We start from the raw sequence: 88,363 nt of genomic DNA on the forward strand, positions 1-88,363 counted from the left end.
CACGCCGCTCTACGAGATCCAGCGCTGGGCCGGCTCCGCGGGGCCGGGGCTGTTCGACACCATCGTGGTGTTCGAGAACTACCCGGCCGACCAGGCGCTGCGCGAGAACATGCCGGGCGGCATGACGGTCGAGGTGATCGGCCAGCACGAGGAGACCCACTATCCGATGACGGTGAAGGTGGTGCTCTCGCCCGCGCTGGTGCTGCAGTTCAACCACGACCGGGCGGTGATCGGCGAGCGCGAGGCTGCGGCCATTGCGCGGCACATGAGCCAGTTGCTCGAAGGCCTGGTTGCGGATTCGTCGCGTGCGTTGGGCACGCTGGAACTGCTGGACGATGCGGAGCAGGCGCAGTTGCAGCAGTGGGGCGCCAAGGCCGATGGCCGCGAAGATGCAGACGAGGCGACGCTGTTGCACCGTCTGATCGAACGCCAGGCGGCGTTGCGTCCCGAGGCACCTGCGCTGTCCTTCGAGACACAGACGCTCGGCTACGGCGAACTCAACCGCAGGGCCAATCGGCTGGCGCATCACCTGATCGAACTGGGCGTGCGTCCCGAGACCCGCGTGGGCGTCGCGGTGGAGCGCGGCATCGAGCTCGTGGTGGCGCTGCTGGGCATCCTGAAGGCCGGCGGTGCGTATGTGCCGCTCGATCCCGAATACCCGGCCGACCGCATCGCCTACATGGTGGAAGACAGCCGCCTGTCGCTGGTGCTCGCCCAGAGCCACCTGCAGGATTCCGTCGCGCTGCCCGCCGGCGTGGCCGTGCTGCCGCTGGACACCATGGACTTCAGTGCTCGTCCCGACACGAATCCCGAGGTGGCGCTGAGCGCGGACAACCTCGCCTACGTGATCTACACCTCCGGCTCCACCGGTCGGCCCAAGGGCGCCCAGCTGTGCCATCGCAACGTGACGCGCCTGCTGTCACAGACGGACGCATGGTTCCACTTCGGCCCCGAGGACGTGTGGACCCTGTTTCACTCCTACGCCTTCGACTTCTCGGTGTGGGAGATCTTCGGGGCGCTGTGCACCGGCGGCAAGTTGGTGGTGGTGCCCTACTGGGTCAGCCGCTCGCCCGAGGACTTTTTGCAGCTGCTGCGCACGCAGCGCGTGACGGTGCTCAACCAGACGCCCTCGGCCTTCGGCCAGCTGGCCAGCCTGCCGCAGGCGCTGTCGGAACCACTGGCACTTCGCGTCGTGATCTTCGGCGGCGAAGCGCTCGAGCCGCAGCGCCTGCGCGGCTGGATCGAGCACCACGGCGACCAGCAGCCACAGCTCGTGAACATGTACGGCATCACCGAGACCACGGTGCACGTGACCTACCGCCGCATCACCGCCGCGGACATCGGCCCGCAGCGCAGCCCCGTGGGCATTGCGATTCCCGACCTGGGCCTGCGCGTGCTCGATGCGCAGCTCAACCCCGTGCCGATGGGCGTGGCCGGCGAGCTGCACGTCTCGGGCGAGGGCCTGGCGCGCGGCTATCTGAACCGTGCCGGCCTCACGGCCGAGCGCTTCATCGCGGCCGAGGACGGCAGCCGCCTGTACCGCACCGGCGACTTGGTGCGCTGGAACGCGCAGGGCCAGCTCGATTACCTGGGCCGCATCGATCACCAGGTGAAGGTGCGGGGCTTCCGCATCGAGCTGGGGGAGATCGAGGCGCAGCTGCTGGCGCAGCCCGAGGTGCGCGAGGCAACGGTCATCGCGCGCGAGCAGGCGGGCGCGACGATGCTGGTGGCGTACCTGTCGGCGCAGGCAGACCACGCGATCGACACGCCCAACCTGCGTGCGCGGCTGGGCGAAGTGTTGCCCGACTACATGGTGCCGGCGGCCTTCGTGGTGCTGCCGACGCTGCCGCTGAACGCCAACGGCAAGGTGGACCGGAAAGCGCTGCCCGAGCCCGAGCGGGCCAGCGAGCGGGCCTACGAGGCGCCGCAGGGGGAGATCGAGATTGCCCTCGCAGCCGCGTGGGCCGACGTGCTCGAAGTCGCGAAGGTCGGCCGCCACGACGACTTCTTCGAGCTCGGCGGGCATTCGCTGTCGGTGCTCAGCGTACAGACGCGCATGCAAAGGCAGTTCTCGTCGATGCAGGTGCCGCTGAAGGTGTACTTCGAGCATCCGACGCTGGCCGCGCTCGCGCAGGCGCTGCAGGCGATGTCGCGCACGGTGGAAAAGGAAGAGGCCACGGATCTTGCGCAGATGGCCGCGTTGCTCGCAGAGCTGGAGGATTGATGCAGATCGAAAAACAGGCCATTGCAGACCGCTTCGCACGGCTGCCGCGGGACAAGCAGAAGATTTTTCTCGATGCGTTGCGCAAGCAGGGCGTGGATTTCGCGCGGCTGCCGATCGTGCCGGCCGCCGGCGCGCAGGACGCGGCGGCGCTGTCGTATGCGCAGCTGCGCCAGTGGTTCCTCTGGGAGCTGGACCCCGCAAGCACGGCGTACCACATCAACGGCGCGCTGAAGCTGCGCGGCGCGCTCGACGTGGCCGCGCTGAAGGCGAGCTTCGCGGCGCTGGTGGCGCGCCATGCGTCGCTGCGCACCGTGTTCCGTCCCGACGGGCAGGGGCTGAGCGCGCAGCGGATTCTGGAGCGCATCGATTTCGACATCGAGACGATCGACCTGCAAGACCTCGCGCCGCAGGCCGCGGAGGACGGCGCGCGCGATGCGGCGCAGCGCCTGACCGACACGCCCTTCGACCTCACGCGCGGCCCACTGCTGCGCGTGGGTCTCCTGCGGCTGGCGGCTGACGTGCATGTGCTGGTGGTGGTGATGCACCACATCGTCTCGGATGGCTGGTCCAAGCAGATCCTGGTGGACGAGTTCATGCAGCAGTACCGCGCGCGCGTGCGCGGCGAGACGCCCGCGATGGCGCCGCTGCCGGTGCGCTATGCCGACTACGCCGCGTGGCAGCGCAACTGGCTTGAGGCGGGCGAGAAGGAGAGGCAGCTCGCCTACTGGACCGAGCGGCTGGGCACCGCCAACCCGGTGCTGCAACTGCCGACGGACCGCAGCCGCCGGCCCGACGGCCGCTACCAGGCGGCGGGGCACACCGTCGAGCTGTCGCGCGAACTCGTGCAGCAGCTGCACCAGCTCGCGCACGGCAACGGCGCGACACTTTTCATGGTGCTGCTCGCGGGCTTCCAGGTGCTGCTGCATCGCCACAGCGGTGAGCGCGACATCCGCGTGGGCGTGCCGGTGGCGAACCGTTCGCGCGCGGAGATCGAGGGCGTGATCGGCTTCTTCGTCAACACGCAGGTGCAGCGCAACGTGATGGACAGCCGTACCCCGCTGTCGAAGGTGCTGGCGCAGACCAAGGAGGCGGCGCTGGGCGCGCAGGCGCACCAGGACCTGCCGTTCGAACAACTGGTGGAGGCCCTGCGGCCCGACCGCAGCCTGAGCGTAAGCCCGCTGTTCCAGGTGGTGTTCAACCACGAGCGGATCGATGGGCGGGCCTTTGCGCAACTGCCGGGGATCGAGATCGAGGGCTATGCGCTCGGCGATCCGGCGGCGCAGTTCGAACTGGTGCTCAACACCAGCGAGGATGCGGACGGACGGGTGAGCGTGCTCTTTGCGTATGCGGCCGAGTTGTTCGATGCGGAGAGCATCGAGCGGATGGCGGACCACTATGTGGCGATCCTGGGCGCGTTGGCCAGCCGCGGCGAACAGGCGGTCGGCGATGTCGACCTGCTGGGAGCCTCCGAGAAAGCACAGCTTGCGCAATGGAGCGTGAACACGCACCGCGAGCCTGGCCTTCAACCCGTGCACCGTCTCATCGAAGGCCATGCCCGCCACCAGCCGCAGGCCACCGCGCTGCTCTTTGCCGATGAAGCCCTGAGCTTCTTCGAACTCAACCGAAGGTCCAACCGACTGGCCCATCGCCTGATCTCGCTGGGCGTGGGTCCCGACGTGCTCGTGGGCATCGCCATGGAGCGCAGCGTGGAGATGGTCGTGGGCATCCTGGCCATCCTCAAGGCCGGTGGTGCTTATCTCCCGCTGGACCCTGAATACCCTGCACAGCGTTTGGCCTACATGGTCGAGGACAGCGGCATCGAACTGCTGCTGACCCACCGCGCCACGCGCGATCACATCGCTGCGCGCGAAGGCCTTGTCGCGCTCGAAGTGGAGGACCTCGACCTCGCCAATGAACCCGAGACAGATCCGAATGTTGCGCTGCACGGCGAGCACCTCGCCTACGTGATCTACACCTCCGGCTCCACCGGCCGCCCCAAGGGCGCAGCCATCCGCCACGATGCGCTGCACAGCTGCATGGCGTGGATGCAAAGGGTCTATGGCCTGGGCAAAGAAGACACGGTTTTGCACAAGGCCCCGTTCGGCTTCGACGTCTCGTGCTGGGAGCTGTTCTGGCCCATGACCGCCGGTGCCCGGCTGGTGGTGGCCAACCCGGGCGATCACCGCGATCCCGAGCGGCTGGTGCAGCTGATCCAGCGCCACCAGATCACCACGCTGAACTTCGTGCCGGCGATGCTGCAGGCCTTCCTCGCGCACCCGGGCATCGAGGCGAGCACGCGCCTGAAGCACATCATCTGCGGGGGCGAGGCGATGCCTTCGGAGACGCAGAGGGAAGCGCTGCAGCGCCTCGGTGGCGCGACGCTGCAGAACCTGTACGGCCCGACCGAGACCACCATCCACGTTACGCGCTGGACCTGCCGGGACGACGGGCAGGCGCTGGTGCCGATCGGGCAGCCGATCAGCGACACGCAGGGCTATGTGCTCGATGGAGAACTGAACCTCGTGCCACGAGGGGTCGCAGGAGAGCTGTATCTCGGAGGCGTGAGCCTTGCGCGCGGTTATCTGAATAAGCCCGGTTTGAGCGCAGAGCGCTTCGTGGCAGACCCGTTCGGCAGCGGTGGCAGGCTGTACCGCACGGGAGATCTCGTGCGTTGGAACGGTGAAGGCCAGATCGAGTACCTGGGCCGCATCGACCACCAGGTGAAGATCCGGGGCTTCCGCATCGAGCTGGGGGAGATCGAGGCGCAGCTGCTGTCCCAGCCCGAGGTGCGGGAAGCCGTGGTGGTGGCCCGGCAGGCGCCCGGAGGCGGCCGCGCCTCGCTCGTGGGCTATGTCGCGGCGCATGCCGGGCAGGCTGCCGACAGCGTCGTGCTGCGCGAGCGCCTGGGGCGCGTGCTGCCCGACTACATGGTGCCGCGCGCCATCGTCACGCTGCCTTCGCTGCCGCTGAACGCCAACGGCAAGGTCGACCGCAGCGCGCTGCCCGATCCCGAAGTGCTCGGCCGCGAGCGCGCGTTCGATGCGCCGCAGGGCGAGGCCGAAGAGGCGCTGGCGGGCATCTGGCGCGAGGTGCTGGGCGTGGCGCGCGTGGCGCGCGACGACAACTTCTTCGAGCTGGGCGGCGATTCGATCCTGAGCCTCAAGCTCATCGCCAAGGTCCGCCAGCAACTGCCGGGCGGCAGCCAGCTGGGCCTGGCCGACGTGATGCAGGCGGGCAGCCTCGCCGCGCTGGCCGACCGGTTGCGGCAGCGCCTGGGCGATTCGCACCACGCGGTCTGCCTCAATGCGGGTGGTGCGGGCGTGCCGCTGTTCTGCATGCCGGGGCTGATCGTCAACACGCGCGAGTTCCAGGTGCTGGCGCGCGCGCTCGAGAGCGACCGGCCGGTGTACGGCTTCGTGAGCCACGTCTACACCGCCAAGCGCTGGCGCGGTTTCGCGATCCGCGAGCTGGCGGCCGAGTACGCGGACTTCATCCTCGCGACGGCCACCGGCGGGCGCTGCGCGCTGCTGGGCTGGTCGCTCGGCGGCGATCTGGCCTTCGAGGTCGCGCGGCAGCTGGAAGGGCGCATCGAGGTCGCGTTCATCGGCGCGGTGGACGTGTTCGAGGCCGAGCCGATGGTTCCCGCCGGCACGCTCACGGCAGCGCAGCGCGCGCGGGCCGACGAGACGCTGACCGAGTGGCTCGCGCGCTCGGAGATGGCCGCGCAGTGGAAGGCGTTGATGGCGCGCATGGACGAACGGGAGCGCGACTGGGTGGCCGAGCAGATGCTCGACCCCGCGCAGGCGTTTCCGTCGGACGGCGCGGGCGACGAAGCCGCCGAATACCTGCTGTGGGCGACGCTGGACAGCCGCGTGCAATCGATGCGCTATGCGTACGCATCGTCGGTGCGGCCGGTGCACGTGTTCCAGGCCGACAGTTCGCTGCGCAGGGACGGCCGGCTGCGCGACTGGTCGGCCCACGCGCCGGTGGCGGCGAGCGACGTGCTCGAGAACGCCGATCACCTGGACATCATTCGCCATCCGCGGTTGAGCGCGCTCGTGAAGCAGCGGCTGCTGGCCGCCGACGCGGCGTAGTTTTTTCTTTTCTCGGCGCCTTCGGGTGTCGCATGAAAAAAGGCCGGATGCCTCGTGGGCATCCGGCCTTTTTGCCGTCTGGCGCTTGCTGCTTACCAGCGGTAGGTCGCCGTTGCGAGCACCTTGCGCTGGTCGCCGTAGTAGCAGCTCTGCGAGGGCGTGTCGCAGTTGGCGATGTAGGTCTTGTTCGTGAGGTTGCGCACGTTGAGCGCGAGGCTCCAGTGCTCGAAGTCGTAGCCGACCATCGCGTCCAGCAGCGTCACGCCGGGCACCTTGATCGGCGAGCCGCCGCCGTTGCCGCGGGTGGGGCCGGTGTAGCGCACGCCCAGGCCGACCTTGATGCCGTTGGTGAAGCGGTAGTCGCCCCATGCCGACAACTGATTGCGCGCCACGGCGTTCGCCTGCTTGCCGATTTCCTCGGGGCGCGCGCTCGATGTGACGATGGCGCGCGGCGTGTAGCTGTACGACGCGGTGAGGTTCATGCGATCGGTGGGCTGCGTCGTGGCTTCCAGTTCCAGGCCGCGCACGGAGATCTCACCCGTCTGCTTGGGCTGGAATTCGGTGTCGTAGCTGATGTAGTTCTTGCGGCGCAGGTCGAAGATGGCCGCGCTGAAGCTGTTCTTGGTGCCCGGCGGCTGGTAGCGCAGGCCCACCTCGTACTGGCGGCCCGATTCGGGCTTGAAGGGCTCGTTGGTGACCGGGTCGACCACGCCGGTCGGCTGGAACGATTCGGAGTAGCTCAGGTAGGGCGCCCAGCCGTTCGGCGCCAGGTAGACCAGGCCCGCGCGGCCGGTGAACTTGTGGTCGGACACGGTGGTCGAGGTGCCGTCCAGGCGGCTGAAGACGCTGCTCTTGGCCGTGTCGTAGCGCCCGCCCAGCGTCAGCTGCAGCGTGTCGCGCCACTTGATCTGGTCCTGCAGGTAGACGCCGGTCTGGGTGAGACGGGTGGCGTTCATCTCGTACGGGTCGGGAATCTCGAACGGGCCGTTGAAGTAGTACGGGTTCGCGATGTTCAGGTCGGGCGCGGTGCCGCCGCTGTAGCTGTTGGTCTCGAAGTTGTTGTGCTGGTAGTCCACGCCCACCAGGATCTTGTGCTTCCAGTCGCCCGAGCGCACGTCGACCTGGGCCTGGTTGTCCATGGCGAAGGCGCGCACCGATTCGCGGCTGCCGAAGAGGCTGCGCGAGAGGTTCTGGAAGTTGACCGGATCGAACTCGTCGTCGGGGTTGACCGTGGCGAAGCTGGGCGCCTGCAGGCCGCGGTAGTCCACCTTCAGGCGGCCGGCGCGCGCGCTCTGGCGGAAGGTGACAGTGTCGTTGAAGCGGTGCTCGAAGTTGTAGCCGAACAGTTCCTGGTCCTGGTTGAAGTGATCGAAGTAGGGGTTGCCCTGGAACAGCTTGGCGGGGATGAACGTGCCGATGGCGCTGGGCACCAGCGAACCGGCCCACGGGCGGTTGCGCGTGTAGACGCCCGCGCGGTTGCGCATGACCTGCGCGTACAGCGTGAGCGTGGTGTCGTTGGTGATCTTCCAGGTGAGCGAGGGCGCCAGGTACGTGCGGTCGTCGGCCATCTTGCCGGCCGGCAGTTGCGCATCGCGCAGCACGCCGGTCAGGCGATAGAGCACCTTGCCGTCGGCGTCCAGCGCGCCCGAGAAATCGCCAGCGACCTGGCGGTGGTTGTTGGTGCCGACCTGCAATTGCAGTTCGCGGATGGGCGTGGCCGTGGGGAGCTTGCTGACCACGTTGACCACGCCGCCCGGGCTGCTCAGGCCGTAGAGCACCGAGGCGGGGCCGCGCAGCACTTCGATGCGTTCGGCGCCGTAGTTCTCGGTCTTCCAGACCGAGAAGCTGTTGGCGTTGCGCAGCGGCAGGCCGTCTTCATAGAAGCCGGGGCTGTAGGCATCGAAGCCGCGCACGGCGATCCAGTCGTAGCGCGAGTCGGAGCCGAAGGGCGCGATGTTCACGCCCGGCGTGTAGCCCAGCGCATCGCGCAGCCGCGTCGCGCCGATGGCCTGGAAGCGGTCGGCCGTGATCACCGACAGCGACTGCGGCGTCTCGATGATCGGCGTGTCGGTCTTGGAGCCGGCCGTGCTGCGGCGCGCGAGGTAGCCGTTGACGTGGCCGTTCTCTTCCGCATCGGGCGTCACCGTGACCGACGGCAGCGCAGCGCCAGTGCTGGCGTTGGCCGGAGTGGGTTGCGCGTCCGTCTGGGCCGAAGCCGACAGGCCCCAGAAGGTGATGACAGTTCCGAAGGCCGCCGCGAGCGAGGCATTCAGCAGGCGTTGGCGAGGCAGGGGAAGAGTGCGCATGAGTAGGACAAATGGTGGATGAATGGGTAGACCGCGCGGATTTTAATGAGAATGGTTCTTATTTTGGTCGGACTGTGGAATCACATGGGTACAAATGACGCATTTCCACGACAGGACCCGTTCTCTTGCCGCCGGATGCAGGCCGCACGCGGGCGGCCCGTAAGCTTCAAAGCGTGGCCGACAGCGGCCGCCCCGAGATCGCCACCGCGTCATCGCGCGGCAGCCAGAGCGCATCGCAGAAGTAGCGTTCGCGCAGCATCATCACGAGCATCGCGCGCTTGTGCGGCAGGTCGAATTCCTTGACCTTCGCGTAGCCGGACTTGTCCAGGTTGCGGATCTGCTGCACGTGGTCGATGCGCGGCTCGCCCATCGCGCGCTGCGTGCGCGGGTCGCAAAGAAAGATGTAGTGCGAGATCGAGGTGAGCCAGGCCGTCGCGTACGCCTTGCCGCGGAACGCGGGCTCGCCCACCAGCACATGCCACCCGCGGTCGTGGTCGTCCACGTCGTAGAAGGGCGCAATGCGGCTTTCCTTGGCCCAGTACATCTCGAAGTAGGCAAAAGGCTCGCCGTCGAAGCTCGCGATCATCGAGTACATGTGCGGATCGCGGTCGATCGCATCCAGATAGGCGCGGTGCTTGTCCAGGTCGCCTTCCTCTTCCCAGATCTTGGCCACGTCGGGGTCGTTCATCCAGCGGTTGAACAGCGGCAGGTCGCGCTCGAAGTCGATGCTGCGAAAAGAGAACGTCTTGCCCAGCCACGGAATGAAGCGCTGGTAGAGCACGCCGCGCGGCTTGGGCGGGCGCACCGGATGGCGCTTGCCGTGGGTCAGCGCGTACTGCAGCGCGATGGGCGTGTGCACTGCGGGCAGCCACATCCGCGCGTGCTGCCACAGCATGTCGCGCCAGGCGCGCGCCTCGGTGCCGCCCGCGATCGGCAGCAGCACGCCCGATTGCGCGAGTGCCCCGAAGCGTTCCGCGTCGGCTACGACGATCGAGCGGTTCGCCGGATGGTGCGCGAACGCGGCCTCCAGCGCCGCGAGCAGATGCGTCGCCGCGCCCGGGCCGGTGGTCTCGCCCTCGACCTGCGCGAGCGCAAGGCCCGGGGCAGCGGCCGCGGCGGCGACGGTGGTGATCCTCCACTGCGACAGCGCGCCGGTCGCGCGCGTGCGCACCATCAGGCTGGCGCCTTCGAGCGTGACGTCGTGCGCCTGGCCGTCGGCGTACGAAATCAGCGGGGTCTTCGGTCCCGTGTCTGCAGCCGGGGCCGGCTGCGGTGTGACGAGCGTCATAGGTCTCCTTGGGTGTTGTGTGCGCCGTGCGTGCCGTGCGCGCCGCGCGTGACGTGTGCATCGGATGGGCGCCGGATGTGCGGGGCCAGCAGCGCCAGCCCCTGGTGCATGGCCGGGAAGAGGCTGCGGTTGAAGTTGTTCCAGCGCAGCTCCAGGATCGTGTCCTCGGGGCCGATGTCGGTGCCGAGCACGTCGAAGATCACCTCGCCCGAGTCGATGCCGTTGTCCACGTAGTGCAGCGAGGCGCCGGTCTTGCGCACCGTCGGCACCGTCGTCTTCTCCATCGTGGTCCAGTTCGTCACCTTCTGGCCGCGCACGCCGTGCAGCGCATCGAGCGTCGCGCACGCGCCGCGGCGCTCATACGGCGACTCGATGCGGGTGATGCCCGGATGGATGTTGACGATCTTGCGATGGAAGTGCGCGCCGGGTCGCACCAGCTCGTCCAGGATGACCAGGAGCCCGTCGAGCACGACCGCGTCGGCCTGCAGCGTGAGCAGCTTGTCGAGCAGCGCGCGCTCGAAGGCGCTCTTGCCCGCGGCGCGCTCGGCCTTGGCGTCGAGCGGCAGGCGCCGGTATGCCGAGGGCACCGGATGCAGCATGTCGCGCAAAAGCCGCCCCTGCGCCCGCAGGTCCTTCGGAAAGATCCACTTGCGCTCGGGGTGCCAGGCGAAGCCGTAGTCCTGCAGCGCCGCCTGGTCGCGCGGCGACTGCGCGTCGTCGTCGTAGACGATGCCTTCGAGCGAATAGGCGTCGCCCAGCGGCGTGGTGTCCAGCGCCTCGGCCAGGTATTCGAGCGGCGACTTCATGTAGCGCTGCGCGCCCTTGTAGTCGATGTGCTGGCCTGCCTTGTCGGCGGCGGCGTTTCGCAGGGACAGGATGTAGACGAGCTTTGCCTTGGGCATGGGTGTGGGATGAAGGATGGACGTTGAAATCGGCACGGCACCCCCGTGGGGCGGGCGCGCCTCCAAGGGAGACGAAATCGCGCCGGATCTGTTCATCGCACCGGCGTTGCGCCGTGCGCGGCGCATGCGCCGCGTCGGGCGTCAGGCGCCGGGCGTCTCGGTTTCGGTTTCGGTTTCGATCTCGCGGTGCGCCGGCGCGAGCGGGCACGCACCGCAGTAGTCCTCGCCGGGCAGCAAGTGGTAGAGGCAGCACTGGCGGTGCAGCTTCACCGTGTCGTAGTGGTCGTCGTGGAACATGCGCACTTCGCGCTGCCGCCCGTGCAGCGGGTTGTCGAAGCCCCGTTCCGGCATCGGCTCGCCGCCGCAATGGCGCGAAGGCCAGACCGGATCGCGCACCAGCCGCGCCCAGTCCTCGGCGATCGCCGGCAGCCCGGTCAGCGCCAGCGCCTGCTCGAAGACCACGTCGAACTCGCGCGCCGCGTTGCCCCAGAGGATCTTGGGCGCGAGCCGCGTCAGCCGGGCCAGCGTCTCGAAGAGCGGCGCCAGGTGCTGCCACAGCAAGGGCGCATAGCGCACGCTCGTCGGCGCACCCGGCATCGGCGCGCCCATGTGCAGGATGTGAAAGCGCACGGGATTGCCGTCGTCGTCCAGCACCACCCATGTCTCGTCCGCGCCGATGGGAAAGACCTGCTCCAGCACCGTCGCGGCCGCGATCACCGGCGGCAGCAGCGCCGCCAGGTATTCGAGGCTCCAGGCCGAGGCGATCGGGCGCAGGTCGCGCCCGTCGCTGCGGCGAAAGCGGGCGCTGCGGCGCATCACGGCCATCAGCGCGTCGGGCGCGAGCAGGTCGGCCACGCGCACGGCGCCGGCCGGTGCGACAGGCGCGCACTGCAGCCTTTCGCCGAACGGCCGCAGGTCCTCGCCCTCGAAGAGCGGCTCCAGGATCGGGATCATGGGTGCGTGGGCCGCAAGGCGGGGAGACGGTGCGCGGAGTCCATCCAGGAAAGACGCGCCAGCCGCCCGCATGTTCATGCGCCATCCCGTTCCGGCTGCCCACGGCGCCGGCCGCGTGAACATCGGCGAGGCCGGATCGTCTATGCAAGGAGCGGCGTGATGCCGCCGGGGCCGTGCCTTCGGGCAGGGGCGTTCTCCAATCGTTTTACGGTCCGGCGGCGGGTGTCCGTGCCGCGCGGCCGCTGTGTCGCCTTCACGGGCGGAAAGAGTTCTCGTATGTCATCTGCCAGTGGCAATGCCGCGGAGGTCCGGCGCCTGCTGAAACCCTTCGCACCCTGGTTCGTGCTGTCCGCGGTCACCGGCATCGCCGCGGGCGTCGCCACGGTCGCGCTGCTGCGCACCATCAACCAGGTGCTCAACCAGCAAGGCGGCATGGCCGGCGGCCTGTTGCTCACCTTCATCGCGCTGTGCGGCGTCGCGCTCTTCGGCCGCATGGCCTCGGACGTGTCGACCAACTTCGTCGGCCAGCGCCTGGTGGCGCAGGTGCGCAAGAGCCTTGCGCAGAAGATCCTCGCGGCGCCCATCGACGCGCTGGAGCGCTACCGCACGCACCGCCTGATGCCCGTGCTGTCGCAGGACGTGGACATGATCAGCGACGTGGCCTTCGTGCTCTCGTCCACGCTGATCGCGATCGCCGTCGCGCTCGGCTGCCTGGTCTACCTGGCCATCCTTTCGCTGCCGCTGTTCGGCCTTCTGGTGGTGATGCTCGCGATCGGCGCCACGATCCAGATCATGGCCCAGGCGCGCGCCGAAGTCGGCTTCTGGAAGGCGCGCGAATACGAAGACCAGCTGCACAAGGCCTACCGCGCGATCAGCGAGGGCGCCAAGGAGCTGCGCATGCACCGCGCGCGCCGCACGCACATGTTCGGCGGCCAGGTCGAGCGCATCGTGGACATCATCCGCAGCGTCAACGGCCGCGCGATCAACACCTACGTCATCGCCTCGGCCTTCGGCTCGGCCCTCTTCTTCCTGCTGATCGCGCTCATCCTGGGCTGGGCCGCGTTCCGCAACACCGACCCGGCGGTGCTCAGCGGCTTCGTGCTCGTGCTGCTGTTCCTGAAAGGCCCCATCGATTCCATCGCGCTCGCGCTGCCCAACGTGGGCCGCGCCAAGGTCGCGTTCCAGCGCATCGCCGACCTCTCGGCGCGCTTTGCCACGCCCGAGCCGCACCTGCACCTGGAGCACCCGGCCAGCATCGCCGCGCTCTCGCACGGCATCGGCATGCGCGGCGTGCGGTATGCCTTCGAGCCGGCCGAGGGCAGCGAGCCCTTCGTGCTCGGCCCGATCGACCTGCAGCTGCGCCGCGGCGAGATGGTGTTCGTCGTGGGCGACAACGGCTCGGGCAAGACCACCCTCATCAAGCTGCTGCTCGGCCTCTACGCGCCGCAGCAGGGCGAGGTGCTGCGCGACGACGCCGTCGTGACGCCCGAGACCCGCGACGACTACCGCCAGCTCTTCACCACCGTGTTCTCCGACTTCTACCTCTTCGAGGACCTGGTCGCGAACCACAAGGGCGAGGAGAGCGCGCAGGCCCTGCCGCAGGCGGCGCTGCCCTACCTGCAGCGCCTGGAAATCGCCCACAAGGTGAGCGTGAAGGACGGCTCGTTCAGCACCGTGGACCTCTCCACCGGCCAGCGCAAGCGTCTCGCGCTCGTGCACGCCTATCTGGAAGGCCGCCCGGTGCTGGTGTTCGACGAATGGGCCGCCGACCAGGACCCGACCTTCCGCCACCTGTTCTACACCGAGCTCCTGCCCGAGTTGCGCGCCAAGGGGCACCTGCTGGTGGTCATCTCGCACGACGACCGCTACTTCCACCTGGCCGACCGCGTCATCACGATGAAGTCGGGCCGCATCGCGGAAGACCGCGCGCGCGCGCCGCAAGGCCTTGCCGCGTGAAGGCGCCCAAGCGCTTCATTCACGCCGCCGTTTCGTTCACCGCCCCGAATCTTCGATGCCGTGCATCCGCGGGCGTTCGCACATCACCACAGGAGTCGACATTCCATGCAACACATCCATGACCTGATCGGCGTCGGATTCGGTCCGTCGAACATCGCGCTGGCCATAGCGCTCGAAGAGAAGCGCCATGGCGCCAAGCCGGTGGATGCCTTGTTCATCGAGCGCCAGCCCAGCTTCGCCTGGCATCCGCACATGCTGCTGGACCAGGCGCACATGCAGATCTCGTTCCTGAAGGATCTGGCCACGCTGCGCAACCCGACCAGCCGCTTCACCTTCATCAACTACCTGCACGAGAGCGGCCGGCTGCCGGACTTCATCAACCTCAAGAGCTTCTTTCCGAGCCGCCACGAGTTCAACGACTACCTGGGCTGGGCCGCACGCCAGTTCGAGGCCTCGTGCGCCTACGGGCAAGAGGTGTTCGAGGTGCTGCCCGAAAAGCAGGGCGGCGAGGTCTCGCTGCTGCGCGTGCGCTCGCGCGGCGACGACGGGCGCGTGCAGGAGCGCCTCGCGCGCAACCTGGTGGTGAGCGTGGGCGGCACGCCCAACATCCCCGAGGGCTTTCGCGCGCTGCGCGGCGACGGCCGCGTCTTCCACTCCAACAGCTACCTGAAGGACATCGCGCGCCACGGCCAGGCCCAGCGCGTCGCGGTCATCGGCGCCGGCCAGAGCGCGGCCGAGATCTTCATGGACCTGCAGGGCAGGCCCAACGCGCCGCAGGTCGACCTCATCATGCGCGCGCGCTCGATCCGCCCGGCCGACGACAGCGCGTTCGTCAACGAGGTCTTCAATGTCGAATTCACCGACTACGTCTACAGCCGCCCGCAGGACGAGCGCGCCGCGCTGCTCGATGAGGTGTCACAGACCAACTACGCGGTGGCCGACCTCGACCTGATCCAGCAGATCTTCAAGGTTTTCTACGACCAGAAGGTGGCGCGCGGCAACCGCCTGCGCATGCTGCGCCAGCACGACGTGCGCGCGGTGCGCGCCGCCAGCGACGGCGTGCACCTGCAGCTGTTCGACCAGGACGCGGGCCGCGAGAGCAGCGTGCGCTACGACGCCGTGGTGCTCGCCACCGGCTACATGCGGGAGCACCACAAGGACCTGCTGCGGCCGCTGGCGCCGTACCTGGGCGACTTCTCGGTCGACCGCTACTACCGCCTGGCCGCCACGCCCGACTTTCACCCGGGCATCTTCCTGCAGGGCGCCTGCGAAGACAGCCACGGCATCAGCGACACGCTGCTGTCGGTGACCTCGGTGCGCACCGGCGAAATCGGCAACGCGCTCCTGGCCGCCATGCCGCGCATGCGCAGCAGCGCGCGCAGCGAATCGACGCTCGCCCAGATCTAGCCTTAGCCCATCCGCCTTCGACCGGCGTCCCGCCCGGACCGCGCCTTCCCGTCGCCTCACTGGCGGTGGGAAAGTGCGGTCCGCGTCCCGCACGCCTTGCCTTCTTCCCATGCGCCGAATCGTTCCTCTCCTGCTTCTCGCCGTGCTGTCGGTCACCGCCGGCGCCGGCTATCTCTGGGCGCGCCGCCCGGCCACCGACGTCGCGTCGGTGCCGGTGGTGCGCGCGAACATCGAATCGAGCGTGACGGCGCTCGGCACGCTGCAGCCGCGGCGCTACGTCGATGTGGGCGCGCAGGTCTCGGGGCAGATCCTGCGGCTGCTCGTGCAGCCGGGCGACGCCGTGCAGAAGGGACAGTTGCTGGTGGAGATCGACCCCAGCGTGCAGCGCGCGACCGTCGATGCGGGCCGGGCCTCGCTCGCGGGCCTGCGCGCGCAGCTGGCCGAGCAGCGCGCGCAGCACCGGCTCGCCGGGCAGCAGCACGCGCGCCAGCGCCGCATGGCCGCCGACGGCGCCACCCGCGAGGAAGACGTGCAGGGCGCCGAGGCCGCGCTCGCCTCGGCGGCCGCCCGCATCGACAACCTCGCCGCGCAGATCGCGCAGACCCAGGCCACGCTCAAGGCCGACGAGGCGCGCCTGGGCTACACGCGCATCTTTGCGCCGATGGCCGGCACGGTCGTCTCGGTCGAGGCGCGCGAGGGCCAGACCCTCAACGCCACCTACCAGACGCCGAACGTGCTGCGCATCGCCGACCTCTCGTCGATGACGGTGTGGTCCGAGGTGTCCGAGGCCGACGTGCGGCGCGTCAAGCCCGGCATGCCGGTCTACTTCACCACGCTGGGCGCCGACCAGCGCCGCTGGCACGGCAAGGTGCGCCAGCTGCTGCCCGCGCCGCCGACGCCGGCGCCCAAGGCCGGCGGCGCCGAGGGCGGCTCCGCGCCGCAGACGGCCGCGAGCAAGGTGGTGGTCTACACGGCGCTCTTCGACGTGGACAACGCCGATGGCGAACTCATGCCGCAGATGACCGCGCAGGTCGCCTTCGTCGAGGCGTCGGCCAAGGATGCGGTCTCGGTGCCCGCGAACGCGCTGGTGCCGGTGGCGGGCGGCCGCGCCGACCGCGCGGATCGGGCCTTGGTGCGCGTGCTGCATGCGGACGGATCGGTGCAGACGCGCGAGCTGCGCATCGGCGTGCGCAACCGCGTCGCCGCGCAGGTGCTCGACGGCGTGCAGGTGGGCGAGCGCATCGTCACCGTCACCGCCGAGCGCAAGGCGGCCAGGCCGTGACGCGCGAGGTGCCTGCGGCGGGCGTGCCGCTGATCGAGCTGCAGGACATCCGCAAGTCCTACGGACCCGCGAGCAGCGAAAGCACTGATGACGCCGAATCCCTGCCGCCGGCGATGGTGCTGCGCGGCATCTCGCTGAAGCTCTTCGCGGGCGAGTTCGTCGCCATCGTCGGCGCCTCGGGCTCGGGCAAGTCCACGCTCATGCACATCCTGGGGTGCCTGGACCGGCCCAGCAGCGGGCGCTATCTCTTCGAGGGCGAGGACGTGGCCGGCTTCGACGCCGACGCGCTCGCCTGGCTGCGCCGCGAGGCCTTCGGCTTCGTGTTCCAGGGCTACCACCTCGTGCCGACCGAGTCGGCGCGCGAGAACGTGGAGATTCCCGCGCTCTACGCCGGCATGCCCGAGGCCGAGCGCCGCGTGCGCGCCACCGCGCTGCTCGAGCGGCTGGCCATGGGCGCGCGGCTGGACCACCGGCCCAGCCAGCTCTCGGGCGGCCAGCAGCAGCGCGTGGCCATCGCGCGCGCGCTCATGAACGGCGGGCGCATCATCCTGGCCGACGAGCCCACCGGCGCGCTCGACAGCCAGAGCGGCGCCGAGGTGATGAAGCTGCTCAACGAGCTGGCCGACGCGGGCCACACGGTGATCCTCATCACGCACGACCGGAACGTGGCCGCGCAGGCGCGGCGCGTGATCGAGATCCGCGACGGGCAGATCGTGGCGGATTCGGGCGGTGCCCCGTCGGCCATTTCCGCTTCAACTGCTGCGCCGGCCGCACCGGCCGCACCGGCCGCATCGCGGCGCAACGCCCGCCACGCGCCCCAGGCCTCGCTCGCCGCCGACCTGCACGAGGCGGCCCGCGCCGCCTGGCGTGTGATGTGGAGCAACCGCTTTCGCACCGGCCTCACGCTGCTGGGCATCGTGATCGGGGTGGCCTCGGTGATCGCGATGCTCGCGGTGGGCAGCGGCTCGCAGCAGCAGGTGATGGCGCAGTTCGAGACCTTCGGCGTGCGCACCATGTTCGTGGCCGCGCGCGAGGGCAGCGTGCGCGCGCCCGGCGCGCCGCTCACGCTGGCCGACGTCGACACCGTGCGGGGCCTGGCGAACGTGGAGGCCGTGGCGCCCTACATCGAGGACCGCGTGGTCGTGCGCCGCGGCAACGTCGACCATGCGTCCGAGGGCGGCGGCACCACCGTGGGCTTTGCGCACGTGCTGGGCTGGGGCGTGAGCGAAGGCCTCATGTTCGAGGAGGCCGACGAGCAGCGCGTGGCCAAGGTCGCGGTCATCGGCCAGACCGTGCGGCGCGCGCTCTTCGCCGACGGCACCGACCCGATCGGGCAGGACGTGCTCATCGACAAGGTGCCCTTCCAGGTCGTGGGCGTGCTCGCCGCCAAGGGCACCAGCGACGGCGAGGACCAGGACGACCGCGTGGTCGTGCCGTTCTCGGCCGCCGCCGCGCGCCTCTTCGGGCACCAGAACCCGACCTGGATCGGCGTGCAGGTGCGCGACATGGAGCAGGCCACCCAGACGGCCGAGGCGATCGAGACCGAGCTGGCCGCGCGCCGCCGCGTGCGCGACGTGCGCGTGTGGAACCGGGTCGAGGCGATCCGCGTGCAGTCGGCCACCGCGCGCGCGATGACGATGATGCTCGGCCTGATCGCCGCGATCTCGCTGGTGGTGGGCGGCATCGGCGTGATGAACGTGATGCTGATGACGGTGCGCGAGCGCACGCGCGAAGTCGGCATCCGCATGGCGACCGGCGCGCGCCAGACCGACATCCTGCGCCAGTTCATGACCGAGGCGGTGCTGGTGACCTCCGTGGGCGGCACGGTGGGCGTGGCCGTGGGCCTTTTCATCGTCGCCGCGCTGATGCTGGCCGGCGTGCCGGTGGTGTTCTCGCTGCTCGCGAGCATCGGGGCCTTCGGCTGCGCGGTGCTCACGGGGCTCGTGTTCGGCTTCATGCCCGCGCGCAACGCGGCGCGGCTGGACCCGGTCGTGGCATTGGCGTCGCAATGAACCGATTCACACACCCGACCGGATCGCGCGGCTTCATGCCCCTGCTGAGCGTGTGCATGTGCGCACTGTTGTCCGGCTGCGCCGCGACGGCGAATGACTCGCAGCCGCAGGCCGTGGAGCCCCCCGCGGCGTGGCGCAACGCCCAGGCCGGCGCGAACGGCGCCGCCGCGGTCGATGCGCACTGGTGGCGCAGCTTCGGCAGCGGCGAACTCGACGCGCTGATCGAAGAGGCCCAATCCCGCAACCAGGACCTCGCGACGGCGCTGGCCCGCGTCGATGCCGCGCGGGCGCAGGCCCGCATCGCCGGGGCGGCCCTCGCGCCCGACCTCTCGGGCCGCCTCGATGCGGCCCGCGAAGCGCGCATGGGCGGCCGCGCGGACGTCGACGGCAACACCAGCTTCATCGGCTTCGCGGCAAGCTACGAGCTCGACCTCTGGGGGCGCCGCGGCGCGCTGCACCAGGAAGCATTGAAGGGCCTGCGCGCGAGCGAGTTCGACCGCGATGCGGTGCGCCTGGGCGTTGCGGCGGAGGTCGCCTCGTCGTGGCTGCAACTGCGCGGCCTGCGCGAGCGCGAAGCCATCGCACGAGACAACCTGGCGAACGCGCAGCGCGTGCTGCAGCTGGTGGAGGCGCGCAGCCGCGCCGGCGCGGTCACGCCGCTGGACCTTGCGCAGCAGCGCGGACTGGTCGCCGCGCGGCAGCGCGAGCTGGCGGCTTTGCAGCGACAGGCCAACGATGCCGAAACCGCGCTGGCGCTGTTGCTGGGTGCGCCGGCACTGCCGCCTGCATTGCGCGCCGAGCGGCAAGAGGGCGTACGGGGCGTGCAGGGCGCCACGCGTCTCGCATCGCTGAAGATGCCTTCGATCGATGCCGGCATTCCCGCACTGGCGCTCACCCGCCGCCCCGACATCGCGCGCGCCGAGGCCCGCCTGGCGGCGGCCGACGCGAACCTGCAGGCCGCGCGCGCGGCGCTGCTGCCGGGCGTGCGCCTCGGCGCCACCATCGGCCTGCAGGGGCAGGCGCCGGGCCGGCTGATCGACAACCCGCTCTACAGCCTCGCGGCCGGCGTCGTGGCGCCGATCTTCGACGGCGGGCGGCTGCGCGGCGAACGCGACCTGTCCGAAGCGCGGCGCAGCGAGCTCGTCGCGGGTTATCGGGCCGCGATCCTCGGCGCGCTGGCCGATGCGGAGACCGCGCTGAACGCCGTCGCGGGCACCGATGCGCAGGCCTTCGCGCAGGCGAAGGAGTTGCTGCAGGCGCGCCGCGCCGCAGAACTCTCGGAGTCGCGCTACCGCGCGGGCGCCGAGACGCTGCTGGTGCTGCTCGATGCGCAGCGCACGCTCTACGCCGCGCAGGATCTTGCCGTGCAGTTGCAGCAGCAGCGCCTGCAGGCGCGCGTTGCGCTGTACCGCGCGCTCGGCGGCGGATGGCGCGGCGATGCGGCCGCGCCGCTGGCGCAGGGCGGGGCCTGACGGCGCCGGACCGCGTGCACTGCGTCCTGCCCATGTGTGCGCCCGCTTCTTCGGAACAGTCCGGAATGAACATATGCCGCGCTCCTTCGTCAATACCAGAACGAGGTCGAATCCGGCCACAGACGAAGGCAGTCGACGATGACCACCCGAACCCATGTTCCTGCAAATCCTGCTTTCGATACGGCATGGGCGCTCTTCTGCCAGCTGCACGACACGCCCTCGCGCGCGCATGCAGACCAGCTCGTCGTCTGGCTGGCCGAGAGTCCCGGCCACGTGCGCGCGCTGGACGAGGCACTGACGCTGTGGGCGCTCGCGGGCGCCGCGCTGATGAAGCCCGTGCTCGACGAATCGCTGCGCGCGGGTCCCGACCTGCAGTGAGGGGCGCGGCGCCCGCGCATCCCTTGCCTTTTCTTTTTCTTCACGACGCAGGGCAGCCGGCGGCACGTTCCGCCGCGCCGTTCGCCCGTCATGCCCATCGAGGAACACCGTGAGAACCACATCCCCATCGCGCAGACATGCGTGGCGCCGCAGCGCGGCCATCGTTGCCTTCGCGGGCATCTTCATGGCGGGCGCGCCGGCCTGGGCCCGGCGCGAGGCTCCGTCTGAACCGGCATCGACGGCAGCCTCGATCGACATCCGCCGTACAGCCGACGGCATTCCCCACGTGCGCGCCGACAGCTGGCGCGGCCTGGGCATCGGCTACGGCCACGCACAGGCAGAGGACGCGCTGTGCACGCTGGCCGACCAGTTCGTCACGTTCAGGGGAGAGCGTTCGCTGCGCTTCGGTCCCGACGACAAACCGCCGACGCGCTCGACCTTCGGCCAGCCGAAGAACATCGATCTCGATTTCTTCTTCAAGGCCTTCGCGGACGCCGATGCCGTCGAAGCGTTTCGTCGCGAACAGCCGGCCGAGCTGAACGAACTCATCGCCGGCTACGCCGAGGGCTACAGCCGCTACGTGCGAACGCTCGCGACGCAAGCGCGGCGCGGCGGCAAGGCGCGCGCGCAGAACGCGTGCGCCGGGGCGCCCTGGGTCGGTGCCATCGAGCCGGACGACATCTATCGCCGCATGATCGCCGCCGGTCTTGCGGGCGGCTACGCGCGCTTCGTCTCCGAGATCGTCAATGCGAAGCCTGCTGCCACCGCCGCGGCGGCATCGCCCGCGCCGGCCGGCAAGCTTTCACTGCAATCGCGCCTGGACATTCCCGTGGGCGACGTGCGCGGCATCGGCAGCAACGTGCTGGCCTTCGGCCAGGCGGCGGCCGGCGAGCGCGGCGGCAGCGTGCTGTTCGGCAATCCGCACTGGTACTGGGGCGGGCCGGACCGCTTCTACCAGGTGCACCTCACGCTGCCGGGCAAGCTCGATGTGGCGGGCGTCTCGTTCCTGGGCATTCCGCTGATCATGATCGGCTTCAACAACGACGTGGCGTGGAGCCACACGGTGTCGTCCGCGCGGCGCTTCGGCCTGTTCCAGCTCGCCCTCGATGCGAAGGACCCCACGCGCTACATCGTCGATGGCGTCTCCGAGCCGATGCGCGGCGTGCCGCTGGCGGTGCAGGTGCGCCACGCCGACGGCACCACCGGCACCGTGCGCCGCACGCTCTACCGCACGCGCTTCGGTCCGGTGATCGACCTGGGCGCGCAGAACGAGGCGCTGGGCTGGGGCGCCGGCACCGCGCTCGCGATGCGCGACGTCAATGCGGCAAACCACCGCATCTTTCGCAACTTCTTTCGCTGGGACCAGGCCAGCTCGCTCGACGATTTCATCGAGGTCCAGCGGCAGGAAGCGGCGGTGCCCTGGGTCACCACCACCGCCATCGGCCGCGGTGACGGCCGCGCGTGGTTCTCCGAAGTGGGCGCCGTGCCCAACGTGCCCGACGACCTGCGCGAGGCCTGCGCCACGCCGATGTCCAGGGCCTTCGCCGCCATCGACCCCGGCACGCCGTTTCTCGATGGCAGCCGTTCGGCCTGCGAATGGAAGACCGACGCGGCCGCCGTGCAGCGCGGCGCGATGCCGGCGGCGCAGATGCCCGGCCTGCTGCGCGAGGACTACGTCGCCAACATGAACGGCAGCTACTGGCTGGCCAATCCGGCGCAGCCGCTGGCCGGCTTCGCGTCGATCCTCGGCGGCGAGGGCCAGCCGCTCACGCTGCGCGGGCGCGAAGGGCACCGCATCGCGGCCGAGCTGGCCGGCGCGGGCGCCGGTTCCGCGCAAAGCCTCGCGCAGCGCGTGATGCGAACGACGCTCGAGGGGCGCGCCTATTCGGCGGACCAGTACAAAAAGCCACTGCTCGACCGCGCCTGCGTGCCGGGCCGCGTCGAGTTCAAGCCCGATGCCCAGGCCAGGGCGCGGACGGTGGATGTGCGCCCGGCCTGCCAGGTGCTTCGCAACTGGCCGAACCGCGCCGACGCCGCGGACCGCGGCGCGCTGCTGTGGGACGCCTTCTGGACGCGCCTGCAGCAGATTCCGGAAGCCGAGCTGTACGCCAAGGCGTTCTCGGCCGATGCGCCGCTGCGCACGCCGGCCGACGTGAACGCCGCGGACCCGCGCGTCGCGCAGGCCCTTGCGGGCGCGGCCGACGACATGCGGCGCCGGGGCTGGGCGCTCGACGCGCCGCTGGGCAGCCAGCGCTTCGCGCGCAGCGGGGGCCGCGAGGTCGCCCTGTTCGGCGGCTGCGACACCGAGGGCTATTTCGCCGTGTCGTGCAGCGCGGACGGCGACTACAAGGGCGACTACACCATGGGCCCCACGTCGCACGGCAACAGCTACCTGCAGGTCGTCTGGTTCGACGGGCGTGGCGTGCACGCGCGCACGCTGCTGGCGCACGGCGAAAAGGAAACGGCAGTGGCAGGCGGCCAGGGCGCCGCGCCGGTCGCGCGCTATGCGAAGAAGGACTGGCTGCGCTTTCCCTTCCGCGAGGAAGACATCGCGCGCGATCCGTCGCTGGTGCGCAAGACGCTGCGGCCCTGAAGGCCGGCCGCGGTCAGCCGCGCTTGGGAATGTTCAATCCCGCTACGACCGCCGGCCGCGCGACGAACGCTTCGAGCACGCGCGCGACGTTCTTGAAATCCTTGAAGCCCACCAGGTCGCCCGCTTCGTAGAAGCCGATCAGGTTGCGGATCCACGGGAACGAGGCGATGTCGGCGATGGTGTAGTCGTCGCCCATGATCCACGCGCGATTCGCCAGGTGCTTGTCGAGCACGCCGAGCAGGCGCTTCGACTCGGCCACGTACCGGTCGCGCGGGCGCTTGTCTTCGTAGTCCTTGCCGGCGAACTTGTTGAAGAAGCCCAGCTGGCCGAACATCGGCCCGATGCCGCCCATCTGGAACATCACCCACTGGATGGTTTCGTAGCGGCCGGCGGCGTCCTGCGGCATGAACTTGCCGGTCTTCTCGGCGAGATAGACGAGGATCGCGCCCGACTCGAACAGCGCGAGCGGCTTGCCGCCCGGGCCGTCGGGGTCCAGGATCGCCGGGATCTTGTTGTTCGGGTTGAGCGACAGGAACTCCGGCGACATCTGGTCCTGCGTCTCGAAGCTCACCAGGTGTGGCTCGTAGGCGAGGCCGGTTTCCTCCAGCATGATCGACACCTTCACGCCGTTGGGCGTGGGCAGCGAGTACAGCTGCAGGCGTTCAGGGTGCTGGGCTGGCCATTTCTTGGTGATGGGAAAGCTCGAGAGATCGGTCATGGGTGTTCCTGAAAAAGCGCAAGCGGGGGATTCTGCCCCCGCTGCGTTTCAGGTGCCCGGTGTCGGATGCCCTCAGGTGCCCTCAGGTGCCCTCAGATGCCCAGCCAGCGCATCGTGTCCGCCTCTGCATCGCCCGATGCGGGAACGAAGGCCGTGTAGTTCGCCGCGGCGAGCGCGCGCTTGCCGGCATCGCTCTGGCTGAGCCCGATCAGCGTCTCGCGCACCGTGGCCGCGACGGCGGCATCGGTCTTGGTGGACAGGAGCCACTGCTTGACGGGCACGGCCCGCGATTCCGCGCAGACCTTGCCGCCGCCGTCGGTCCAGGTCTTGACCACGCCCGCCGACGCGGTGGCGCCGTAGGCGGCAAAGCCGTTGGTCACGTAGAAGGGCACGGCGTCCTGGAAGCGCGTGTTGGTCACCTTGACCGCCGACTCCGCCACGCCGTGCTCGCGCAGCATCGCGCGCGTGATCACCGAGGTGATCGAGTCCACGTCGGGCAGCACCAGGCTCTTGCCCGCCACGTCCTTCCAGTTGGAGATGGGCTGCTGCTTGCACAGGAACGAGACCTTGTAGTCGGTGAAGCCCGCGGTCCAGGCCACCGCCTTGTAGTTGCCCGACTTGATGCCCTCCAGCGCCACGTGCGCGGGGTGGATGAAGACCAGGTCGACTTCCTTCTTCTTCATGGCCTCGCGCGCGCTGTTGTACGAGATCAGCACCTTCACCGTCACCGGCTGCTTGAGCGCCTTGCTCAGGGCTTCGGCAATGAGCTCGAAGCGCGGCGCGATCTGCGCCTCGGTGACCTGGTAGCTCACGCCTTCGGTCACGCCGATCACCAGCGCGTGGGCCGAGGCGCCGGCCGTGACGAGGAGCGCCGCCAGAGCGCGCGCGGCCGTGCGAAGCGACGGGGAAAGGGGGCGGAGTTGCATCGAGAGCTTTCTTTCGGATTGTGGCCAGATTGTTACAACATGTTTGTTCCGATCATAGACAGCCGAAAGGGCGGCGGCCTCACGGGTTAGTACTAAGGGCAACAGTTTTGCGGCAACCGCGCAACGCCCGCAGCTATCTCGTTCGGAGATACGCAGGTCTTCAATCCATATGAATCTTGCGCGTTAACCCGCTGCGGCGAGGCCGGGTGGCGCCGCGACCATCGTCTGCACAACGAAAGCGAGACACCACCCATGAGCACTCCCGCAATGACACAGCCCTACGAGGGCCGCTTCGACAGCACCTCCGACGCGGTCTACCGCAAGGTCAGCTGGCGCCTGATTCCGCTGCTGTTCCTCTGCTACATCGTGGCCTACCTGGACCGCGTGAACGTCGGCTTCGCCAAGCTGCAGATGCAGGGCGACCTGCAGTTCAGCGAGGCGGTGTATGGCCTGGGTGCAGGCATCTTCTTCGTCGGCTACTTCCTCTTCGAGGTGCCGAGCAACGTGGTGCTGCACCGCGTGGGCGCGCGCCGCTGGATCGCGCGGATCATGGTCACCTGGGGCCTCCTGTCGGCAGCCACGATGTTCGTGAGTTCGCCGATGTCGTTCTACGTCATTCGCTTCTTGCTCGGCGCGGCCGAGGCGGGCTTCTTCCCCGGGATCATCCTGTACCTCACCTACTGGTACCCGGCCGCGCGGCGCGGCAAGGCGACCTCGCTGTTCCTCGCGGCGATTCCGTTCGCGGGCATCCTGGGCGGGCCGATCTCGGGCTGGATATTGCAGGGCATGAACGGCGTGCACGGCTGGGCGGGATGGCAGTGGCTCTTCCTGCTGCAGGGCCTGCCGACCGTGGCGCTCGGCGTGGTCGTGTGGCGCTACCTGGACGACCGCGTGAAGGACGCGCAATGGCTCACGCCGGCCGAGCGCGAGCTCATCGCCCGCGACATCGCGGCCGAAGACGCGGGCAAGCCGGAAGCGAAGATCCTCACCGTGCTCGCCAACCCGCGCGTGTGGCTCTTGGCGCTGGTGTACTTCTCGTTCGTCTCGGGGCTCTACGGCATCTCGTTCTGGCTGCCGAGCATCATCAAGGCGATCGGCGTGAAGGGTGCGCTGGACATCGGCCTGGTGAGCGCCATCCCCTGGGCCTTCGGCGTCGTCGCGATGTACCTGGTGGCGCGCAGTGCCGACCGGCGCCTGGAGTACCGCTGGCACAGCGCCATCGCGGCCGTGGTCGGCGCCGTCGGGCTGGTGCTGAGCGTGGCCTTCCACGGCAACGCGGTGTATGCGATGGCCGGGCTCACGCTCGCCACGATGGGCATCATGGCGACGCTGCCGATCTTCTGGGGCATGCCCACTGCGTTCCTCGGCGGCGCGGCGGCCGCGGCGGGCATCGCCTTCATCAATTCCTTCGGCAACCTCTCGGGCTTCAGCGCGCCTTTCATGATCGGCCTGATCAAGGACGCGACGCAGAGCACCGACGCGGGCCTGCACATGCTGGCCGCGCTGCTCGTCATCGGCACGGTGCTCGTGCTTTTCGTCAAGCCGCCAGCCGCTTCGTCCCTCAAGCGCTGAGGCGATCCCCGCACCGCGGCATTCGCCCGCGGTGCTTCTCCAGAGTTCAGGAAAGAAGACCCCATGGATGCGGTTGTGAGTTCCCCTGCGCGCGCGAAACGCCGCGCCCCCTCGAGCGAGCTGCTCGCGCTGCTGCAGCGCCGCTTCGGCGAACGCTGCTCGACCAGCCAGGCCGTGCTGCTGCAGCACGGCACCGACGAATCGGCGTACCTGCCGCAGCCGCCCGACGCGGTCGTCTTCGTGCAGAGCACCGACGAGGTGGCCTTCGTCGTCAGGGCCTGTGCGCGGGAGCGCGTGCCGGTCATCGGCTTCGGCGTGGGCTCGTCGGTCGAAGGGCACCTGCTCGCGGTGGAGGGCGGCGTGTGCGTCGACTTCTCGCAGATGAACAAGGTGCTGGCCATCCGCCCCGGCGACCTCACGGCCACGGTCGAGGCGGGCGTGACGCGGGGGCAACTGAACGCGGCGCTGCTGGAGACCGGCTTCTTCTTCTCCGTCGATCCGGGGGCGGACGCCTCCATCGGCGGCATGGTCGCGACGGCGGCCTCGGGCACGAACACCGTGCGCTACGGCACGATGCGCGACAACCTCCTGAGCCTCACGGTGGTCACCGCGAACGGCGACGTGGTGCGCACCGCATCGCAGGCGCGCAAGAGCTCGGCGGGCTACAACCTCACGCAGCTGTACTGCGGCTCCGAAGGCACGCTGGGCCTCATCACCGAGGTGACCGTGCGGCTGCATCCGCACCCCGAGGCCTATGCGGCGGCGGTGGTGCATTTCCCGACGGTGGCGGCTGCGGTCGATTGCGTGATCGAGTCGATCCAGATGGGCGTGCCGCTCGCGCGTGCCGAGATGCTGGACGCGCTCACCATCCGCGCCGTCAACGCGCACAGCCGCACCGCGCTCGCCGAGAACCCCACGCTGTTCCTCGAATTCGGCGCAAGCAAGACGCAGATCGACGAGCAGTCGGACATCGTGCGCGAGATCGCGGCCAATCACGGCGGCGGCGAGTTCCAGTGGGCCCATCTGCAGGAGGAGCGATCGCGCCTCTGGACGCCGCGCCACCACGCCTACTTCGCGTGCCTGCAGCTGAAGGCCGGCAGCCGCAGCCTCACCACCGATGCCTGCGTGCCGCTCTCGGCGCTCGCGCAGTGCGTGGAAGAAACGCAGGCCGACATCGCCGAGCATGGCCTGCTCGCGCCCGTGTTCGGCCACGTGGGCGACGGCAATTTCCATTGCCTTGTGCTGGTCGATCCGAACGACGCGGCCGAGAACGAAGCCGCCGAAGACTTCAGCCACCGGCTCGTGCAGCGCGCGCTGCGCCATGGCGGCACATCGACCGGCGAGCACGGCGTGGGCCTTCACAAGATGCAGTACCTCGTCGAGGAACACGGCGTGCACACCGTCGGGCTGATGCGCGCCATCAAGCAGGCGCTGGACCCGCATGACATCTTCAACCCCGGAAAGATCATCGGCCCGGCCGAGGCTGTCCACACCCACCAGGAGACATGAAAAATGAACACCAGGCACACGCTCACCGCGATCGCGGTCGTCATGTTTGCGGCCGGTTGCGGCGGAGGCGGGGCCAACGGGGGCTTCTCGCCGCTGCTGCCTCCGGCCGCTCCTCCCGCACCGCCTCCCGCTGCACCGCCGCCGCCAGCCATGTCGCTCGCCGAGAAATGCCCCACGCTGAAGGGGCAGACGCTGGCAGGCGGCGCGGTCGCCATCGACGATGCGAAGCTCGTCGCCGCATCGGCGCCGCAGCCCGAGTACTGCGTGGTGACCGCGAGCTTCAAGGGCTCCGCGCTGCGCTTCGAGGCGCGCCTTCCCACCGCGGATTGGAACGGCAAGCTCGCCTTCATCGGCGGCGGCGGCTTCGATGGCCAGATGCCCACGGCCACCGCGGCGCAGTTCAGCGAATCGATCTTCACCGAGCGCTACGCGACCGTCGGCACCAACGGCGGCTATGACTACCCGGGCGCGACAGATCTGAACTACTTCAAGGGCGAGTTCGCGCTCGACGATGCCAAGCTGCTTGACTTCACCCAGCAGTCCGAGCACCGCGCGCTGCCGCCGGGCAAGGAGGTGATCGCGCAGTTCTTCGGCACCGCGCCCACGCGCAGCTACTTCGAAGGCTGCTCGATGGGCGGGCACGACGCGATGATGCAGGCCCAGCGCTTTCCCGACGACTTCGACGGCATCGTGGCGCGCGCGCCGGCCGGCAACATCATGGGCCTGTTCATGCAGTTCAACCGCATCGCCAAGCAGGTGCGCGTGCCGGCCAATACGCTGAATCCGGCCAAGCAGACGCTGCTGGCCAACGCGGTGCTCGCGCAATGCGACGGGCTCGACGGCGTGGCGGACGGCATCATCTCCAAGCCCGCGGCATGCACCTTCGATGCGACGGCGCTGCGCTGCGCGGCCGGTGCGGACACGGGCGACAGTTGCCTGTCGGATGCGCAGATCGCCACCGTCAACACCATCACCTCGCCGGTCGCGACGTCGGATGGCGCGTGGTCGCACGCGGGCTACAACTTCGGCGCGGAGAACTCGCCCAAGGGCTGGGGCGAGTACATCTGGCCGCAGGCGGCATTTGGCGGCGCGTCGGTGCAGGGCCTGTTCTCCGATGGCTTCGTGCGCTCGTTCATCACGCGCGATGCGGCCTTCGACACCAGCACCTGGAATGCGGACCAGTGGCTCGCGCGCATGGGCGTCATCGGCGGCCTGTTCAGCGCGGCCGATCCGGATCTGAATCGGCTGCATGCGCACGGCGCGAAGCTGATCATGTGGAACGGCACCAACGACACCTCGGTGAGCGCGCGCGACAACGCGCATTACTACGAGCAGGTGGTGAGCACCCTGGGCGCGCAGAAGGCGGACGAGACGGTCGAGCTGTTCCTTGCGCCCGGCGTGGGCCATTGCTTCGGCGGCGCGGGGCCCGACAAGGTCGACCTGCTCAAGGCGATGTCCACCTGGGTGGAGCAGGGCGTGCCCGCCTCGGCGCAGAAGCTGGTGCACCGCAAGGTCGATGCGGCAGGCGCCACCACGATGGCGCGCCCGATGTGCAAGTACCCCGCGTACCCGCGCTACAAGGGCGCGGGCGACGTGAACGATGCGGCGAGCTTCGATTGCGTGAATTGAAGGGGCGCACAGAAAAACCGTCACCCTAGAATGACCGGCCGCCCCTGCACCCCCGCAGCGTGCGGCCGGAGACACGCCGATGGAGTTGCGCCAGTTCAAGTATTTCGTCGCCATCGTCGATTGCGGCAGCCTCTCGCGCGCGGCCCAGCAGCTCTTCGTGGCGCAGTCGGCGCTCAGCAAGCAGATGGCCGAGCTCGAAGGCGAGCTGGGCACCCAGCTGCTGCTGCGCAGCCGCAACGGCGTGGCCGTCACCGAAGCGGGCAAGGTCTTCTACGAATACGCGCAGGGCATCACCAAGCAGGTGGGCGATGCGAAGGCCGCGGTGCATGTGGCGGCCGATTCGGTGGTCGGCTCGGTGGTGGCCGCGCTGCCGCAGAGCGTGTCGCCGATGATCGCGCTGCCGCTCATGCGCGCGGCCGCCAGGCGCTACCCCGACGTGGTGTTTCACCTCAACGAAGAGCTCACCGGCAACATGGCCGACCAGCTGCTGCGTGGCCGCGTCGACGTGGCGATCTTCTCGCCCACCATGCCCGCCGAAGACATCGCCTTCACGCCGCTCGTCGAAGAGGATTTCGTCTTTCTCGAATCGCCGCAAGACCCGCGCGCCTTGCCGCCGGGCGACGTGAGCATCGCGCAGGCCACGGCGCGTCCGCTGGTGTGGCCCGCCAATGCGCATGGCCACTGCACGCGCTGGCTGGTGGATGCGGTGCTCGAGGCGGCGGGCCAGCCGGCGGCGCGCGTTGCCGCGGAAATCAACTCGGTCTACACGCTCAAGGCCGCGGTGGAAGCGGGGCTCGGCGCGACCATCATGCCGCTCGGCCTCGCGCAGCGCGAGGTGCGCGAAGACCGCTTGCGGGCGCACCGCATCGATTCGCCCGCGATGTTCCGAACGCTCGGGCTGTGCGTGTCGGTGCACCTGCCGACGACCAATGCGAAGCGTGCGATCTGCACGTTGATCAGCGACGTGATTCGCGACCTGTGCACCAGCGGCCAGTGGGAAGGCACGCGGCTGGCGGCACCGGCCGGCAAGCCGAAACGGGCCTAGCCGCCCAGGACTCACGCCTTGCGCTTGCGCGCAACGGCCTTGGCGGCAGGAACAGGTGCCGGTGCGGTGGCGGCGAACAGCCGCGAGATGGAGTGCCGCACCGCCGCTTGCATTTCCTCGATGGCCTTCGCATCGCCCGACAGGTGCTTGAGCAGCGCCTGCTGGAAGAGGCCGTCGAAAAGCGCATAGGTGGCCGAAGGCGGCAGCCCGGGCGCTTCGCCCGAGAGCTCGGCGAAGCGGCTCATGATGCGCCAGATCATGTCTTCCAGGCTCTTGTCGATGTGCACCACGTCGTCATGGAAGGCCTTCTCGAAGAGCGCCTGCGAGCGCAGGTCGTACCAGAGCCGGTGCACGTGGCCTTCGTCGCGCAGCGTGTCGCCCAGGCTCTGCAGGAAACCTTCCATCAGCTCGTCGTAGCTGGTGGCGCTGTCCACCGCATGGTCGTAGCGCGTGACGCAGCGCGCCTTGTACTGCTTGACGCTGCAGATGATCAGGTCGACCTTGTCGCTGAAGTAGTAGTGCAGCACGCCGTGCGAGAACTCCGAGTTCTGCGCGATCTCGCGAAGGCTCGTGCGTGCGTAGCCGAGCGTGGCCAGGGTGGTGAGGGCCGCTTCGCCGAGTTCGGCGCGCCGCTCGGCGAACTTGTCCACCCGTGTCTTGGGTACGCGCGCGGCGTGTTTCTTTACCCGTTCATGTGACGTCATTTCGAGCCCGGCCGCATGGCATGCCGGCCGCCGTGTTTCCTGATGATTGCAAACCATAGCACGCATGCGGGAGAAGGCCCACATCCTGTGACATGCATGCCATTTTATGAAATCTTGACAGTTGTCAAAAGAAACCTTGACACCCGTCAAGTCGATTTCTAGGATGCCCCTTCCATCTCAACAACATATCGACAGGAGACAAGTGATGGCCAAGTTCGACTTGAAAGGGCGCAAGGCCCTGGTGACGGGTGGCGCGCGCGGCATTGGCGCGAGCATTGCCGAAGCGCTCGTGCAGGCAGGCGCCTCGGTGATGATCGGCGACGTGCTCGCCGACGTGGGGCGCGGCACGGCGCAGCGACTCTCCGCCTCGGGCGCTAAGGTGGGCTTCGTCCCACTGGACGTGACCAAGGACGGCGACTGGGCCGCCGCCGCCGAGACCACGGTGAAGGAGCTGGGCGGCTTCGACATCCTCGTGAACAACGCCGGCATCGAGATCACCTCGCTGGTGATCGACGTGGACGGCGACGACCTGCGCCGCATGCTCGACGTGAACGTGGCCGGCACGCTCTTGGGCATGAAGCACGCGTTCCGCGCGATGCGCCCCGGCGGCAGCGCGGGCAACGGCGGTGCGGTGGTGAACATCGCATCGGTCGCGGCCACCATCGCGTTCCCCGCGATCGCCGGTTATTCCGCCACCAAGTCCGCCGTCGACCGCGCCACGCGCGTGGCCGCGATGGAGTCCGGAAAGCTGGGCTACGGCGTGCGCGTGAACTGCATCTATCCGGGCCTCGTGCCCACCGACATGGGCATGAAGCTCGCCAGCGACATCGTGGCCGCGGGTCTCGCGCCAAGCGTCGAGGCCGCGGTCGGCGACGTGATCGGCCAGACGCCGCTCGGGCGCCTGGGCGAAGTCGGCGACATGGCCGACGTGGTGGTCTTCCTCTGCTCCGATGCTGCCCGGTTCATCACCGGCGCGGGCCTCGCGGTGGATGGCGGCATGGGCATGTGATCAAGCAAAAAAAGGAGAGACAACCATGAGCAGCAGCAAGAAGAAACCCGTCGTCGTCTACGGCGCCTCCGGCTACACCGGGCGCCTCGTGTGCGAGTACCTGCGCGAGTACAACATCCCCTTCGTCGCGGCGGGCCGCAGCAAGGAGAAGCTGGACGCGGCGATGAAGTCCCACGTGCCCGGCATCGAGACCGCGAACTACGAGGTGGTGGAGGTCGCGCATTCGGTCAGCGCGCTCACCGAGCTCTTCACTGGCGCCTCGGTGGTGCTCAACACGGTGGGGCCGTTCGCCAAGTTCGGGCCCGAGGTGGTCGAGGCGTGTCTCGCGGCCGGGTGCCACTACACGGACACCACGGGCGAGCAGGACTGGCTCATCACGCTCGAGGAGAAATTCGGCGCCAAGTTCGCCGACGCGGGGCTCCTTCTTTCGCCCGGCCTTGCGCACATGTACACCACCGGCGAGATCGCCGCGCAGCTGTGCCTGGAGACGCCCGGCCTCGACACGCTGGACATTGCCGTGTTCTGGGGCGGCAGCCCGACCATCGCGTCCACGCAGACCATCCTGGTGAACGCGGCCACCTCCAAGGCCTATTACCTGGAGCAGAACGAGTACGCGGAGTGGCAGCCCGACGCGGGCCTCTACCACCTGTCGATTCCGGGCCAGCACGAGGCGGCGCTTGCGCTGCCCTGGGGCGGCACCTCGCACCCGGTGTGGTTCAAGCGCGATCCGCGCGTGGCCAACGTGAAGGTGCTCGGCGGCGTCTTCAACAAGGCGCTGATGCAGGGCGTGCCGCAGATCGTGGCCGCCGCGCTCAAGGCCACCGAGGGCATGAACGAGGAGGACCGCTACGCGGCCCTCGCGCAGACGGCCGCGGGCGTCATGAACACCATGCCGCCGCGCGAGAACCCGCGCATCAACAAGTCCGTCGATTCGGTGCATGCATCGGGGCCGCTGGGCCGTGTGCACTGCGTGATCTTCGGCAACTGCAACTACAAGCAAACCGGCTTGCTGCAGGCCTATGCGGCGGCCTCGCTGCTGCAGCAGGCACCGCGCCGCGCGGGCTTCGCCTCGGGCTGCCAGGCCTTCGGGCATCGCGAGCTGCTGGGTGCGCTGCGCGGCTTCGGGCTGGTGCAGGAGCCCATGCTCACGCGGATGGGTTGAGCGCGATGCGCCTCGTCGACTACCTGGACAAGGGCGCCCAGTTGGGCGCCGACGCGCCGTGCCTGTGCATGGGAGACACCCGGCTGTCGTACGGCGACGTGCAGCGCCTGAGCCACCGCGTGGCCCGCGCGCTGCAGCGCAGCGGCGTCGCGCCGGGCAGCAAGGTGGCGGTGCTCTCCGGCAACGACCCGGTCGCCTTCGCCTGCGTGTTCGGCGTGTCGCGCGCCGCGGCCGTGTGGTGCCCGATCAACCCACGCAACGAGGCGGCCGAAAACCGCTTCGTGCTCGATGCCTTCGACTGCAGCTGCCTCATCTTCCACAGCAACTACGCGCCGCTGGTCGAGCAGATGCGCGCCGACCTGCCCAAGGTGAAGACGCTGGTGTGCCTGGACCAGGCGATGCCGTATGCGCCGTCGCTCGATCAATGGCTCGACGGCACGGACCACACGGACCACACGGACCACACGGAAGACAGGCCGATCGACGTGCCCGTGATCGACGACATCGCGATGATCGCCGGCACCGGCGGTACCACCGGCCAGCCCAAGGGCGTGATGCTCTCGGGCCGCAACCTGGAGACCATGTCGGCGCTCACGCTGATGGGCTACCCCTTCGAGGGCCGGCCCGCGTACCTCGCGCTCGCACCGCTCACGCATGCGGCCGGCGTGCTGTGCCTGCCGGTGATGGCGCTCGGCGGGCAGGTGGTCATCATGCCCAAGCCCGACCTCGCCGAATTCCTCGCGCTGATCGAGCGCCACCGCATCACCCACACCTTCCTGCCGCCCACGCTGATCTACATGCTGCTGCAGCATCCGCAGCTCGCCGCGACGAAGCGCGATTCGCTGCAGTGCTTCTGGTATGGCGCGGCGCCCATGTCGGCCGCGCGGCTCGAAGAAGCGCTCGAGAAGATCGGCCCCGTCATGGCGCAGCTCTTCGGTCAGACCGAAGCGCCGATGATGATTTCGATGATGTCGCCGAAGGAGCATTTCAACGCCGATGGTTCGGTGGCAAGGCAGCGCCTTTCTTCGGCGGGCCGGCCCGGCCCGCTGGTGCAGGTCGGCGTGATGAACGGCGACGGTGCATTGCTGCCGACCGGCGAAAGCGGCGAGATCGTCGTGCGCGGCTCGCTCGTGATGGCGGGCTACTACAAGGACGCCAAGGCCACGGAAGAGGCCTCCCGCTTCGGCTGGCACCACACGGGCGACATCGGCTACCTGGATGCCGACGGCTTTCTCTACATCGTCGACCGCGCCAAGGACATGATCATCTCGGGTGGCTTCAACGTCTATTCCGCCGAAGTCGAGCAGGTGCTGATGCAGCACCCCGACGTGCAGGACAGCGCCGTCGTCGGCCTGCCCGACGAGAAGTGGGGCGAGCGCGTGGTGGCGGTGCTGCAGCTGCATGCCGGGCGCGCGGTGGATGCGGAAGACATCAAGGCCTTCGTCAAGGCGCGCATCGGCAGCGTGAAGGCGCCCAAGCAGGTCGAGGTGTGGGCCGACCTGCCGCGCTCCAAGGTGGGCAAGGTGCTCAAGAAGGAAGTGCGCGCGTCGCTGATCGCGGCGGCGCCCTGACGCCTTGAGCCTGGCCCGCGCGCGCTTTCTCCAATGAAAGCCGCGCGAGGCGAAATCCTACCGATGCTTCCGAAGCCCGCCCACGGGTTTGGGATGGGGGGCTCGTAGCCTTTGCGCTTTGCAGCAAAGGAAGCACGCATGGCCCACCGCAAAGTCGCCGACCTCGTCATCGAAACCCTGCAGCGGGCCGGCGTCAAACGCTGCTACGGCATCGTCGGGGACACGCTGAACCACGTCACCGACGCGATCCGCCGCAGCGACATCGAATGGGTGCATGTGCGGCACGAAGAGGCGGCCGCCTTCGCCGCGGGCGCGGAGTCGTACCTCACGGGCGAGCTCTCGGCCTGCGCCGGCTCGTGCGGGCCGGGCGGGCTGCACTTCATCAACGGCGTTTTCGAGGCCAACCGCAACCGCGCGCCGATGGTGCTGATCGCCAGCCAGATCGTGACGGCCGAACTCGGCATGGAGTTTCCGCAGGAGGTCGATTTCAAGTCGCTCTACGCCGGCTGCAGCGTGTTCTGCGAGCAGGTGCAGTCGGCCGAACAGGCGCAGCGCGTCGTGGCGCTCGCGGCGCAGGCGGCGCTCTCCCGGCGCGGCGTGGCGGTGGTCATTCTGCCGAGCGACATCGCGCAGACGGAGGTGAAAGAAGGCCTGACTTTCGCCGTGCACCGCACCGCGCCGGTGATCCGGCCCAACGACGGCGAGCTCGCGCAGCTGGCCGCCTTGCTCGGCAAGGGCAAGAAGATCTCGATCTATGCCGGCCATGGCTGCGAAGGCGCGCACGAGATGCTGCTCGCGCTCGGCCAGTGCCTGAAGGCGCCGATCGCCCACACCTCGCGCGCCAAAGATTTCGTGGAGCACGACAACCCGTTCAACATGGGCATGACCGGCATCTTCGGCGTGGAGTCGGGCTACCGCGCGCTGCAGGAATGCGACACGCTGCTCCTGCTCGGCGCGGACTTCGCGTGGAGCCAGTTCTATCCGGCCAAGGCGACCATCCTGCAGATCGACACCGACGGCAGCCACCTCGGGCGGCGCCATCCGGTCGCGCTCGGGCTGGTGGGCGACATCGCGCCCACCGTCGAGGCGCTGATCCCGCTGCTCGAAGAGCGCAGCGACCGCAGCTTTCTGGACGAGTGCCTGTGCCATCGCCAGGAGGCGGTCGAAACGCTGCGGCGCGACGAGCGCCCGGGCAAGGAGGGGTTGATCCATCCGCAGCACCTCACGCGCGTCATCGACGAGCTGGCGGCCGACGATGCCATCTTCACCGCCGATGGCGGCAGCCCGATGGTGTGGTCGCTGCGGCACCTGAGCATGAACGGCCGGCGCCGCACGCTCGTGAGCCTGCTGCACGGCACGATGGCCAACGCGATGCCGCAGGCGCTGGGCGCGCAGAAGGCGTATCCCGGGCGGCAGGTGATCTCGCTCTCGGGCGACGGGGGGCTGGCGATGCTGCTGGGCGACCTGATGACCGCGGTGCAGGAGAAGCTGCCGATCAAGGTCGTGGTCTACAACAACGCGAGCCTGAACTTCGTGGAGCTCGAGCAGAAGGTCGAAGGCCTGCTGGACAACTACACGGATTTGCTGAACCCCGACTTCGCGCGGCTGGCTGAAGTGATCGGCTTCTACGGCCAGAAGGTGGAGCGCGCCGAACAACTACCCGATGCGGTGCGCGCCTTCCTCGCGCACCCGGGCCCGGCGCTGCTGGACGTGACGGTCAACCGCACGGAGCTGGTGATGCCGCCGAAGGTGGAGTTCAGCCAGGTCGCGGGCACGATGCTGTATTCGGCGAAAGCGGTGCTGAGCGGGCGGTCGTCGGACGTGGTGGACCTCCTCAAGGACAACTTCACGCAGTGAGCACCGCGACGCGGTAGCGCGGCGACGCAAGCAAAAGCCCGCCGAAGCGGGCTGCTTGCGGGTTCACACGCGCGTCAGAAGCGTGCCTTGAGAAAAGCCGATGGCCCTTGCAGCCGCACCTTCAGCCGCGAGTCCGCGGAGTCGCTGTCGCGGGTGAGGTCGATGTTGGTCACGCCGTACGAGACCACCACGCCCACGTTCTTCACCGGGAACCACTCGACGCCGGCCGAGGCGTTGTAGATGTTGCCGTGGAAGCGGCCGCTGCTCTTCCACACGCCCGAAGCGTCGGCGAACAGGCGCAGGTCGGGCGTGATCGCGTGGCGCACGCCGATCTCCAGCAGCGGCGCGATGGCGTTGTCGCTCGAGCTCTGGTTCAGCGTGCCGACCTGGCCGTTCACCGAGACCAGCGCGCTCGCGCCCAGCGTCGCGCGGTAGTAGGCGGCGCCCGCGCCCAGGCCGAACACGGTGTTGCCCGAACCGAGCCACCACTTGTAGGAGAGCTTGGCGAAATCCAGCTTGGTGTTGAAGTTCGCGTTGCCGATGGCGCTCAGCGTGCCGAACGGGCCGAGCGAGGTGTTGTTGCTGAACTGGCCGTCGTAGTCGCGCTTGTACTGGTAGTAGTCGAACGAAATGCCCTGGCTGTCACCGAGCAGAAGGTCGGCAGTGATGCGCGGCATCGTCACCCGGCCGGGCTTGATGTCGCCCGAGGCGAGCGAGCCGTAGGGCGTGGCCACCGAGGCGTTGAATTTCGGATCGGCGCTGAAGGCCCCCACCGAGAAACTGAACCGGTCCAGCGCCGGCGAAGGATCGGCCAGCGCCGGTGCGGTGGCGAAGAGAAAGCCGGAACCGACGAGCGCGCCGAGGGCGCCGAATCTGACCGTCCAGTCGAACGGGCGGGTGCGAAGCGACAGCATGACAATCCTTAGAAAAGAATGAGGGCCCCGGGCACATCGCGTGGCGCAGCGGTCTTTCGCTGCGCGTGGTGCCTCGCGGCCAGACTCCCTTGAACCAGCCGTACCTTAGGGAGGGCGAGCGGCGCTTCGAATGCGTCGAATGCGGGTCTTCTTGTAGGAATTTCTTGATGGCCGAGGCTGGGGCTGGGGCCGGCGCTACAGTGCCGCATGCGCAAACACCTCTCCACGACCACCGGCCCGCAGCGTCTTCTCTATGGCACGGTGGTCGGTGTCGCGGTGGCGCTGGCGCCGTGGCCCGTCGGCGGCATGGCGCGCGGGCTGGCGGGGTGGTGCGCCGGGGTGCTGGTCTACCAGGTGCTCACCTGGTGGCTGATCGAGACCTTCGATGCGCGCCGCACGCGCGAGCGCGCGCAGTCGCTGGACCAGCCCAACCTGATGATCCTGGTGTCGATGCTGGTGGTGGTGGCCGTGAGCGTGATCGCCATCGCGATGCTGCTGCAGCAGGTGAAACAACTGACCGGCTGGGAGCGCGCCGGCCACGTCGTGCTCGGCGTGATCGCGCTGGTCGGCTCGTGGCTGATGATGCACACGATCTACGCCTTTCACTACGCGCACCGCTACTACATCGACCAGAAAGGCGGCTCGCCCGACGGCGGCCTCGACTTTCCGGGCAAGGACGATCCGGACTACTTCGACTTTCTCTACTACTCGTACGTGATCGGCATGACCTCGCAGGTGTCCGACGTGCAGGCCACCTCGCGCGAGATGCGGCGCATCACGCTGATCCACAGCGTGCTGGCGTTCGCGTTCAACATGCTGGTGCTGGCGCTCTCCGTCAACGTGGTGGCTGGAGCGATCTGATCGCCGTCGTCAGGCAACTTTGGGCTTGGGGCCGAGCCTGACGATGCCCGTCGAGAGCGCCACGCCGCACACGATCACCACCGCGGAAATCAGCATCCACTGCGTGATGTTCTCGCCGAGAAATACCGCGCCGTAGAAGAGCGCGAACACCGGCACCAGGAAGGTCACGGTCAATGCGCGTGCCGGGCCGGCGCGTTCGATCAACCGGAAGAACAGGATGTACGCCACGCCCGTGCAGGCGATGCCCAGCGCCAGCAGCGCGAGCCACGCGCGCAGGCTCGGCATCTGCGCGGGCCAGAGCCAGATGGCGGGCAGCGCGAGGAAGAGCGTGGCGCCCAGCTGGCTGCCCGTGGCGGTGGCCAGCGGCGGCACGCCAACCAGGTAGCGGCGCGTGGCGCTGGCCGAGATGCCGTAGCAGAGGCACGCCCCGAGGCAGGCGATCACTGCCCACAGCGCCGCGTTGCTGCTAGCGCCGGCATGCAGGCCCGCGCTGCGGCTCGCGAGCATCGCGACACCCGCAAAGCCGATCACGAGGCCGACGATGCGCGAGCCGCTCGGACGCTCGCGGAACCAGGCCCATGCCACCAGCGCGCCGAACATCGGCACGGTGGCATTCAAGACGGCGGCGAGGCCTGAGTTGATGGTCAAGAGCGCGAAGCAGAAGAGCGCGAACGGCATCCCCGAGTTGAAGACGCCGACGCCGAAGGTGGCCTTCCAGTGCGTCGCGATGGCCGGCCCTTGCCCGCGCAGCAGCGCGATCGGCAGCAGGAACAGCGCGGCGATGGCCACCCGCACCGCCGCCGTCGGCAACGCGCCGAACTCGGCCGCGCCGATGCGCATGAAAAGAAAGGACGCTCCCCAGAGCGCCCCGAGCAACACGAGGTCGATGAGCCAGGGTTTGGCGGTGCTGGTGGCGATGTTGTTTTGCGTTGTGGTGCTCATGCGTCTCTCGGTTTTTTATCTCGCGCCCTCTAGCTCCAGGAGCGCGGTCTTGCGATGAAGCCCGCCAGCGTAACCGGTCAACGACCCATTGGAGCCCAGCACGCGGTGGCAGGGGACGATCACGCTGATCGGATTGCGCCCCACGGCCGCGCCCACCGCGCGCACTGCGGCCGGGTTGCCCACGTGCGCGCTGAGCGCGCCGTAGGTCATCGTCTTGCCCGCGGGAATGCCGAGCAGCGCGTGCCACACGCTCTGCTGGAACGCGGTGCCGTGCGAGAGGTCCAGCGGCATGTCGAAGTCGCCGCGCTTGCCGGCGAAGTAATCGCGCAGCTGCGTGCCGGCCTCGACCAGCGCCGGATGGTCGTCCTTCGCGATCCAGCCGGTGGTGTCGGGCCAGTGGCGCTGCTGGTCGAACCAGACGCCGGCCAGGCCCTGGTCGGTGGCCGCCATCGTGATGCCGCCCAGCGGCGTGTCGATGTGCGAGGTGTAGATGGTCTTGCTCTTGAACTTCATGACATTTCAGGCGGTGAGGCCTGCCGTGGTGATGTTGGAAGAATCCGCCGGCGCTTGTGCGACGGCCGTGGGGGAAGAGGGCGCGTGCCATGCACGAAGCACCGCATAGCTGCGCCAGGGGCGCCACGCCTGCGAGGCTTCGCCGGCCGCGCGCGCGGTGGTCACGCCCAGCGCCTTCTGCAGCGCGATGTCGCCTGCGGGAAACGCATCGGGCCAGCGCAGCGCGCGCATCGCGATGTACTGCGCGGTCCAGGCGCCGATGCCGGGGAGCTCCTGCAGCGCGGCGATGGTCGCGGGCACGTCGGCGCCCGCATGCAGCGCCAGCTTGCCGGCCGCCACTTCGCGGGCGATGGCCTGCAGCGCGGCTTGGCGTTGTCGCACGATGCCCAGTTGCCCGAGCGCATCGCCGCTGGCCGCGGCAATGGCCGCCGGCGTGGGGAACAGCTTGTCCAGGCCGTCGATGGGCGTGGCGATCGGTTCGCCGAACGCCTCGACCAGCCGCGAGCCCAGCGTGCGCGCCGCGGCCACCGTGATCTGCTGGCCCAGCACCGCGCGCACCGCGAGCTCGAAGCCGTCGACCGTGCCCGGCACGCGAAGACCGTCGCCGTGCGGAAAGGCGTCATGCAGCGCGGCGTTGATGGCCATCGGCTCGGCATCGAGATCGAGCATGGCGCGGGCGCGGCTGATCACGATCGGCAGCACCGCGGCGAGCGAATCGCTCACCGACAGCAGCATCTGCTCGCGTTCGATGTCGAAGCGCAGCTGCAGCCATCCGGCGTGTGCCTGTGCGCCTTGCTGCACGCGCAGCGTGCGGGCCAGGCGCACGTATGTCGGGGTCTGACCTTTGGCGGGCGCCTTGCCGTCGGCCGTGGTCGCCACTTCGACGCCCCGCAGGGCGCGGCGCGCGAAGAAGCCGAGCATCGCGTTCACGTCGTAGGGCGGGCGAAAGCCCAGGCGCACTTCGATCGCCTTCGCTTCTCGGCCTGGGGTGCCGCCCTGGGCGCCGCCCGCGCGCCGCAGTGCGCTCGGGTTCAGGCCGTAGTGCTCCACGAAGGCCGCATTGAAGCGCCGCACGCTCGCAAAGCCGCTGGCCAGCGCCACCTGCGTCATCGGCAGGCGGGTGTCGGCGATCAGCTGCTTGGCGGCCAGCAGGCGCCGCGTCTGCAGGTACTGGAGCGGGGAGACGCCGAACTGCGCCTCGAAGATGCGCCGCAGGTGCCGGTCGCTCACGCCCAGGCGCGCCGCGACCTGCGCGGCGCCGGGGCCGCTGTCATCCCCGTGGACCCATGCATCGGGCTCGTCGATCAGCCGCGCGGCCTGCAGCGCGAGGATGCGCGAGGCGTCTTCGGTGGACCAGCTCGCTGCGCGCGGGGCCAATTCGGGCCGGCAGCGCAGGCACGGGCGAAAGCCCTCGGCCTCGGCCTGCGCCGCGTGCACGAAGAAGCGGCAGTTCTCGCGCCGCGGGAGCTTCACGCGGCACACCGGCCGGCAGTAGATGCCGGTGGAGGTCACGGCGGTGAAGAACGATCCGTCGAAGCGCGCATCGTGCGTCTTCATCGCCAGGTAGCAGGCGTCGCTCTCGAGCGCTTCAGAGGGGGCGTGGGTGGAAGGCATGGGCAAATGATACGGTTTCGCCTCGTTTCAACTGGCCGTTTTCGGACATGTGGGCAGGCGGGCCGTTGCCTACAATGCCCCGTTCCGAAAACCAACAGGGAAACGCCTTTCATGCAGCTCAGCGCGTCGATCTTCAAGGCCTATGACATCCGCGGCGTCGTGCCCGTCACCCTCGATGCCGAGGTGGCAGAAGCGCTCGGCCGCGCGTTCGGCAGCGCCGCCCGCGCCGCCGGCGAAAAGACGGTGGCCGTGGGGCGCGATGGCCGCCTGTCGGGCCCCGCGCTGGCCGAGGCGCTCGTCAAGGGCCTGGTGGCCACCGGCGTCGAGGTGATCGATGTGGGCGCGGTCACCACGCCGATGCTCTATTTCGCGGCCCACACGCTGTGCACGAGCGGCATCCAGGTCACCGGCAGCCACAACCCCAAGGACTACAACGGTTTCAAGATGGTGCTGGCCGGCCGCGCGATCTACGGCGACGAGATCCAGGGCCTGCGCAAGACCATGGAAGACGGCACCGCCAAGCTCGCTGCCGGCGGCAGCGTGCGCAAGGTCGATGTGACCGATGCGTATGTCAAGCGCATCGCGGGCGACATCAAGCTGGCGCGTCCCATGAAGATCGTGGTCGATTCGGGCAACGGCATCGCGGGCGCCACGGCCCCCGCCATCTTCCGCGCCATCGGCTGCGAGGTGGTCGAGCTCTTCAGCGAGGTCGATGGCGATTTTCCGAACCACCACCCCGACCCCAGCAAGCTGGAGAACCTCAAGGACCTGATGGCCGAACTGGCCAAGGGCGAGGCAGAGCTGGGCCTGGCGTTCGACGGCGACGGCGATCGCCTGGGCATCGTCACCAAGGACGGCCAGAACATCTTTCCCGACCGCCAGATGCAGCTGTTTGCCGAGGACGTGCTCTCGCGCGTGCCGGGCGGCACCATCGTCTACGACGTGAAGTGCTCGCAGCGCCTGGCGCCGGCCATCGAAGCCGCGGGCGGCAAGCCGATGATCTACAAGACCGGCCATTCGCTCATCAAGGCGAAGATGAAGGAAATCGATTCGCCGCTGGGCGGCGAGATGAGCGGCCACATCTTCTTCAAGGAACGCTGGTTCGGCTTCGACGACGGCACCTATGCCGGCTGCCGCCTGCTCGAGATCCTGAGCAAGAGCCCGGACGCGAGCGACGTGCTCAACGCGCTGCCCACCAGCTTCTCGACGCCCGAACTGAACGTGGCCTGCGCCGAAGGCGAGCCGCATGCGGTGGTCGACACGCTCGTCAAGAGCGCGAGCTTCGCCGCGCCCGCCAAGGTCTCGACCATCGACGGCCTGCGCGTGGACTGGCCCGATGGCTTCGGGCTCATCCGCGCTTCCAACACCACCCCCGTGCTGGTGCTGCGCTTCGAAGGCCAGACCGACGCGGCGCTGCATCGCATCGAAGCCGAGATGCTCGCGCTGCTGCGCACGGTCAAGCCCGACGCCAAGCTGGCCGAAGCCTCTCACTGACAGCTGTGCGTTCCCTGCTGCTGCGCCTGTACGGCGCCTTCACCACCGTCGTGCAACCGCTGGTGCGCCGCAAGCTGCGGCGCCGCGCGGAGGCCGAGCCGGGCTATGCCGTGGCCGTCGAGGAGCGCTTCGGCCACTACGACGAATCCATCACCGGCGAGGCCCAGTGCTGGGTGCACGCCGTGTCGCTCGGCGAGACGCGCGCGGCCGCGATCCTCATTGCCGAACTGCGGCGGCAGTACCCGGGCATTCCGATCCTGCTCACGCACGGCACCGCGACCGGCCGCGAAGAGGGCGCCAAGCTGCTGGAGCCCGGGGACACGCAGGTCTGGCAGCCGTGGGACACGCCCGGCGCCGTCGCGCGCTTCCTGGACCGCTTCAAGCCGCGCATCGGCGTGCTGATGGAAACCGAGGTCTGGCCCGTGATGGCCGCCGCCTGCGCCGAGCGCCGCATTCCGCTGGTGCTGGCCAATGCGCGGCTCAACGAGAAATCGCTGGGCGCGGCCGAGCGCCTGGGCTGGCTCGCGCGGCCCGCGTACTCGGCCCTCACGGCCGTGTGGGCGCAGACCGAGGCCGACGCGCACCGGCTGGTGTCGCTCGGCGCCAAGGTGGCCGGCGTCTACGGCAACCTCAAGTTCGACGCGACGCCCGACGCGCGGCAACTCACCGCCGCGACCTCGCTGCGCGAGCGCCTGCCCAAGCCGATGGTGGTGCTCGCGAGCTCGCGCGACGGCGAGGAGCGGCTGCTGCTCGAGGTGCTCAAGCGCTTCGGCGCGACCTCGCCCGTGCCGCCCGAGCAGGGCGCGATCCGTTCGATCGCCAAGCGCGTGCACGACGTGCAATGGATGATCGTGCCGCGCCATCCGCAACGCTTCGACGAAGTGGCCGCGCTGATCGAATCGCAAGGCTTCGCCGTCGCGCGTCGCAGCGCGGCCGGGCAGCCGACGGACGCGGAGATCTGGCTGGGCGATTCGCTCGGCGAGATGGCCCTGTACTACGGCCTGGCCGACGTGGCGCTCCTGGGCGGCAGCTTCGAGCCGCTGGGCGGGCAGAACCTCATCGAGCCGGCCGCGTGCGGCTGCCCGGTGGTGATGGGCCCCTCGACCTTCAACTTCGCCGAGGCCGCGCAGCTGTCGCTGGCCGCGGGCGCCTCGCTGCGCGTGGAAGGCATGGAGCAGGCGGTGACGGCGGCGCTCAAGCTGGTCGAGAACCCCGAGCGGCGTGCGGCGATGGCGCAGGCTGCGCTGGCGTTTTCTTCGTCGAACCGCGGGGCTGCGGAACGCACGGCGGCTGCGGTGCTGGCCATTGCGCAGGCGGCGGAGCCGGTGGCAGTGGAGGAAGGCGTGCCGCTGGAAGAGACCAGGGCGGAGCCGACGCTGGACTGAGCTCCCCGGCGTTATTTCACGGATCGGCCCGGTAGTTGAAAGCCGGTGCCGCCGGACCCCGGTCCGGGTGACGATTGTTCTCAGTGTTGGCAGAGCGGTCCCCGCAAACTGCATCGACCTATTTCCTTGTCATGGAAGCCGTCGATGCCCTGCATGTTCTCGCTCCGATCTCCCGCGTTTCCTTTCTCCTTTCCCTTTCTTTCCCGTGAATCGGGCGATGCCCGGTTTGATCTTCGCAAATCTCCCTGCGAGACGCGCACATGATCATCAGCCCGCCCTTTCTGCCCTATCGTGCCGGCCAATCCGAAGATGCATGGCTCGACACGGCCATGGCACAACCCGCCTCTCGCCTCGCGAGCACCAACGCGCCAGAAGGCTCGTTCCCGCTGAGTCTCAAACTGGCTTGGCACAACGGCATCCACATCCAGGCACCCATTGCCGGCGGGGCGTATTTGCCAGTGCGCGCTGTCGCCGATGGCAAGGTAGTTTTTGTTCATGCTCCCACTGCGCAGAACGCCGAGCTGGACCATCCGCTCAACTACAACCCGTTCCATGGAGAAACGCCGTCGGCCGCATGGACCAGCGACGGGTTCCTCGTCATCGAACACAGGACGGAGATCGGTGCCGCGGGGGCGGTTGTGACGGAAGTCGTCTATTACAGCGTCTACATGCATCTGAGCAGCATTGCCGCTTGCCCCAGAACAGGCCTTGAGTGGTCAGTTGGCAAAGCCGTTTATCGGAAAGAGGAGCTCGGTGCGCCGGGGCAGATCTATGGGCATGACGGGCAAATCCATTTCGAGATTTGCTGCAACAAGGCGAACCTCGCGCTGCTGACCCAACGCGGACCCGACTGGGTCGATCCATTGGCCTTGCCGCCACCCACCGCCGATGGCCGCACCGACAGCGTCTTCGGCAGTCTCTACGTCTACCTGCCCGCCGGCACGCCAACGAGCACCAGTCAGCCGACCCATCATTTGCGGGCAAGCGGCCACGTGGGTGGCGCGGCAAGCGCCGCCTCGGACCACTTCCCGCCAAATACGCTGCATACGCCTTTGTGGGTGCAGATCACCTATGAAAACGGGGGTGCGACGCTGGCAAGCTACGACGCGCACGGCACCGCTATCGGCGTGACCAGGAACGACAGCCGGGACGACTACATACACCGCGCCAATGCCCCTGCGGCCGCTGGCCACAGCTTCGAGTACGACCTGTACGCCGCTGCCAATGACCGTCACGACGCGTTGGACGCCGCCGCCCAGGCCGTGAGCAGTCCCAGCGGCTGGTATGAACTGCTGCGTTTCGCGCGCAATCTGGGCGGCGACCCGCTCCCTTCCAACGCAGCCCACTGGCGCAAGGTCGTCACGACCTCGGGGGAGGTCTGGGCGGACCTCAATGCGCAAGGCACTTTCAAGTTCAGCGACGCCGACTTCCTGCCCGTCATGGGGTGGAACTGCTTCGACGACGATCCCGCGCCAGCCGATCAGCGGTGTGATTCGCTGCATATGAAGACGCTGATCCGAGACCCCGATCCTGCCAATGCACGACGCATGGAGTCCGTTCAACTGGCTCGCCGGCTGGGAGAAGTCGATGTGAGAAGAAAACTGCGACGCGCCATCTGCCGGTTTCCGAGCGAGTGGGACCAGACAAGCCTGCAGGCGCGCTACGGATGGCTGGAGACCGAGGACTTCAAACCCACAGACGACGACGCCACAGGCGCGCAGAAGTGGGACCGCTTCGTGAAACACGCCAACGCGATCAGTTTCCTGGACTTGCCCACGGAGATCGTGAAGGCCGATTGGCGCTTCCACCCGAGAGAGTTCGTCGGGCACATGAGGAAATGCGAATGGCTAGGGCGGGACGAATTGGCGCAACTGGTTGTCCGGAGAACCAGGGCGCAGCCGCATATTCCGATAAATTGGGCGCAGGCAAAATCCAGAATTTCTGCCCATTACCCTCAATTGAGCAAGGCATTGCGCAAGTACAGGATATGCACCCCAGCGCGTTGGGCTCATTTCTTTGGGCAATGCATTCAGGAGACGGACTACCTGCGGACCATGGAGGAGTATGGCGGCCTTTCCTTGGACTATGCGCCCTATTTCGGCAGGGGATTCACGCAGTTGACCTGGGCAAAAAATTATATTGCCTACGGAAAATTCAGATCCTATGCACCGCCGATTCCTTTTACCGCGGCGAATTTTCCCAATTGGCACGCCCGGTACCGGAACAATTGGTATGACGGGCGACCCTCGGCGGCGCAGATTCAACGAAATGGCCGAAGCACATACGTTCTCGATGGAAAGCCGATCCCTTCCTGGAATGTGGAGGCGGTATCAACAGACAGCAGCATGGCATCGGACTCCGGAGGTTTCTTCTGGGTGTGGAAAGCGCTGGCAAATTCTTCCACCGGTCACCTTGCAGGAGAGTCCTGCATTCTCAGATTGGCAGACCGAGGATTTGCACAAGCCGATGTGGATGAAATAACCTACAACATCAATGGCGGCTGGAATGGGCGCGACATTCGCCGCATCACCGGGCCTTATGCGTGGGCGGTGTTGAATGATGTTCCCATGCCTGCGGGCTTTGAACGCCAGGTGCCCTGAGATGAAATTCAAGAAAAAATCATTAGCAGTACTTGTTCTTCTCCTGAGCGGATTTTTCGCGCTCGCACGGTCCACGGAGAAGAGTACCGACACATCGTTCAAGGCATCGGGCGATAAATCTCTTGTCGGAGCGTTGACAGGAGAGGGAAAACTCTCAATTTCGCGTTTTCGAGATGGTGGATTGAAAGAGATCATTTCACTGCAAGGCGTCGCTCGATACGCCATGAGTGCCAACGATAATTACCTCGCGGTCGTGAGCAAGGTAAATGAAAAAATCGCATTGTCGATCTATGAAGCCAGAACGCGAGAATTGAGATTTCAACAATATATTGACGATCTTCCCGAGGAAGTCTGGCTCGGCAACGAGGGGGATGTGATCGGTATTTATGCCGGTGAAAAATTCACTGCGTACACCCTCGACGGAGGCGGAATGAAGAAGGTCTACTCAAAGTCTTCCGTCGAATTTCTGGCTTCGGCCAGTGGGAATTTTCTTCTGTTTAAAACAGAAGAAGGGTACCTGCAGATTGTTCGATCGGGCAATTGGGGGGATGTCGCATTGAGTTCGAATCTCGTGCAGACGGCAGTCGAAGAATGGCTCGCAATCAATAGACCGGGTGCGAAAAATCCAGGTGAAGGGCCGCTCATATTTCCCAGAAAAATCGGCCACATGAGTTTCGATGACCGACTGATAACGATTTTCCTGGGAGAAAACGATCAGACTTTCATCAACATTTGCGCATCGACGGGCCGAATAGTTTCGACTGCAGCCTATGACGTTCGAGTCAACGTCTATCCAGATGTCGACGAGTCGGGGCGCTATTTTGGAGTTCTGCTTACTCCCAATTCAGATGATTCCAAATTTCAAAGACCTTCGACGTATTTTGGTATTCGTTTGCACGAAATTTACGGAGGCGAATCTATAGGGAAAATTCCACTGAAACAAAAGGATGTGACTGAGTACCACCGGGTCGGCACTTCGCATTTCAGTCCGACAGTCCAATGGTTCTCTTTTCTGAAGGCTGGAAAGACAACGAAAATTTCGGGCGCGATGTTGGCAGGATCGACTATGAGCGTCTGGAGAAAAGATCTAGGAAGAATGTATATTTCCAAAGAAGAAATTCAATCCCGATGCCCTTCTATTTGAATTCAGCGCTGCAAAAAATCAAGAAATTTCTGGGGACGATGCTATTGGTGAATTTGCAGATTCTCTCGGGAGCTAGCGCCGCAACGACTCGCCCGGCAGCGGGCTTTGAAGAGGCCGGCTGTAACTGGGCGAATTGAACGGTCGGGCGCCGCCCGTCGCAGCCTGAGCGGAGCCGACCGCCTCTTTATCAGCGCACCGGCGGATTCACGATCACCGGCGGCACCGGTGCCGTTGGCATCGTCGGCGGCGTCGGATTGAACGGCTGCACCGGCACCGGCGGCACCACCGGGATGCTGGGCGGCGTCACCGGTGTCGAAGGCGCGAAAGAACGGTCCGGTGGCGTGGGTGAAGGCACCGCTGGCGCGCTGCCATTGCTCGCCAGCGTCGCGTTGATCGCGTCCATGTCGGCCGTCGTCAGCGTGCCGTTGGCCTGGCGCAGTTTCAGGTTCCCGAGCAGCACGTTGTAGCGCGCTTGCGCGAGGTCGCGCTTGGTCTGGAACAACTGGCTCTGCGAGTTGAGCACGTCGATGTTGATGCGCACGCCCACCTGGTAGCCGAGCTTGTTGGCATCGAGCGCGCTCTGGCTGGAGGATTCGGCGGCTTCCAGGGCCTTGACCTGGCCCGCGCCCGACACGAGGCCCAGGTAGGCCGCGCGCGTGGCCTGCGCCACGCTGCGGCGGGTGCCGTCGAGCACGCTGCGCGACTGGTCTTCGAGCGCCAGGGTTTCCTTGATGCGGTTCTCGGTGGCAAAGCCGGCGAAGAGCGGCAGGTTGAACGTGACGCCGACGGTGGCCGCGTTGATGCGCGTGCCCACGGTGCTGGTGCTGGTGCCCGTCGGGTTGCGCGTGACGTTGTAGCCCAGGTTGGCGTCCAGCGTGGGCTTGTGGCCGGCCTGCGCTTTCTGCACTTCGAGCCCGGCCACGTCCAGGCCCAGGCGCGCCTGCTGGATCGCGGGGTGCACCTCGTCGGCCTGCGCGACCCATGCGTTGATGTCCGCGGGCTGGGCGGTGGGCAGCACGACCGGCACGGCCAGCGGCACGGGCACGCTGCCGGGGCGGCCGACGAGCTGGTCGAGCACGATCTTCTTGACCTGCAGGTCGTTCTCGGCGGCGATTTCCTGCGCGATCACCAGGTCGTAGCGGGCCTGGGCTTCGCGCGAGTCGGTGATGGTGGAGGTGCCGACCTCGAAGTTGCGCTTGGCCGAGGCGAGCTGCTCGGCCACGGCGACCTTCTGCGCGCGCACGAGCGCCAGGCTGTCCTGGCTCGCGAGCACGTCGAAATACGCCTGGCTCACGCGCACGATCAGGTCCTGCTCGGCCGTGGTGAACACCGCCAGCGCGATCTCCGCCTGGCGCTTGCCCTGTTCGTAGGTGGCCCAGTTGGCCGGGCGGTAGAGCGGCTGCGTGGCGTTGATGCCAACGTTCTGCGTGTTGAAGTTGCGCGAGGCGCTGGCGCCGCGGTTGTCGCCCGTGAGGGTGTCGACGTCCAGGTTGCTGCGGTTCACGCCGGCCGTGAGACCGACGGCCGGCAGGATGCCGGCCTTGGCCTGCGCGGCGCGCGCGACGTTCGCGTCGTACTGCGCCCGCGCGCCCTGGTACGTGGCGTCGTAGCCGCGGGCGGAGTCATAGAGTTCGTTCAGTGTCTGGCCTTGGGCCGGCAGCGCCAGCAGGGTCGCGATAACGCTGGCGAGTGCTGCGGAAAGTGGCAGAAGCCGGGGCCGTGGAGGCATTGAACGTCCTTGAGGAAGAGAAAGTCTTTTTGCGCGCTCAAGCAGCGTCGTACGCTCGCGTCGAGCGAAGCGGTGCCAATTCCAGGAACACCACGGAACCGGCTTTGCCGGGCCGTCGGTGTTGCCCCCTGCAAGGGGGAAGGAGAAGCGACACGAAGTGCGCGGAGCCTGGGGGTGTCATTCAATACCGCGGGACCGAAGGGTCGTGCGAGGACCAGGCGTCGATGCCACCCGCCACGTTGGCGAGCTGGTCAAAGCCGTTCTGGTTCAGAAACGCGGCCACGCGCTGGCTGCGCGCGCCGTGATGGCAGAGGCACGCAATGCGTTGTCCCTCGCCCAGTTCGGCGAGGCGCCCGGGAATTTCATTCATCGGGATCGCCACCAGCGTGAAGCCCGCGGGCGCGACGCTCGCCGTCTGCAGCTCCCACGGTTCGCGCACGTCGAGCAGCACGGGGGCGGCATCGGCGTCTTGCGCAAACCAGGCGGCGAGGTCGGCGGGGCGGACTTGGTCGATCATGGGTGCGGCCCGCTCAGAACGAGAAGCGCGAAGGCTCGGGGAAATTCAAAAGGCGCGGTGCCACGGTGTCCCAGGGCTGCGTCGTGTCCCACTTGCTTTCGCTCGAGCGGGTGACGAAGTGGGCGCGCATCATCGGCTCCTCGCCCACGATGGCGGCCAGGCGGCCGCCGACCTTCAGCGATCCCAGCAGGTTCTGCGGAATGCGGGCGACCGAGCCGCTCAGCACGATCACGTCGAAGCTCGGGCCGCTGGCCAGGGGCACGGCGCCGTCGGCGTGACGCACTTCGACGTTGCTCACGCCGTTCTGGCGCAGCGTCTGGGCGGCGCGGGCGGCCAGCACGGGGTTGATTTCGAGCGACAGCACCTGGGCGGCGCGGGCACCGAGCAGGGCGGCCATGAAGCCCGAGCCGGTGCCGATTTCGAGCACGGACTCATGTTTCTGCACCTTCAGGTCGTGCAGCGTCCGGGCCTCGACCTTGGGCGAGAGCATGAATTCGCCAGGCACCGAGCCGTCGAGCAGCGGCAGCTCCATGTCGAAGAACGAGAGCGTGCGGTGGGCCTCCGGCACGTAGTCTTCGCGGTGGATGGTGGCCAGGAGGTCCAGGATGTCCAGGTCCAGCACATCCCAGGGGCGGATCTGCTGTTCGATCATGTTGAAGCGCAAGCGCTCGAGGGTGGGGGTGGGGTTCATGGCGTGGCTTTCCTTGTGGGCTCAGGACAAACCTTCAATTTTAGGTGGCCCGGATGACGCCAGCGGCCCGCTCGGCCATACAAAAGTCTTCTTCATGCCTTGTCCCCGGGGCGCACGCTGAGCCCGTAGAGCACGGTTTCGGCCTGGGTGGCGAGGAATTTCTCGGGGTCCAGGGCGCTTTCCCCATCGACGCAGACCATGGCCGAGTGCTTCCAGAGCATCAGGAAGACCATGGGCGCGATCACCGAATAGATCGCATGCTCGATGTCGACCGGCGCGAATTCGCCGCGGTCGATGCCGCGCTGCAGGATGCGCCGCAGCAGGTCGTGGCCGGGTCGCACCACCTGCTGACGGTAGAACTCCGCCAACTCGGGAAAATTGCCGCCTTCGCTCATCATGAGCTTGGTCAGGCCCGAGGCCTTGGTCATGCCCACGCGCTCCCACCAGACGTTCATGCAGTAGCGCAGCATCTCGGCGGTGGTGCCCTCGAAGGCCTCGAACTCGGCGTTCCACTCGGTGAAGCGGCCGCCCAGGCTCTCCATGATCACGGCCTTGAAGAGCTCTTCCTTGCTCGGAAAATAGAGAAAGAGGGTGCCCTTGGAGACCCCGGCGCGCGCCGCCACTTCCTCCGAACGGGTCGCGGCAAAGCCTTTTTCGACGAACAGGTCGAGCGCGGCGGCCAGCAGTTCGCCGGGGCGCGCTTCTTTCCGGCGTTCTCGCTTGGAGCGCACCGGGCAGAATTTGTCGACAAGGGAACGGGGAGTGGGCATGTGGGTTAATGACTCGCGGGTTAGTAATGTAGTGACCGGCATCCGTCACGTCAAGCCGCGACAATATCGGGTTCGCCGATTCCCAACCTGCCGGAGCAGTGCCCATGACTTCCTCACCGTCGCCCACCGAAACCATCGTGATTGGCGGAGGCTGCTTCTGGTGCACCGAAGCGGTCTTCGACCGTGTGCAGGGCGTGCTGGACGTGGAGTCGGGTTATTGCAACGGCCAGGTGGTCAATCCGACCTACGAGCAGGTCTGCACCGGCCGCACCGGCCACGCCGAGGTCGTGAAGCTCCAGTTCGATCCCGCCCAGATCAGCCTGCGCGAAATCCTGGAGATCTTCTTCGTCGTGCACGACCCGACAACGCTCAACCGCCAGGGCAACGACGTCGGCACGCAATACCGCAGCGGCATCTACTACACGAGCGACGCGCAAAAGCAGGTGGCGCAAGACGTGATCCGCGAAATCGAGGCCAGCAAGACCTACAGCGCGCCCGTCGTGACCGAGGTGGCGCCGCTCGCCAACTACTCGACCGCCGAGGCGTATCACCAGGACTATTTCCTGAACAACCCGAACCAGGGCTACTGCGCGTTCGTCGTCGGCCCGAAGGTCGAGAAGTTCCAGAAGACCTTCGCCTCCCGCGTCAAGGCCTGATCGAAGCCTGATCCTCTCCGTTTCCGTGCACCTCGCCGCCCGCCCATCCCCGCAGTTCTCGACCCGCGCGATCCTTGTCGTGCTGGCGATCGCGTTGTGGTTCGCGGGCACGCTGGGCGTGATGCACCGGTCGCTGCACGTGCCCGGCCTGGCCTCTGCGTCCTCGGCGGCGGCGACGGTCCAGGCGGCAAAGGCTGAAAAGGGCGCCCACGTCCACGCGGGCCACGGCGTCGTCAGCCTCTTCGGCGACCACACCGACGCCGAGTGCCGGCTGTACGACCAGCTCTCGCACGGATCGAGCGTCCCCGGCGTGCCGCTGGTGGTGCTGCCGGTGCTGCTGCCCTCGGCCACGTTCGCTTATCTGCAGGGCGAAGCCATCGCCCGCTGGGTTGCGCTGTTCGACGCGCGCGGCCCGCCTTCCACTCGCTGAATCCCCCCGTGTTCCGGTCGCTGCGCCTGCCTTGTGCGGGTGACGGCGTGCCGTCCATTGATTCAACGAGTGTTCACCATGATTCCCAATTTCCGTCGCAACGCCATCGGCGTCGCCGTTCTTTCGCTCGCCTTCGCCGGCGCGTCCCATGCGCAACAAGCTGCCCAGGCGCAGGCCCAGGCCGCCGATGCCCCCGGCCTCGCCGCCATCACCGTCACGGGCAATCCGCTCGGCACCAATGACCTGATCGCGCCGACCGTCACGCTCTCGGGCGAAAAGCTCCTGCTGCGTTCCGACTCGACGCTCGGCGAAACGCTCAACAACCTGCCCGGCGTGAGCAGCAGCTACTTCGGCCCCAACGCGAGCCGCCCGATCATCCGCGGGCAGGACGGCGACCGCATCCGCATCCTGCAGAACGGCGGCGGCGCGCCCGACGCCTCGGCGCTGAGCTACGACCACGCGGTGCCGGTCGACGCGCTGGTCACCGACCGCATCGAAGTGCTGCGCGGCCCCTCGGCGCTGCAGTACGGCGGCAGCGCCGTGGGCGGCGTGGTCAACGTGATCGACAACCGCATCCCCACCGAGCCCATCAACGGCTTCGGCGGCCGCGCCGACCTGGGCTTTTCCACCGGCAACAAGGAGAAGAACGGCGGCGTGGTGCTCGAAGGCGGCAACGACCGCTTCGCGCTGCACGTGGACGCGTTCAACCGCGACTCGAAAGACGTCTCGGTGCCCATCGACCTGGATTGCAGCAAGCCCGGCTCGCCCTGGCGCGCCCGCAAGATCTGCAACTCGGCCAACGAGGCGAACGGCGGCGCGGTCGGCGGCACGCTCTTCTTCGACCAGGGCTGGATCGGTGCCTCCGCCAGCACCTACCGCAGCAACTACGGCACCGTGGCCGAGGACGACGTGACCATCCGCATGAAGTCCGACCGCTACGCGCTCGAAGGCGAATGGCGCCCGGGCGGCATCATCAGCAGCATCCACGCGAAGCTGAGCCACACCAACTACCGCCACACCGAGTTCGAGGGCCCCGAGGCGGGCACCACGTTCTCGAACATGAGCAACGACCTGCGTATCGAGGCGCGCCACCAGAAGATCGGCAACTTCGAAGGCCTCGTGGGCTTCAGCAGCGAGACCAACCGCTTCGCCGCCGACGGTGAAGAAGCCTTCGCGCCGCACAGCCGCACGCGCTCGAACGCGCTCTTCCTCTATGAAGAGTACGGCGCCTCGTGGGGCAAGCTGAGCTTCGGCGCGCGCACCGAGAAGGTCCGCATCCGATCGCTGGGCTATCCGGACGATCCGACGGTCACCCGCTTCGCCGTCGGCGAGCGCACCTTCAACCCGCACAGTGCTGCGTTCGGCGCGCTCTTCAACCTCACGCCGCAGTGGCAGCTGACCTCCAACCTCGCCTACACCGAGCGCGCGCCCAAGGACTACGAACTGCTCGCCAACGGCCCGCACGTGGCCACGGCCGCATGGGAGCTCGGCGACCCCAACCTGCAGAAGGAAAAGTCGACCGGCCTGGACCTCGGCGCGCAGTGGAAGTCCGGCCCCAACACGGCCCGCGTGAACGCCTACGTCACGCGCTTCAGCAACTACATCGGCCTCACCGCCTCTGGCCGCACGCTCGACGAAGAGGGCCAGGTGGTGACCGACCCGGCCGCCACCGACACGCTGGCCGAGTACGTCTACAGCGGCGTGCGCGCGCGCTTCACCGGCCTCGAGGCAAGCGGCAACCTGCGCCTCCTGGGCACCGACGGCTTCGCGCCGATGACCGATGCCTCGACGCTCGATCTCGAATGGCGCGGCGACGTGGTGCGCGCGAAGAACCTGGACACCGGCGAGCCGCTGCCGCGCATCGCGCCGTTCCGCACCGGTGCCACGCTGGTCTACGGCAACGGCCCGTGGAGCGCGCGCCTGGGCTTCGACTACAACGCGGCGCAGCGCCACGTGCCCAGCGTCGGCGCACGCGAGACCGATGCCTACACGCTGTGGAACGCCGCGATCTCCTACCGCATGAAGGTGCAGCGCGCGAACCTCACCTGGTATGCGCGCATTGACAACATCGGCAACAAGCTGGCCTACAGCCCGACGTCGATCCTGACGACGACGGTGTATCCGAACGCGCCGTTGCCGGGGCGGTCGCTGAAGGTCGGGTTGCGCGTGACGTTCTGATCCACCGGTGCGGCCGTCGACCGGCCGCACCTCGGCAGCGTGCCCCAGTGCGCAGGGCATCGGGTACTCCCCGCAGCGAAATCAAGGAGGAGGGCGAAGCCCGGGGGACATTCGCGGAGGGGAGTACCCGGTGGCCTGTGCACGCACCCTGAACGGCTATCCTCGATGCGGTGAATTCCTTCGTCCTCTCTTCGCTGCTCCCCGTCGTCATCCTCATCGCCGCGGGCTATCTCGCCGGCAGGCGCCGGTGGATCGGCGGCAATGCGGTCAAGGACCTGTCGAACCTCATCTTCCTCTTGCTCGCGCCCGCGCTGCTGTTCCGCGCGATGAGCACGGTGCATGTGCAGGCGCTCAGCCTGAAGCCCGTCGCGGCGTACTTCATCGCCTCGGGCCTGCTGTTCGCGGGCACGCTCGCGTTGCGCGGGTTCAATCGCACGGCGGCGGTGATCGCGCTGGCCAACACCTACAGCAACACCGTGATGATCGGCATCGCGCTCGTGGATCTCGCCTATGGCGAGGCGGGCATGGTGGTGCTGCTGACGCTCATCTCGCTGCACTCGCTGGTGCTCATGACCAGCGCCACGCTCGTGCTGGAGCTGGCCGTCGCGCGCGAGCATGCGGTGGTCAGCGGCGAAGAGAAACGCTCGATGGCACGCACCGTGCTGCGGGCGCTGCGCAACGCCATCGTCCATCCGGTGCCGCTGCCGATCATCGCGGGCCTGCTGTTCGCGCAGACCGGCCTCGCGATGCCCGAGGTGATCGACAAGCCCATCCAGCTGCTCGGCCAGGCCTTCGGCCCGGTGGCGCTCGTCATGGTGGGCATCACGCTCGCGCTCACGCCCATCGGGCGGCACTGGCGCGGCGCGCTGGTGCAGGCGCTGGTGAAGAACCTGCTGCATCCGCTGCTGGTCGCGGGCATCGGCTGGCTGCTCGGCGTGCGCGGCATCCCGCTCACCGTGATGGTGGTGGCCGCGGCGCTGCCCATCGGCGCCAACGTGTTCCTGTTTTCGCAGCGCTACCGCACGGCCGAAGACCTCGTGACGGCCAGCGTGGCCGTGTCCACCGTGCTCGCGCTGGGCACCCTCACGCTCGTGATGGTCTGGGTGCAGTGGCTCCCCTGAGTCCTTCGGTTCTCATCGCGCACACGAGCCGCACGGGCCTGGAGCCGGGGAACGAGCGGCCCTCGATGCAGCGCGCGAACGGATGATCAGGGCGCTAGCCGTTCACGCACCCAGTCAGCGCCTTCGAGCCGATAACGCAGCCGGTCGTGCAGCCGGCTCTTGCGGCCCTGCCAGAACTCCCAACGGTCCGGCACCAGGCGGTAGCCGCCCCAATGCGGCGGGCGCGGCGGCGAGAGCAGGTGCCTGGCGGCGGCCACGGCCGCGTTCTTCACCAGCACGTCGCGGCCGCTGATCACTTCGCTCTGCGGACTGGCCCAGGCGCCGATGCGCGAGTCGAGCGGGCGGCTCGCGAAGTAGGCGTCGCTCTCGTCGGCGCCGGCCTTCTCCACGCGGCCCTCGATGCGCACCACGCGCTCGAGCTCGACCCAGTGGAACTGCAGCGACGCATACGGATTGCCCGAGAGCTCGCGGCCCTTGCGGCTCTCGTAGTTGGTGTACCAAACGAGGCCGCGCGCGTCGTAGCCCTTGATCAGCACGATGCGGCTGGAGGGTCGGAGGTCGCTGCCCACGGTGCACAGCGTCATCGCATTGGGCTCGGGCACGCGCGCGTCGATGGCCTCGGTGAGCCAGCGCTCGAACTGCTTCAATGGATCGCCCGCGCTGTGGGCTTCGCCGAGCTCGGCGCGCTCGTAGCTCTTGCGCAGCGCGGCGAGCGCTTCGTTGGAGAGAGGGGAAGTCATGCCGGGATTGTTGCGCACATACTCGGACCATGATGACGAAGGCGACAAAGGTGAACTCCCCCACGGTGATCGTGCTGGCCTCGGGCCGGGGCGAGCGCTTCATCGCGGCCGGCGGCTCGGGCTCCAAGCTGCGGGCGCTGCTCGCGGGCAAGCCGGTGCTCGAACGCACGCTCGATGCCGTGCGCGCGAGCGGCCTGCCGTGGCGCCTGGAAGACGCGGGTCATCCGGGCATGGGCGACTCGATCGCCGCCGCGGTGCGCGCCACGCCCGATGCCATCGGCTGGCTCATCCTGCCGGGCGATCTGCCGCTGGTGCGGCCCGAGACGCTGCAGGCGGTGGCCGCGGCGCTCAATGGGCGGGTCAATGCCGTGCAGCCGCAGTTCATGGGAGAGCGCGGCCATCCGGTCGCCTTTGCCGCCGGATGCCGCGCGCAACTCACGGCGCTGGAAGGGAACCTGGGCGCGGCGCCGGTGCTGCGCGCCATGCGCTCCATCGATTCGGTCGCCGACCTCGCGGTGGACGATGCCGGCATCGTGACCGACATCGACACGCCCGAGGCCCTGGCGCGCGCCGAGGCGCTGTGGCTGGAGCGCGAAGCCCGCTAGCCGGTCAGCCCTTCGGAATCACCGCGCAGGCGATGCGCGGGCCGGAATTGCCGGCCGGCTGCGTCGTGAAATCGTCGCGGTCGCGGTGCACCACCAGCGCGCGGCCCACCACGTTGTTGACGGCGCCATCGGTCAGCGAGATCGAGTGGTCGTCCACGCTGAAGCGCGCCACGCCGCCGGCGTCGGCCACCAGGCTCGGCAGTTCGCCCGCATGGCTGCCCGCCGCGGCGAACTTGCCGTGCGTGCCGCCGGTCGGGTTGAAGTGGCCGCCCGAGGCGTTGCCGTTGTCGCCGCAGTCGCCCTTTTCGTGGATGTGGAAGCCGTGCTCGCTGCCCGGCACGAGGCCGCGCACTTCGCCCGAGACGCGCACGCCGTGGTCCAGCGCGGTGAGCTTGACCGTGCCGCGGGTCGGGTTGGGCGTGATCGCGGCGGTCGGCACCAGCTCGACGGCCGTGCTCGGCTTGCCGCCCATGCTGCCGCAGGCGGCGAGCACGGCGGTGGCCAGGAGGGCGGTGCCGGTGGCGAAGAGACGACGATGGTTCATGGTTTTTCCTTGGACGGTCCGGACGGAGGCCCGGATGAAAGTTGCGAAGAAGGTTGGGACGAATTGTCGGAAGACCCCGGAACATATACCGGAGCCGGGGGCGCATCGCAATCGGCGGCCGCCTCGGATGCCTCCGCCGCCTGTTTGGCCTCGGCCAGCGCCACCAGCCGGGCCAGCGCCGCATCGTGGATCGAATGCCGCCGCAGCTCCAGCAGCGTCTGCTGCGCATAGTCGAGCGAGCTGCCGTAACGGCCGACCGCGTTGGCGAAGATGTGGCGGTAGCGCTCGTCGCTCAGCTCGCCCGTGAAGTTGGGGCTGCGCCGCGAGAGCGTGAAGGCCAGCGCGTCGACGGGCCCTTCGGCCGTGCCGCAGCGCAGCCACTTGGGGTCGTACACGCCGGTGGGCATCTCGCGCAGCCAGAGGCGGCGCAGCGTCTCCAGCCCCTCGGCCTTGGGCACCCGGAACACCATGCCGCGGCAACTGCCGCCCGAAAGCAGCCCGAACACGAGGCCCGGCGTGTGCACGCTGCCGCGGTTCACGCGGCTCCACATCTTCAGGGCCCGGTGCCAGCCGTGCACCCAGGCCGGGCGCCGCTCGGTGAAGCCGAACTCCGGCCGCCAGATCAGCGAGCCGTAGCCGAAGAGCCAGAGGTCGTCGTGCCCGCCCCAGTCGGCGATCGCGCGCTCCAGCATGGGCTGCGGGTCGCGCAAGGGCTTGGGCATGGGGTCCAGGCCGGGCGGTCCCGGATTCGGCGCGGGGTCCGACACGGGCCTGTCAGGAGCGCCGCCTACAATTTCGGAGTCATGGTTCACCGCACCATTATTTACCGACCCCTCAATTACGGAGCACGCCCACCCATGAGCGACGACGACGGCCAGCAGAATTTCATCCTCGGCTTTCTCATGGCGCTGATCGCGCTGGTGATCTTCTTCGTGGTGGGCATCGTGATCTGGCACAAGGGCCACAGCGCTTCCGGGGCCGCCGCTGCCGCCGTCGCGGCGCAGGGCAAGCCACCGGCCGTGGTGATCTCGTCGCCCCCGCCCGGCGAGGCGCCCAAGCTGGCCGAAGTGACCGAGACGGTCACCGTCACGATCCCCGACGGCGCCAGCATCCGCGTGGTCAACGGCGTGGTGAACTTCTACTTCGCGACCGGCAGCGCCGACCTCGCACCGGGCGCCGCCGAGGCGCTGGCCGCGGTCATCAAGGGCGTGGAGAGCGGCCGCAAGGTGGTGGTCTCGGGCTTTCACGACACCACCGGCGATGCCGCGATCAACGAATCGCTCGCCAAGAAGCGCGCCGAGATGGTGCGCGACGTGCTCGTGGGCCTGGGCGTGCCGGCCGCCAAGATCGACCTGCAGAAGCCCGAGGTGACGGCCGGTTCGGGCAACAACGCCGAGGCGCGCCGCGTCGAGGCCAGGCTGGTGGACTGAGCCCCGTCCACTCTGCAAAAAAAGCCCGGTAACGCCGGGCTTTTTCATGCCCGCTGCCCTGGGGCCCATGCCTGAGTAAATTCGTATCGTTCGGCGCCCGGATTTCATCGGGTCTGCGCGCCTGGCTTGGTACGATGGGCCTCCAGGCCCCCAGTCGCTCCGGCGACACGCAGCAAGAGCCAACGACCCCCATGAGCAGCACACACCCCACCGTCCGCGACGTCACCGATCGCATCCGCGAGCGCAGCCACGGCACGCGCAGCGCCTACCTCGCAAGGCTCGCCGAAATTCGCGACCGCGACCGCGGCTCCGACCGCATGGGCTGCGCCAACGTGGCGCATGCGGTGGCCGGCATTCCGGCCAACGACAAGTTCAGGGTGGTGACCGAGCGCGCCCCCAACATCGGCATCGTCACCGCCTACAACGACATGCTCTCGGCCCACGCGCCGTACCAGGGCTATCCGGACATCATCAAGCAGGAGGCGCGGCGCCTGGGCGCCACCGCGCAGGTGGCCGGCGGCGTGCCCGCGATGTGCGACGGCGTCACGCAGGGCACGCCCGGCATGGAGCTGAGCCTGTTCAGCCGCGACGTCATCGCCATGAGCACCGCCATCGCGCTCACGCACGACATGTTCGATGGCGCGCTGCTGCTCGGCGTGTGCGACAAGATCGTGCCGGGCCTCCTGATCGGCGCGCTGCACTTCGGCCATCTGCCGACCGTGTTCGTGCCCGCGGGGCCGATGCCCTCGGGCCTCTCGAACAACGCCAAGTCGAAGGTGCGAGAGCAAGCGGCGCAGGGCCTCGTGGGCCGGCAAGGCCTGCTCGATGCGGAGATGGCGGCCTATCACACGGTGGGCACCTGCACCTTCTACGGCACCGCCAACAGCAACCAGATGCTGCTCGAGGCCATGGGCCTGCACGTGCCCGGCACGGCCTTCATCCAGCCCGGCGATGCGATGCGGGAGACGCTCACGCGAGAGGCGGTGCGCACGGTGCTCGGCAAGGCAAGCGATGCGGCCTTCAACTGCCCGCCCATTGGCGAAATGGTCGACGAGCGCTGCATCGTCAACGCCATGGCCGCGCTGCTGGCCACCGGTGGCTCCACCAACCACCTCATCCACTGGGTCGCGGTGGCCCGCGCCGCGGGCATCGTGATCGACTGGGACGATTTCTCGAAGCTCTCGGACATCATTCCGCTGCTCACCCGCGTGTACCCCAACGGCAGCGCCGACGTGAACGAATTCCAGGCCGCGGGCGGCCCGGGCTTCGTGATCGGCGAGCTGGTCGGTGCGGGCCTGATGCACGCCGACGTGCTCACCGTGCGCGCCGGCGGCATCGGCGAGTTCGCCAACATCCCGACGCTGGTTGAAGGCGGCGAACAGCGCCTCGCATGGACGCCCGCCGCCCCGTCGAAGAACGACGCGGTCGCGCGCACGGTGGCCGAGCCGTTCAGCGCCACCGGCGGCCTGAAGCTGCTCAGCGGCAACCTGGGCCGCAGCGTGATCAAGGTGTCCTCCGTGCCCGACGACCGCCATGTGATCGAAGCGCCCGCGCGCGTGTTCGATTCGCAGGCCGCGCTGCAGAAGGCCTTCACGGCCGGCGAGCTGGAGCGCGACGTGGTCTGCGTGGTGCGCTGGCAGGGCCCGCAGGCCAACGGCATGCCCGAGCTGCACAAGCTCACGCCGCCGCTGTCGGTGCTGCAGGGCAAGGGCTTTCGCGTGGCGCTGGTCACCGACGGCCGCATGAGCGGCGCATCGGGCAAGATCCCCGCGGCCATCCACGTGTCGCCCGAAGCGGCCGCGGGCGGGCCCCTCGCCAAGGTGCGCGACGGCGACGTGATCCGCCTGGATGCCGTAGCGGGTACGCTCGCCGTCCTGCTGCCCGAAGACGAATGGGCCGCGCGCGAAACCGCGACGCTGCCCGACGCGCAGCGCATCGCCGACGGACACGGCCTCGGCCGCGAACTGTTCGCTGGCATGCGCCGCAACGCATTGACTGCTGAAGAAGGAGCCTGCTCATGGCTATGAACGACAAACTCACCGCCCTCGACGTGATGCGCGACGCACCGGTCATCCCGGTCATCGTGCTCAACGATGTGAAAGACGCCATTCCGCTGGCGCGCGCGCTGGTGGCCGGCGGCATCCGCATGCTCGAGGTCACGCTGCGCACGCCGCAGGCGCTGCAGTGCATCGAGGCCATCGCCAGGGAAGTGCCCGAGGCCGTGGCCGGCGCGGGCACCATCCGCAGCGCGGCCGATGCGCAAGCCTCGGCGCTGGCTGGTGCGAAGTTCGGCGTGAGCCCGGGCTACACGCGCTCGGTCGGCAAGGCCTGCCACGACCTGGGCCTGCCGCTTTTGCCCGGCGTGGCGACCGGCAGCGAAATCATGACGGCGCAGGAAGACGGCTACACCGCGCTCAAGTTCTTCCCCGCGCTGCAGGCGGGCGGCCTGCCGATGCTCAAGGCCTGGCAGGGCCCGTTCGGCGACGTCACCTTCTGCCCCACGGGCGGCATCCATGCGGGCAACGCGGCCGAGTTTCTCGCGCTCTCGAACGTGGCCTGCGTGGGCGGCTCCTGGATCGTGCCGACGGATGCGATCCGCGACGGCGACTGGGCACGCATCGAACAGCTGGCACGCGCCGCGAGCCAGCTGTCTCGCTGACATGCGCACCGGGTTCGATGCGAGCGACCTGAAGGTCATCGCGTTCGACGTGTTCGGCACGGTGGTCGACTGGCACAGCGGCATCGCGGCCGAGGTCGAGCGCGTGCTGCCGGGCGTGGAGGGCGCGACCTTCGCGCTCGCCTGGCGCGCCGGCTACCAGCCCGCGATGAAGGCGGTGATGGAGCGCATCGCGGCCGGCGAGGGCGGCTTCACGTTGCTCGACGAACTGCACCTGAGCATGCTCGAGCAGGTGCTGCGCGATTTCGACATGGCCGACCGCCTCGACTCGGCCGCCAAGCGCGACCTGAGCCGCGCGTGGCACCGGCTGCCGGCATGGCCCGATTCGGTGGCGGGGCTCACGCGGCTCAAGAAGAAATTCACCATCTGCACGCTCTCCAACGGCAACATCGGCTTGCTGACCGAGATGGCCAAGCGCGCCGGCCTGCCCTGGGACTGCGTGCTCTCGGCCGAAGTGTTCAAGGCCTACAAGCCCGATCCGCGCACGTACCTCGGCGTGGCCGGCGTGTTCGATGCGACGCCGGGGCAGGTGATGCTCGCGGCCGCGCACCACGACGACTTGGCCGCGGCGCGCGTGTGCGGCCTGAAGACCGCCTACATCGAGCGGCCCCACGAGTTCGGCCGCGCGCAGCCGAAAGACGTTTCGCCGCAGGCCGAGAACAGCCTGCACGCGCGCGACATCGACGCGCTGGCCGATCTGCTGGGCTGCTGACCGGCAGCCCGGCCTTTCCGATCAATAGCCGTTCGCGGCGCCCGAGCGGCGGTTGTCCGCGGCGCCGCTGTAGGTGGCGCTGCCGTTCGGGTTTTGCGTCACGGCGATGCCGCTGATGCCGCTCAGGAGCCCCGTCACCAGCAGGTTGTCCGTCGTGTAGCCGAAGCGCGTGCGCATGTCGCCCGCGAGCGGCGCCAGCGCCGAGCCGGCCTCCAGTTCCGCATTGCCGTTCTGGCCCGTGAAGTTGGGCGCGTTGACGGCCGCCTGCAGGTCCAGCCCGTACACCACGTTGCCCATGAAGGTCTTCACGATGTAGTCGGGAATCGGCCCGCCGCCCGCCGAGCCCCACACCAGCCGCAGCTTGCCGTCGCCGTCGAAGGCGATGGCCGGCGCGATCGAGGTGCGCGGCCGCTTGGTGCCCGCATAGCCGTTCACCTCCGAGCCGCTGAGCGCCGTGCCCGCCGAGAAGTTCGACATCACGTTGTTCAGCATGATGCCGGCCGCCTCGATGTGCGCGCCCCAGTGCGTGTTGATGGTGGTGGTCATCGAGAGCGCATTGCCGTAGCCGTCGACGATGGCGACGTTGCTCGTCGTGTTCCAGTCTTCGTCGTGCGCGGCGCCGGTCGCTGCCTTGGCGAGCATCGTCTTGCGGGGCTTGGCCAGCGCAGCCATCGTGTCGTAGCCGGCGGGGTCCGTCGCCACGAAGCTGCCGATGTTGCCCGCGGGCGCGGTGGCGAAGGCGGTCTCGCCGATCTGCGCGGCGCGCTTGTCGAGCTCCAGGTCGCTCAGCAGCACCGAGGCGCGCGCGTTGCTGTTCGAGTAGGCCGGGTCGCCGACCACGGCGCGCCGGTCGACGTTCGCGAGCCGGCTCGCCTCGGCCGCGAGATAGACGAAGCGCGGCGTGTCCAGCGCCTTCTCGTCCTGCACGTGCTTGCGCTCCAGGATGCCGAGCGAATACAGCGTGACGAAGCCGCCGAACGAGGGCGCGGGCTGCGTGTAGATGGTGGTGCCGAAGCGCGTGCCGACCAGCGGCTTGCGCTCCACCGCCTTGTAGGCCGGGAAGTCGGCGGGCGCCATCAGGCTCGGGATCGAGGCGATGGTCGTCGCGGTGCTCGGGCTGCCCGCCGGCCCCGAGTTCGGAAGGATCGACTTGCACGGCAGGCTGTCGAGCGTGGTGCGCTGCACGATGGCTTTCACCGTGTCCTGCGCCGGGTCGTAGAAGGCGGTGGCGCCGCCGTCGCGCACGAGCTTCATGGTCTGCGCGAGCTCGGGGTTGGTGATGAGCGTGCCGATGGGCAGCGGCTTCTGCCTGGAGGCATCGGCCGGGTCGCAGTAGCGCTTGGCGATGTCGGGGTACTTGCAGCGCGGCGCGCCCCGCACCGTGTTGGCCGAGTTCACCCACGCGGCCACGCCGGTGCCCGCGGAGACCGGGTTGCCGTCGTCGTCGAACTCTGCGCTGTCTGCGTAGAGCGTCGCGTACATGTACTTGGTCATCGGAAAGCCGTTTTCGGCCAGGCCGATGGCGTCGTCCCACAGCGTGTTCCAGGCCTTCTTGCCGTAGCTGCGATGCACCAGGTCGAGCACCGCGACCGTACCCGGAATGCCCACCGCGCGTGCGGAGATGTTGGTGTTGCCCTGCTGCGAGGAGACGCTCGCGCCGAGCGTGAGGCCCGATTTGCACAGGTTGTACGGCGGCGTGGTGGACACGTCCTGCGCGACGGCCTTGTACACGTCGGCCGCGCCGCCGGTGCTCGAGGGCGCGGCGGAGAGACCGTCGAAGGTGCGCACCTTCTTGCTCGCCGCGTCGTAGTAGGTGATGAGCGTGCCGCCGCCCAGCCCCGAGGCGAAAGGCTCGGCCGTGCCCAGCACGGCCTGCACCGCAATCGCCGCATCGATGGCGCTGCCGCCGGTCGCCAGGATCTTGCAGCCGGCCTTGGAGGCCTCGTAGTGCGCGGAGGTCACCATCAGGTTGGTGCCGGTGATGCCGGCCGTCTGGCCGTGCGGCGCGCCGGCCTGCTGCGTGCACAGGGCGGGATCGAAGCGCACGGCGGGCGGCGCATCGGTGCCGGGCGGCCCGGCGGGCGGGCTTGCCGGTGGCGGCGGCGCGTTGGTGATCGGCAGGGAGGTGAAATTGAACGAGTTGCCGGAGCCGCCGCCGCATGCAGTGAGCGCGGCCAGCGCGGCCAAGGCGGCGACTGGAATGAGTCTGGAGGTGTGCATCGTGAAGGAAATGAAAAACGCCGACGCTGTACCGGACGGCTTTTCAATTTATTGCAACTCGCGTGCCACCAAAGTTCTCGCTTTCCCGGTGTGCGGGCGTCTTTACAGAGGCTCAGTCTGTCAGCAGCTTTTCCACCGTGCGCAGGTTGCGTGCGGTCGTGCTCGACTTGTAGCGCGTCTTGGCCAGCAGCTTGGCCACGGGCGTGTCGGTGCTCTCGCCGCGCGGGCATTGCCAATAGAGCACGCCCTTGCCGCGCTTCAGGCGTTCGAGTTTCGGATCGACGGTGCCGGCCTTTTCCATCACCTCGTCGAGCATCGCGGCGTCGGAGCCGAACACGAGGTACGGATGCCGCTCTTCGTCGATGCGCTCGAAGGGATAGGCCGCGGCCATGTCGGCCACCTGCTTCTGCGTGAGCAGCACGATCCACGCGTCGTAGCCGAAGCGCTCGCGCAGGGCCTGCTCGATGCGCTTGCGCAGCGCGCCGGCATCGCTCTCGCCGGTGTCGAACAGCACGTTGCCGCTCGCGAGCACCGTGCGCACTTCATCGAAGCCGAGCTCGACGAAGAGCGCCTTCAGGTCCGCGCTCTTGATCGTGATGCCATTGACGTTCACGCCGCGCAGCAGCGCGATGTGACGGGTCGCCGCATTCTTCGCGGCCGACTTCTTTGCAGCCTTTGCAGGCTTCTTCGCGGCAGCCATGGCGTTGCGTGGAACGCTCAGCGCAGGCCGGCGCCTTCGGCGGATTCGGCGCGCTGGATGAGCTCGATCTTGTAGCCATCGGGATCGGTCACGAAGGCGATCACCGTCGTGCCGCCCTTGACCGGACCGGCCTCGCGCGTCACGTTGCCGCCCGCCGCCTTGATCTTGTCGCAGGCCGCGTAGGCATCGGGCACGCCGAGAGCGATGTGGCCATAGGCGGTGCCCAGGTCGTAGCTCTCGGTGCCCCAGTTGAAGGTGAGCTCGATCTCGGCCTGGTCGGGGTTGCCCTTGTCGAAGCCGAGGAAGGCGAGGCTGTACTTGTACTCGGGGTTTTCGGAGGTGCGCAGCAGATTCATGCCGAGCACTTTCGTATAGAAGTCGATGGAGCGCTGCAGGTTGCCGACGCGCAGCATGGTGTGAAGGAATCGCATCTCGTGGGACCGTGTGGTTTTTGTGGAAGGGGAAGCCGCTATTGTCGGCTTCCCGCCGCGCCGATCAAGCCGCCGCCGTCAGCAGGTGCGACTCGTGGCGTTCCAGGAATTCCATCAGGTGCTGCGGGTACTCGGGCACCACCGCGTCGCGCACGCTCGGGCGCGCGGCCAGCGCCTTGCGCCAGGCATCGACCTTGGGGAGCGCGGCGAAGATGCGCGAATCGATGAGCGTGTCGAACACCTCGAAGTAGCGGAACACCGGCGCGAAGACCGCATCGACCAGGCTGAAGCTCTTGCCCGCGAAGTAGGGCCCGGCACCGAGCGCGGCTTCCACGCGCTCGAACTTGGCTACCAGCGCGAGGCGCTTCTGCTCGAACACGGCCGCGTCCTGCGTGGTCTCGTAACCCCAGAGGTCGGCGAGGATGGCCGAGCCGAACTCCATCCACGCGCGGTGTTCGGCGCGGGTGAGCGGGTCTTCGGGGTGCAGGCGCGCGCCGGGCTGCGTCTCCTCGAGGTACTCGCAGATCACGTTGCTCTCGAACAGCACGGCCTCGGTGCCATCGGGCCGCTGCACCTTCAGCAGCGGCACCTTGCCGAGCGGCGAGATGTCGAGAAACCACTGGGGCTTGTTCGCCAGGTCGATCACGACGCGCTCGAAGGGCACGCCTTTTTCGCCGAGCGCGATGGCGGCGCGCTGGACGTAGGGGCACAGCAGGTGGCTGATGAGTGTGAGGGGTTGGGAGGTTGGGGACATGGTGGCTCTCCGTCTTGTGTTGCGTACTTGGATCGCCGCGATTCTTGCGATCCCGAACAACCTTTTCCCGGAAAGCCCATTCGCCGATTCGGCGCCTTGTGCTAGGCCGTGGTGTCGAGCCAGTGCGTGATGCGGCCGTTGTGCATCACCCCGATGCGGTCCGCCATCGCATGCGCTTCGGCCTCGTTGTGCGTGACCAGGATGGCGGTCTGGCCGGCCTGCTTCAGGATGCCGCGCACCTCGGCCGTGAGGCGCTCGCGCGTGGCGCCGTCGAGGTTGGAGAAGGGTTCGTCCAGCAGCAGCAGAGCTGGCGAGGGCGCGAGCGCGCGGGCCAGCGCAATGCGTTGCTGCTGGCCGCCCGAGAGTTCGTGCGGATAGCGTTCGCCCGCATCGGCCAGGCCGACCAGCGCGAGCATGTCGGTCACACGCGACTGCTGCGCCGCGCGGCCGAGGCGGCGCAGCCCGAAGGCGACGTTCTTCGCGGCCGAGAGGTGCGGGAACAGCGCGTACTCCTGGAACATCATCCCCACGCGCCGCTGCTCGGGCGGCAGGTGCGAGCGGGCGGACGAGAGCACCACCGCATCGAGGCGAATCGTGCCCACGCGCAGCGGCTCGAAGCCCGCTATGGCGCGCAGCACAGTGGTCTTGCCGCAGCCCGAGGGGCCGAAGAGGCAGGCGATGTCGCCGGCCGCGAGCGACAGCGAGAAGTCGTCGACGACGGTGTGCAGGCCGCGCGGCGTGTCGTACGCGAGCCGGATCGATTCGAGGTGCAGCGCGGAGCTCATGTGTTTTCCGGAACGGGTGCCACGGGCGTCGCGCCCAGCTGGTTGCGCGCGAGCAGCACCACCGGCAGCAGGCCGGCCAGCACGATGGCGAGTGCGGCGATCGCGCCTTCTTCGTAAGTGCCGCGCGCGGCCTCGGCGTAGAGCCAGGTGGCCAGGGTGTCGAAGTTGGCGGGGCGCAGCAGCAGCGTGGCGGGCAGCTCCTTCATCGCGTCGACGAAGACCAGCAGCGCGCCCGCGGCGATGGCCGGCTGCAGCAGCGGCAGGTGCACGCGGCGCAGCGTGCCCGCGGTGGTTTCGCCGAGCAGGCGCGAGGCCTGCTCGATGGCCGGCGGAATGCGCGCGAGGCCGGCCTCGATGCCGCCCACCGGCATCGCGAGAAAGCGGATCGCGCAGGCCACGACGAGCACGATGCCGGCGCCCATCAGCGGCAGGCCTTGCCAGCCGAAGGCGGTGGCGAGCGCGGCGTCGAAGGCCAGCGCGGGCGTGAGCAGCCCGATGGCCAGCACCGTGCCCGGCACCGCGTAGCCCAGCGTGGCGGCGCGTGCCTGCCAGCGCGCGCGGTTGATGCCAGAGCCCTGGCTGCGCGCGGCCCATGCGACGACCAAGCCCGCGGCCACGGCCACGACCGTGACACCCGCGGCCAGCGCGAGCGTGTTGCCGAGGCTCGCGACCAGCCCCTGCGAAACACCGCCGCCTTGGCGCAGCCGCTTGGCGCTTTCCCAGACGAGATAAAGCGCCGGTGCGACGAAGCCGATCAGCACCGGCAGCGCCGTGACTGCGGTTGCCGCCCAGCCGGCACCGCCTTGCAGGCGCCGCGGCTGCACCGCGCGCATGCGCTGCGCCGAGCCGAAGCGCTGGTGCCGTCGGCCGTTGCGTTCGAGCCAGACCAGCGCCACCACCACGAACAGCATCGCGCACGCGATCTGCGCCGCGCCGGCGAGGTCCGAGCGCGTGATCCACGTCGTGTAGACCGCCACCGTGAGCGTGTTCACGCCAAGAAATTCGGAGGCGCCGATGTCGTTGAGCGTTTCGAGCAGCGCAAGGCTCAGGCCCGCCGCGAGGGCAGGGCGCGCGAGCGGCAGCGCCACGCGAAAGAACGCGCCGCGCCGGCTCTCGCCCAGGGTGCGCGCGGCTTCCAGCAGGTGCGCCGGCTGCGTCATGAACATCGCGCGCGCCGTCATGTAGACATACGGATAGAGCACGAAGCCGAGCACGAAGATCGCGCCCGGCATCGAGCGCAGGTCGGGCAGGCGGAACTGGCGCGGGCTGTCGAAGCCCAGCACCCAGCGGATCGCGCCCTGCACCGGGCCGATGGGGTGCAGCAGGTCGAGGTACGCGAAGGCGACGATGTAGGTCGGCATCGCGAGCGGCAGCAGCAGCGCCCAGTGCAGCACGCCGCGCCCCGGAAAGTCATGCGCGGTGACGAGCCATGCGCAGCCGGTGCCGATCACCAGCACCAGCGTGCCGACGCCGGCCAGCAGCAGCGCCGTGTTGAGCGCCGCCTGCGGCAGCACGTGCGCGAACAGCGGTCCCCAGTGCCCGGTGCCCGTGCCGAACGCGAGCCACAGGAGCGTGAGCACCGGCGCGAGCACGCCGATGGCGATCGCGAACGAGGCAAGGCGCCAGGCCGGTCCTGCGGCTTGCAGGGCTGGTGGCTGGCGCCGTGTCATTTGCATTTTTCAGGCACCTGCGAGGCGTGCCTGCCTGCACGCATCACTGATCGAAGCCGACCTTGTCCACCAATGCGCTGGCCTGCTTGCGGTACTTGGCGATCTCGGTGAGCGGCAGCGGATCGACCTTCAGCTCGCCGATGGTCTGGCCGATGATCGGATCGAGCGCCACGCCCTTGCGCACCGGGTACTCGTAGTTGGTCTGCGCGTAGAGCGCCTGCGCCGGCTCGGACACCAGGAACTCGAGCAGCTTGACCGCGTTGCCGCGCTGCGGTGCGTTCCTGGCCACGGCCGCGCCGCTGATGTTGACGTGCGTGCCGCCGCTCCTGGCATTCGCGAAGGTCGGGCGCACGACCTTGATCGCGTCGCCCCACTTGCGCGCGTCGGTGCCTTCCTTGGCGCTCTTCATCTGGCCGACGTAGTACGAGTTGGCGATGCCGATATCGCAGATGCCGCCGAGGATGTCGCGCGCCACGTCGCGGTCGCCGCCCGTGGCCTTGCGCGCGAGGTTGGCCTTGACGCCGCGCAGCCACTGCTCGGTCTTGGCCTCGCCGTCATGCGCGATCAGTGCCGCGACGAGAGCCGTGTTGTAGGGGTGCTGGCCCGCGCGGATGCAGACCTTGCCCTTGTATTTCGGATTCGCGAGGTCTTCGTAGCGGAAGCTCGTGAGCGGCTGCGCCTTGTCGGCGTAGAGCACGCGGGCGCGCAGCGAAAGCGCGAACCACTGGCCGTCGGCGCCGCGCAGGTTGGCCGGAATGGCCGATTCGAGAGCGGGCGATTTCACGGGCTGCGTCACGCCGCCGTCCACGAGGTCCATGAGGTTGCCGATGTCCACGGTCATCAATACGTCGGCCGGCGAGCGCGCGCCCTCGGCCTTGACGCGCTCCAGCAGCCCGTCCTTCACGAACACGGTGTTGACCTTGATGCCGCTTTGCGCGCTGAAGGCGGAGATCAGCGGCTGGATCAGCGCGGACTCGCGCGTCGTGTAGAGCGTGAGCTCTTCGGCGGCATGCGCGGGCAGGGCCGCGAGGGCGAGCCAGACGGTGGTGACACCGATCAGTGCGTGCGCAGCGCGGGTGGTGGCGCCGGAGCGTTGGGTCATGGATCCTCCAGATCGGTAACGTGTTCTTGGGAGACACCGGCGGCTGGCATGCAGCGCCGATGAGAACAATTATCAACAGGAGGGAGGGAAAAGAGCCTTTTGGACTTACGAGCCGAAGGCCTACTGGTGCGTCACCGGGCCGCAGGAATCTCGAACACCAGGCACGTCGTCGTCGCATGCGCGTACAGCGTGCCGTCGGCCCCGACGAGCCGCGCCTCGGCGGTCGCGAGCTGCCTGCCGCAGTGGATCACCTTGCCTTCGGCGCGCACCCGCTGCACCTTCGGCGTGAGGCCCTTGACGTAGTTCACGCTGAGCTCGGCGGTCGTGTAGGCGCGGCCGGCGGGCATCATGGTGTGGACCGAGCAGCCCAGCGCCGAATCGAGCATCGTGGCGACCCAGCCGCCGTGGATGGTGCCCAGCGGGTTCAGGTGCTGCGCGAGCGGCGTGCCCTGGAACACGGCCACGCCGGGGCTTACGGAGACGATCGTGAAATCCAGCGTCTTGGCGATGGCCGCGTAGGGAATGTCGCCGTTCAGCATCGCCTGCATCACTTCGAGCCCGGTCTTGCCGGCGATCTGCTCGGGGCGGGCGAGGCCGGGGCCGGGGCCGTTGTCCAGGCGCTCGATGATCACGCGCTCCTCGGCGATCCATGCGTCGAGCTGGTCGAGCTTGCTGGTGGGTTGCGTCATGCCTGTATTTCTCCTGGGGGCTTTGGCGGGATGATTGGGTTGCATATGCAACAGTTGCACCTACAATAATACCCCATGGACATCCAGACCAAGCCGCGCGGCTGCACCAGTTTCAAGGTTCGACAGCTCATGCGTCGCCTGTCGACGCACTACGACGCCGAGGTGTCAAAGAGCGGCCTGAAGACCACGCAGTATTCGCTGCTGTCGCACCTCAAGCGCCTGGGTGCCGTCCGCCCGGTGGACTTCGCGGCCGAGCTCAAGATGACCGCCTCCACCCTGAGCCGCAACATGCAGCCGCTGATCGCCGCCGGCTGGGTCGCGCAGAGCGCCGGCGCCGATGCGCGCAGCCGTCTGGTGGCGCTCACGCCCGAGGGCGACGCCAAGTGGCGGGAAGCCCAGCACCACTGGAAGATCGCGCAGCAGAAGCTCAACGCACTGCTGGGCGTGGAGCGCGTGCTGGCGCTGCACCTGCTGATCGACGAGTCGCTGGAGCTGTTCGGCGTTGAAGACGCGCCCGACTGCAGCGACTGACCCGCACCGCCCACAACACCCGACCCCACCTCTTTCGCCCGGCGCGCATGGCCGCGCATGGCCCTCGCTTTCTCTCCTCCTCCACACCCTATTCCAACAGCAGAGGCCCCATGTTCGCCACCCAAGTTTCCGCATGGCTGCAGCGCCGCGGCATCCACTACGGATGGATCGTCGCCGCCATCACCTTCCTGACGATGCTGACGATGTCGGCCGCGCTGGGCCTGCCGGGCGCGATGCTGCAGCCGCTCACCAAGGAGTTCGGCTGGAGCACCGAGCAGATCTCCTCGGCGCTCGCGCTGCGCTTCGCGCTCTTCGGCCTCATGGGCCCGTTCGCCGCGGTGCTGATGGAGCGTTATGGCCTCCGCGCGGTGATCTGCACCGGCCTCGCGCTGGTGGGCCTGGGCATGGCGCTGGTCACCATGGCTTCGCAGCTGTGGCAGCTCTTCGTGCTCTGGAGCCTGATGCTGGGCCTGGGCACCGGCATGACCGCGCTGGTGCTCGGCGCGGTGGTGGCCAACCGCTGGTTCGTCGCGCGCCGCGGGCTGGTCATCGGCATGCTCACGGCCAGTTCGGCGACGGGGCAACTGGCGTTCCTGCCGTTCGCGGCCTGGATGATCGAGCACTGGGGCTGGCGCTCGGCCATCGTGCCGATCGTGATCGGCAGCGTGCTGATCGCGGTGCTCGCGCTGTGCCTCATGCGCAATCGCCCGTCCGACCTCGGCCTGCTGCCCTACGGCGAGGTGCCCGGCACGCAACCCGCCGCGCCGGCCGCGCCCGTGGCGATGATGAACTTCGCCACGCCGTTCCGCGTGCTGCGGGAAGTGGCGACCAACCGCACCTTCCTGATCCTGGCCGCCACCTTCTTCATCTGCGGCCTGAGCACCAACGGCCTCGTGCAGACGCACTTCATCTCGCTGTGCGGCGACAACGGCATGGGCGCCGTGCCGGCCGCCTCGGTGCTCGCGATGATGGGCGCGTTCGACTTCGTGGGCACCATCCTCTCGGGCTGGCTCTCGGACCGCTACGACAACCGCAAGCTGCTCTTCTGGTACTACGGCCTGCGCGGGCTGTCGCTCTTCTGGCTGCCGCATTCGGAATTCACGATCTACGGCCTGGGCCTCTTCGCGATGTTCTACGGCCTCGACTGGATCGCCACCGTGCCGCCGACCGTCAAGCTCGCGGGCGCGGCCTTCGGTCCGGCCAAGGTGGGCCTCGTGTTCGGCTGGGTCTTCGCCGCGCACCAGCTGGGCGCCGCCACGGCCGCCTACGGCGCGGGCTTTGCGCGCACGCTGCTCCTGACCTACACGCCGGCGCTGTACGCGGCCGGTGCGGCCTGCCTCGTCGCGGCCGCGATCGTCATGCTGATCCGCCGCCCCGCAGCCAAGACCGGCGCGTCGGTCACGCCCACGGCGGCAGCGCGCGCCTGATCACCCGAAGGCCCCGCCATGACCACCTCCGCCACCGCCGACCTCGACCCGCGCACGCGCCTGCTGCTGGAGGCACCCATCGTGCCGACGCTGCTGCGCCTGGCCGCCCCCAACGTGCTCGTGATGGTGGCGCAGGCCTCCGTCGGGCTCATCGAAACCTACTTCGTCGGCAAGCTCGGCACCGACGCGCTCGCGGGCATGGCGCTCGTGTTCCCGATCGTGATGCTGATGCAGATGACCTCCAGCGGCGCCGTGGGCGGCGGCATCGCCTCGTCGATCGCCCGCGCGCTCGGCGCGCGGCGCCGCGACACCGCCGATGCGCTGGTGTGGCACGCGGTGGTCATCGCGCTGGGCTTTGGCCTGTGCTTCACGCTCGCGCTGCTGTTCGGCGGGCGCTGGCTCTACGGGATCATGGGCGGCGCGGGCGCTTCGCTCGACGCGGCGCTCACGTACTCCAACTGGGTGTTCGCGGGCGCGGTGCTGGTGTGGCTCTTCAACTCGCTCGCCGCGATCATTCGCGGCACCGGCAACATGTCGGTGCCGGCCAACGTGACGGTGGTGGGCGTGGTGTTCCTCATTCCCGCCTCGCCGCTTCTGATCTTCGGCTGGGGGCCGATTCCGGGCATGGGCATTGCGGGCGGGGCGATCGCGCTGCTGCTGTACTACCTGCTGGGCTCGATCGCGCTGATCGCCTACCTGCGCTCGCCGCGCAGCCTGCTCAAGCCGACGCTCGCGGCGCTGAAGCTCCAGTGGCCGCTGTTCCGCGACATCCTGCGCATCGGGCTCGTGGGCGCGGTGTCGACGGTGGCGACCAACCTGTCGATCGGCATTGCGACCGCACTCACCGGCCACTTCGGTTCGGGCGCGTTGGCCGGCTACGGCACGGCGTCGCGGCTGGAGTACCTGCTGGTGCCGCTGGTGTTCGGCCTGGGCGCGCCCCTGGTCGCGATGGTCGGCACCTGCATGGGCGCGGGGCAGCGCGAACGCGCGCTGCGCGCCACCTGGGCCGGCGCGGCGCTGGCCTTCGCGCTGACCGAGACCATCGGCCTGGCGGCCGCGCTGTTCCCGCGGCCGTGGCTGCTGCTGTTCGGCAATGACCCCGCGATGCTGGAGACAGGCGCGCACTACCTGCGCGTGGTGGGGCCGCTCTACGGTTTCTTCGGCGTGGGGCTTGTCCTGTATTTCGCCTCGCAGGGCGCGGGTCGTTTGCTGTGGCCGGTGCTCGGCAACATCGCGCGCCTGGCCGTGGCGGGCACGGGCGGCTGGCTCGCGCTGCGCTGGGGCGGCGGGCTCACCGGCGTGTTCGCGGCGCAGGGCGTGGCGCTGGTGGTGTACGGCATCGTGATCGCCTCGGCGATCGCGGGCGGCGCCTGGTTCGGCCGCGTGGGCTGGCCGCGCACGCCCACCGGATTGCTGCGCCGCGTGGCGCAGGTTTGAACGGCACCCCTCAAGAAAAAACCCGGGCGCTCGGCCCGGGTTTTTTCGTTCTTGTCGATCAGTTGCGATACGGATTGTTGGGCCGGCGGTCGTAGCGGTTGGGCACGCCGTCACCATCGTTGTCGCGGCGGCCGCCGTAGTGGCGGCGGTCGTCCCAGCGGCGGCCGTGATCGTAGCGGCCATCGCGGTAGTAGCCCGGGTGGTAGTGGCGCGGCGGCGGCGGCGGCGCGTAGTAGCGGCGCGGGGGCGGCGGTGCGGGCACCACGTAGACCTGGGCCTGGATGAAGCGGCCGCCGGTCTGGGCCTGTGCCGGTGCGCTGAGTGCAGCCAGCGACATCAGGGCGGCTGCGGCGAATGCGAAAGTGAGCTTTTTCATGGCAACTCCGGTGGAGTGGTTGGAAGCCTCATCGTCGTTGCCTTGTGTGAACCTTGTGTAAGGCTGAGGCGAAATCGGATGAAGAGCTGTAAGCAGCCCGTAGAGGTGTGACGTCAGGTGGGCATGCCCTGATCCTAAGGGCTCTCGCACGCGCGAGGCACTGTCGCAGGTGTGCCGTTGGTTGTAGGCCGGGAGGCCGTGCCGCTGTGCGCTCAGGCGCGCGGGGCGGGCAGCATGCGGCGCAGCGCCTCGAAGAACAGGTCCGACTGCTCGCGCTCGCCCTGGATCTGCGCGGCCACCTGCGCGGCCAGCTTCGCATCGACGGGCGCGAGCGGCCGCCCGGTCGATTGCGCGATCACCTGGTGCAGGCACGCCCGTTCGAGGTAGTACAGGTCGTCGTAGGCATGCGCGATGGTGGCGCCCGCCACGATCACGCCGTGGTTCGCGAGAAACGCGATGTCCTTGCCGGTCATGGCGCGGGCGATGCGCTCGCCCTCGGCGTCGTCGAGCGCCAGGCCGTTGTAGACCGCGTCGATCGCGATGCGGTTCATGTAGCGCATCGCGTTCTGGCTCGCGGTCGCATCGAGCGCGCGGTCCACCGTGAGCGTGAGCGCGGTGGCATAGGGCATGTGGCAATGCAGCACGACCGCATGGCCGGTGAGCCGGTGCACCGCGCCATGAATGAAGAGCGCGGTGGGCTCCACGCGATGGCGGCCGGCGAGCACCTCGCCGTGCACGTCGATCAGCACGATGTCCTCGGGGCCGATCTCGCTCCAGTGCAGGCCGCGCGGGTTGATGAGGTAGCGGTCTTGCGCGCCCGGCAGCATCACGCTGAAGTGGTTGCACACGCCTTCCGACAGGCCGTGATGGGCGGCCGCGCGCAGGGCCAGCGCGAGGTCTTCGCGCAGCTTGCGGACGGCGGGGCTGGCGTAGTCGGAATCTGCGGACATCGTGTCTCCTTCGTTTTTCTTGTGGATCGGGCAGTGGATCAGGCGTGCGGTCAGGCGTGCGGTCAGGCGTGGGTGAGGCCCGTCCAGGCCGCGATGAATTTCTTCGCATCGTCGCGCACCGCGGCGGCCTGCTTGCCCGGCTTGTAGAGCGCGGAGCCGATGCCGAAGCCGGCGGCGCCCGCCGCGCGCCACTCGCCCATGTTCAACGGCGTGATGCCGCCCACGGGCATCACCGGCGTGCCGGTGGGGAGCACCGCGAGCAGCGCCTTCACCACCGCGGGCGAGGCCAGCTCGGCGGGGAAGAGCTTCAGCCCCGTGGCGCCAGCCGCGAGCGCGCCGAAGGCCTCGGTCGGCGTCATCACGCCCGGTAGGCACACCATGCCCAGCTTCACGGCCTCGGCGATGACCGCGGCATTGAAGTTGGGCGACACGATCAGCTCGCCGCCGGCCGCATGCACCTCGCGCACCTGCTGCGCATCGAGCACCGTGCCCGCACCCACCAGCGCCTGCGGAAAACGCTTGCGCATGAGCGCGATGCTGTCCAGGGGCTGCGGCGAATTGAGCGGCACTTCGAGCAGCCGGAAGCCGGGCTCGACGATGGCGTCGCCGACATCGGCGGCCTCATCGGGCGCGAGGCCGCGAAGGATGGCCACGAGCGGCAGGTCGCGCATCGCGGCGTTGAATTTTTCGAGGGGCGTGGTCATGGCTGGATTCTGTTGGTATCTGCTGCAAGAAAGCCGGACAGCGCATGCAGTCCGGCCCAGGTGGCCTCGGCGCCGAGCGTGCGCGTGGCAACGCCGGCGGCGCGCAGGGCCAGGGTGTAGCGCTCGGTGAGCACGGGCGAGCCGATCAGCACCACCTCGCCGACTGCCTGCAGCGATTGGGTGCGAAGCTCCTCGCCGATCAGGAGGCCCGAGAGGTAGCTGGCCAGCTCTTCTTTCGGCATGCGCTCGAACAGCGCGAGCGTGCGCGCGCCGAAGGCGTTGTGCAGCAGGCCGTGGCCGTTCTCGGATTGGGTCACGCCCTGCAGGAAGGCCGCTTCGTCCAGCGGCGCGGCGGCATCGAGCGTGCGCGCGAGGATCGAATGCTGGCTCAAGAGCGCGTAGAACTCGCCGGTCATGCAGGTGCGGAAACCCGAGACGCGGCCCTTGCGCACGGTGGCCCATTTGTTGTGCGTTCCGGGCAGCACGAAGAGGCCGTCGCTCGCGCCGGTGAGCGCCATGGCGCCGAAGATCTGCACCTCCTCGCCGCGCATCACGTCGGGCACGCCGTCGTGCTCGTCGCTGAGGCCCGGCACGATGGCGATGCGCGCACCGGGAATGGCGTCGATGTGGATGATCTTGCGGCCCACCTCGACGCGGCCCGCGGGGCAGGCGCAGTACGGCGCCTCGACCCAGCCCTGCTTGCTGCCGGCCATGCCGGAGATGAGGCACTGCGCGCCTTCAAGGCGCATCCAGTCGCCGAACAGCGCCTCGAAGACGGCGGGGAAGCCGCCTTCAGGCACCTTCAGGATGCCGCGCGCATCGCTGCGTTCTTCGAGCACCTTGCCGTCTGCATCCAGCAGTGCGCCGCGAAGGGAACTCGTGCCCCAGTCGATTGCTACCAGTCTTGTCATTCAATGATTGTCGCGCGGGACGAACGCTCCGCGCCGGCCGCGCAGGAAAGCCAGGTCCGCGCCCTGGTCGGCCTGCAGCACCGTATCGACGTAGAGCTTCCAGTAGCCCGAGTCGAGCGGGGCTTTCGGCGCCACCCATTTCTCGCGGCGCCTGGCCAGTTCTTCGTCGCTCACGTGCAGGTGCAGCTTGCGGTTCGGCACGTCGAGCTCGACGATGTCGCCGTTCTGCACCAGCGCCAGCGGGCCGCCCGCCGCCGCTTCGGGTGCCGTGTGCAGCACCACCGTGCCGTAGGCCGTGCCGCTCATGCGCGCATCGCTGATGCGGACCATGTCGGTGATGCCGCGGCGCAATACCTTCGGCGGCAGCGGCATGTTGCCCGCCTCGGCCATGCCCGGGTAGCCCTTCGGTCCGCAGTTCTTGAGCACCATGATGCAGTGCTCGTCGATGTCCAGGTCCTCGTCGTCGATGCGGCTGTGCAGATCGTCGGCGCTTTCGAACACCACCGCGCGGCCCTTGTGCACCAGCAGTTCGGGCGTGGCCGCGCTCGGCTTGATGATGGCGCCGTTCGGCGCGAGGTTGCCGCGCAGCACGCAGATGCCGGCCTTGTCCTTGAAAGGCTCGGCCAGCGGGCGGATGACCTCCGGGCCGTAGTTCTCGGCGTCCTTCACGTTGTCCCACAGGCTCTGGCCGGTGACGGTGAGGATGTCCTTGTGCAGGTGCCGGGCGATCTCCTTGATGACCACCGGCAGGCCGCCCGCGTAGCAGAAGTCTTCCATCAGGAACTGGCCCGAGGGCTGCAGGTTCACGAGACACGGGAGCTCCGAGGCGAGGCGGTCGAAGTCGTCGAGCGTGAGGTCCACGCCGATGCGGCCCGCGATGGCCAGGAGGTGGATCACGAGGTTGGTCGAGCCGCCCACGGCTGCGTTCACCTTGATCGCGTTTTCGATCGCCTCGCGCGTGAGGATCCTGGACATGTTCATGTCCTCGTGCACCATGTCTACGATGCGCCGTCCCGCCTGCCGCGCGAGCACGTTGCGGCGACCGTCCACGGCGGGGTAGGCCGCATTGCCCGGAAGGCCCATGCCCAGCGACTCGACCATGCAGGCCATGGTGCTCGCGGTGCCCATCGTCATGCAGTGGCCGTGGCTCCGGTGCATGCAGCTCTCGGCCTCGAAGAAGTCCTGAAGCTTGAGCGTGCCCGCGCGCACCTGCTCGCTCATCTGCCACACGCCGGTGCCCGAGCCCAGCTCCTGGCCGCGCCACTTGCCCGAGAGCATCGGGCCGCCCGAGACGCCGATGGTCGGCAGGTCCACGCTGGCCGCGCCCATCATCAGCGCGGGCGTGGTCTTGTCGCAGCCCATGAGCAGCACCACGCCATCGAGCGGATTGCCGCGGATGCTTTCTTCCACGTCCATGCTCGCGAGGTTGCGGTACAGCATGGCGGTGGGGCGCAAAAGGGTTTCGCCCAGCGACATCACCGGGAACTCGAGTGGGAAGCCGCCTGCTTCGTACACGCCGATCTTCACCTGCTCGGCGAGCGTGCGGAAATGCGAGTTGCAGGGCGTGAGTTCGCTGAAGGTGTTGCAGATGCCGATGACCGGGCGGCCGTCGAACTGGTCGTGCGGCACGCCCTTGCCTTTCATCCAGCTGCGGTAGATGAAGCCGTCGCGGTCGTGGCGGCCGAACCATTGCTGGCTGCGCAGTTCGCTGGCTTTTTTTCGGGGGGGAGTGCTCATCGGTTGTCTCTCTCGATTGCCGGATTCGGTGCGAAACCTCGAGGGTTTGCCCTGCCGGATGGCGTTTCAATCATCATATGATAGGCGTGATGAGCGAGCCGGAGCCTTGATGTTTTCGGCCGCAGGGATAGCAAATTTCGCATCGCACGCATGATCAAGAACATCCACGGCCGCACGCTCGAACTGCTTGGCGAAGCCATCGCGGCCGGGCGCTATGCGGTCGGTGCGTCGATACCGCCCGAGCCGCTCCTCGGCGAAGAACTCGGCGTGAGCCGCACCGTGGTGCGCGAAGCCATCAAGTCGCTCGCGGCCAAGGGCCTGGTCACGACGGGCCCCAAGGTCGGTACGCGCGTGCTGCCGCAGGACCAGTGGAACTGGTTCGATCCCGACGTCATCACCTGGCAGTCGCGCGCCGGCCTCACGCCCGGGTTCCTGCGCGATCTGCAGGACCTGCGGCGCGTGGTGGAGCCCGCGGCCGTGCGCCTGGCCGCCGAGCGGGCCGATGCGAAGGACATCGAGGATATCGAGCGCGCCTTCGCCGGCATGAAGGAAGCCGTCGAGCACGGCGGCGACTACATCACCTTCGACCTGCGCTTTCACAACGGCCTGCTGGTCGCCGCGCGCAACCGCATGCTGGCGCAGATGAGCAAGGCACTCAACGCGCTGCTGCGCACCAGCTTCGAGATATCGGCGGCCAAGCCCGACGGCCCGGCGCGCTCGCTGCCGCTGCACCGCGCGGTGCTCGACGCGGTGATCGCGCGCAACCCCGACAAGGCCGAGCGCGCGGTCGTCCGCCTCATCGACGGCGCGCGTCAGGACATCGAGGACGTGCTCGCCTCGCGCCGCCGCCTGCCGAAACTCAGCCGGCCGGCGCCCAGGCTCAAGGCCGGCTGATCGTTCGGCGCATGGAGCGCCGAGCGGGCTTCAGTCCGTGCGCAGCCGCAGCAGCGCGCGCACGAAGCCGTGGTCCGAGCGCGAGCGGTCGCGCCCTTCGTGCAGGTGGTCGTTGAAGTAGTCCACGCGCCGCACGTCGCCCAGGCTGTGCCGGCTCGTCGCGATGAATTCCTCGCTCACGAGAATCTGGTCGAGCACGTCCGGAAAGCCCTGGTGGATGTGCGAATAGGCCACGTCCTTCTTCAGTGCCGACTCGCCCTGCATCTCGTAGGCGTTGAACAGCGCCACGTCGCGCGCGGCCTTGTCGTAGGCCACCTCCGAGGTGGCGGCCACGAGCTGCGTGGTCACGCTGTGCGGGTTGTCGTTGAAGTCGCCCATCACCACCAGCGGCACGTTGGTGCCCTGCAGCAGGTCGATGACGATGCAGCGCAGGGCCGCGGCCTCGGCACCGCGCATCAGCAGCGAACGCAGCGACGCCATCACACCCACCTTGCGGTCGTCGCGGTCCTCCAGGTGGTTGCCTTGCGCGTCCTGCAGGAACTTGGGGCGCTTGGACTTCAGGTGCACCGTCAGCACATGCACCTGCTGGCCGTGCTTCATGCGCAGCGTGGCCAGGAGAGGAGGGCGCTCGAAGCGCGTATGCGCCCCGAGGCCCGGCACGTCCACGCCGAAGCCCGGCGGGAAATCGATGAAGGACTGCACGTGGTCCACCTGCAGCCGCGTCGCGATGCCCACGCGCGGCGTGCCTTGCGCGCCCGGCCTGGGCGGCGTGCCCGGCGCGCTTCCGGGCGGCGGCGTGTTCTCGGCGCCCGGCACTGAAACGAAGTCGTAGCGCAAGCCGCTGCGCGCGATGGCCGCCTTGAGCGCCGCTTCGTCCCACACCTCCTGCACCGCGAGCACGTCGGCATTGAGCGCATGGAAACGCTCGCCGATCCAGTCGATCTTTCGCTCGTACTCACGCTCGTTGTAGGCGTCCTGGTTCTCGTAATACACGCGGTGGGGGTTCGCGAGGTTGAGCAGGTTGCAGGTGGCTACGAAGAGGGTGGCGTAGTTGGGCGGGATGTATTGCATGGAGACACGATTGTGTCTCGTCGCGAAAAGCAAGCCAAAACCGGACATTTCATCGCACTTTGTTAACGCAATCGAATTGCGATTCGTGGCGTATTCGACAGATCACGATAGAAATTCTTCTGTTTGCAATGTGCCCACATTTCCGCGGCCCTGCGTGAGACAACATCGGCGCCGCTGCGGCCTGTCACCCGCGTGTTTCCTACTTCCATGCTTTTGCGCTTGCCTTCTTGCGCGCCGCAATTCCTGCGCGCGATTCCTGTCTCTTGCCTGCTGCTCGCCGTACCGCTCGGCGCGATTGCGCAAGCCAACCCGTCCTCGCCGCGCGCTTTCATCGAGCAGCTTCGCCAACAGGAGCGCGAGCAAGCGCTGCGCGCGCAGCAGGAGAAGTCGCTCGACAGCCGTCTGCAGCAAGAGGCGAAGGCGCACGAAGAACGCCTGCCGGCCTCCGAATCTCCCTGCTTTCGCATCGATCACCTCGTGCTGTCGGGCGAGCGGTCCGGCGAATTCCAGTGGGTGCTCGACGCCGCCGGCGGCCCCGATGCGAACGACGGCCCGATCGGCCACTGCATCGGCACGCAAGGCATCGACGTCGTCATGGCGCGCCTCCAGCAGGCCATCATCGCCAGGGGCTTCGTCACCACCCGCGTGTTGGCCGCGCCGCAAGACCTGTCGAGCGGCACGCTCACCGTCACGCTCGTGCCGGGCCGCGTCGCCGCCATTCGCGCGACGCCCGATTCGAGCGGGCGCTTCGGCAGCAACCGCATGCTGCTGCTGGGCGCGATTCCCGCACGCCCCGGCGACCTGCTCGACCTGCGCGATATCGAGCAGGGGCTGGAGAACCTCAAGCGCGTGCCCACCGCAGAGGCCGACATCCAGATCGAAGCGTCGGCGTCCCGCGATGCGCGCCCCGGCGACAGCGACCTCGTCGTGAAGTACATGCAGCGCCGCACGCTGCGCGGCACGTTGAGCCTGGACGACAGCGGCACCGAGTCCACCGGCAGGTACCAGGCGGGCGCCACCGTCTCGGCGGACAACCTCCTGGGCCTCAACGACCTTTTCTACGTCAACGCCAACCACAGCGTCGACGGCTACTTTCTCGGCAATCCGCGCCGCGGCACCGAGGGTCAGACCGTTCACTACTCGCTGCCCTGGGGCGACTGGCTGCTGGGCCTGACCGCATCGAACAGCCAGTACCGGCAGACCGTGGCCGGTGCGAACGCAGGCATCGTGTATGCCGGCAAGAACCGCAACGCCGAACTCAAGCTCTCGCGCCTCGTCCATCGCGACCAACACCGCAAAACGACGCTGGCGATCCGTGCGTTCCAGCGCGCGTCGCGCAGCTTCGCCGACGACGCGGAAATCCCCATCCAGCACCGCGTGACCGGCGGCTGGGAAGCCAGCCTCAGCCACAAGGAGTTCATCGGCGAGGCCACGGCGGACGGCACGCTCGCCTGGCGCCAGGGCACCGGCGCATTCGGCGCCCGGCGCGCGCCCGAAGAGCAGTTCGACGAAGGCACCAGCCGCTTGCGCCTGGTCACCGCAGACGTGAGCCTGAACGCGCCCTTCAAGCTCGGCGCGCAGAAGTTTCGCTACGTGGGCCAGTGGCGCGCGCAATGGAACCGCACCCAGCTCACGCCCCAGGACCGCTTCGCCATCGGCGGGCGCTACACCGTGCGCGGCTTCGATGGCGAGACCAGCCTGCTGGGCGATCGCGGCTGGCTGCTGCGCAGCGACATCGGCTGGGCCGCGGGAGCGAGCGGCGCCGAGCTCTACGTGGGCATCGACTACGGGCAGGTGGGCGGCAAGTCGGCTCTGGCGCTGGCGGGCAATCACCTGGCGGGCGCGGTGATCGGCGTGCGCGGCGCGTGCAAGGGCCTGAGCTATGACGTGTTCGCGGGTGCGCCCGTCAGCAAGCCCGCGGGCTTTCGCACGGCCTGGCTCGCGGCCGGGCTGAACCTCAACTTCAGCTTTTGAGGGAGACGCGCCGACGAAGAAGACCCGACATCACCCCCTGAACCCAGTCAACGAAACAACACCCAATCATGAAAAACAAGATTCTTCATTCGCTCTCGCTGCTGTCGCTAGGCCTCCTTCACGCATGCGGTGGAGGCGGCGGTGGCGGTGGATCGCCGATGGCGTTTTCCCCGGCCGGCGCCGGTGCCGCCGCCGCGCCGGTCGCCGCGAACGCGGATTCCGGCGCCGTCTCGGCGCCGTTCGTTCGCGGCGCGCGCGCGCGCTATCAATTGCTCGGCAGCGTCGCCCAGTCGTTCGGCCTGCTGACCCGCAGCGAGCAGGCCGCCAGCGGTGCCATGACACGCCTGGACGACACGACGCTGACCGGCGCGAGCATCACGAAGGACATCGCCGGCGATGCGTCCTTCGCCCTTGGCCGCTGGGTGGCCGGCACCGTCACGCGCACTTCGGGCGCCGAGACCCTCACGGGCGCGGACAACCGCGCGTACCACTACATCGCGTTGAACGAGCTGAAGGCGTTGCCCGCGAGCGGCAACACCACCTGCGACGCGGGCGTGTTCACCAGCCCGACGTACGTGGGCGGCGGCAGCGGCGGCATGGCCGACAGCGGCGCGGCAACCGGTTCGGCCACGCTGTCTTTCGGCAGCGAAGGCGCGGCCGTGGCAGGCGCGCTGAAGGTGGCGGCCGGCGAGGCGGCCGGCACGGTCGCCTTCGACGCGAAGGTCCAGACGCCTTCCAGCATGGCGATCACCGGCAACTTCCTGAGCGGCGGAGCGGGCACGGGCATCACGCTCGGCGATCACGGCGGCGGGGCCTATGCGATCGCGGTGAGCTATGCGGCAACGCTCGCATCCGGCGCGCGCTACGAGGGCATCGCGAAGTTCCGCTGCAAGTAAGCGCGTGATGCCGGGACCGCGGGGGCGCATGGCGACGCGCCATGCCCCTGCGGCCCCGTCCGGGGTTTGGCCGAATGGGCAGTCAGGGAGAAAAGAAAATGAACAAGCATCTTCACCGCATCGTCTTCAACGCCGCGCGCGGCATGCGCATGGTGGTCCAGGAGACCGCGGCCAGCACCGGCAAGGGCGCATCCAGGTCCACCGGAAAGAGCGCGCCCGCAGCGGCGGCGGTGCTCTTCGGCGTGCTGGTGGCACTGCCCGGCCAGGCGCAGATCGTCGCGAGTCCCATGGTTCCGGGCAGCCTGCGTCCGACCGTTCTCGTGGCGCCCAACGGGGTTCCGCTGGTCAGCATCCAGACGCCGTCCGCGGCAGGCGTCAGCCGCAATGTCTACAGCCAGTTCGACGTGATGCGCAACGGCGTCATCCTGAACAACAGCCGCGTCAACGTGCAGAGCCAGCTCGGCGGCTGGGTGCAGGGCAATCCCTGGCTGGCCGGTGGGCCTGCGCGCGTGATCCTGAACGAGATCAACGGCGGCAACCCATCGCAACTGCGGGGCCAGATCGAAGTGGCCGGGCAGCGCGCCGAGGTGGTTATCGCCAACCCCGCGGGCATCCTGGTGGACGGCAGCGGCTTCATCAATGCATCGCGCGCCACGCTGACCACCGGGCTGCCTCAGCTCGATGCCTTCGGCGGCCTCGACAGCTTTGTCGTGCGCAGCGGCACCGTTCGCATCGACGGCGCAGGGCTGGACCTGGGCAGGACGGATTACGCGGCCATTCTTGCGCGGGCCGTGCAGGTCAACGCGGGCATCTGGGCCAATGAACTCAAGGTGGTGACGGGCGCCAACCAGGTCAGCGCCGATCACGGCAACCTCACCCCCACGGCCAGCACTGGTGCGGCGCCCACCTTCGCGCTCGATGTCGCGGCGCTGGGCGGCATGTACGCGCAGAAGATCACGCTCATCGGCTCCGAGGCCGGGCTGGGTGTGCGCAATGCGGGCAGCATCGGCGCGGGTGCCGGCGGCCTCGTCGTGACGGCACAAGGCCGGCTCGAGAACACCGGCACGCTCGAGGGATCGCGCATCGAGCTTGCCAGCAGCGCGGACATCGGCAATCGCGGCGGCACCATCCGGCAGACCGGCATGTCGGGCCTCACGATCGATTCGCGGACGTTGAGCAACACGAGTGGCGGCGTGATCGGCGTGGAGCCAGTGGCACCGGCGGGCGCAGCGGGAAGCAGCGCAAGCGTCGGTGCCGCGACCCCCGCCGCAGGCACATCCGCACCAAGTGCAAATGGTTCGGTTGGCGATGCACCACCGGTCGCGTCATACGTTGCTCCGGCTCCCGGGAGCATCACCGCCGCTGGCGCAATAAACAACGATGGCGGCCGCATCTACGCGGGCGCGCCGATCATTCTCAAGACGCCGCAGATCGACAACGCGGGCGGCACGCTCGACGTGGCCACCATGGCCGTGACCGGCGCCAACTTCAGCAATGCGGGCGGCACGCTGAATGTCAGCCAGAGCTTCGGCGCGAACGTCGGGCAGTTCGACAACTCCGGGGGCAAGCTGAACGCGGGCACCCTGGACATCGCCACGAGCGGCGACCTGATCAACATCGACGGCGCGCTTGCCAGCAGCGGCGATGCAAGGCTCACGGTCGGTGGCAAGGCCGACAACACACGCGGCACGATCTCCTCGGCGGGCGCATTGACCGCCAGCGTGACGGGGGCCACCAATAACAACGCGGGCACGCTGGCCTCCAATCAGAGCCTGGCGCTCAACACCGGCACCCTGGACAACACCAAGGGCAGCATCCAGTCGGCACAAGCGCGCGCGCAACTCGCGGTGGCCGGCCAATTGCTCAATGGCAAGGGCGGGTCCGTGGGTGCCGCCACCGATTTGAATGTTCAAGCGGGCTCGCTCGTCAACAGCGGCAGCCTGCGCGGTGCGAACGACGTCGGCATTTCGGTCGATGACGTACTGGTCAACGATGGCAGCGTCACGGCCGGCCGCAACACGACAGTCGCCGCCGGCAGCTTGCAGAGCGGCAGCACCGGCGTGCTCGGTGCGGGCGTTCAGAACGACGGCAAGCTGGGTGCAGCAGGCGATCTGCGCATCACGACCTCTGGCGCACTGATCGCCAACGGCAACACCATCGCCGCCGGCAACGCCACGCTGCAAGGCGCAGGCATCGATCTCTCGGGCAGCCAGACCGGCGCGGCCAACATCGCGGTCACCGCCACCCAGGGCAACGTGACCACAAGCAAAGCCACACTCGCCACACCGGGCAGCCTGAGCGTGACGGCCGATGCGCAGCCCGTCCAGACGCTGGTCAACGCAGGCGGCAAGCTCAACGCGAAGCAGCTGGACCTGAAAGTCTCGAACCTCGCGAACACGCAAGGCGGCGAAATCGTCCAGACCGGCGCCAGTGCCACGCACATCGCGACCTCGGGCTCCATCGACAACAGCGGCGGCACGCTGGCGAGCAACGGCCGCCTGGCCCTCACCGCGGCGAGCCTGAACAACCGGGGCGGCACATTGCGGGCCGCCCAGTCGTCGGACCTCACGGTCACCGCGACGGGCCTCGTGGACAACCGCCAAGGGGAGATGAGCGCGGGCGGCAACACCACGCTCCAGGCGGGCAGTCTCGACAACGATGCCGGACGCATCACCGCTGCTGTCAATGCATCGAGCACCACAAGCGGCGCGACCCGCAACCAGGCCGGCACCATCGCCGCGAACGACAACACAACCGTGAATGCCGGGAGCCTGAACAACGCGGGCGGCACAGTTTCCGCATCGAACACGCTGACGGCGAATGTTCAGGGCGCGGTGGACAACACCGCAGGCACGCTGGTCGCGAACCAGGCACTCGCGCTCGATGCCGGTTCGCTGGCCAATGACAAGGGATCGGTCCAGTCGATACAGGCTGCAAGCCGACTGAACGTGGGTGGTGCGCTGGACAACGCCACGGGCTATGTCGGCGCGGCGACCGACCTCGGCATCAAGGCCGGCAGCCTGTCCAACGCCGGCACCTTGCGCGGCACCAACGACACGACGGTGGCGGTGAACGACGAACTGTCCAACGACGGCAGCATCACGGCAGGCCGCAACACCACCGTCACGGCCGGCCGTGTGCAAGGCAGCAGCACGGGTGTGCTGGGCGCGGGCATCCAGGGCGACGGCAAGCTCGGCGCTGCAGGCGATCTGAGCGTGAGCGCCAGCGGCGCACTCGTCGCGCACGGCACGACCCTCGCAGCCGGCAACGCCACGCTGCAAGGCGCGAGCGTGGATGTGTCGGCCAGCCAGACCAGCGCCGCGAACATCGCGATCACCGCAATGCAAGGCGACGTCACCACGAGCAAGGCAACAGTCGTCACGCCGGGCACCCTGAGCGTCACCGCCAACAGCAACGCTGCACAGACGCTCGTCAACGACGCCGGCAAGCTCAACGCCAACCAGTTCGATCTGAAGCTCTCGAACCTCGCCAACACGAACGGCGGCCAGATCGTTCAGACCGGCAAGGGCGCACTGCGCATCCAGACCTCCGGCGCCATCGACAACAGCGGCGGTGCCCTCGCAAGCAACGGCGACATGGCGTTCGTCGCGGCCAGCCTGGACAACAAGGCCGGCGCATTGCGCACGGGCGAGGGCGCGAACCTGTCCATCGACGTGAACGGGCTGCTGCGAAACAGCGGCCGGGGCGACATCGCTTCAGGCGGCAACGCCACGGTCCGCGCCGGCACCCTCGACAACGAAGCGGGCCGTCTCACGGCCGCCGGGGACATATCGAGCACCACCGGCGCAGCAACCGGCAACCACGGCGGCACCATCGCCGCGAACGGCAGCGTCGTGCTGGATGCCCGCAACCTCGACAACAGCGCCGGCACCGTTTCAAGCCACGGCACGCTGACAGCGAACATCCGGGGCGATGCGGACAACGCGGGCGGCACGCTGGTCGCCAACCAGGCGCTCGCACTCGCCGCGGCGTCCCTGGACAACGACAAGGGCTCGGTCCAATCCGTCCAGGCCGCCACGAAACTCGACGTGGCCGATGCCCTGACCAACGCCCAGGGCTACATCGGCGCCGCGACCGATCTTGGGGTCCAGGCGGGCAGCCTCGCGAACACCGGCAGCTTGCGCGGCGCCAACGACACCACGGTGGATGTCAAGGGCCATCTGGCCAACGACGGCAGCATCACGTCCGGCCGCCACACGATCATCACGGCAGACAGCGTGCAGGGCGGCGAGAAGAGCGTGTTCGG

Annotated in this window: 70 protein-coding genes; 38 read left to right on the plus strand and 32 right to left on the minus strand. The window is 68.5% G+C overall.

Translation table 11 applies throughout. The annotated features are described in order from the left end of the window. Together JC881_RS28385 and JC881_RS28390 are read left to right on the plus strand one after the other, a co-directional pair. Positions 1–2,224, plus strand: a 2,224-nt coding sequence (locus JC881_RS28385) for a non-ribosomal peptide synthetase (RefSeq protein ID WP_198789076.1), incomplete at its 5' end; no start/stop codon positions are given. After that, the gene (locus JC881_RS28390; RefSeq protein ID WP_198789078.1) at positions 2,224–6,318 is read left to right on the plus strand and encodes a non-ribosomal peptide synthetase; all 4,095 of its coding nucleotides are present in this window, start codon (positions 2,224–2,226) and stop codon (positions 6,316–6,318) included. The genes JC881_RS28385 and JC881_RS28390, both read left to right, overlap by 1 nt. A 92-nt stretch (positions 6,319–6,410) precedes the next feature. Here JC881_RS28390 and JC881_RS28395 read toward each other — a convergent pair whose 3' ends face one another. The 4 genes from JC881_RS28395 to fhuF all read right to left on the minus strand — a co-directional run bounded on the left by JC881_RS28395 (position 6,411) and on the right by fhuF (position 11,768). Beyond that, the gene (locus JC881_RS28395; RefSeq protein WP_198789079.1) at positions 6,411–8,624 is read right to left on the minus strand and encodes a TonB-dependent siderophore receptor; all 2,214 of its coding nucleotides are present in this window, start codon (positions 8,622–8,624) and stop codon (positions 6,411–6,413) included. A 166-nt stretch (positions 8,625–8,790) separates the two neighbouring features. Further along, entirely contained in the window at positions 8,791–9,912 is a 1,122-nt protein-coding gene (locus tag JC881_RS28400) for a GNAT family N-acetyltransferase (RefSeq protein WP_233102095.1), read from the minus strand. Further along, positions 9,909–10,814 carry a formyltransferase family protein gene (locus JC881_RS28405; protein WP_198789081.1) on the minus strand — a complete coding sequence of 302 codons (906 nt, stop codon included), beginning with the start codon at positions 10,812–10,814 and terminating at the stop codon, positions 9,909–9,911. The genes JC881_RS28400 and JC881_RS28405 overlap by 4 nt, the downstream gene beginning before the upstream one ends. 141 nt (positions 10,815–10,955) lie before the next feature. After that, a complete protein-coding gene (gene fhuF, locus JC881_RS28410) occupies positions 10,956–11,768 on the minus strand; it encodes a siderophore-iron reductase FhuF (RefSeq protein ID WP_198789083.1) in 813 nt (270 codons plus the stop codon). Positions 11,769–12,044: 276 nt separating this feature from the next. On the opposite strand from fhuF, the gene JC881_RS28415 reads away from it, so the two are divergent. The 7 genes from JC881_RS28415 to JC881_RS28445 all read left to right on the plus strand — a co-directional run bounded on the left by JC881_RS28415 (position 12,045) and on the right by JC881_RS28445 (position 22,868). Then, complete coding sequence (locus tag JC881_RS28415; RefSeq protein WP_198789085.1) at positions 12,045–13,724, plus strand: cyclic peptide export ABC transporter; 1,680 nt, start codon at positions 12,045–12,047, stop codon at positions 13,722–13,724. A 105-nt stretch (positions 13,725–13,829) separates the two neighbouring features. Continuing rightward, the gene (locus JC881_RS28420) at positions 13,830–15,131 is read left to right on the plus strand and encodes a lysine N(6)-hydroxylase/L-ornithine N(5)-oxygenase family protein (protein ID WP_198789087.1); all 1,302 of its coding nucleotides are present in this window, start codon (positions 13,830–13,832) and stop codon (positions 15,129–15,131) included. 109 nt (positions 15,132–15,240) lie between these two features. After that, entirely contained in the window at positions 15,241–16,413 is a 1,173-nt protein-coding gene (locus JC881_RS28425; protein WP_198789089.1) for an efflux RND transporter periplasmic adaptor subunit, read from the plus strand. Next, entirely contained in the window at positions 16,410–18,425 is a 2,016-nt protein-coding gene (locus tag JC881_RS28430; RefSeq protein WP_332875306.1) for a MacB family efflux pump subunit, read from the plus strand. The genes JC881_RS28425 and JC881_RS28430 overlap by 4 nt, the downstream gene beginning before the upstream one ends. After that, on the plus strand, positions 18,422–19,897 hold the full coding sequence (locus tag JC881_RS28435; RefSeq protein WP_233102096.1) for an efflux transporter outer membrane subunit: 1,476 nt from the start codon (positions 18,422–18,424) through the stop codon (positions 19,895–19,897). The genes JC881_RS28430 and JC881_RS28435 overlap by 4 nt, the downstream gene beginning before the upstream one ends. A 138-nt stretch (positions 19,898–20,035) precedes the next feature. After that, positions 20,036–20,275 carry a hypothetical protein gene (locus JC881_RS28440; RefSeq protein ID WP_198789091.1) on the plus strand — a complete coding sequence of 80 codons (240 nt, stop codon included), beginning with the start codon at positions 20,036–20,038 and terminating at the stop codon, positions 20,273–20,275. A gap of 109 nt (positions 20,276–20,384) precedes the next feature. After that, on the plus strand, positions 20,385–22,868 hold the full coding sequence (locus tag JC881_RS28445; RefSeq protein WP_332875307.1) for a penicillin acylase family protein: 2,484 nt from the start codon (positions 20,385–20,387) through the stop codon (positions 22,866–22,868). Between the two features lie 13 nt (positions 22,869–22,881). Here JC881_RS28445 and JC881_RS28450 read toward each other — a convergent pair whose 3' ends face one another. Then, complete coding sequence (locus JC881_RS28450; RefSeq protein WP_198789092.1) at positions 22,882–23,586, minus strand: glutathione S-transferase N-terminal domain-containing protein; 705 nt, start codon at positions 23,584–23,586, stop codon at positions 22,882–22,884. 92 nt (positions 23,587–23,678) lie between these two features. Continuing rightward, on the minus strand, positions 23,679–24,512 hold the full coding sequence (locus tag JC881_RS28455; RefSeq protein WP_198789094.1) for a phosphate/phosphite/phosphonate ABC transporter substrate-binding protein: 834 nt from the start codon (positions 24,510–24,512) through the stop codon (positions 23,679–23,681). Positions 24,513–24,764: 252 nt separating this feature from the next. Between JC881_RS28455 and JC881_RS28460 the strand changes: the two genes are divergently transcribed. The 4 genes from JC881_RS28460 (at position 24,765) to JC881_RS28475 (ending at position 30,267) form a co-directional block, all read left to right on the plus strand. After that, positions 24,765–26,084 carry an MFS transporter gene (locus JC881_RS28460; RefSeq protein WP_198789096.1) on the plus strand — a complete coding sequence of 440 codons (1,320 nt, stop codon included), beginning with the start codon at positions 24,765–24,767 and terminating at the stop codon, positions 26,082–26,084. Between the two features lie 63 nt (positions 26,085–26,147). Next, on the plus strand, positions 26,148–27,593 hold the full coding sequence (locus tag JC881_RS28465) for an FAD-binding oxidoreductase (RefSeq protein WP_198789098.1): 1,446 nt from the start codon (positions 26,148–26,150) through the stop codon (positions 27,591–27,593). A 3-nt stretch (positions 27,594–27,596) separates the two neighbouring features. Continuing rightward, entirely contained in the window at positions 27,597–29,222 is a 1,626-nt protein-coding gene (locus JC881_RS28470) for a tannase/feruloyl esterase family alpha/beta hydrolase (RefSeq protein ID WP_198789100.1), read from the plus strand. Positions 29,223–29,301: 79 nt separating this feature from the next. Continuing rightward, entirely contained in the window at positions 29,302–30,267 is a 966-nt protein-coding gene (locus JC881_RS28475; RefSeq protein ID WP_198789102.1) for a LysR substrate-binding domain-containing protein, read from the plus strand. Positions 30,268–30,278: 11 nt separating this feature from the next. Here the strand turns inward: JC881_RS28475 and JC881_RS28480 are convergent, their stop codons facing one another. After that, complete coding sequence (locus JC881_RS28480; protein WP_332875308.1) at positions 30,279–30,917, minus strand: TetR/AcrR family transcriptional regulator; 639 nt, start codon at positions 30,915–30,917, stop codon at positions 30,279–30,281. A 259-nt stretch (positions 30,918–31,176) separates the two neighbouring features. Between JC881_RS28480 and JC881_RS28485 the strand changes: the two genes are divergently transcribed. From JC881_RS28485 to JC881_RS28500, 4 genes are all read left to right on the plus strand, one after another. Next, entirely contained in the window at positions 31,177–31,980 is an 804-nt protein-coding gene (locus tag JC881_RS28485) for an SDR family NAD(P)-dependent oxidoreductase (protein WP_198789106.1), read from the plus strand. Positions 31,981–32,005: 25 nt separating this feature from the next. Then, positions 32,006–33,142, plus strand: coding sequence for a DUF5938 domain-containing protein (locus JC881_RS28490; RefSeq protein ID WP_198789108.1), 1,137 nt, complete (start codon positions 32,006–32,008; stop codon positions 33,140–33,142). Positions 33,143–33,147: 5 nt separating this feature from the next. After that, positions 33,148–34,713, plus strand: coding sequence for an AMP-binding protein (locus JC881_RS28495; protein WP_198789110.1), 1,566 nt, complete (start codon positions 33,148–33,150; stop codon positions 34,711–34,713). A gap of 138 nt (positions 34,714–34,851) precedes the next feature. Continuing rightward, entirely contained in the window at positions 34,852–36,570 is a 1,719-nt protein-coding gene (locus JC881_RS28500) for a thiamine pyrophosphate-dependent enzyme (protein WP_198789112.1), read from the plus strand. 74 nt (positions 36,571–36,644) lie between these two features. On the opposite strand, the gene JC881_RS28505 is transcribed toward JC881_RS28500, so the two are convergent. Next, on the minus strand, positions 36,645–37,484 hold the full coding sequence (locus JC881_RS28505; RefSeq protein ID WP_198789114.1) for a hypothetical protein: 840 nt from the start codon (positions 37,482–37,484) through the stop codon (positions 36,645–36,647). 207 nt (positions 37,485–37,691) lie between these two features. Here JC881_RS28505 and JC881_RS28510 point away from each other — a divergent pair, with 207 nt between their 5' ends. After that, positions 37,692–38,345 (plus strand): DUF1345 domain-containing protein, encoded by a 654-nt coding sequence (locus JC881_RS28510; RefSeq protein WP_198789116.1) that lies wholly within the window; start codon positions 37,692–37,694, stop codon positions 38,343–38,345. 9 nt (positions 38,346–38,354) lie between these two features. Here JC881_RS28510 and JC881_RS28515 read toward each other — a convergent pair whose 3' ends face one another. From JC881_RS28515 to JC881_RS28525, 3 genes are read right to left on the minus strand one after another with little or no spacing between them, the layout of a single operon-like run. Then, entirely contained in the window at positions 38,355–39,287 is a 933-nt protein-coding gene (locus tag JC881_RS28515) for a DMT family transporter (RefSeq protein WP_198789118.1), read from the minus strand. Between the two features lie 15 nt (positions 39,288–39,302). Beyond that, a complete protein-coding gene (locus tag JC881_RS28520; RefSeq protein WP_198789120.1) occupies positions 39,303–39,800 on the minus strand; it encodes a methylated-DNA--[protein]-cysteine S-methyltransferase in 498 nt (165 codons plus the stop codon). Positions 39,801–39,806: 6 nt separating this feature from the next. Next, positions 39,807–41,414: a DNA-3-methyladenine glycosylase 2 family protein gene (locus tag JC881_RS28525; RefSeq protein ID WP_198789122.1), complete on the minus strand. Its 1,608-nt coding sequence runs from the start codon at positions 41,412–41,414 to the stop codon at positions 39,807–39,809. Positions 41,415–41,525: 111 nt separating this feature from the next. Here JC881_RS28525 and JC881_RS28530 point away from each other — a divergent pair, with 111 nt between their 5' ends. The 4 genes from JC881_RS28530 (at position 41,526) to JC881_RS28545 (ending at position 48,037) form a co-directional block, all read left to right on the plus strand. Continuing rightward, positions 41,526–42,908, plus strand: a complete 1,383-nt coding sequence (locus JC881_RS28530) for a phosphomannomutase/phosphoglucomutase (RefSeq protein WP_198789124.1) — start codon at positions 41,526–41,528, stop codon at positions 42,906–42,908. Between the two features lie 5 nt (positions 42,909–42,913). After that, entirely contained in the window at positions 42,914–44,293 is a 1,380-nt protein-coding gene (locus tag JC881_RS28535; RefSeq protein ID WP_198789126.1) for a 3-deoxy-D-manno-octulosonic acid transferase, read from the plus strand. A gap of 260 nt (positions 44,294–44,553) precedes the next feature. Beyond that, entirely contained in the window at positions 44,554–46,893 is a 2,340-nt protein-coding gene (locus JC881_RS28540) for a M23 family metallopeptidase (protein WP_198789128.1), read from the plus strand. 1 nt (position 46,894) lies between these two features. After that, positions 46,895–48,037: a hypothetical protein gene (locus tag JC881_RS28545; RefSeq protein WP_198789130.1), complete on the plus strand. Its 1,143-nt coding sequence runs from the start codon at positions 46,895–46,897 to the stop codon at positions 48,035–48,037. 187 nt (positions 48,038–48,224) lie between these two features. Here the strand turns inward: JC881_RS28545 and JC881_RS28550 are convergent, their stop codons facing one another. The 4 genes from JC881_RS28550 to JC881_RS28565 form a co-directional block, all read right to left on the minus strand. Further along, positions 48,225–49,766: a TolC family outer membrane protein gene (locus tag JC881_RS28550; RefSeq protein WP_198789132.1), complete on the minus strand. Its 1,542-nt coding sequence runs from the start codon at positions 49,764–49,766 to the stop codon at positions 48,225–48,227. A 181-nt stretch (positions 49,767–49,947) separates the two neighbouring features. Beyond that, entirely contained in the window at positions 49,948–50,283 is a 336-nt protein-coding gene (locus tag JC881_RS28555; protein WP_176656184.1) for a rhodanese-like domain-containing protein, read from the minus strand. A 13-nt stretch (positions 50,284–50,296) separates the two neighbouring features. Continuing rightward, on the minus strand, positions 50,297–50,974 hold the full coding sequence (locus tag JC881_RS28560) for a protein-L-isoaspartate O-methyltransferase family protein (protein WP_198789134.1): 678 nt from the start codon (positions 50,972–50,974) through the stop codon (positions 50,297–50,299). A gap of 92 nt (positions 50,975–51,066) precedes the next feature. Continuing rightward, on the minus strand, positions 51,067–51,744 hold the full coding sequence (locus tag JC881_RS28565) for a TetR/AcrR family transcriptional regulator (RefSeq protein ID WP_198789136.1): 678 nt from the start codon (positions 51,742–51,744) through the stop codon (positions 51,067–51,069). A gap of 104 nt (positions 51,745–51,848) precedes the next feature. Here JC881_RS28565 and msrA point away from each other — a divergent pair, with 104 nt between their 5' ends. The 4 genes from msrA (at position 51,849) to JC881_RS28585 (ending at position 56,129) form a co-directional block, all read left to right on the plus strand. Next, positions 51,849–52,400: a peptide-methionine (S)-S-oxide reductase MsrA gene (gene msrA, locus JC881_RS28570; protein WP_198789138.1), complete on the plus strand. Its 552-nt coding sequence runs from the start codon at positions 51,849–51,851 to the stop codon at positions 52,398–52,400. Between the two features lie 25 nt (positions 52,401–52,425). Continuing rightward, positions 52,426–52,830: a hypothetical protein gene (locus JC881_RS28575; protein ID WP_198789140.1), complete on the plus strand. Its 405-nt coding sequence runs from the start codon at positions 52,426–52,428 to the stop codon at positions 52,828–52,830. Between the two features lie 78 nt (positions 52,831–52,908). Further along, positions 52,909–55,008 (plus strand): TonB-dependent receptor, encoded by a 2,100-nt coding sequence (locus tag JC881_RS28580; protein WP_198789142.1) that lies wholly within the window; start codon positions 52,909–52,911, stop codon positions 55,006–55,008. A 170-nt stretch (positions 55,009–55,178) separates the two neighbouring features. Next, entirely contained in the window at positions 55,179–56,129 is a 951-nt protein-coding gene (locus tag JC881_RS28585) for an AEC family transporter (protein ID WP_198789144.1), read from the plus strand. Positions 56,130–56,215: 86 nt separating this feature from the next. Here JC881_RS28585 and pdxH read toward each other — a convergent pair whose 3' ends face one another. Next, positions 56,216–56,869 carry a pyridoxamine 5'-phosphate oxidase gene (gene pdxH / locus JC881_RS28590; protein ID WP_198789146.1) on the minus strand — a complete coding sequence of 218 codons (654 nt, stop codon included), beginning with the start codon at positions 56,867–56,869 and terminating at the stop codon, positions 56,216–56,218. Positions 56,870–56,898: 29 nt separating this feature from the next. Here pdxH and JC881_RS28595 point away from each other — a divergent pair, with 29 nt between their 5' ends. Further along, complete coding sequence (locus JC881_RS28595) at positions 56,899–57,474, plus strand: nucleotidyltransferase family protein (protein ID WP_198789148.1); 576 nt, start codon at positions 56,899–56,901, stop codon at positions 57,472–57,474. Positions 57,475–57,478: 4 nt separating this feature from the next. On the opposite strand, the gene JC881_RS28600 is transcribed toward JC881_RS28595, so the two are convergent. Both JC881_RS28600 and JC881_RS28605 read right to left on the minus strand, forming a co-directional pair. Further along, complete coding sequence (locus tag JC881_RS28600) at positions 57,479–58,018, minus strand: superoxide dismutase family protein (protein ID WP_198789150.1); 540 nt, start codon at positions 58,016–58,018, stop codon at positions 57,479–57,481. Beyond that, positions 58,015–58,740, minus strand: coding sequence for a gamma-glutamylcyclotransferase (locus JC881_RS28605; protein WP_198789152.1), 726 nt, complete (start codon positions 58,738–58,740; stop codon positions 58,015–58,017). The genes JC881_RS28600 and JC881_RS28605 overlap by 4 nt, the downstream gene beginning before the upstream one ends. A 135-nt stretch (positions 58,741–58,875) precedes the next feature. On the opposite strand from JC881_RS28605, the gene JC881_RS28610 reads away from it, so the two are divergent. From JC881_RS28610 to JC881_RS28625, 4 genes are all read left to right on the plus strand, one after another. Continuing rightward, positions 58,876–59,448, plus strand: a complete 573-nt coding sequence (locus tag JC881_RS28610) for an OmpA family protein (RefSeq protein WP_198789154.1) — start codon at positions 58,876–58,878, stop codon at positions 59,446–59,448. Positions 59,449–59,639: 191 nt separating this feature from the next. Next, positions 59,640–61,475 (plus strand): phosphogluconate dehydratase, encoded by a 1,836-nt coding sequence (gene edd / locus JC881_RS28615; protein WP_198789156.1) that lies wholly within the window; start codon positions 59,640–59,642, stop codon positions 61,473–61,475. Then, the gene (gene eda, locus JC881_RS28620; RefSeq protein ID WP_443083378.1) at positions 61,472–62,107 is read left to right on the plus strand and encodes a bifunctional 4-hydroxy-2-oxoglutarate aldolase/2-dehydro-3-deoxy-phosphogluconate aldolase; all 636 of its coding nucleotides are present in this window, start codon (positions 61,472–61,474) and stop codon (positions 62,105–62,107) included. Before edd ends, eda begins: the two co-directional genes overlap by 4 nt. Before the next feature lies 1 nt (position 62,108). After that, positions 62,109–62,837 (plus strand): haloacid dehalogenase type II, encoded by a 729-nt coding sequence (locus tag JC881_RS28625; protein WP_198789160.1) that lies wholly within the window; start codon positions 62,109–62,111, stop codon positions 62,835–62,837. Between the two features lie 21 nt (positions 62,838–62,858). Here JC881_RS28625 and JC881_RS28630 read toward each other — a convergent pair whose 3' ends face one another. The 8 genes from JC881_RS28630 to JC881_RS28665 all read right to left on the minus strand — a co-directional run bounded on the left by JC881_RS28630 (position 62,859) and on the right by JC881_RS28665 (position 71,188). Next, entirely contained in the window at positions 62,859–65,057 is a 2,199-nt protein-coding gene (locus tag JC881_RS28630; protein ID WP_198789162.1) for a gamma-glutamyltransferase family protein, read from the minus strand. A 112-nt stretch (positions 65,058–65,169) separates the two neighbouring features. Next, on the minus strand, positions 65,170–65,757 hold the full coding sequence (locus JC881_RS28635) for a DUF1697 domain-containing protein (RefSeq protein WP_198789164.1): 588 nt from the start codon (positions 65,755–65,757) through the stop codon (positions 65,170–65,172). A 17-nt stretch (positions 65,758–65,774) separates the two neighbouring features. Beyond that, complete coding sequence (gloA, locus tag JC881_RS28640) at positions 65,775–66,188, minus strand: lactoylglutathione lyase (protein ID WP_198789166.1); 414 nt, start codon at positions 66,186–66,188, stop codon at positions 65,775–65,777. A 64-nt stretch (positions 66,189–66,252) separates the two neighbouring features. Next, complete coding sequence (locus tag JC881_RS28645) at positions 66,253–66,942, minus strand: glutathione S-transferase family protein (protein WP_198789168.1); 690 nt, start codon at positions 66,940–66,942, stop codon at positions 66,253–66,255. 101 nt (positions 66,943–67,043) lie between these two features. After that, positions 67,044–67,727: an ABC transporter ATP-binding protein gene (locus JC881_RS28650; protein WP_198789170.1), complete on the minus strand. Its 684-nt coding sequence runs from the start codon at positions 67,725–67,727 to the stop codon at positions 67,044–67,046. After that, the gene (locus JC881_RS28655; protein WP_198789172.1) at positions 67,724–69,403 is read right to left on the minus strand and encodes an ABC transporter permease; all 1,680 of its coding nucleotides are present in this window, start codon (positions 69,401–69,403) and stop codon (positions 67,724–67,726) included. Before JC881_RS28655 ends, JC881_RS28650 begins: the two co-directional genes overlap by 4 nt. Positions 69,404–69,440: 37 nt before the next feature. Continuing rightward, entirely contained in the window at positions 69,441–70,499 is a 1,059-nt protein-coding gene (locus JC881_RS28660) for a Fe(3+) ABC transporter substrate-binding protein (protein ID WP_198789174.1), read from the minus strand. Between the two features lie 131 nt (positions 70,500–70,630). Further along, the gene (locus JC881_RS28665) at positions 70,631–71,188 is read right to left on the minus strand and encodes a PaaI family thioesterase (RefSeq protein ID WP_198789176.1); all 558 of its coding nucleotides are present in this window, start codon (positions 71,186–71,188) and stop codon (positions 70,631–70,633) included. Between the two features lie 75 nt (positions 71,189–71,263). On the opposite strand from JC881_RS28665, the gene JC881_RS28670 reads away from it, so the two are divergent. The 3 genes from JC881_RS28670 (at position 71,264) to JC881_RS28680 (ending at position 74,583) form a co-directional block, all read left to right on the plus strand. Then, positions 71,264–71,719, plus strand: coding sequence for a MarR family winged helix-turn-helix transcriptional regulator (locus tag JC881_RS28670; RefSeq protein WP_198789178.1), 456 nt, complete (start codon positions 71,264–71,266; stop codon positions 71,717–71,719). 110 nt (positions 71,720–71,829) lie between these two features. Continuing rightward, positions 71,830–73,146 carry an MFS transporter gene (locus tag JC881_RS28675; RefSeq protein WP_198789180.1) on the plus strand — a complete coding sequence of 439 codons (1,317 nt, stop codon included), beginning with the start codon at positions 71,830–71,832 and terminating at the stop codon, positions 73,144–73,146. Between the two features lie 18 nt (positions 73,147–73,164). Further along, on the plus strand, positions 73,165–74,583 hold the full coding sequence (locus JC881_RS28680; RefSeq protein ID WP_198789182.1) for an MATE family efflux transporter: 1,419 nt from the start codon (positions 73,165–73,167) through the stop codon (positions 74,581–74,583). Positions 74,584–74,641: 58 nt separating this feature from the next. Here the strand turns inward: JC881_RS28680 and JC881_RS28685 are convergent, their stop codons facing one another. The 5 genes from JC881_RS28685 to JC881_RS28705 all read right to left on the minus strand — a co-directional run bounded on the left by JC881_RS28685 (position 74,642) and on the right by JC881_RS28705 (position 79,261). Continuing rightward, on the minus strand, positions 74,642–74,959 hold the full coding sequence (locus JC881_RS28685; RefSeq protein ID WP_198789184.1) for a hypothetical protein: 318 nt from the start codon (positions 74,957–74,959) through the stop codon (positions 74,642–74,644). 212 nt (positions 74,960–75,171) lie between these two features. After that, positions 75,172–75,909 (minus strand): aldolase, encoded by a 738-nt coding sequence (locus JC881_RS28690; protein WP_198789185.1) that lies wholly within the window; start codon positions 75,907–75,909, stop codon positions 75,172–75,174. 62 nt (positions 75,910–75,971) lie between these two features. After that, positions 75,972–76,613: a 2-dehydro-3-deoxy-6-phosphogalactonate aldolase gene (locus JC881_RS28695; protein ID WP_198789186.1), complete on the minus strand. Its 642-nt coding sequence runs from the start codon at positions 76,611–76,613 to the stop codon at positions 75,972–75,974. After that, positions 76,610–77,524: a 2-dehydro-3-deoxygalactonokinase gene (locus tag JC881_RS28700; protein ID WP_198789187.1), complete on the minus strand. Its 915-nt coding sequence runs from the start codon at positions 77,522–77,524 to the stop codon at positions 76,610–76,612. Before JC881_RS28700 ends, JC881_RS28695 begins: the two co-directional genes overlap by 4 nt. Then, entirely contained in the window at positions 77,525–79,261 is a 1,737-nt protein-coding gene (locus tag JC881_RS28705; RefSeq protein WP_198789188.1) for an IlvD/Edd family dehydratase, read from the minus strand. 150 nt (positions 79,262–79,411) lie between these two features. On the opposite strand from JC881_RS28705, the gene JC881_RS28710 reads away from it, so the two are divergent. Then, positions 79,412–80,155, plus strand: a complete 744-nt coding sequence (locus JC881_RS28710) for a FadR/GntR family transcriptional regulator (RefSeq protein WP_198789189.1) — start codon at positions 79,412–79,414, stop codon at positions 80,153–80,155. A gap of 30 nt (positions 80,156–80,185) precedes the next feature. Here the strand turns inward: JC881_RS28710 and JC881_RS28715 are convergent, their stop codons facing one another. Then, complete coding sequence (locus JC881_RS28715; RefSeq protein WP_198789190.1) at positions 80,186–81,226, minus strand: endonuclease/exonuclease/phosphatase family protein; 1,041 nt, start codon at positions 81,224–81,226, stop codon at positions 80,186–80,188. Positions 81,227–81,433: 207 nt separating this feature from the next. Between JC881_RS28715 and JC881_RS28720 the strand changes: the two genes are divergently transcribed. The 3 genes from JC881_RS28720 to JC881_RS28730 all read left to right on the plus strand — a co-directional run. Then, positions 81,434–83,200 (plus strand): ShlB/FhaC/HecB family hemolysin secretion/activation protein, encoded by a 1,767-nt coding sequence (locus tag JC881_RS28720; protein WP_198789191.1) that lies wholly within the window; start codon positions 81,434–81,436, stop codon positions 83,198–83,200. A gap of 68 nt (positions 83,201–83,268) precedes the next feature. Then, positions 83,269–84,096 carry a hypothetical protein gene (locus JC881_RS28725; protein ID WP_198789192.1) on the plus strand — a complete coding sequence of 276 codons (828 nt, stop codon included), beginning with the start codon at positions 83,269–83,271 and terminating at the stop codon, positions 84,094–84,096. Between the two features lie 98 nt (positions 84,097–84,194). Then, the coding region (locus JC881_RS28730; RefSeq protein WP_198789193.1) for a two-partner secretion domain-containing protein at positions 84,195–88,363 on the plus strand (4,169 nt) is incomplete at its 3' end.

The sequence above is a fragment of the Variovorax sp. IB41 genome (assembly GCF_016405905.1).
Taxonomy (GTDB): Bacteria; Pseudomonadota; Gammaproteobacteria; order Burkholderiales; family Burkholderiaceae_C; genus Variovorax.

What these genes read in the sequence shown, in the direction of transcription:
- JC881_RS28390 (WP_198789078.1), top strand. Translation starts at nt 2,224, where the DNA reads ATGCAGATCGAAAAACAGGCCATTGCAGACCGCTTCGCACGGCTGCCG.
- JC881_RS28395 (WP_198789079.1), bottom strand. Translation starts at nt 8,624, where the DNA reads ATGCGCACTCTTCCCCTGCCTCGCCAACGCCTGCTGAATGCCTCGCTC.
- JC881_RS28400 (WP_233102095.1), bottom strand. Translation starts at nt 9,912, where the DNA reads ATGACGCTCGTCACACCGCAGCCGGCCCCGGCTGCAGACACGGGACCG.
- JC881_RS28405 (WP_198789081.1), bottom strand. Translation starts at nt 10,814, where the DNA reads ATGCCCAAGGCAAAGCTCGTCTACATCCTGTCCCTGCGAAACGCCGCC.
- fhuF (WP_198789083.1), bottom strand. Translation starts at nt 11,768, where the DNA reads ATGATCCCGATCCTGGAGCCGCTCTTCGAGGGCGAGGACCTGCGGCCG.
- JC881_RS28415 (WP_198789085.1), top strand. Translation starts at nt 12,045, where the DNA reads ATGTCATCTGCCAGTGGCAATGCCGCGGAGGTCCGGCGCCTGCTGAAA.
- JC881_RS28420 (WP_198789087.1), top strand. Translation starts at nt 13,830, where the DNA reads ATGCAACACATCCATGACCTGATCGGCGTCGGATTCGGTCCGTCGAAC.
- JC881_RS28425 (WP_198789089.1), top strand. Translation starts at nt 15,241, where the DNA reads ATGCGCCGAATCGTTCCTCTCCTGCTTCTCGCCGTGCTGTCGGTCACC.
- JC881_RS28435 (WP_233102096.1), top strand. Translation starts at nt 18,422, where the DNA reads ATGAACCGATTCACACACCCGACCGGATCGCGCGGCTTCATGCCCCTG.
- JC881_RS28440 (WP_198789091.1), top strand. Translation starts at nt 20,036, where the DNA reads ATGACCACCCGAACCCATGTTCCTGCAAATCCTGCTTTCGATACGGCA.
- JC881_RS28450 (WP_198789092.1), bottom strand. Translation starts at nt 23,586, where the DNA reads ATGACCGATCTCTCGAGCTTTCCCATCACCAAGAAATGGCCAGCCCAG.
- JC881_RS28455 (WP_198789094.1), bottom strand. Translation starts at nt 24,512, where the DNA reads ATGCAACTCCGCCCCCTTTCCCCGTCGCTTCGCACGGCCGCGCGCGCT.
- JC881_RS28460 (WP_198789096.1), top strand. Translation starts at nt 24,765, where the DNA reads ATGAGCACTCCCGCAATGACACAGCCCTACGAGGGCCGCTTCGACAGC.
- JC881_RS28465 (WP_198789098.1), top strand. Translation starts at nt 26,148, where the DNA reads ATGGATGCGGTTGTGAGTTCCCCTGCGCGCGCGAAACGCCGCGCCCCC.
- JC881_RS28470 (WP_198789100.1), top strand. Translation starts at nt 27,597, where the DNA reads ATGAACACCAGGCACACGCTCACCGCGATCGCGGTCGTCATGTTTGCG.
- JC881_RS28475 (WP_198789102.1), top strand. Translation starts at nt 29,302, where the DNA reads ATGGAGTTGCGCCAGTTCAAGTATTTCGTCGCCATCGTCGATTGCGGC.
- JC881_RS28485 (WP_198789106.1), top strand. Translation starts at nt 31,177, where the DNA reads ATGGCCAAGTTCGACTTGAAAGGGCGCAAGGCCCTGGTGACGGGTGGC.
- JC881_RS28490 (WP_198789108.1), top strand. Translation starts at nt 32,006, where the DNA reads ATGAGCAGCAGCAAGAAGAAACCCGTCGTCGTCTACGGCGCCTCCGGC.
- JC881_RS28495 (WP_198789110.1), top strand. Translation starts at nt 33,148, where the DNA reads ATGCGCCTCGTCGACTACCTGGACAAGGGCGCCCAGTTGGGCGCCGAC.
- JC881_RS28500 (WP_198789112.1), top strand. Translation starts at nt 34,852, where the DNA reads ATGGCCCACCGCAAAGTCGCCGACCTCGTCATCGAAACCCTGCAGCGG.
- JC881_RS28505 (WP_198789114.1), bottom strand. Translation starts at nt 37,484, where the DNA reads ATGCTGTCGCTTCGCACCCGCCCGTTCGACTGGACGGTCAGATTCGGC.
- JC881_RS28510 (WP_198789116.1), top strand. Translation starts at nt 37,692, where the DNA reads ATGCGCAAACACCTCTCCACGACCACCGGCCCGCAGCGTCTTCTCTAT.
- JC881_RS28515 (WP_198789118.1), bottom strand. Translation starts at nt 39,287, where the DNA reads ATGAGCACCACAACGCAAAACAACATCGCCACCAGCACCGCCAAACCC.
- JC881_RS28520 (WP_198789120.1), bottom strand. Translation starts at nt 39,800, where the DNA reads ATGAAGTTCAAGAGCAAGACCATCTACACCTCGCACATCGACACGCCG.
- JC881_RS28525 (WP_198789122.1), bottom strand. Translation starts at nt 41,414, where the DNA reads ATGCCTTCCACCCACGCCCCCTCTGAAGCGCTCGAGAGCGACGCCTGC.
- JC881_RS28530 (WP_198789124.1), top strand. Translation starts at nt 41,526, where the DNA reads ATGCAGCTCAGCGCGTCGATCTTCAAGGCCTATGACATCCGCGGCGTC.
- JC881_RS28540 (WP_198789128.1), top strand. Translation starts at nt 44,554, where the DNA reads ATGATCATCAGCCCGCCCTTTCTGCCCTATCGTGCCGGCCAATCCGAA.
- JC881_RS28545 (WP_198789130.1), top strand. Translation starts at nt 46,895, where the DNA reads ATGAAATTCAAGAAAAAATCATTAGCAGTACTTGTTCTTCTCCTGAGC.
- JC881_RS28550 (WP_198789132.1), bottom strand. Translation starts at nt 49,766, where the DNA reads ATGCCTCCACGGCCCCGGCTTCTGCCACTTTCCGCAGCACTCGCCAGC.
- JC881_RS28555 (WP_176656184.1), bottom strand. Translation starts at nt 50,283, where the DNA reads ATGATCGACCAAGTCCGCCCCGCCGACCTCGCCGCCTGGTTTGCGCAA.
- JC881_RS28560 (WP_198789134.1), bottom strand. Translation starts at nt 50,974, where the DNA reads ATGAACCCCACCCCCACCCTCGAGCGCTTGCGCTTCAACATGATCGAA.
- JC881_RS28565 (WP_198789136.1), bottom strand. Translation starts at nt 51,744, where the DNA reads ATGCCCACTCCCCGTTCCCTTGTCGACAAATTCTGCCCGGTGCGCTCC.
- msrA (WP_198789138.1), top strand. Translation starts at nt 51,849, where the DNA reads ATGACTTCCTCACCGTCGCCCACCGAAACCATCGTGATTGGCGGAGGC.
- JC881_RS28580 (WP_198789142.1), top strand. Translation starts at nt 52,909, where the DNA reads ATGATTCCCAATTTCCGTCGCAACGCCATCGGCGTCGCCGTTCTTTCG.
- pdxH (WP_198789146.1), bottom strand. Translation starts at nt 56,869, where the DNA reads ATGACTTCCCCTCTCTCCAACGAAGCGCTCGCCGCGCTGCGCAAGAGC.
- JC881_RS28595 (WP_198789148.1), top strand. Translation starts at nt 56,899, where the DNA reads ATGATGACGAAGGCGACAAAGGTGAACTCCCCCACGGTGATCGTGCTG.
- JC881_RS28600 (WP_198789150.1), bottom strand. Translation starts at nt 58,018, where the DNA reads ATGAACCATCGTCGTCTCTTCGCCACCGGCACCGCCCTCCTGGCCACC.
- JC881_RS28605 (WP_198789152.1), bottom strand. Translation starts at nt 58,740, where the DNA reads ATGCCCAAGCCCTTGCGCGACCCGCAGCCCATGCTGGAGCGCGCGATC.
- JC881_RS28610 (WP_198789154.1), top strand. Translation starts at nt 58,876, where the DNA reads ATGAGCGACGACGACGGCCAGCAGAATTTCATCCTCGGCTTTCTCATG.
- edd (WP_198789156.1), top strand. Translation starts at nt 59,640, where the DNA reads ATGAGCAGCACACACCCCACCGTCCGCGACGTCACCGATCGCATCCGC.
- eda (WP_443083378.1), top strand. Translation starts at nt 61,472, where the DNA reads ATGAACGACAAACTCACCGCCCTCGACGTGATGCGCGACGCACCGGTC.
- JC881_RS28625 (WP_198789160.1), top strand. Translation starts at nt 62,109, where the DNA reads ATGCGCACCGGGTTCGATGCGAGCGACCTGAAGGTCATCGCGTTCGAC.
- JC881_RS28630 (WP_198789162.1), bottom strand. Translation starts at nt 65,057, where the DNA reads ATGCACACCTCCAGACTCATTCCAGTCGCCGCCTTGGCCGCGCTGGCC.
- JC881_RS28635 (WP_198789164.1), bottom strand. Translation starts at nt 65,757, where the DNA reads ATGGCTGCCGCGAAGAAGCCTGCAAAGGCTGCAAAGAAGTCGGCCGCG.
- gloA (WP_198789166.1), bottom strand. Translation starts at nt 66,188, where the DNA reads ATGCGATTCCTTCACACCATGCTGCGCGTCGGCAACCTGCAGCGCTCC.
- JC881_RS28645 (WP_198789168.1), bottom strand. Translation starts at nt 66,942, where the DNA reads ATGTCCCCAACCTCCCAACCCCTCACACTCATCAGCCACCTGCTGTGC.
- JC881_RS28650 (WP_198789170.1), bottom strand. Translation starts at nt 67,727, where the DNA reads ATGAGCTCCGCGCTGCACCTCGAATCGATCCGGCTCGCGTACGACACG.
- JC881_RS28655 (WP_198789172.1), bottom strand. Translation starts at nt 69,403, where the DNA reads ATGCAAATGACACGGCGCCAGCCACCAGCCCTGCAAGCCGCAGGACCG.
- JC881_RS28660 (WP_198789174.1), bottom strand. Translation starts at nt 70,499, where the DNA reads ATGACCCAACGCTCCGGCGCCACCACCCGCGCTGCGCACGCACTGATC.
- JC881_RS28665 (WP_198789176.1), bottom strand. Translation starts at nt 71,188, where the DNA reads ATGACGCAACCCACCAGCAAGCTCGACCAGCTCGACGCATGGATCGCC.
- JC881_RS28670 (WP_198789178.1), top strand. Translation starts at nt 71,264, where the DNA reads ATGGACATCCAGACCAAGCCGCGCGGCTGCACCAGTTTCAAGGTTCGA.
- JC881_RS28675 (WP_198789180.1), top strand. Translation starts at nt 71,830, where the DNA reads ATGTTCGCCACCCAAGTTTCCGCATGGCTGCAGCGCCGCGGCATCCAC.
- JC881_RS28680 (WP_198789182.1), top strand. Translation starts at nt 73,165, where the DNA reads ATGACCACCTCCGCCACCGCCGACCTCGACCCGCGCACGCGCCTGCTG.
- JC881_RS28685 (WP_198789184.1), bottom strand. Translation starts at nt 74,959, where the DNA reads ATGAAAAAGCTCACTTTCGCATTCGCCGCAGCCGCCCTGATGTCGCTG.
- JC881_RS28690 (WP_198789185.1), bottom strand. Translation starts at nt 75,909, where the DNA reads ATGTCCGCAGATTCCGACTACGCCAGCCCCGCCGTCCGCAAGCTGCGC.
- JC881_RS28695 (WP_198789186.1), bottom strand. Translation starts at nt 76,613, where the DNA reads ATGACCACGCCCCTCGAAAAATTCAACGCCGCGATGCGCGACCTGCCG.
- JC881_RS28700 (WP_198789187.1), bottom strand. Translation starts at nt 77,524, where the DNA reads ATGACAAGACTGGTAGCAATCGACTGGGGCACGAGTTCCCTTCGCGGC.
- JC881_RS28705 (WP_198789188.1), bottom strand. Translation starts at nt 79,261, where the DNA reads ATGAGCACTCCCCCCCGAAAAAAAGCCAGCGAACTGCGCAGCCAGCAA.
- JC881_RS28710 (WP_198789189.1), top strand. Translation starts at nt 79,412, where the DNA reads ATGATCAAGAACATCCACGGCCGCACGCTCGAACTGCTTGGCGAAGCC.
- JC881_RS28715 (WP_198789190.1), bottom strand. Translation starts at nt 81,226, where the DNA reads ATGCAATACATCCCGCCCAACTACGCCACCCTCTTCGTAGCCACCTGC.
- JC881_RS28720 (WP_198789191.1), top strand. Translation starts at nt 81,434, where the DNA reads ATGCTTTTGCGCTTGCCTTCTTGCGCGCCGCAATTCCTGCGCGCGATT.
- JC881_RS28725 (WP_198789192.1), top strand. Translation starts at nt 83,269, where the DNA reads ATGAAAAACAAGATTCTTCATTCGCTCTCGCTGCTGTCGCTAGGCCTC.